The organism is Bacillus sp. CIS52 (assembly GCF_053545315.1).
Genome location: NZ_JBIUFR010000001.1, coordinates 230,687 through 346,029, shown reverse-complemented (window position 1 = coordinate 346,029; position 115,343 = coordinate 230,687). Strand labels below are relative to the sequence as shown.

At 46.5% G+C, this 115,343-nt stretch carries 89 protein-coding genes and 1 pseudogene (2 of these 90 running past the window's edge); 88 read left to right on the top strand and 2 right to left on the bottom strand.

Annotated elements, in window-relative coordinates:
- The 78 genes and pseudogenes from ACH32G_RS01155 to ACH32G_RS00770 form a co-directional block, all read left to right on the top strand.
- Nucleotides 1–63, top strand: the final stretch of a protein-coding gene (locus ACH32G_RS01155) for a flagellar FlbD family protein (RefSeq protein WP_003154243.1). 153 nt of this gene lie to the left of the window's left edge; only the last 63 of its 216 coding nucleotides appear in the window; its start codon lies beyond the left edge, outside the window; it ends in the stop codon at nucleotides 61–63.
- On the top strand, nucleotides 60–479 hold the full coding sequence (gene fliL / locus ACH32G_RS01150; RefSeq protein WP_016936115.1) for a flagellar basal body-associated protein FliL: 420 nt from the start codon (nucleotides 60–62) through the stop codon (nucleotides 477–479). The genes ACH32G_RS01155 and fliL overlap by 4 nt, the downstream gene beginning before the upstream one ends.
- Nucleotides 480–512: 33 nt before the next feature.
- On the top strand, nucleotides 513–1,511 hold the full coding sequence (fliM, locus tag ACH32G_RS01145) for a flagellar motor switch protein FliM (RefSeq protein WP_016936114.1): 999 nt from the start codon (nucleotides 513–515) through the stop codon (nucleotides 1,509–1,511).
- Entirely contained in the window at nucleotides 1,501–2,637 is a 1,137-nt protein-coding gene (gene fliY / locus ACH32G_RS01140; protein WP_049628472.1) for a flagellar motor switch phosphatase FliY, read from the top strand. The genes fliM and fliY overlap by 11 nt, the downstream gene beginning before the upstream one ends.
- Before the next feature lie 26 nt (nucleotides 2,638–2,663).
- Complete coding sequence (cheY, locus tag ACH32G_RS01135; RefSeq protein WP_003154238.1) at nucleotides 2,664–3,026, top strand: chemotaxis protein CheY; 363 nt, start codon at nucleotides 2,664–2,666, stop codon at nucleotides 3,024–3,026.
- A 14-nt stretch (nucleotides 3,027–3,040) separates the two neighbouring features.
- Nucleotides 3,041–3,694, top strand: a complete 654-nt coding sequence (gene fliZ / locus ACH32G_RS01130) for a flagella biosynthesis regulatory protein FliZ (RefSeq protein WP_099744940.1) — start codon at nucleotides 3,041–3,043, stop codon at nucleotides 3,692–3,694.
- Complete coding sequence (gene fliP, locus ACH32G_RS01125) at nucleotides 3,687–4,352, top strand: flagellar type III secretion system pore protein FliP (protein WP_016936111.1); 666 nt, start codon at nucleotides 3,687–3,689, stop codon at nucleotides 4,350–4,352. The genes fliZ and fliP overlap by 8 nt, the downstream gene beginning before the upstream one ends.
- Nucleotides 4,353–4,366: 14 nt before the next feature.
- The gene (gene fliQ / locus ACH32G_RS01120) at nucleotides 4,367–4,636 is read left to right on the top strand and encodes a flagellar biosynthesis protein FliQ (RefSeq protein WP_013352270.1); all 270 of its coding nucleotides are present in this window, start codon (nucleotides 4,367–4,369) and stop codon (nucleotides 4,634–4,636) included.
- 6 nt (nucleotides 4,637–4,642) lie between these two features.
- Nucleotides 4,643–5,422, top strand: a complete 780-nt coding sequence (gene fliR / locus ACH32G_RS01115; RefSeq protein WP_016936110.1) for a flagellar biosynthetic protein FliR — start codon at nucleotides 4,643–4,645, stop codon at nucleotides 5,420–5,422.
- Complete coding sequence (flhB, locus tag ACH32G_RS01110; RefSeq protein ID WP_016936109.1) at nucleotides 5,422–6,501, top strand: flagellar biosynthesis protein FlhB; 1,080 nt, start codon at nucleotides 5,422–5,424, stop codon at nucleotides 6,499–6,501. The genes fliR and flhB overlap by 1 nt, the downstream gene beginning before the upstream one ends.
- Nucleotides 6,502–6,534: 33 nt before the next feature.
- Nucleotides 6,535–8,568 carry a flagellar biosynthesis protein FlhA gene (gene flhA, locus ACH32G_RS01105; RefSeq protein ID WP_016936108.1) on the top strand — a complete coding sequence of 678 codons (2,034 nt, stop codon included), beginning with the start codon at nucleotides 6,535–6,537 and terminating at the stop codon, nucleotides 8,566–8,568.
- The gene (locus ACH32G_RS01100; protein WP_415272748.1) at nucleotides 8,568–9,659 is read left to right on the top strand and encodes a flagellar biosynthesis protein FlhF; all 1,092 of its coding nucleotides are present in this window, start codon (nucleotides 8,568–8,570) and stop codon (nucleotides 9,657–9,659) included. The genes flhA and ACH32G_RS01100 overlap by 1 nt, the downstream gene beginning before the upstream one ends.
- Nucleotides 9,656–10,549 carry a MinD/ParA family protein gene (locus tag ACH32G_RS01095; protein WP_448813909.1) on the top strand — a complete coding sequence of 298 codons (894 nt, stop codon included), beginning with the start codon at nucleotides 9,656–9,658 and terminating at the stop codon, nucleotides 10,547–10,549. The genes ACH32G_RS01100 and ACH32G_RS01095 overlap by 4 nt, the downstream gene beginning before the upstream one ends.
- Entirely contained in the window at nucleotides 10,546–11,613 is a 1,068-nt protein-coding gene (locus ACH32G_RS01090) for a protein-glutamate methylesterase/protein-glutamine glutaminase (protein WP_188154047.1), read from the top strand. Before ACH32G_RS01095 ends, ACH32G_RS01090 begins: the two co-directional genes overlap by 4 nt.
- 5 nt (nucleotides 11,614–11,618) lie before the next feature.
- The gene (gene cheA, locus ACH32G_RS01085) at nucleotides 11,619–13,637 is read left to right on the top strand and encodes a chemotaxis protein CheA (protein WP_188154048.1); all 2,019 of its coding nucleotides are present in this window, start codon (nucleotides 11,619–11,621) and stop codon (nucleotides 13,635–13,637) included.
- Nucleotides 13,638–13,659: 22 nt separating this feature from the next.
- Nucleotides 13,660–14,133 (top strand): chemotaxis protein CheW, encoded by a 474-nt coding sequence (gene cheW, locus ACH32G_RS01080; RefSeq protein WP_188154049.1) that lies wholly within the window; start codon nucleotides 13,660–13,662, stop codon nucleotides 14,131–14,133.
- 15 nt (nucleotides 14,134–14,148) lie between these two features.
- Nucleotides 14,149–14,778, top strand: a complete 630-nt coding sequence (gene cheC, locus ACH32G_RS01075; RefSeq protein WP_014417781.1) for a CheY-P phosphatase CheC — start codon at nucleotides 14,149–14,151, stop codon at nucleotides 14,776–14,778.
- Nucleotides 14,775–15,275, top strand: a complete 501-nt coding sequence (cheD, locus tag ACH32G_RS01070; protein ID WP_016936101.1) for a chemoreceptor glutamine deamidase CheD — start codon at nucleotides 14,775–14,777, stop codon at nucleotides 15,273–15,275. Before cheC ends, cheD begins: the two co-directional genes overlap by 4 nt.
- A gap of 26 nt (nucleotides 15,276–15,301) precedes the next feature.
- Nucleotides 15,302–16,066 carry an RNA polymerase sigma-28 factor SigD gene (sigD, locus tag ACH32G_RS01065; protein WP_003154217.1) on the top strand — a complete coding sequence of 255 codons (765 nt, stop codon included), beginning with the start codon at nucleotides 15,302–15,304 and terminating at the stop codon, nucleotides 16,064–16,066.
- 27 nt (nucleotides 16,067–16,093) lie between these two features.
- On the top strand, nucleotides 16,094–16,570 hold the full coding sequence (locus ACH32G_RS01060; RefSeq protein ID WP_188154050.1) for a DUF6115 domain-containing protein: 477 nt from the start codon (nucleotides 16,094–16,096) through the stop codon (nucleotides 16,568–16,570).
- A 144-nt stretch (nucleotides 16,571–16,714) separates the two neighbouring features.
- Entirely contained in the window at nucleotides 16,715–17,455 is a 741-nt protein-coding gene (rpsB, locus tag ACH32G_RS01055; RefSeq protein ID WP_047474981.1) for a 30S ribosomal protein S2, read from the top strand.
- Nucleotides 17,456–17,554: 99 nt separating this feature from the next.
- On the top strand, nucleotides 17,555–18,436 hold the full coding sequence (gene tsf / locus ACH32G_RS01050) for a translation elongation factor Ts (protein ID WP_047474979.1): 882 nt from the start codon (nucleotides 17,555–17,557) through the stop codon (nucleotides 18,434–18,436).
- Nucleotides 18,437–18,581: 145 nt separating this feature from the next.
- Nucleotides 18,582–19,304, top strand: coding sequence for a UMP kinase (gene pyrH, locus ACH32G_RS01045; RefSeq protein WP_016936098.1), 723 nt, complete (start codon nucleotides 18,582–18,584; stop codon nucleotides 19,302–19,304).
- Between the two features lie 2 nt (nucleotides 19,305–19,306).
- Nucleotides 19,307–19,864: a ribosome recycling factor gene (gene frr, locus ACH32G_RS01040; protein WP_016936097.1), complete on the top strand. Its 558-nt coding sequence runs from the start codon at nucleotides 19,307–19,309 to the stop codon at nucleotides 19,862–19,864.
- Between the two features lie 125 nt (nucleotides 19,865–19,989).
- Entirely contained in the window at nucleotides 19,990–20,772 is a 783-nt protein-coding gene (locus ACH32G_RS01035; protein WP_016936096.1) for an isoprenyl transferase, read from the top strand.
- A gap of 3 nt (nucleotides 20,773–20,775) precedes the next feature.
- A complete protein-coding gene (locus tag ACH32G_RS01030) occupies nucleotides 20,776–21,573 on the top strand; it encodes a phosphatidate cytidylyltransferase (RefSeq protein ID WP_188154051.1) in 798 nt (265 codons plus the stop codon).
- A 55-nt stretch (nucleotides 21,574–21,628) separates the two neighbouring features.
- Nucleotides 21,629–22,780: a 1-deoxy-D-xylulose-5-phosphate reductoisomerase gene (gene dxr / locus ACH32G_RS01025; RefSeq protein WP_045926447.1), complete on the top strand. Its 1,152-nt coding sequence runs from the start codon at nucleotides 21,629–21,631 to the stop codon at nucleotides 22,778–22,780.
- 6 nt (nucleotides 22,781–22,786) lie between these two features.
- Nucleotides 22,787–24,055: an RIP metalloprotease RseP gene (gene rseP / locus ACH32G_RS01020; protein WP_095240712.1), complete on the top strand. Its 1,269-nt coding sequence runs from the start codon at nucleotides 22,787–22,789 to the stop codon at nucleotides 24,053–24,055.
- 31 nt (nucleotides 24,056–24,086) lie between these two features.
- Nucleotides 24,087–25,781 (top strand): proline--tRNA ligase, encoded by a 1,695-nt coding sequence (gene proS, locus ACH32G_RS01015; protein ID WP_198698864.1) that lies wholly within the window; start codon nucleotides 24,087–24,089, stop codon nucleotides 25,779–25,781.
- Nucleotides 25,782–25,892: 111 nt separating this feature from the next.
- Nucleotides 25,893–30,206 carry a PolC-type DNA polymerase III gene (locus tag ACH32G_RS01010; RefSeq protein WP_045926444.1) on the top strand — a complete coding sequence of 1,438 codons (4,314 nt, stop codon included), beginning with the start codon at nucleotides 25,893–25,895 and terminating at the stop codon, nucleotides 30,204–30,206.
- Between the two features lie 240 nt (nucleotides 30,207–30,446).
- Entirely contained in the window at nucleotides 30,447–30,917 is a 471-nt protein-coding gene (gene rimP, locus ACH32G_RS01005; protein ID WP_016936090.1) for a ribosome maturation factor RimP, read from the top strand.
- Between the two features lie 39 nt (nucleotides 30,918–30,956).
- A complete protein-coding gene (nusA, locus tag ACH32G_RS01000; RefSeq protein ID WP_016936089.1) occupies nucleotides 30,957–32,078 on the top strand; it encodes a transcription termination factor NusA in 1,122 nt (373 codons plus the stop codon).
- A gap of 13 nt (nucleotides 32,079–32,091) precedes the next feature.
- Nucleotides 32,092–32,367 (top strand): RNase P modulator RnpM, encoded by a 276-nt coding sequence (gene rnpM / locus ACH32G_RS00995; protein WP_188154052.1) that lies wholly within the window; start codon nucleotides 32,092–32,094, stop codon nucleotides 32,365–32,367.
- Nucleotide 32,368: 1 nt separating this feature from the next.
- Nucleotides 32,369–32,671 (top strand): YlxQ family RNA-binding protein, encoded by a 303-nt coding sequence (locus tag ACH32G_RS00990; RefSeq protein WP_003154192.1) that lies wholly within the window; start codon nucleotides 32,369–32,371, stop codon nucleotides 32,669–32,671.
- 19 nt (nucleotides 32,672–32,690) lie between these two features.
- A complete protein-coding gene (gene infB, locus ACH32G_RS00985; protein WP_049628483.1) occupies nucleotides 32,691–34,841 on the top strand; it encodes a translation initiation factor IF-2 in 2,151 nt (716 codons plus the stop codon).
- Nucleotides 34,838–35,116 (top strand): DUF503 domain-containing protein, encoded by a 279-nt coding sequence (locus ACH32G_RS00980; RefSeq protein WP_016936087.1) that lies wholly within the window; start codon nucleotides 34,838–34,840, stop codon nucleotides 35,114–35,116. The genes infB and ACH32G_RS00980 overlap by 4 nt, the downstream gene beginning before the upstream one ends.
- Before the next feature lie 16 nt (nucleotides 35,117–35,132).
- Nucleotides 35,133–35,486 carry a 30S ribosome-binding factor RbfA gene (gene rbfA, locus ACH32G_RS00975; protein ID WP_003154185.1) on the top strand — a complete coding sequence of 118 codons (354 nt, stop codon included), beginning with the start codon at nucleotides 35,133–35,135 and terminating at the stop codon, nucleotides 35,484–35,486.
- 83 nt (nucleotides 35,487–35,569) lie between these two features.
- Entirely contained in the window at nucleotides 35,570–36,499 is a 930-nt protein-coding gene (gene truB / locus ACH32G_RS00970) for a tRNA pseudouridine(55) synthase TruB (RefSeq protein ID WP_188154053.1), read from the top strand.
- 19 nt (nucleotides 36,500–36,518) lie between these two features.
- On the top strand, nucleotides 36,519–37,460 hold the full coding sequence (gene ribF, locus ACH32G_RS00965; protein ID WP_016936085.1) for a bifunctional riboflavin kinase/FAD synthetase: 942 nt from the start codon (nucleotides 36,519–36,521) through the stop codon (nucleotides 37,458–37,460).
- Nucleotides 37,461–37,625: 165 nt separating this feature from the next.
- Nucleotides 37,626–37,895 (top strand): 30S ribosomal protein S15, encoded by a 270-nt coding sequence (gene rpsO, locus ACH32G_RS00960; protein ID WP_003154182.1) that lies wholly within the window; start codon nucleotides 37,626–37,628, stop codon nucleotides 37,893–37,895.
- A gap of 174 nt (nucleotides 37,896–38,069) precedes the next feature.
- Nucleotides 38,070–40,193: a polyribonucleotide nucleotidyltransferase gene (pnp, locus tag ACH32G_RS00955; RefSeq protein ID WP_016936084.1), complete on the top strand. Its 2,124-nt coding sequence runs from the start codon at nucleotides 38,070–38,072 to the stop codon at nucleotides 40,191–40,193.
- Nucleotides 40,194–40,304: 111 nt separating this feature from the next.
- Nucleotides 40,305–41,264 (top strand): polysaccharide deacetylase family protein, encoded by a 960-nt coding sequence (locus tag ACH32G_RS00950; RefSeq protein WP_016936083.1) that lies wholly within the window; start codon nucleotides 40,305–40,307, stop codon nucleotides 41,262–41,264.
- A gap of 40 nt (nucleotides 41,265–41,304) precedes the next feature.
- Nucleotides 41,305–42,540 carry a M16 family metallopeptidase gene (locus ACH32G_RS00945; protein WP_016936082.1) on the top strand — a complete coding sequence of 412 codons (1,236 nt, stop codon included), beginning with the start codon at nucleotides 41,305–41,307 and terminating at the stop codon, nucleotides 42,538–42,540.
- A gap of 74 nt (nucleotides 42,541–42,614) precedes the next feature.
- Nucleotides 42,615–42,872, top strand: a complete 258-nt coding sequence (locus ACH32G_RS00940) for a YlmC/YmxH family sporulation protein (protein ID WP_003154176.1) — start codon at nucleotides 42,615–42,617, stop codon at nucleotides 42,870–42,872.
- Nucleotides 42,873–43,028: 156 nt separating this feature from the next.
- Nucleotides 43,029–43,919, top strand: coding sequence for a dipicolinic acid synthetase subunit A (gene dpaA / locus ACH32G_RS00935; RefSeq protein WP_448813908.1), 891 nt, complete (start codon nucleotides 43,029–43,031; stop codon nucleotides 43,917–43,919).
- A gap of 2 nt (nucleotides 43,920–43,921) precedes the next feature.
- On the top strand, nucleotides 43,922–44,509 hold the full coding sequence (gene dpaB, locus ACH32G_RS00930) for a dipicolinate synthase subunit B (RefSeq protein WP_448813907.1): 588 nt from the start codon (nucleotides 43,922–43,924) through the stop codon (nucleotides 44,507–44,509).
- 136 nt (nucleotides 44,510–44,645) lie between these two features.
- Complete coding sequence (gene asd / locus ACH32G_RS00925; protein ID WP_003154169.1) at nucleotides 44,646–45,686, top strand: aspartate-semialdehyde dehydrogenase; 1,041 nt, start codon at nucleotides 44,646–44,648, stop codon at nucleotides 45,684–45,686.
- Between the two features lie 88 nt (nucleotides 45,687–45,774).
- Nucleotides 45,775–46,989, top strand: a complete 1,215-nt coding sequence (dapG, locus tag ACH32G_RS00920; protein ID WP_016936078.1) for an aspartate kinase — start codon at nucleotides 45,775–45,777, stop codon at nucleotides 46,987–46,989.
- Nucleotides 46,990–47,019: 30 nt separating this feature from the next.
- Nucleotides 47,020–47,889 carry a 4-hydroxy-tetrahydrodipicolinate synthase gene (gene dapA / locus ACH32G_RS00915; protein ID WP_448813906.1) on the top strand — a complete coding sequence of 290 codons (870 nt, stop codon included), beginning with the start codon at nucleotides 47,020–47,022 and terminating at the stop codon, nucleotides 47,887–47,889.
- A gap of 178 nt (nucleotides 47,890–48,067) precedes the next feature.
- The gene (gene rnjB / locus ACH32G_RS00910; RefSeq protein ID WP_016936077.1) at nucleotides 48,068–49,735 is read left to right on the top strand and encodes a ribonuclease J2; all 1,668 of its coding nucleotides are present in this window, start codon (nucleotides 48,068–48,070) and stop codon (nucleotides 49,733–49,735) included.
- A 115-nt stretch (nucleotides 49,736–49,850) separates the two neighbouring features.
- Nucleotides 49,851–50,588, top strand: a complete 738-nt coding sequence (locus tag ACH32G_RS00905) for a ClpP family protease (protein ID WP_047474942.1) — start codon at nucleotides 49,851–49,853, stop codon at nucleotides 50,586–50,588.
- Nucleotides 50,585–50,794: a YlzJ-like family protein gene (locus ACH32G_RS00900; RefSeq protein WP_016936075.1), complete on the top strand. Its 210-nt coding sequence runs from the start codon at nucleotides 50,585–50,587 to the stop codon at nucleotides 50,792–50,794. The genes ACH32G_RS00905 and ACH32G_RS00900 overlap by 4 nt, the downstream gene beginning before the upstream one ends.
- Nucleotides 50,795–50,928: 134 nt before the next feature.
- On the top strand, nucleotides 50,929–53,292 hold the full coding sequence (locus tag ACH32G_RS00895; RefSeq protein ID WP_448813905.1) for a DNA translocase FtsK: 2,364 nt from the start codon (nucleotides 50,929–50,931) through the stop codon (nucleotides 53,290–53,292).
- 124 nt (nucleotides 53,293–53,416) lie between these two features.
- Complete coding sequence (locus ACH32G_RS00890) at nucleotides 53,417–54,142, top strand: GntR family transcriptional regulator (RefSeq protein WP_016936073.1); 726 nt, start codon at nucleotides 53,417–53,419, stop codon at nucleotides 54,140–54,142.
- A gap of 111 nt (nucleotides 54,143–54,253) precedes the next feature.
- Complete coding sequence (locus tag ACH32G_RS00885; protein WP_016936072.1) at nucleotides 54,254–55,486, top strand: MFS transporter; 1,233 nt, start codon at nucleotides 54,254–54,256, stop codon at nucleotides 55,484–55,486.
- A 103-nt stretch (nucleotides 55,487–55,589) separates the two neighbouring features.
- Complete coding sequence (locus ACH32G_RS00880) at nucleotides 55,590–56,045, top strand: MarR family winged helix-turn-helix transcriptional regulator (protein WP_047474938.1); 456 nt, start codon at nucleotides 55,590–55,592, stop codon at nucleotides 56,043–56,045.
- Nucleotides 56,045–59,164: an MMPL family transporter gene (locus ACH32G_RS00875; RefSeq protein ID WP_448813904.1), complete on the top strand. Its 3,120-nt coding sequence runs from the start codon at nucleotides 56,045–56,047 to the stop codon at nucleotides 59,162–59,164. The genes ACH32G_RS00880 and ACH32G_RS00875 overlap by 1 nt, the downstream gene beginning before the upstream one ends.
- 151 nt (nucleotides 59,165–59,315) lie before the next feature.
- A complete protein-coding gene (gene yfmF / locus ACH32G_RS00870) occupies nucleotides 59,316–60,596 on the top strand; it encodes an EF-P 5-aminopentanol modification-associated protein YfmF (protein ID WP_366969379.1) in 1,281 nt (426 codons plus the stop codon).
- Nucleotides 60,593–61,879: an EF-P 5-aminopentanol modification-associated protein YfmH gene (gene yfmH, locus ACH32G_RS00865; RefSeq protein WP_016936068.1), complete on the top strand. Its 1,287-nt coding sequence runs from the start codon at nucleotides 60,593–60,595 to the stop codon at nucleotides 61,877–61,879. Before yfmF ends, yfmH begins: the two co-directional genes overlap by 4 nt.
- Nucleotides 61,880–61,937: 58 nt before the next feature.
- Nucleotides 61,938–62,666, top strand: a complete 729-nt coding sequence (ymfI, locus tag ACH32G_RS00860) for an elongation factor P 5-aminopentanone reductase (protein WP_095240826.1) — start codon at nucleotides 61,938–61,940, stop codon at nucleotides 62,664–62,666.
- Nucleotides 62,667–62,741: 75 nt separating this feature from the next.
- Nucleotides 62,742–62,999 (top strand): DUF3243 domain-containing protein, encoded by a 258-nt coding sequence (locus ACH32G_RS00855; protein ID WP_003154150.1) that lies wholly within the window; start codon nucleotides 62,742–62,744, stop codon nucleotides 62,997–62,999.
- Nucleotides 63,000–63,127: 128 nt separating this feature from the next.
- Nucleotides 63,128–63,919, top strand: a complete 792-nt coding sequence (locus ACH32G_RS00850; RefSeq protein WP_007409819.1) for a DUF3388 domain-containing protein — start codon at nucleotides 63,128–63,130, stop codon at nucleotides 63,917–63,919.
- Between the two features lie 18 nt (nucleotides 63,920–63,937).
- Nucleotides 63,938–64,825, top strand: coding sequence for a helix-turn-helix domain-containing protein (locus ACH32G_RS00845; protein ID WP_016936066.1), 888 nt, complete (start codon nucleotides 63,938–63,940; stop codon nucleotides 64,823–64,825).
- A gap of 74 nt (nucleotides 64,826–64,899) precedes the next feature.
- The gene (gene pgsA, locus ACH32G_RS00840) at nucleotides 64,900–65,481 is read left to right on the top strand and encodes a CDP-diacylglycerol--glycerol-3-phosphate 3-phosphatidyltransferase (RefSeq protein ID WP_016936065.1); all 582 of its coding nucleotides are present in this window, start codon (nucleotides 64,900–64,902) and stop codon (nucleotides 65,479–65,481) included.
- A gap of 17 nt (nucleotides 65,482–65,498) precedes the next feature.
- Nucleotides 65,499–66,749 carry a competence/damage-inducible protein A gene (locus tag ACH32G_RS00835; protein WP_016936064.1) on the top strand — a complete coding sequence of 417 codons (1,251 nt, stop codon included), beginning with the start codon at nucleotides 65,499–65,501 and terminating at the stop codon, nucleotides 66,747–66,749.
- 171 nt (nucleotides 66,750–66,920) lie between these two features.
- Nucleotides 66,921–67,964, top strand: a complete 1,044-nt coding sequence (gene recA, locus ACH32G_RS00830; RefSeq protein ID WP_015417498.1) for a recombinase RecA — start codon at nucleotides 66,921–66,923, stop codon at nucleotides 67,962–67,964.
- 166 nt (nucleotides 67,965–68,130) lie between these two features.
- Complete coding sequence (locus ACH32G_RS00825; protein ID WP_448813903.1) at nucleotides 68,131–69,312, top strand: serine hydrolase domain-containing protein; 1,182 nt, start codon at nucleotides 68,131–68,133, stop codon at nucleotides 69,310–69,312.
- A 292-nt stretch (nucleotides 69,313–69,604) separates the two neighbouring features.
- Complete coding sequence (gene rny / locus ACH32G_RS00820) at nucleotides 69,605–71,164, top strand: ribonuclease Y (protein WP_016936061.1); 1,560 nt, start codon at nucleotides 69,605–69,607, stop codon at nucleotides 71,162–71,164.
- A 60-nt stretch (nucleotides 71,165–71,224) separates the two neighbouring features.
- Entirely contained in the window at nucleotides 71,225–72,019 is a 795-nt protein-coding gene (locus ACH32G_RS00815) for a TIGR00282 family metallophosphoesterase (RefSeq protein WP_016936060.1), read from the top strand.
- Nucleotides 72,020–72,219: 200 nt separating this feature from the next.
- Entirely contained in the window at nucleotides 72,220–72,480 is a 261-nt protein-coding gene (gene spoVS, locus ACH32G_RS00810) for a stage V sporulation protein SpoVS (protein ID WP_003154135.1), read from the top strand.
- Between the two features lie 256 nt (nucleotides 72,481–72,736).
- Nucleotides 72,737–73,783, top strand: a complete 1,047-nt coding sequence (gene tdh, locus ACH32G_RS00805; RefSeq protein WP_045926522.1) for an L-threonine 3-dehydrogenase — start codon at nucleotides 72,737–72,739, stop codon at nucleotides 73,781–73,783.
- 12 nt (nucleotides 73,784–73,795) lie between these two features.
- Entirely contained in the window at nucleotides 73,796–74,974 is a 1,179-nt protein-coding gene (locus ACH32G_RS00800; RefSeq protein WP_448814271.1) for a glycine C-acetyltransferase, read from the top strand.
- A gap of 141 nt (nucleotides 74,975–75,115) precedes the next feature.
- Complete coding sequence (gene miaB / locus ACH32G_RS00795) at nucleotides 75,116–76,645, top strand: tRNA (N6-isopentenyl adenosine(37)-C2)-methylthiotransferase MiaB (RefSeq protein ID WP_003154116.1); 1,530 nt, start codon at nucleotides 75,116–75,118, stop codon at nucleotides 76,643–76,645.
- 2 nt (nucleotides 76,646–76,647) lie between these two features.
- Nucleotides 76,648–77,079, top strand: a complete 432-nt coding sequence (locus ACH32G_RS00790; RefSeq protein WP_016936057.1) for a RicAFT regulatory complex protein RicA family protein — start codon at nucleotides 76,648–76,650, stop codon at nucleotides 77,077–77,079.
- A 255-nt stretch (nucleotides 77,080–77,334) separates the two neighbouring features.
- Nucleotides 77,335–77,880, top strand: coding sequence for an outer spore coat protein CotE (gene cotE, locus ACH32G_RS00785; RefSeq protein ID WP_016936056.1), 546 nt, complete (start codon nucleotides 77,335–77,337; stop codon nucleotides 77,878–77,880).
- 117 nt (nucleotides 77,881–77,997) lie between these two features.
- Complete coding sequence (gene mutS / locus ACH32G_RS00780) at nucleotides 77,998–80,583, top strand: DNA mismatch repair protein MutS (protein ID WP_045926534.1); 2,586 nt, start codon at nucleotides 77,998–78,000, stop codon at nucleotides 80,581–80,583.
- 15 nt (nucleotides 80,584–80,598) lie between these two features.
- Nucleotides 80,599–82,476 (top strand): DNA mismatch repair endonuclease MutL, encoded by a 1,878-nt coding sequence (gene mutL, locus ACH32G_RS00775; protein WP_448813902.1) that lies wholly within the window; start codon nucleotides 80,599–80,601, stop codon nucleotides 82,474–82,476.
- 87 nt (nucleotides 82,477–82,563) lie between these two features.
- Nucleotides 82,564–82,836 (top strand): annotated as a pseudogene (locus ACH32G_RS00770) (tyrosine-type recombinase/integrase); the annotation flags it as partial.
- A gap of 339 nt (nucleotides 82,837–83,175) precedes the next feature.
- Here ACH32G_RS00770 and ACH32G_RS00765 read toward each other — a convergent pair.
- Both ACH32G_RS00765 and ACH32G_RS00760 read right to left on the bottom strand, forming a co-directional pair.
- Nucleotides 83,176–83,385, bottom strand: coding sequence for a hypothetical protein (locus ACH32G_RS00765; protein ID WP_448813901.1), 210 nt, complete (start codon nucleotides 83,383–83,385; stop codon nucleotides 83,176–83,178).
- 86 nt (nucleotides 83,386–83,471) lie between these two features.
- Nucleotides 83,472–83,993: a hypothetical protein gene (locus tag ACH32G_RS00760; protein ID WP_448813900.1), complete on the bottom strand. Its 522-nt coding sequence runs from the start codon at nucleotides 83,991–83,993 to the stop codon at nucleotides 83,472–83,474.
- Between the two features lie 1,514 nt (nucleotides 83,994–85,507).
- Between ACH32G_RS00760 and ACH32G_RS00755 the strand changes: the two genes are divergently transcribed.
- The 10 genes from ACH32G_RS00755 to ACH32G_RS00710 all read left to right on the top strand — a co-directional run.
- Entirely contained in the window at nucleotides 85,508–86,185 is a 678-nt protein-coding gene (locus ACH32G_RS00755) for an MBL fold metallo-hydrolase (protein WP_327814262.1), read from the top strand.
- Nucleotides 86,186–86,499: 314 nt separating this feature from the next.
- Nucleotides 86,500–87,369 carry an ACP S-malonyltransferase gene (gene fabD / locus ACH32G_RS00750; RefSeq protein ID WP_342007778.1) on the top strand — a complete coding sequence of 290 codons (870 nt, stop codon included), beginning with the start codon at nucleotides 86,500–86,502 and terminating at the stop codon, nucleotides 87,367–87,369.
- Between the two features lie 134 nt (nucleotides 87,370–87,503).
- On the top strand, nucleotides 87,504–88,478 hold the full coding sequence (locus tag ACH32G_RS00745; RefSeq protein WP_415305239.1) for an acyltransferase domain-containing protein: 975 nt from the start codon (nucleotides 87,504–87,506) through the stop codon (nucleotides 88,476–88,478).
- A 1-nt stretch (nucleotide 88,479) separates the two neighbouring features.
- Nucleotides 88,480–90,720 (top strand): ACP S-malonyltransferase, encoded by a 2,241-nt coding sequence (gene fabD, locus ACH32G_RS00740; protein WP_448813899.1) that lies wholly within the window; start codon nucleotides 88,480–88,482, stop codon nucleotides 90,718–90,720.
- A gap of 67 nt (nucleotides 90,721–90,787) precedes the next feature.
- Nucleotides 90,788–91,036: an acyl carrier protein gene (locus ACH32G_RS00735; protein ID WP_016936047.1), complete on the top strand. Its 249-nt coding sequence runs from the start codon at nucleotides 90,788–90,790 to the stop codon at nucleotides 91,034–91,036.
- A 51-nt stretch (nucleotides 91,037–91,087) separates the two neighbouring features.
- Nucleotides 91,088–92,350: a hydroxymethylglutaryl-CoA synthase family protein gene (locus tag ACH32G_RS00730; protein ID WP_448813898.1), complete on the top strand. Its 1,263-nt coding sequence runs from the start codon at nucleotides 91,088–91,090 to the stop codon at nucleotides 92,348–92,350.
- Nucleotides 92,347–93,120, top strand: a complete 774-nt coding sequence (locus ACH32G_RS00725; protein WP_448813897.1) for an enoyl-CoA hydratase/isomerase — start codon at nucleotides 92,347–92,349, stop codon at nucleotides 93,118–93,120. Before ACH32G_RS00730 ends, ACH32G_RS00725 begins: the two co-directional genes overlap by 4 nt.
- A 9-nt stretch (nucleotides 93,121–93,129) precedes the next feature.
- A complete protein-coding gene (locus ACH32G_RS00720) occupies nucleotides 93,130–93,879 on the top strand; it encodes a polyketide synthase (protein ID WP_049628507.1) in 750 nt (249 codons plus the stop codon).
- A 28-nt stretch (nucleotides 93,880–93,907) separates the two neighbouring features.
- Nucleotides 93,908–108,838, top strand: coding sequence for an amino acid adenylation domain-containing protein (locus ACH32G_RS00715; protein WP_448813896.1), 14,931 nt, complete (start codon nucleotides 93,908–93,910; stop codon nucleotides 108,836–108,838).
- 1 nt (nucleotide 108,839) lies between these two features.
- Nucleotides 108,840–115,343: the beginning of an SDR family NAD(P)-dependent oxidoreductase gene (locus ACH32G_RS00710; protein ID WP_448813895.1), read on the top strand. The gene runs 6,900 nt beyond the window's last position; 6,504 of the gene's 13,404 nt are visible here — the first part of the coding sequence; its start codon is at nucleotides 108,840–108,842; the stop codon falls past the right edge of the window.

The window sequence follows — 115,343 nt, the reverse complement described above, 5'->3', positions numbered from 1 at the left end:
ATTTCGTTTTACCATAGCATACAAATATTTTCACTGGATCAGGGAATAGAGGAAGAAGAATGAAAAAAAAATTAGTCATTATTATGCTGATTATTTTAATTGTCGTTGCCGGCCTCGGAACGGCAGCATATTTTGTCGTCAGCGGACATTCAGACAAAGACAAAAAGCCTACAATCGATGAAGTCGTTGCAGCCACTGTGTCTGTCGACGATATCACGACGAACTTAAAGTCCGACAGCATCATCCGCATCGGCATCAAGCTTGAAACCGACTCGGAAAAAGCGAAGGAAGAACTTGAAAAACGCGATTTTCAGGTGAAAGACAACATCATTTCCATTTTAGCCGATACAAGCGCCGGAGAGATTGAGGGAGATAAAGGAAGAGAAGCGTTTAAACAATCCTTAAAAGAAAAAGTAAACAGCTATCTCCAAGAAGGAAAAGTTCAGAAAGTGTACATTACCTCCTTTAATCTGCAATAAAAACAAATTTGACAGAATACGGAGGTGAAGAAAATGTCTGGAGAAGTTCTCTCTCAAAATGAAATAGACGCACTGCTTTCAGCCATTTCGACGGGTGAGGCGGATGCGGAAGAGCTGAAAAAGGAAGTTAAAGAGAAAAAAGTAAAGGTATATGATTTTAAACGGGCGCTCAGGTTTTCGAAAGATCAGATACGGAGTTTAACCCGGATACATGATAACTTTGCGAGGCTTCTCACAACACACTTTTCCGCCAAGCTCAGAACATATATCCATATATCTGTCAGCTCAGTTGACCAGGTGCCGTATGAAGAATTTATCCGCTCCATACCGAACATGACGATCCTGAATTTGTTCGATGTTCATCCGATGGAAGGCAGGATCATGATGGAGGTTAATCCCACCATCGCATACGCCATGCTAGACCGTGTCATGGGAGGCATCGGCATCACCCATAACAAAGCTGACAATCTTACGGAAATAGAAACGAACATTATTTCTAATTTATTTGAAAATGCACTGGGCAACTACAAAGAAGCTTGGCAATCCATTGCTGATATTGATCCTGAAATGACTGAATTTGAAGTGAATCCTCAGTTTGTACAGATGGTTTCGCCAAATGAAACCGTCGTGGTCATTTCTCTCAATACGCAGATCGGTGAAATCAGCGGTGTCATTAATCTTTGTATTCCCCATGTCGTACTTGAGCCGATAATCCCTAAGCTTTCCGTACATTATTGGATGCAATCAGATCGGAATGAAGCGAAGCCCGAAGAAACGAAGTCGCTTGAAAAGCGCATCATGACGGCACAAATTCCCGTAGTAGCTCTCTTGGGAGCTTCTGAACTGACAATAGAAGAATTTTTAAGTTTGGAAGCCGGGGACTGTATAACTCTGGACAAATCAGTGACTGATCCTCTTACTGTATTGGTCGGAAACAAACCGAAGTTTTTAGGGCAGGCCGGCCGGGTGAATCGAAGACAGGCAGTGCAAATTTTAGATCACGACATAAGAGGTGAACAAGATGAACAATAGATTATCTCAAGATGAAATCGATGCTCTTCTTAATGGCACAGGAAGTCAAGAGGATACAGAACAGCCTCAAAAGGCGACCTTGTCTGAACTTGAGCGCGATACGATCGGAGAAATCGGGAATATTTCATTCGGCAGCTCAGCTACGGCGCTGTCCACTCTTTTAAATCAAAAAGTGGACATTACGACACCGAGTGTGACCGTCATTTCAAAAAGCAAAATCAGTGATGAATTTCCTCATCCGTATGTTGCCATTGAAGTGAACTACACAGAAGGATTTGACGGCAGCAATTTGCTCGTCGTAGAACAAAGCGACGCAGCCATCATCGCGGATTTGATGATCGGCGGAGACGGCCAAGGCGCCGATCCGTCCCTCGGGGAAATCCACCTGAGCGCCGTGCAGGAAGCAATGAATCAAATGATGGGCTCGGCTGCTACATCAATGTCGACCGTATTCAGTAAAAAGATCGACATTTCTCCGCCGCGGGTTGAACTTCTGGATGTGACGGAGGAAAAAGGGACGGACAGAATACCGGAGGATGACCTGCTCGTAAAAGTTTCATTCCGCCTGAAAGTCGGTGAATTAATCGATTCGAGCATTATGCAGCTTTATCCGCTTACGTTTGCGAAAGATCTGATCGCGGAGCTGATGAATACAGATCAGCCTGTGGCAGAAGCCGCAGAAGCCGTATCACAGCCGCAGGAAACATACGAAACGCCGCAGCCGGAACCGGCCGTTCAGCAGGAACCTCAGGCAAAACCCGAGCTTCCGAAGAGACAGGGAACCGCTAAAAAAGCTGCTCCCGTTCAAGTCGCTCCGGTGGAATTCCAGGCGTTTGACCAAAATGCATCGGCGGCGCACGGTTCAAGAAACAACCTTGATATGCTGATGGATATCCCGCTTTCCGTTACGGTCGAGCTCGGAAGAACGAAGAGAAGCGTCAAAGAAATCCTTGAACTTTCTGCGGGAAGCATTATTGAGCTTGACAAGCTGGCGGGTGAACCCGTTGACATCCTGGTCAATCAGCGGATCGTAGCAAAGGGCGAGGTCGTTGTCATAGAAGAAAACTTCGGCGTGAGAGTTACTGACATTTTAAGTCAGGCAGACCGCCTTAACAATTTAAAATAAGCGAACATAGAGGAGAGAAACAGATTATGGCACACAGAATTTTAATTGTAGACGATGCAGCATTTATGAGAATGATGATCAAGGATATTTTGGTGAAGAACGGTTTTGACGTTGTAGCTGAAGCTTCAGACGGAGCACAGGCGGTCGAAAAATTCAAAGAGCATTCACCCGACCTTGTGACAATGGATATTACAATGCCTGAAATGGACGGAATTACCGCACTAAAGGAAATTAAACAAATCGATCCGCAGGCGAAAATCATCATGTGTTCGGCAATGGGCCAGCAGTCAATGGTCATTGACGCGATTCAAGCCGGTGCAAAAGACTTTATCGTGAAGCCGTTCCAAGCGGACCGCGTGCTTGAAGCTATTAATAAAACATTAAGCTAAAGGGTGTACGACTGTTGAAAAAGAGTCATGGTTTACTAGCTTTGATTTGTTGTTTCGTTTTACTCAATGTACATCCGTTTCCTGCATTTGCGGCGGAGTCTGATAATTCCACCGTCAACGAATGGTTTGACAAACAATCAACAAACAAAACAGAGAAAAAAAACGATACATCGAAACAAACGGCTGATCAAGAGATAGGGGATGCTTCTGCATCTTCTGTCTCCGCTTTTGATTTTGTAAAGATGATTGGGGCGTTATTATTTGTCATTCTGCTGATCTATGGATTCGTCAAACTGATGAATAAAAGAAACCGTCTGCTGAAGCCGTTTCAATATGTAGAAAATATCGGCGGAACCTCAGTCGGCCAAAACCGTTCCGTGCAGCTGATAAAAGTGGGAAACAGCGTACTTGTAGTCGGTGTCGGCGAGACGATACAGCTTTTAAAAGAAATTGAAGATGAAAAAGAGCGAGAGGCGATTCTGAGCCAATACGAAGAGGCGATGTCCTCAAAAGTGGAATGGACCAAACTCGTAAATCCGCGTAAGGATGGAGAAAAAAAGCCGCAAACGATACTTCCGTCGTTTTCAAAAGCGCTGAAAGAACAGCTGAGCGAGCTGAAACAAAGCCGTTCTGAAGGAAAAAAGAAAGGCCCGTATCATCATGAATGAATTTATTAATCTTTTTAATTCAAGCAGTCCGACCGAAGTCAGCTCTACTGTTAAGTTACTGCTGCTTTTGACCGTCTTTTCAGTGGCGCCGGGTATTTTGATTTTAATGACCTGCTTTACGAGAATCGTCATAGTCCTGTCTTTTGTGAGAACCTCACTGGCGACGCAGAACATGCCTCCGAATCAGGTATTAATCGGTCTTGCGCTGTTCTTGACGTTTTTTATTATGGCTCCGACTTTTTCAGAGATTAATAAGGATGCCTTAACGCCGCTGATGAACAACAAAATCAGTCTCGATGAAGCATATACAAAAGCCGAGAAGCCGATTAAAGAATACATGAGCAAGCATACAAGGCAAAAGGATCTGGCGCTGTTTATGAACTACGCCAAAATGAAAAAGCCCGAATCGATTCAGGATATTCCTTTGACGACGATGGTGCCTGCTTATGCGATCTCGGAACTCAAGACCGCTTTTCAAATGGGCTTTATGATTTTTATTCCGTTTTTAATTATCGATATGGTCGTGGCGAGCGTCTTAATGTCAATGGGAATGATGATGCTTCCGCCGGTTATGATCTCTCTGCCCTTTAAAATATTGCTTTTCGTTTTGGTCGATGGATGGTATTTAATCGTGAAATCTTTGCTTGACAGCTTTTAGGGTAGGTGCTAATTGTGAGTTCAGAATTTGTAATTTCCATGGCGGAAAAAGCCGTATACGTAACACTGATGATCTGCGGGCCGCTGCTTGCGATCGCGCTGATCGTCGGTTTGCTCGTCAGTATCTTTCAAGCGACAACTCAAATCCAGGAACAGACGCTTGCGTTCATTCCGAAAATCGTGGCGGTAATGCTCGGACTGATCTTTTTCGGTCCTTGGATGCTGTCGACGATTCTTTCGTTTACAACTGATCTGTTCTCTCATCTGAACCGATTTGCAGGGTAGAATCAAATGAATTCCATCATTGATTTATTTCCCGCTTTTTTATTGGTTTTTATTAGAATTTCTGCTTTTTTTGTAACGGTGCCGATATTCGGGCACCGGAACCTGCCGGCGGTTCACCGAATCGGGTTTGCTTTCTTTCTTTCGGTGATCTGCTTCAGTACGCTGAAACATGCGCCGTCAGTTGACATAGGGGAACAGTATATGCTGCTTGTCATAAAAGAGGCCGTTGTAGGCTTGAGCCTCGGGCTGATTGCTTTCATGATGCTGGCAGCCATTCAGATCGCGGGTTCCTTTATTGATTTTCAGATGGGTTTTTCCATCGCGAATGTCATTGATCCGCAATCAGGAACGCAAAGCCCGCTGATCGGCCAATTCGTTTATACACTGGCACTGTTATTTATGCTCAGCGTAAACGCCCATTATCTATTATTGGACGGGATTTATTACAGCTTTCAGTATATTCCGCTTGATCAGGCATTTCCGTCGTTTGGAAATGAGCACTTTGGACTTTTTATCGCAAAAAGCTTCAATGCCATGTTTATTATCGCTTTTCAAATGTCTGCGCCGGTTGTGGCCAGTCTGTTTTTAGTTGATTTGGCGCTTGGCATTGTGGCGAGAACGGTGCCGCAGCTGAACGTTTTCGTTGTCGGGCTTCCTCTGAAAATAGCCGTGAGTTTTATTATGCTGATCGTTTGTATGGCGGTGATGTTTGTCCTCGTCCGCAATATCTTCAGCCTTACCGTTGAAACAATGCGAAATTTATTGGCATTGGTCGGTGTGACGTGATGAGACTCAGACTGAATCTGCAATTCTTTGCCGGTGAAAAAACGGAGAAAGCCACCCCGAAAAAACGAAAAGATACAAGAAAGAAAGGTCAGGTCCCGAAAAGTACGGATGTGAATACAGCCGTTTCTTTACTGATTATCTTTCTTTCGCTGATCGCGCTCGGCCCTTACATGCGGGACAGGCTGCTGTCCTTTATTAAAACGTTTTATACGAAATCGATAGCATTAGATCTGTCAGCGTCTAACGTGCATGAGCTTTTTGTGGATACAGTGAAAGATATCAGCCTCATCCTCGCGCCGATTATGCTGGTCGCGCTTGTGGCAGGTGTCGTGAGCAACTACATGCAGGTGGGTTTTCTGTTTTCTGCAGAAGTTCTCAAACCTGACCTGAACAAGCTCAGCCCGCTGAAAGGATTTAAGCGGATATACAGCATGAGGGCGATTGTTGAACTGGTTAAATCGATTTTGAAGATTGCCGTAGTCGGTTTTGCCGCCTTTATGGTGCTCTGGCTGCATTATGGCGATATTCTCCGCCTTCCGCTTTTAACGCCTGCGGAAGTGCTCACATTCGTATCTAAGCTCACTCTTTGGATGGGGCTTGCGGGCTCAGGGGCTTTAATGCTGCTGGCCGGGCTCGATTACTTATATCAGCGTTTTGACTATGAGAAAAACATCAGAATGTCAAAGCAGGATATAAAAGATGAATACAAAAAATCGGAGGGCGACCCGATTATCAAGTCCAAAATTAAGCAGAAGCAGCGGGAAATGGCGATGAGGCGAATGATGCAGGAAGTGCCGAAAGCTGACGTCATCATTACCAACCCGACCCACTATGCGATCGCTCTAAAATATGATGAAAAGAAAATGGATGCCCCTTATATTGTTGCCAAAGGGGTCGATCATCTCGCATTAAAAATCAGGCAGATTGCCAAAGAACATGATGTCATGACGATTGAAAACAGGCCGCTCGCGCGTGCGTTATATGATCAGGTTGACATCGACCAGGCCGTGCCGGAAGAGTTTTTCAAAGTCATTGCGGAAATTTTGGCTTATGTCTATAAAACAAAACAAAAAGTATAGTGAATTTCAGATTCAAAAGGAGAGAAAAACAGCATGTCAACAAGAGATTTATCGGTTTTAATAAGTGTTGTCCTCATTGTGGCAATGCTGGTGATTCCATTCCCTCCATGGTTGTTAAGTATATTGATCATCATTAATATCTCTCTTGCGTTGATCGTGCTTCTCACCACAATGAATATGCAAGAACCGCTGCAATTTTCGATATTCCCGTCATTGCTGCTGTTATTGACGCTGTTTCGGCTTGCGCTCAATGTGTCGACGACTCGTTCGATTCTTTCTCACGGAGAAGGGGGAAAGGTTGTTGAGACATTCGGGAATTTCGTTGTCGGCGGAAATGTGCTGGTAGGGCTTGTTGTCTTCATTATCTTGATTATTATTCAGTTTATCGTCATTACAAAAGGCGCCGAGCGGGTATCGGAAGTGGCGGCGAGATTTACGCTCGATGCGATGCCCGGAAAACAAATGAGTATTGACGCGGATTTAAACGCCGGCATGATTACGGAGCAGGACGCGAAACACAGACGTGAAAAAGTCGCCCGGGAAGCGGATTTTTACGGCGCGATGGATGGTGCGAGCAAATTTGTCAAAGGGGATGCGATCGCGGGTATCATCATCGTGATGATCAATATTATTTTCGGGATCGTAATCGGCATGCTGCAGCAGGGGATGAGCATACAAGAAGCTGCTTCTCACTTTACAATGCTGACGGTCGGTGACGGTATTGTTTCTCAAATGCCGGCTTTGCTTATTTCAACGGCTACGGGGATTGTCGTGACGAGAGCGGCATCTGAAGGGAACCTCGGTCATGATATTACAGGCCAGCTGTTCGCTTATCCGAAGCTCTTATATGTAGCCGCGGGAACTGTTCTTTTGCTTGGTCTTCTCACGCCGATCGGCATTCTGCTGACGGGTCCGATTGCCGGTCTGCTTGCATTCGGCGCTTATAAGCTGTCCAAAACGGATAAGCCGAGCGAAGAAGAGGAAGAAATTCTTGAAGAAGAGGCTCAGGCGGATGAACTGAAAAGCCCGGAAAGCGTTGTGCAGCTTTTACATATTGATCCGATTGAATTTGAGTTCGGATACGGACTGGTGCCGCTCGCAGACGCGGGGCAGGGCGGTGATCTTCTTGACCGCATCGTCATGATCAGACGCCAGCTGGCGCTTGAATTAGGGCTTGTCATTCCGGTTGTGCGCATCAGGGATAATATCGCGCTTCAGCCGAATGAATACAGATTGAAAATTAAAGGCAATGAAGTCGCTAAAGGAGAGCTCCTGCTTGATCATTACTTAGCGATGTCGCCGACGCCTGAAGATGACGTGATTGAAGGAATTGAAACGATTGAACCGTCATTCGGGCTTCCCGCAAAATGGATCAGCGAAGCTGCGAAAGATGAAGCGGACATGTTGGGGTATACAGTTGTTGATCCGGCGTCAGTCGTATCTACGCATATTACGGAAAAAATTAAGCAGTATGCCCATGAACTGGTCGGCAGACAGGAAACAAAGCAGCTGATCGATCATCTGAAGGAAAATTATCCCGTGCTTGTTGAGGAAGTCACGCCAAATCCTCTTTCTGTCGGCGATATTCAAAAGGTGCTTGCTAAATTGCTGAGAGAAAAAGTTTCAATCAGAAACTTGGTGACCATTTTTGAAACACTTGCCGATTACGGAAGATTAACGACCGATTCAGATCTTTTGACGGAATACGCGAGACAGTCGCTCGCCAAACAAATCACGGCCCAATATGCGAGAGAGCATGAAACGCTGAAAGTCATCACATGCTCAGGCCGGGTCGAAAAAGCAATTGCAGACGGCGTGCAGCAGACTGAACAGGGCAATTACCTGTCGCTTGATCCTGAGGTTTCAGACAGTATCATCCGTTCTGTCGCTAAAGAGGCCGAGCAGCTTTCCATCCGGCAGGAGACGGCGATTCTTCTCTGTTCGCCTGCTGTCAGAATGTATGTAAAACAGCTGTTAGAACGCTATTTCCCTGATCTTCCGGTTCTTTCTTATAATGAGCTGGAAGCAAACGTTGAAGTACAGAGCATTGGAGTGGTGGATATTTAATGAAAATAAAAAAATTTACAGCCGCTTCAATGCAGGATGCAACGAAGCAAATTAAAAAGGAACTCGGCAACGATGCCGTCATTTTACATTCCAAACAAGTAAAGAAGCGAAAATGGCTGGGGCTGCGGTCGCAGCCGGCTGTTGAAGTGGTCGCCGTTTTAGATCGTGACGTCAGGGAAACGAGAAAAACGCCGCCGGCTCCCGGTGAAGACATGAAAAAGACGGAAACGGCGAAAAAAGCCGAGCCTGTTCAGCCGCCGCATCTTCCGGATCATGGTACATCCGGTGATCTGGCGCGTTATAAAGAAGTGCTCCCCGAACCAATAAAAAAAGCTGAGAGACTACTGAAGCAAGCAGGTCTTCCTGATCATACGCAAAACGCCGTTTTGAGTGAATTGCTACGTTCTTCGATTGCCGCCGGTGATTTAACTGAAGACAATGTCAGCCTGAAACTGCAGGATTTGTTAGTGAAAAAACTCCCCTCAGCAGACAGGTGGCAGGAAGGGATTCAATCAAAATACGTCGTGCTTTTCGGTTCAACCGGGGCCGGCAAAACGACCACACTTGCAAAACTTGCAGCCGCATCAACGCTGACAGAGCACAAAAAAATTGCATTTATGACGACGGATACTTACCGGATTGCCGCAGTCGAACAGCTGAAGACATATGCGGAACTGCTTCAGGCTCCTCTTGAAGTATGTTATTCAAAGGAAGACTGTCTGAAAGCGCAGGAAAAATTCGCTGAATATGACCATGTTTTCATTGATACAGCCGGAAGAAACTTTAAAGAAGAGCAGTATATTACGGAATTGCAAGAGATGATTCCGTTTGAAGCAGGCTTACAATCCTTTCTCGTATTATCTTCATCTGCAAAATATGAAGATATGAAACAGGTGCTGAAACAATTTTCCGGTGTGCCGGTCAATCAATTCATTTTTACGAAAACGGATGAAACCGCCTCACTTGGCTCCGTGTTTCAAGTGCTGTCGGAATCAAGAATCGGCGCCGCCTATTTGACAAATGGACAGGATGTGCCTGAAGACATCCTATCGGCTTCACCAAAAGAGTTTGTAAGGATGCTTTTGGCATGAAACCCGATCAGGCAGAGTCATTAAGAAGGAAAATGAGACAGCGGCAAATGATCAAGCCGGAGCTTTATGAGAAAAAAGCGAAGACATTAGCCGTCATCAGCGGCAAAGGCGGCGTCGGAAAATCTAATTTAACATTAAACATGGCCGTTGCCCTGCAGGAAAAAGGAAAAAAAGCACTCATCATTGATCTTGACATCGGGATGGGCAACATTGAGGTGCTGATCGGTGCGGCACCTACCCGCACTATTATTGATGTGATGGAGAATCGGTACGCGTTGGCTCAATCACTGTCCTCCGGTCCGAAAGGCCTTCACTACATATCCGGAGGAACGGGGCTTGAGGCGATTTATCAAGCTGACAGAGAGAAGTGGTCAGCATTTATGAATGGTCTTTCCGCTGTATTAAGCGATTTTGATTACGTTCTGTTTGATATGGGAGCGGGACTTTCAAAAGAACAGCTGCCGTTTATTTTATCGGCGGAAGACATTCTCGCCGTGACAACGCCTGAGCCGACGGCAATTATGGATGCCTACAGCGCGATCAAACATCTCACCCTCGCGGATGAGCGGCTGACCATAAACATTGCCGTCAATCGCGCCCGGGCCCAAAAACAGGCGCTGGACACATACAGCCGCCTTTCTTACGCGATTCACACGTTTTTAGGCGTGGAGGTGCGTTTCGCCGGCTCCATCCCGGATGATCCGCTGGTAAGTCAAGCTGTCATTGACCAGGTGCCTTTTTTAATAAAAAGTCCTCAAGCAAAAGCCAGCAGGTCCGTCCGTCTTCTGACGGATGTCTTGTTTCAAACGGAAGAAAACAAACCAAGAGAAGAGAAACCGGCATTTATTGAGAGATTATCTTCTTTTTTAATGAGGAGGACTTTACAGTGATTCGTGTGCTTGTCGTTGATGACTCAGCTTTTATGAGAAAAATGATTACCGATTTTCTGGCTGCGGAAGTACAGATAGAAGTCATCGGGACAGCCAGAAACGGAGAAGAGGCGCTGAAAAAAATAGAGCTTCTCAAGCCGGATGTTGTCACACTTGATATTGAAATGCCGGTCATGAACGGAACGGATACATTGCGGAAAATCATCAGCATATACAAACTTCCCGTTATCATGGTATCAAGTCAGACGCAGCAAGGAAAAGACCGAACGATCAACTGCCTGGAAATGGGCGCTTTTGATTTTATCACCAAGCCTTCCGGGGCGATTTCACTTGATCTTTATAAAATTAAAGAACAGCTGATTGAAAGGGTGATTGCCGCGGGACTGTCCTTCGCAAAAGAAACTGAGCCGGCGGTGAAAGAGCCCCTCACCCCGGAACGTCCGGCTGCTGTGGGATTTGAGAGGCCGAAAGCAAAATCTGCTAAGCAGGCCGTATTCATTGCGACCTCTACAGGCGGACCGCGGGCTTTGCAAAAGGTGATTCCGAAGCTGCCGAAGGATTTACAGGCGCCTGTATTTGTCGTGCAGCACATGCCTGAAGGCTTTACCGCTTCACTTGCAGACAGACTCAACCATTTGTCAGATATTCAGGTCAAAGAAGCGGAAAACGGTGAAGAGGCGAAAGACGGATGGGTGTACATCGCGCCCGGCGGAAAAAATATGACGGTTGCCGAGGAAGGCGGAAGGCTCCGCATCATTCTTGACGTTCATGATACGGAAAGCCGGCATAAACCGTCGGCCGATTATTTGTTTCGTTCGGCAAGCCGATTGTCCGATTATGAAAAGGTAGCCGTTATTATGACCGGTATGGGCAGCGACGGAACCGAAGGCGTAAAAGAAATGCTCAGAACAGGCGGCGTTAAAACGATTGCGGAATCCGACGAATCCTGTGTTGTGTTCGGGATGCCGAAGTCAGCGATAAAAGCGGGCCTCATTCATGAAATTAAACATGTGGAAGAAATCGCGGCATCCATCACCGGATGTGTGAAAAAAGAGAGGGTGTGAATCAATTGGATATGAATCAATATTTAGATGTCTTTATTGATGAAAGTAAAGAGCACTTACAGACATGTAACGAAAAGCTGCTGCTGTTGGAAAAAGATCCGTCAGACCTTCAGATTGTGCATGACATCTTCAGAGCTGCCCATACGCTGAAAGGCATGAGCGCAACGATGGGATATACTGATCTGGCGCATTTAACTCACTTGATGGAAAATGTGCTGGACGCCATCCGCAACGGAGAGATGCCGGTCACATCAGATTGGCTGGATGTGCTGTTTGAAGCGCTGGATCATCTTGAAGAGATGGTGCAGTCCATTATTGACGGAGGAGACGGCAAACGTGATATTTCTGAAGTGAGCGCAAAGCTCGATGTAAACGCGGTGCATGAGACTGCCGCTTCAGCTGAAACAGCAGAACCGCCGGCTTCAACGAAACAGGCTTCAGCTGAATGGAATTATGATGAGTTCGAACGGACTGTCATCGAAGAGGCAGAAGAGCAAGGATTCAGCCGCTATGAAATAACGGTTTCCCTGAATGAAAACTGCATGCTCAAAGCCGTGCGCGTGTACATGATATTTGAAAAGCTGAATGAAGCGGGTGAAGTCGCAAAAACGATACCAGCTGCGGAAGTGCTTGAGACGGAAGATTTCGGAACGGATTTTCAGGTGTGCTTCTTGACAAAGCAGTCTGCTGAGGAAATTAAAGACCTCATCAGCGGCATTTCAGAAGTGGAGAACGTCGAAGTTTCTGTCGGTGCGCCGTTAAAAACAGCTGAAAAACCGCAAGCAGCTGAACCGGTGAAGGACGTTCCGGTTAAAAAGGCTGAAAAGCAGCCGAACCCGCAAGCGAAAACGGAAGAACAGCCGAAGCATCACAGCGGCTCGAAAACGATTCGTGTCAACATTGAAAGACTGGATTCTTCAATGAACCTTTTTGAAGAGCTTGTCATTGACCGCGGACGTCTTGAGCAGATCGCCAAAGAGCTTGATCACAATGAATTGACTGAAACCGTTGAACGCCTGACCAGAATCTCAGGAGACCTTCAATCTATTATTCTGAATATGCGGATGGTTCCGGTAGAAACCGTCTTTAACCGTTTCCCGAGAATGATCCGCCAGCTTCAAAAGGAATTAAATAAGAAAATTGAATTGTCCATCATCGGCGCTGAAACAGAGCTTGACCGCACGGTGATTGATGAAATCGGCGATCCGCTTGTCCATTTAATCAGAAACAGCATCGATCACGGCATCGAAGCGCCTGAAGTGCGGGTGAATAAAGGAAAACCGGAATCTGGCCATGTCGTACTTAAGGCATATCACAGCGGAAACCATGTCTTTATTGAGGTTGAAGATGACGGGGCCGGCCTGAACAGAAAGAAAATTCTCGAAAAAGCGCTCGAACGAAATGTCATCACCGAACGTGATGCTGAAACGCTTGAAGATAATGAGATTTACGAGCTTATTTTTGCTCCGGGCTTCTCGACTGCCGATCAAATTTCTGATATTTCGGGCCGGGGTGTCGGCCTGGACGTTGTGAAAAACAAACTTGAATCACTCGGCGGCTCGGTCAGTGTCAAATCCGCGGAAGGCCAAGGTTCTCTTTTCAGTATTCAGCTTCCGCTGACACTTTCAATTATCTCCGTTCTTCTCATTAAACTTGAAGAAGAGACATTTGCGATACCGATCTCTTCTATTATAGAGACGGCTGTGATCGAAAAGAAAGATATCCTGCAGACGCATGACAGAGAAGTGATTGATTTCAGAGGACAGATTGTTCCGATTGTCTACCTGAAAAAAGAATTCGGTATTACGGATTCAAAACAGGATGCGGATCAGTTCCATGTGATCGTCGTGAAAAAGGGCGATAAATCTACTGCTTTTGTCGTGGACTCTTTTATCGGCCAGCAGGAAGTCGTACTGAAATCACTCGGAGACTATTTAACGAACGTCTTTGCGATTTCCGGCGCTACGATTCTCGGAAACGGAGAAGTGGCGCTGATTATTGATTGCAATGCGCTGATCTACTAAAACGACACGAGGAGGTGCCCTTATGACTGCTGAAATCAAAACAGGTGAAAAAATGATTGTGTTTATGATAAACGGGAAAGAATACGCTATCTCAGTTTCCCAGGTGAAATCAATTGAAAAGTGGCAAAAACCGACGAGAGTCCCGGGTGTGGAACCTTATATCCGCGGTGTTATCAATCTGCGCGGGGTGATTACGCCGGTTCTTGATTTAAGAAAACGTCTGAACCAGCCTGAACAGGAGATCACAGAAGAGACGCGGATTATCATTATTTCTTACCGCGACGCCGATGTCGGGTGGGTTGTGGATGAGGCTAATGACGTCATCACCGTGCATGAAAATGAAATTGAATCCGCGCCTGAAAGCCAGACAAAGGAAGCGGATGTGTGGATTAAACAGATCGTCAAGCAAGATAACAGGCTCCTCAATATTATCGATGCGCATGCGGTGCTGGATAAAGGTGCTTCTGCATCTGCATCCGGAGAGCCGAATGCTTAAAGGGGATAAGACAACATGAGTAAGTTTGAAGCGATCAAAGAAGAGCAGATGGATATTTTGCGGGAAGTCGGAAATATCGGGGCGGGTCACTCAGCCTCTGCCATGGCTCAGCTGCTGAACAGAAAGATAGATATGGAAGTGCCGTTTGCGACCTTATTGACATTTGATGAGCTCGCTGATTTTTTCGGAGGTGCCGAAACGCCGGTCGCCAGTATCTTTTTAAGAATGGAAGGCGACATGACCGGTTCTATCTTTCTCATCATGCCTTTTGATCAAGCGGAACAGTTTATCAGAGAGCTGATCGGAAATCCGGATTTTGATATTGACCAGTTGGGTGAAGATCATTTGAGTTCTTCTGCTTTACATGAGTTCGGCAATATTTTAGCAGGTTCCTATTTAACGGCATTGGCTGATTTGACGAAGCTTGAGATTTATCCGAGTGTGCCGGAAATCTCACTGGATATGTTCGGTGCGGTTATCAGTGAAGGGCTGATGGAGCTCAGCCAAGTCGGGGAACATGCCATTGTCGTGGATACTTCTATTTTTGACCAAGGCAGCCGGCAGGAGCTCAAAGCCCATATGTTTATGCTTCCGGACTATGATTCTTTTGAAAAGCTCTTCGTCTCATTGGGTGCGGCTTTATGAGCCGTGCGGAAGCCGCAGTTGTTAAAGTGGGGATTGCGGATGTTCAAATCGCGCGTTATCCGGATAAAATCCGGACTTCGGGTCTCGGTTCATGCGTGGGACTGGTTTTATACGATAAAGACAAACAAACGGCGGGACTCGTTCACGTGATGCTTCCGGACTCCGGTTTATCGAAAACGGCGGAACTGAACCGCGCAAAATATGCAGACACCGCCGTAAAGACGACGATTGACATGCTTTTGAAAGCCGGATGCCGCAAGTTTGCCCTGAAGGCAAAACTCGCCGGGGGAGCCGAGATGTTTAAGTTTAAAATGACAAACGATCTGATGAAAATCGGCCCAAGGAACGTAGCGGCCATTAAAGAGCAGCTTTCATTGTATAACATTCCGGTCATCAGTGAAGATACCGGCGGCTCAAGCGGCCGGACGATTGAATTTGAGCCAAAGTCCTGCATGCTGCACATCCGAACTGTTAAACAAGGTGAAACAACGATTTAATTAAGGTATGAGGTAGGGGGATAACAATGCAATCCTTGAATTATGAAGATCAGGTGCTTTGGTCGCGCTGGAAAGAGTGGAAAGATCCTAAAGCCGGTGATGATTTAATGCGCCGTTACATGCCGCTGGTCACATATCATGTCGGCAGAATTTCCGTCGGACTGCCGAAGTCGGTGCATAAAGACGATCTAATGAGCCTTGGTATGCTTGGTTTATATGATGCCCTAGAAAAATTTGACCCCGGCCGGGATTTAAAATTTGATACCTATGCCTCGTTTAGAATTCGCGGTGCAATCATCGACGGGCTGCGTAAAGAAGATTGGCTGCCCAGAACTTCACGGGAGAAGACAAAAAAAGTCGAAGCGGCGATCGAAAAACTTGAACAGCGCTACCTTCGGAATGTGACGCCTTCAGAGATCGCAGAAGAACTGGGGATGACGGAGCAGGACGTAGTATCAACGATGAATGAAGGGTTTTTTGCCAATCTCTTATCAATTGATGAAAAGCTTCACGACCAGGATGACGGTGAGAATATTCAAGTCATGATCAGAGATGACAAAAATGTGCCGCCGGAAGAAAAAATCATGAAGGACGAGCTGATCGCCCAGCTTGCGGGCAAAATTCACGAGCTCTCTGAAAAAGAACAGCTTGTCGTCAGCTTATTTTATAAAGAAGAACTGACACTGACCGAAATCGGACAAGTCCTGAATCTTTCGACCTCTCGGATTTCGCAGATTCATTCAAAGGCGCTGTTTAAATTAAAGCATCTGCTTGAAAAAGTAATTCAATAATGAACTCATGGTTAGCGAGTGAAAAACATGTCAACACTATTATGGCTTTTGAGCTTTGTGCTTCACGGCATACTGCTTTATGCTGTCATTATTCTGTATACGAGGTTTTCAGCCCTCAAGGAGACGGAGCGTCAGCAGAAGAAGATTCTTGAAGAGACGGAAAACACCCTTGCTGCGTTTCTGCTTGAGTTAAAAGAAGAAAATGAAAGACTCGAAGATGCCAAAAACCGGGCTGATCAAGCGCCGGACGCAGAAGACACGGAATCCCGGCCCGTCAAACCGCAAAAAGAGCCTGATATTCCGGATCACATGGAAAAACTCATCAGTGCAACGGAACAGGCCGAAAGTGAGGAAAACAGCGGCGCGCATTCGTTTGAAGAACGCGTTGCAGAATTATATGAACAGGGGCTCACTCCCGCGGAAATTGCCAAACGGATGAAGAGCGGTAAGACAGAAATCGAGCTGTTTTTAAAATTTCGCGGCAAAGCTGTAAAGGATTCTTGATTGTCGCATAAAGCTGTGTTATATTATGTCTTGGTGTTAAATACACACGCTTAACGATTTATGCAGAGGGTGCTGCAGGCGGCAGTTCTGTACAAAAATGACTTAAGCGGAGGAAAAAAAACCATTATATTAGGAGGAAATAACATGTCAGTCATTTCTATGAAGCAATTGCTTGAAGCTGGTGTTCACTTCGGTCACCAAACACGCCGTTGGAACCCAAAAATGAAGCGTTACATTTTCACGGAGCGTAACGGAATCTACATCATTGACCTTCAAAAAACAGTCAAAAAAGTAGAGGAAGCTTACAACTTCACTAAAAATCTTGCTGCTGAAGGCGGAAAAATCCTTTTCGTCGGAACAAAAAAACAAGCTCAGGATTCTGTTAAAGAAGAAGCTCAGCGCTCTGGCATGTACTTTGTCAACCAACGCTGGTTGGGCGGTACATTAACAAACTTTGAAACAATCCAAAAACGTATTAAACGTCTTAAAGACATTGAAAAAATGCAAGAAAACGGTACGTTTGAAGTACTTCCGAAAAAAGAAGTTGTTCAATTGAAAAAAGAATTAGAGCGTCTTGAAAAATTCCTCGGCGGAATTAAAGACATGAAGGGTCTTCCTGATGCATTATTCATCATCGATCCTCGCAAAGAGCGCATCGCTGTTGCGGAAGCTCGCAAATTGAACATTCCTATCATCGGAATCGTAGATACAAACTGTGATCCTGATGAAATTGATGTCGTAATCCCTGCAAACGATGACGCAATCCGCGCTGTCAAACTTCTTACTTCTAAAATGGCAGATGCAATCTTAGAAGCGAAGCAAGGCGAAGAAGAAGCGGAAGCTGCTGAAGAGACTGCACCTGAAACAGAAACGACAACTGCGTAACCTAATCAAAAGGTGATAAGAGGGACTGCCTTTTATCACCTTTTTTCAAGAAAAATGTATCTATACATATCTTGTTTACACATATAAGGAGGAATTTAAATGGCTATTACTGCACAGCAGGTAAAAGAACTGCGTCAAAAAACAGGCGCTGGTATGATGGACTGTAAAAAAGCGTTGACTGAAACTGACGGAGATATGGACAAAGCAATCGACCTTCTGAGAGAAAAAGGAATTGCGAAAGCAGCTAAAAAAGCTGACCGTATCGCTGCTGAAGGTTCTACTCTTATTAAAACTGACGGCAACAAAGGCGTTATCTTAGAAGTAAACTCTGAAACTGACTTCGTTGCGAAAAACGAAGGCTTCAAAGAGCTTCTGGACACGCTTGCTGACCACCTTCTTACAAACGCTCCTGCTGATCTTGAAGAAGCAATGGGACAAAAGATGGAAAACGGTTCTACTGTTGAAGAATACATCACAAGCAACGTTGCTAAAATCGGAGAGAAAATCACTCTTCGCCGTTTTGCTGTTCTTACAAAAGAAGACAGCGAAGCGTTCGGTGCTTACCTTCACATGGGTGGCCGCATCGGCGTATTATCTGTTCTTAGCGGAACAACTGACGAAGATCTTGCAAAAGACATCGCAATGCATGTTGCGGCGGTAAATCCTCGTTACATTTCACGCGACCAAGTGTCTGAAGAAGAAGCAAACCACGAGCGTCAGATCCTGACTCAGCAAGCTCTTCAAGAAGGCAAACCGGAAAACATCGTAGCTAAAATGGTTGAAGGCCGTCTGAACAAATTCTTCGAAGAAATTTGCTTATTAGACCAAGCTTTCGTTAAAAACCCAGACGAAAAAGTGAAACAAGTTGTCGCTGCGAAAAACGCATCTGTTAAAACTTACGTCCGCTACGAAGTTGGAGAAGGTATTGAAAAACGCCAAGAAAACTTTGCTGAAGAAGTTATGAACCAAGTGAAAAAATAATGGCGGAAAGCCTCGGCGAATCTTTCGCGGCTTTTCAGGCAGTATAGGGGACACTACTTGTGTTCCCTATTTTTAAAACTATATTTACAAACTTTTTTTTCTCTTGCATAATAGGAAACGGCAATGTTTACACTTGGAGGTTATTATGGAAAAACCAAAATACAATCGTATCGTTTTAAAGCTTAGCGGAGAAGCGTTGGCAGGAGAACAGGGAAACGGGATTAATCCGACTGTCATCCAATCCATAGCTAAACAGGTAAAAGAAATCGCTGAGCTTGACGTCGAAGTGGCCGTAGTCGTAGGCGGCGGCAACTTATGGCGCGGAAAAACAGGCAGTGACTTAGGAATGGACCGTGCGACTGCCGATTATATGGGCATGCTTGCCACTGTCATGAACTCACTTGCCCTGCAGGACAGTCTTGAAACTCTCGGAATCCAGTCCAGAGTGCAGACATCAATTGAAATGCGTCAGGTCGCTGAGCCTTACATCAGAAGAAAAGCCATCCGCCATCTGGAGAAAAAACGCGTTGTGATTTTTGCCGCGGGAACAGGAAACCCTTATTTCTCTACGGACACAACCGCAGCGCTGCGTGCCGCTGAAATCGAAGCGGATGTGATCTTAATGGCGAAAAATAATGTCGACGGTGTGTATAATGCTGATCCCAGAAAAGATGAGTCAGCCGTTAAATACGAACAATTATCTTATCTCGATGTGTTAAAAGACGGGCTGGAAGTCATGGATTCTACGGCTTCTTCACTATGTATGGATAATGATATTCCGCTGATCGTCTTTTCTATTATGGAAGAAGGAAATATTAAGCGTGCCGTAATCGGCGAATCAATCGGAACGATCGTAAGGGGGAAATAACGTTGTCAAACGAAGTATTAACACAAACAAAAGAACGCATGGAAAAAGCGGTTGCCGCTTATTCACGGGAATTGGCGTCAGTCCGCGCAGGACGTGCCAACCCGTCTCTATTGGATAAAGTGACAGTAGAATACTACGGTGCCCAAACACCTTTAAACCAGCTGTCTTCCATCAATGTGCCTGAAGCGCGTATGCTTGTTGTCACACCGTATGACAAAACAGCAATCGGCGATATTGAAAAAGCGATCCTGAAAGCTGATCTTGGCGTAACTCCGACAAGTGACGGCACAATTATCCGTATCGCGATCCCGGCTCTGACGGAAGAAAGACGTAAAGAACTTGTCAAAGTCGTGAAAAAATATGCGGAAGAAGCGAAAGTAGCAGTCCGTAATGTCCGCCGTGACAGCAATGATGAACTCAAGAAGCTTGAGAAAAACGGAGACATTACAGAAGACGAGCTTCGTGCTTCCAGTGAAGACGTTCAAAAGCTGACAGATGAATATGTGTCAAAAATTGACAGCGTCACAAAGGACAAAGAAAAAGAAATCATGGAAGTTTAATGAAAAACTATGTACAATAGATAATGTGAAAAGACCCTCTCATGTTTACAGGGGGTTTTTTTGTTAATACTGTTGATTACATTGATCATCAGCAATGCAACCTTTTTGGGTGACGGAGGAATCTCATGCTCAACATACTCAAAAATTGGAAGAATCAGCAGAATGCGGCTTCCAACTTAGAACGGTATACAAAAGAAGACATACTGAAGGGTGAAATTCCCGCACACATCGCCATTATTATGGACGGAAACGGGCGCTGGGCGAAGAAACGCTCACTTCCGCGGATTGCCGGACATCATGAAGGAATGAAAGTGGTAAAAAGGGTGACAAAGCTCGCAAATCAGCTCGGCGTCAAAGTTTTGACGCTTTATGCGTTTTCCACGGAGAACTGGAAGCGCCCGAAGATGGAAGTCGACTTTTTAATGAAGCTTCCGGAAGAGTTCCTGAATACGTACCTTCCTGAATTAATAGAGGAAAATGTACAGGTGAAAATTATCGGAGATGAATCTGCGCTCCCTTCTCATACGTACAGGGCGATTGAGAAGGCCGTAAAAGATACAGAACAAAATGACGGGCTGATTCTCAATTTCGCTTTGAACTACGGCGGGCGCACGGAAATCGTCAATGCGGCAAAAGCATTGGCCGAACAGGTGAAAAGCGGCACGCTGAATATCGAAGACATTGATGAAGCGCTCTTTTCCGGGCATTTAATGACAGAATCACTTCAGGATCCGGAGCTCCTTATCAGAACGAGCGGAGAAATCAGACTGAGCAATTTTATGCTTTGGCAGGTGGCTTACAGTGAATTTGTTTTTACAGATGTCCTGTGGCCCGATTTTAAAGAAGATCACTTTCTGCAGGCAGTGGGAGAATTTCAGCAGCGGGGCCGGAGGTTTGGCGGAATTTAGAGGATGGTGGAAATGAAACAAAGATTGTTAACGGGTGTTTTGGCAGCGGCACTATTTTTATTTTTGGTTATTTTCGGAGGATTGCCGTTCACCATATTTGTTTACGTGATGGGAAGTATAGCGCTTTTTGAGCTTTTGCGGATGAAAAAGCTCAGATTTTTTTCTTTTCCGGGGCTGATCAGCCTCTTGCTGTTATGGCTGTATATGATGCCGGATGAGTATCATTTTTTTGACGCGAAAATGGAAGTGACGATTTTCGCCGTACTGATACTTCTCAGCTATACGGTGCTTGTGAAAAACACCTTTACGTTTGACGAAGTCGGGTTCATCGTCCTCGCGACGGTATATATCGGACTGTGTTTTCATTATTTTATTGAAATCAGAAACATTGAAACAAACGGGCTTTTGTATATCTTTTATGCCTGCGTTGTCATATGGTCAACGGACTCGGGCGCATATTTCGTCGGAAAGTCGCTCGGGAAGCGGAAGCTGTGGCCCGAAATCAGCCCCAACAAAACGGTGGAAGGGTTTCTCGGCGGTATTGCGATCGCTCTTATTTTTACGGCTGTTTTCCAGCTGTTTGCGCACCTTCCGATTTCATACCCGATTCTTTTGGTCATCACGCTTGTTCTGTCTGTTTTCGGACAGATCGGGGATTTGGTTGAATCAGCGCTTAAGCGGCACTATGATGTGAAGGATTCGGGAAAAATCCTTCCAGGGCACGGCGGCATTTTAGATCGATTTGACAGCTTTTTGTTTGTCATGCCGTTCTTATACTTTCTGCTTGCGCTTTTTTCATGAGAAAGGCTAATATGAAAACAAGACCGATCTGGACGCATAGAATGGGAGTGGCATTTTGAAGAATATTTGTCTTTTAGGAGCAACAGGATCAATAGGAGAGCAGACGTTAGACGTATTGCGCATGCATCAAGATCAATTCCGTCTCGTCTCGATGACTTTCGGTAAAAATGCCGAGAAAGCGATACCGTTGATCAGAACGTTTCAGCCGAAATATGTAGCAGTCGGCGACATGGATACATATCAAAAAGTGAAAGAGGCGTCTTTTTCTCATGAATGTCAAATCGGCATCGGAGAAGAAGGCCTGATTGAAGCGGCAGTCATGGATGAAGTGGATATCGTGGTCAATGCGCTGCTCGGAAGCGTCGGTTTAATTCCGACTTTGAAAGCGATTGAACAGAAAAAAACAATTGCCCTTGCAAATAAGGAAACTCTCGTCACTGCCGGGCATATAGTGAAAGGACACGCAAAACAATACGGCGTTCCTCTTCTTCCGGTCGACAGCGAACATTCCGCTATTTTTCAGGCGCTGCAAGGCGAACAGAGCAAAAATATCGAGCGTCTGATCATTACAGCATCCGGAGGCAGTTTCAGAGATAAAACGCGGCAGGAGCTTGAGTCTGTAACGATTGCCGACGCCCTTAATCACCCGAACTGGTCGATGGGTGCAAAGATTACGATTGACTCGGCTACAATGATGAATAAAGGGCTTGAAGTCATTGAAGCGCATTGGCTGTTTGACATTCCGTATGAACAGATTGACGTTGTTTTACATAAGGAGAGCATCATTCATTCGATGGTTGAATTTCACGACAGAAGCGTCATCGCCCAGCTCGGAAATCCGGACATGAGGGTGCCGATTCAATACGCGCTGACATATCCGGACCGGCTGCCTCTGCCTGAAACAAAAAGGCTTGAATTATGGGAGATCGGAAGCCTCCATTTTGCGAAAGCTGACTTTGAAAGGTTCCGCTGCTTACAATTTGCCTTTGAATCAGGTAAAATAGGGGGAACGATGCCGACGGTTTTAAATGCGGCTAATGAAGAAGCAGTTGCCGCTTTTCTTGGCGGACGGATTTCGTTCTTAACGATTGAAGATCTGATTGAAAAAGCATTGAACCGCCACAGCGTAATTCAGGATCCGAGTCTTGCGGATATCCAAGAAGTGGACAAAGACACCCGGGGATACGTTAATTCAATACTCACATAAGGTGGTATGTTCGTGAATACAGTTATCGCGTTTATTATTATTTTCGGAACGCTCGTTTTCTTCCATGAGCTGGGGCATTTACTGCTCGCCCAAAGAGCGGGAATCCTTTGCCGCGAGTTTGCGATCGGTTTCGGGCCCAAAATCTTTTCATTTAAAAAGAATGAAACCGTGTATACGATCAGGCTCCTTCCGGTCGGCGGGTTCGTCCGCATGGCCGGTGAAGATCCGGAGATGATTGAAGTCAAACCGGGTTATACCGTCGGTCTTCTTTTTAATAAAGACGACGAAGTGGAAAAAGTCATCATTAATCAAAAGGAAAAATACCCCGACGCTTTAATTATCGAGGTAGAGACGGCTGATCTTGAGCACGAAATGAAGATTACCGGGTACGAGCAGGGGAAAGAAGATGAGCTGGCGGCCTTTACCGTCAGCCAGACCTCTTTTTTCATCGTAGACGGAGAAGAAGTGCAGATTGCGCCTTACAACCGTCAATTCGGGTCAAAACCCGTATGGCAACGGATTAAGGCGATTGCTGCCGGTCCGATTATGAATTTCATCTTAGCGTATGTCATTCTCGTCATGCTTGGATTTATTCAGGGCGTGCCTTCGAATCAGCCTGAGCTCGGGAAGCTGACAGACAATGGACGTGCTGCGGCTGCCGGTTTACAAGAAGGCGACTATATCCAGAGCATTAACGGTGAAAAAATGCGGTCATGGACTGACATCGTGACAGCGGTAAAAGACAATCCCGGGAAAAAAATCGATGTCGCCGTCAAACGGGACGGCAAATCGTTTCATATCTCGGTTACCCCTGAAGCCGTAAAAGATGAAAACAAAAAAACAATCGGCCGCTTCGGCTCTTATGCGCCGACTGAAAAAGGCGCGTTCGCAGCGATCGCTTACGGCGCGACATCTACTGTTGATGTCACAAAGGCGATCCTGACCAACTTAAGCAAAATCGTGACAGGCCAGTTTAAGCTTGATATGCTTTCGGGTCCTGTGGGGATTTATGATATGACGGATCAGGTTGCAAAAACCGGCATCATCAATCTATTCCAGTTTGCGGCATTTTTAAGCATCAACCTTGGAATCGTCAACCTGCTGCCGATCCCGGCGCTTGACGGCGGACGGCTGCTGTTTTTATTCATTGAAGCAATCCGCGGTAAGCCGATTAACCGTGACAAGGAAGCATTTGTCGTATTTATCGGCGTAGCTTTCTTAATGCTTCTTATGCTGGTTGTCACATGGAACGATATCCAGCGTTTATTCTTATAATTGACTAGTAAAAAATCAGAGGTGCGAAGACATGAGACAAAGTTTGACGCTTATTCCGACCCTGAGAGAAGTGCCGGCTGATGCTGAAGCAAAAAGCCATAAGCTTCTGCTGAGAGCGGGATTTATCAGACAAAATACGAGCGGGGTTTACAGCTACATGCCCCTTGCTTACAGGGTCATTCAAAACATTCAGAAGATCGTGCGTGAAGAAATGGAAAAAATCAACGCGGTGGAAATGCTGATGCCGGCCCTTCAGCAGGCTGAAACATGGCAGGAATCAGGCAGATGGTATACGTACGGGCCTGAATTGATGCGTCTGAAAGACCGTCACGGCCGCGAATTTGCTTTAGGCGCGACGCATGAAGAAGTCATTACTTCTCTCGTGCGCGATGAGGTGAAATCTTATAAGCGTCTGCCGCTCACTCTTTACCAGATCCAGTCTAAATTCAGAGATGAGAAACGCCCGCGTTTCGGGTTATTGCGGGGACGCGAATTCATCATGAAAGATGCGTATTCTTTCCATGCCTCTGAAGAAAGTCTGGAGGAAACATACCAAAACATGTACGGCGCATACAGCAGCATTTTCGCACGGTGCGAATTAAACGTCCGTCCCGTTATCGCTGACTCAGGTGCAATGGGCGGAAAAGACACGCATGAATTTATGGCTCTTTCCGAAATAGGGGAAGACACCATCGCTTATTCCGATGAATCCTCTTACGCAGCCAACACGGAAATGGCCGAAGTTGTGATGAAAAGCGAGCCTTCCAATGAAAAACCCGAGGCGCTGGAGAAAATTGATACGCCGAATGTTAAAACCATTGAAGAGCTGGCTTCTTTCCTTCAGATTGAACCGAGCGCCTGCATCAAATCCATGCTGTTTAAAGCAGATGACCGATTTGTTCTCGTGTTAGTAAGGGGCGATCATGAGGTCAATGACGTAAAAGTGAAAAACCTTCTAAACGCGGAAGTGGTTGAGCTTGCGTCTCATGAAGAGGTAGCGGAGAAGCTTGGCACGGAGCCGGGATTTGCGGGGCCGATCGGCGCTGCCGGCGACATTGAGATTTATGCCGACCAGGCTGTGAAAGTCATGGTAAACGCCGTAAGCGGCGCGAATGAAAAAGACCGCCATTACAGAAACGTAAACATCGAACGCGATGCGTCTGTAAAAGCATATGCCGATCTTCGAATCATTCAGGAAGGCGATCCGTCACCTGACGGAAAAGGCAAGATCCGCTTCGCTGAAGGAATTGAGGTCGGACAAGTCTTTAAGCTCGGTACGCGTTACTCTGAAGCGATGAATGCGACATACCTTGATGAAAACGGGCGTGCGCAGCCGATGCTGATGGGATGTTACGGAATCGGCGTATCAAGAACGCTTTCAGCAATCGCCGAACAGCACCACGACGAAAAAGGCCTGATCTGGCCGAAAAGCGTTGCTCCGTATGATCTTCATATTTTGGCGCTGAATATGAAAAACGAAGCGCAAAAAGAGCTTGCCGAGCAGCTATACGGTAAACTCCAAGCCGAAGGTTATGAAGTGTTATACGATGACCGCGCTGAACGCGCAGGCGTGAAATTTGCTGACTCTGACCTGATCGGCCTTCCGATCCGCATTACTGTCGGTAAACGTGCAGATGAAGGCATCGTAGAAGTGAAAATCCGCAAAACCGGTGAATCTGCCGAAGTTTCAGTGGATGAGCTTTCTGAATTTATCAAGACGAAGTAATCACCATAACGAATCGTACAAAATCATGTTAAAATAGAGAAAAAAGAAGGTACCTCATCACCTGCGGAGGTACCTTCACTTATGATGTTTTAAGGGAGGGATACTGTCTGAATGGAACAGTTATCAGTAAACAGAAGACAGTTTCAGATTCTTCTTCAGCAGCTTAATATGACAGATGATACCTTCATGACATACTTTGAAGACGGAGAGATTGATAAACTGACAATCCATAAAGCAGAAAAGGCCTGGCATTTTCAATTTCGCTTTAAGGCTCTTTTGCCGTATCAAATATATGACTCATTCATGATGAGATTAACACAATCGTTTGCTCACATTGCCCGGGTCACATCGTCCATTCAAGTCATTGATCCTAGAGTGTCAGAGAAGCTTGTACAGGATTATTGGACACGCTGTATCGAAGAGCTTGAAGGAACCTCGCCGCCGATGGTGGCACTTTTGAATCAGCAGAAACCGAAGCTCAAGGGAAACAAGCTGATCGTGAAAACAAAAACAGATACAGAAGCATCGGCGCTCAAAAATAAATACAGCGCTCTGATTCAGCACAGCTATCGCCAATTCGGTTTCCCGGAACTGCAGCTGGATACCGAAACTTTCGTGTCTGACCAAGAAGTCCAGAAATTCCGCGAGCAAAAGCTTGCTGAAGATCAGGAGCGGGCGATGCAGGCGCTTATCGAAATGGAGAAGAAGGAAAAAGAGGGCGATGAGGATCAAGCGCCGTCCGGCCCGCTTGTCATCGGCTATCAAATTAAAGAGAACGAAGAAATCCGGACGCTTGACAGCATCATGGATGAAGAAAGAAGAATTACGGTGCAGGGCTATGTGTTTGATGCTGAAACACGCGAGCTGAAAAGCGGACGCACGCTCTGCATTTTCAAAATCACGGACTATACAAACAGTATTTTAGTAAAAATGTTTGCGAGAGAAAAAGAAGACGCCGCCCTGATGAAAACACTGAAAAAGGGCATGTGGGTGAAAGCGCGGGGAAGCATCCAAAACGATACATTCGTCAGAGACCTCGTCATGATTGCAAATGACGTGAATGAAATAAAAGCCGAAACCCGTGAAGACACCGCTCCTGAAGGCGAAAAGCGGGTAGAGCTTCATCTGCATTCCCCGATGAGTCAAATGGACGCTGTAACGGGAATCGGAAAGCTTGTCGAACAGGCGAAAAAATGGGGGCATGAAGCGATTGCCTTAACTGATCATGCCGTCGTGCAGTCCTTCCCGGATGCCTATTCCGCCGCGAAAAAACACGGTATTAAAATGATTTACGGAATGGAAGCCAACATCGTAGATGACGGCGTTCCGATCGCATACAATCCCGCTCACCGTCTTCTTGAAGAGGACACATATGTCGTCTTTGACGTTGAAACGACAGGTCTGTCTGCCGTGTATGACACGATCATTGAGCTGGCCGCAGTCAAAATAAGAGGCGGAGAAATCATTGATAAATTCGAAGCGTTCGCCAATCCGCATCATCCGCTGTCAGCAACGACGATAGAGCTTACCGGGATTACGGATGACATGGTCCGCGACGCTCCCGATGTCGTTGACGTTGTCCGGGATTTTAAAGAGTGGATCGGCGATGATGTGCTTGTGGCTCATAACGCCAGCTTTGATATGGGATTTTTAAATGTAGCGTACAAGCGCCTTCTGAAAACGGAAAAAGCGAAAAATCCGGTCATTGATACGCTGGAACTCGCGCGTTTCCTGTATCCTGAATTTAAAAATCACCGCTTAAATACGTTATGTAAAAAGTTTGATATTGAATTAACCCAGCATCACCGTGCGGTCTTTGACGCTGAAGCAACGGGATACCTGCTGTTGAAAATGCTTAAAGACGCGGCTGAAAAAGATATTTTTTATCATGATCAGCTGAATGAGAATATGGGACAATCCAATGCTTACCAAAGATCGAGACCTTATCACGCAACATTGCTTGCCGTAAATGAGACCGGCCTGAAAAATCTGTTTAAGCTCGTGTCGATTTCTCATATTCAATATTTCTACAGAGTGCCGCGCATTCCGAGGTCACAGCTTAACAAATACAGAGAAGGCCTGTTAATCGGCTCTGCCTGTGACAGGGGAGAGGTTTTTGAAGGCATGATGCAAAAATCACCTGAAGAGGTTGAAGATATCGCATCCTTCTATGACTACCTTGAAGTGCAGCCGCCGGAAGTATACAGACACCTGCTGCAGCTTGAACTCGTCCGGGATGAAAAAGCGCTGAAAGAAATCATCGCCAACATTACGAAGCTCGGGGAAAAATTGAATAAGCCGGTCGTTGCTACGGGAAATGTCCACTATTTAAACGATGAGGATAAAATTTACCGAAAGATCTTAATTTCTTCCCAAGGCGGCGCCAACCCGTTAAACAGGCATGAACTGCCAAAGGTGCACTTCAGAACGACAGATGAAATGCTGGAGGCTTTCTCTTTTCTGGGTGCGGAAAAAGCGAAAGAAATCGTGGTTGACAATACGCAGAAAGTCGCTTCGATGATCGAAGAGATCAAGCCGATTAAAGACGACCTGTACACGCCGAAAATTGAAGGTGCTGATGAAGAAATCCGTGAAATGAGCTATCAGCGCGCGAGAAGCATTTACGGTGAGGAGCTTCCCGAAATTGTTGAAGCGAGAATAGAAAAAGAATTAAAAAGCATCATCGGCCACGGATTCGCCGTTATTTATCTCATTTCACATAAGCTTGTCAAACGGTCTTTGGATGACGGCTATCTCGTCGGCTCCCGGGGGTCCGTCGGTTCATCACTTGTGGCGACCTTAACGGAAATTACTGAAGTGAACCCGCTTGCTCCGCATTATGTGTGCCCGAGCTGCCGGTATTCCGAATTCTTTAATGACGGATCAGTCGGTTCCGGTTTTGACCTTCCGGATAAAAGCTGCCCGTCTTGCGGCACTCCTTTGAAAAAGGACGGACATGATATTCCGTTTGAAACGTTCTTAGGCTTTAAAGGTGACAAAGTACCTGATATCGACTTGAACTTCTCAGGTGAGTATCAGCCGCATGCCCATAACTACACGAAAGTGCTGTTCGGGGAAGATAATGTTTATCGCGCGGGAACGATCGGCACCGTTGCGGAAAAGACGGCTTACGGATATGTGAAAGGCTATGCGGGCGACCACAACCTTCATATGCGCGGCGCGGAGATCGACCGCCTTGTACAGGGATGCACCGGCGTTAAGAGAACGACCGGCCAGCACCCGGGGGGCATTATCGTTGTGCCGGATTACATGGATATTTACGATTTTTCACCAATTCAATTCCCTGCTGATGCGACAGGGTCTGAATGGAAAACGACTCACTTTGACTTCCACTCCATTCATGACAACCTGCTGAAGCTTGATATATTGGGGCACGATGATCCGACAGTCATCCGGATGCTTCAGGATTTAAGCGGAATTGATCCGAAGACGATTCCGACAGATGATCCGGAAGTCATGAAGATTTTCCAAGGCACAGAATCGCTCGGCGTCACTGAAGAACAGATCGGCTGTAAAACGGGGACGCTCGGCATTCCTGAATTCGGGACGCGATTTGTACGGCAGATGCTTGAGGATACAAAGCCGACGACGTTCTCTGAGCTTGTCCAGATTTCCGGGCTTTCCCACGGAACGGACGTATGGCTCGGCAATGCACAGGAACTGATACACAACAATACGTGTGAACTGAGCGAAGTGATCGGCTGCCGCGATGACATTATGGTTTACTTGATTTATCAGGGCCTTGAGCCTTCACTGGCCTTTAAGATCATGGAATTTGTCCGTAAAGGCAAAGGCCTGACGCCGGAATGGGAAGAAGAAATGAAAAAGAACAATGTGCCGAACTGGTATATTGATTCATGCAAAAAAATCAAATACATGTTCCCGAAAGCCCACGCCGCTGCATACGTATTAATGGCGGTGCGGATTGCATACTTTAAAGTGCATCACGCGCTTTTATATTATGCTGCGTATTTTACCGTGCGCGCAGATGACTTTGACATTGATACGATGATTAAAGGCTCGACTGCCATCAGAGCGGTGATGGATGATATCAGCTCTAAAGGGCTTGATGCTTCGCCGAAGGAAAAAAACCTCCTGACCGTGTTAGAGCTTGCGCTTGAAATGTGTGAACGCGGCTATTCTTTCCAGAAGGTCGATCTATACCGTTCCAGCGCTTCGGAATTTATCATTGACGGCAACAGTCTGATTCCGCCGTTCAACTCGATTCCGGGGCTTGGAACCAATGCCGCTCTCAATATTGTAAAAGCGCGGGAAGAAGGAGAGTTCCTTTCAAAAGAGGACCTTCAAAAACGCGGAAAAGTGTCAAAAACCATTTTAGAGTATTTAGACCGCCACGGCTGTCTGGAGTCGCTCCCGGATCAAAATCAGCTGTCTCTGTTTTAAGCTTTGAGGACAGCCGTCTGAGCGGAGTTTGATTTGCATTAAATATATGGTTATGGTATAGTTTTATTGGAAATGCTAACGATTACCGAGGCAAAGAGTGGGGAAACCCGCTCTTTTGTATTGAACAGGCAATTTTGCCTCGACATGTCCATCGTTTTCTCAAAGCCCCTGCTCTTTAGAAGCAGGGTTTTTATGCAGAGGAACGGCTGATATGATATCGACAGCACAAGGAGGAAAAACATGAGCAAAAAAGTGACTGATACCGTTCAAGGAATGGCTCAGCCCATACTGGATGACCTTCAGCTTGAACTCGTAGACATTGAATTTGTCAAAGAGGGTCAAAACTGGTTCCTTCGCGTGTTTATTGATTCCGATAACGGTGTTGATATTGAGGAGTGCGCCAAAGTCAGCGAAGCGTTAAGCGAAAAGCTGGATGAGGCCGATCCGATCACTCAGAACTACTTTCTTGAAGTATCTTCTCCTGGAGCCGAGCGTCCATTAAAGAAAAAAGCCGACTTCGAAAAATCACTGGGTAAAAATGTGTACATGAAAACGTACGAACCGATTGACGGTTTAAAAGTGTTTGAAGGCAAATTGGCTGAATTTGATGGACAAACTGCTACAATAGAGATGACAATTAAAACAAGAAAGAAACGGGTCAATATTCCGTATGAAAAAATAGCTAACGCAAGATTAGCTGTAACATTTTAATCAATGAAGTATTAGTGTTTAAGGGGGGAGACCGCTAACATGAGCAGTGAACTATTAGATGCCCTCACGATTCTTGAAAAAGAAAAAGGCATCAGTAAAGACATTATCATCGAAGCAATTGAAGCTGCCTTAATTTCTGCGTATAAGCGAAATTTTAACCAGGCGCAAAACGTACGGGTCGATCTGAACCGTGAAACGGGCACCATCCGCGTGTTCGCCAGAAAGGATGTCGTAGACGAGGTATACGATTCAAGGCTTGAAATCTCGCTTGACGACGCCCAGCACATCCATCCGAACTACCTTGTCGGAGATGTCGTTGAAATAGAAGTAACGCCGAAAGACTTCGGCCGCATTGCCGCGCAGACGGCGAAACAAGTTGTGACGCAGCGTGTCCGTGAGGCTGAGCGCGGCGTGATTTACTCGGAATTTATCGATCGTGAAGAAGACATCATGACGGGAATTGTACAGCGCTTAGACAGCAAGTTTATTTACGTGTCTCTCGGCAAGATTGAAGCGCTGCTGCCCGTTAATGAACAAATGCCGAATGAGAGCTATAAACCTCACGATCGGATTAAAGTATTTATCACAAAAGTCGAAAAAACGACAAAAGGGCCGCAGATCTACGTATCAAGAACGCATCCCGGTCTTTTGAAACGTCTTTTTGAAATCGAAGTGCCGGAAATTTATGACGGAACGGTCGAGCTGAAATCCGTTGCCAGAGAAGCGGGCGACCGCTCCAAAATCTCTGTCCGCACTGATGATGCTGACGTTGATCCTGTCGGTTCATGCGTCGGGCCTAAAGGCCAGCGCGTGCAGGCGATCGTCAATGAACTGAAAGGCGAAAAAATTGATATCGTCAACTGGTCTGATGATCCGGTTGAATTTGTTGCCAATGCGCTCAGCCCATCTAAAGTGCTGGATGTCATCGTCAACGAAGAAGAAAAAGCCACGACTGTCGTTGTTCCTGATTACCAGCTTTCTCTGGCGATCGGAAAAAGAGGGCAAAACGCCCGCTTAGCTGCGAAACTGACAGGCTGGAAAATTGATATCAAAAGTGAAACGGATGCAAGAGAACTTGGCATCTTTCCGAGAGAGCATGAAGAAGATGACGATTTAGAGCCGCTCTTTATGGAGCCTGAAACAGCAGAATCGGATGAATAAGAGGTGACTTTAGGTGAATAAGCGAAAAAAAATTCCTCTGCGTAAATGTGTGGTAACGGGGGAAATGAAGCCTAAAAAGGAACTGATCCGAATTGTCCGTTCAAAAGAAGGAGAGATTTCAGTCGATCCGATAGGCAAGAAGAACGGGCGGGGTGCCTATATCACCCTGGAGAAAGAATGCATCTTAGCTGCGAAAAAGAAAAACACATTGCAAAATCAATTTCAATCACAAATCGATGACCAGATTTTCGAAGAATTGCTGGAACTGGCGGAAAAGGTGAAAAAATAACATGTCTGGAATGGAATGGTTTCCCTTGCTGGGTCTGGCCAATCGAGCTCGTAAGGTCGTGTCGGGCGAGGACTTGGTTATAAAAGAAATTAGAAATGCGCGTGCAAAACTTGTTCTGCTGACAGAAGATGCATCTGCGAATACTGCAAAAAAAGTATCCGATAAATGCAATTATTATAAAGTACCTTATAAAAAAGTCGAAAGCCGCGCGGATCTCGGCCGCTCTATCGGCAAGGAATCACGTGTCGTTGTCGCCGTCACTGACCAAGGTTTTGCGAATAAGCTGATCAGCTTGCTCGATTAATATTTTTGGGGGTGAACGAATGGCTAAAATGAGAGTATACGAATATGCAAAAGCCATCAATGTTTCAAGTAAGGAAATTTTGACTGCGCTGAAAAACATGGATATAGTAGTAAATAACCATATGGCAACGCTTGAAGAAAAGACCATTAAGCAGCTTGATGCGAAATTTAAAAAAGGCGGCGCCGGCGTTAAATCTCAAAAGCCTGCGGAAACGAACAAAAACAAGCAGCCGCAAGGGGTTAATCAGCAGCCTGCTGGGAATCAACCAAACAAAATTCGAGACGGAAAGAAGAATGACGTGCAGAATAATCAATTTAACAAAAACAAGAAGAATAACAACAACAAAAACAAAAACAAACGCAATCATAACAACAAAAATCAGCATCAGCAAAAACCGCTGAAGCCGAAAAAAGAGCTTCCTGAGAAAATTACGTTTTCCGGCTCTTTAACAGTCGGAGCTTTAGCCGAGGAACTTGGCAAAGAGCCGTCTGAACTCATTAAAAAACTAATGCTTCTGGGCGTAATGGCTACGATTAACCAGGAGCTTGACAAAGACACAATCGAACTGATCGCATCTGAATACGGTGTGGAAACAGAAGAAGTGATTGTGCTCGAAGAAACTGAGCTTGAAAAATACGAAGAGGCTGACAAAGAAGAAGATCTTCAAATCCGTCCGCCTGTCGTGACAATCATGGGCCACGTTGACCACGGGAAAACGACCCTTCTTGACAGCATCAGAAAAACAAAGGTTGTTGAAGGAGAAGCGGGCGGAATCACCCAGCATATCGGGGCTTACCAGATCGAAGAAAACGGCAAAAAAATCACGTTCTTGGATACACCGGGACACGCGGCGTTCACAACGATGCGCGCGCGCGGAGCGGAAGTAACCGATATTACCATTTTAGTCGTAGCGGCTGATGACGGCGTTATGCCGCAAACAGTCGAAGCCATCAACCATGCGAAAGCGGCTGAGGTTCCGATTATCGTTGCCGTGAATAAAGTGGATAAAGAGAGCGCGAACCCTGACCGTGTCATGCAGGAGCTGACTGAATATGGACTCGTTCCTGAAGCATGGGGAGGAGAAACGATTTTCGTTCCTCTGTCCGCGCTTACAGGCAAGGGAATTGACGAGCTTGTCGAAATGATTCTGCTTGTCAGTGAAGTGGAAGAGCTGAAAGCCAATCCGAACCGTCAGGCAAAAGGAACGGTTATTGAAGCTGAGCTTGATAAAGGAAGAGGATCTGTCGCGACACTTCTCGTTCAAACGGGAACATTGCATGTCGGAGATCCGATCGTTGTCGGAAACACATTCGGCCGCGTGCGGGCCATGGTCAATGATCTCGGCCGCCGCGTGAAAACAGCCGGACCGTCCACACCTGTAGAGATCACAGGCTTAAACGACGTACCGCAGGCTGGCGATCAATTCCTCGTCTTTAAAGACGAAAAAACAGCCCGTTCTGTCGGTGAAGCGCGCGCTTCCAAACAATTGGACGAACAGCGCAGCGACAAAGCGAAGCTGAGCCTCGATGATCTGTTTGAACAAATTAAACAAGGTGATGTCAAAGACATCAACTTAATCGTAAAAGCGGACGTTCAAGGTTCTGCAGAAGCGTTAACGGCCGCTCTTCAAAAAATTGAAGTAGAAGGCGTAAAAGTGAAAATCATTCACACAGGCGTCGGTGCGATTACGGAATCAGACATCATTCTCGCATCTGCTTCAAATGCAATCGTTATCGGGTTTAATGTGCGCCCAGACGGAAATGCTAAGAGCACGGCTGAAGCAGAAAATGTAGATATCCGCCTTCACCGTATCATTTACAAAGTCATCGAAGAAATTGAAGCGGCGATGAAAGGAATGCTTGATCCTGAATACGAAGAAAAAGTCATCGGCCAGGTTGAAGTGCGCCAAACATTCAAAGTGTCGAAAATCGGTACGATTGCCGGCGGATATGTAACAGACGGCCACATTACACGTGACAGCGGACTCCGCTTGATCCGTGACGGCGTCGTTATCTTCGAAGGCGAAGTAGACGTTCTGAAACGCTTCAAAGATGATGTGAAAGAAGTTTCACAAGGATATGAATGTGGTATTACAATTAAGAAATACAATGACATTCGCGAAGGTGACATCCTTGAAGCGTATGTCATGCAGGAAATCGAAAGAAAGTGATCGGATTTGCGGAATGTGAATGCATCATTTACGATGCGGGATCATTAAAGGAGAAACGGGCCGTTCTGAAGCGGATTATAACGAGGGTCCGGAATAAGTTCAACGTGTCGGCCGCAGAAATCGGCTATCAGGACACTTGGCAGAGGACCAGCTTCGGAATCGCCGTCGTCTCCTCCTCTCACGTTCAGGCGGAAAAGGAGATTCAGCGCGTACTCGCGTTTATTGACTCCTTTCCCGAAATAGAACGGACGATCACTAGAACAGAGTGGTTTTAACTTAGAGGTGATTGAATTGAGTATGAGAGCAAACCGTGTCGGCGAACAGATGAAAAAAGAGCTCGGAGATATTATCAGCCGAAAGCTGAAAGATCCGAGAATCGGATTTCTGACTGTAACAGACGTACGTGTTTCAGGTGATTTGCAAATAGCGAAGGTGTATATCTCCGTTCTCGGCGGAGAGAAAAAGAAAGAGGAGGCGCTGAAAGGGCTTGAGAAAGCGAAGGGATTTATCCGTTCTGAAATCGGCAGCCGAATCAGACTCCGCAAAACGCCAGAGCTTGAATTTGAATTTGATGAATCAATTGAATACGGCAACCGTATTGAAACACTGATTCACGAACTGCATTCAGATAAACCGTCTGAATAACGGGAAAAGAGGATGGGCGTTGTCGTCTGTCCTCTTTTCTGCGTTTTACAGGGATACAATGATAACAAAGGAGCGAAAGACAGATGGTTAACGGAGTTCTCCTTTTACATAAACCGGTCGGCATGACTTCTCACGACTGTGTAATGAAAATAAGAAAACTGTTAAAAACAAAGAAAGTCGGGCATACGGGAACGCTTGATCCGGAAGTGTCAGGCGTACTGCCGATCTGTGTCGGACGGGCCACAAAGATTGTTGAGTACGTCACCGACAAATCAAAAACGTACGATGCTGAGATCACTCTCGGTTTCTCCACATCGACTGAAGACCAGACGGGGGAAACCGTCAGCGTAAAACCTGTCAAGGAGCCGATAAAAGAAGCGGATATCAAAGCCGTTTTAGACGAACTGAAGGGGCCGCAGGAACAAGTGCCGCCGATGTATTCCGCGGTCAAGATCAACGGGAAAAAGCTCTACGAATATGCCAGAGCCGGTATTGAAGTGGAACGGCCGAAGCGGAATATCACGATTGAGGATATCGCGCTTACTTCACCTGTCACTTATAAGGATGATACAGCGTCATTCCGTTTCACAGTCACGTGCTCAAAAGGCACTTACGTCAGAACATTGGCGGTGACAATCGGTGAAAAGCTTGGCTATCCCGCTCATATGTCCCACCTCATCCGCACCGCTTCCGGCGATTTCAGCCTGGATGAGTGTTTTACGTTTGAGGAGCTTGAGCAGCAGGTTTCAGCCGGCACGGTTGCAGAGCATGCGGTGCCTATCGAAAGAGCGCTCAATCATTTGCCGAAATGGGTCATAAGTGATACATTAGCTAGGAAAGCTGAAAACGGGTCAGTGTTTGACATACCGGCGGAATTTTCTGCAATGACAGCTGACGCCCGTATAGCTGTCTGTACCGAAGCCGGAGAATGTGTGGCCATTTATATGCCGCACCCTTCAAAACATGGACTGCTGAAACCGGCTAAAGTGCTGATGCAAAAAAGCGAACAATAAGAAAAAAGGTGACCGTTCTGTGAAGACGATACATATTTCTCATCCGCATCATTTACAAAAAGAAGAGCAGCCGGCGTCTGTCATGGCCCTCGGCTACTTTGACGGCGTTCATTTGGGACACCGGAAAGTAATCGGAACAGCCAGACAAATTGCCGAAGAAAAAAACCTGTCGCTTGCCGTCATGACGTTTCATCCGCACCCCTCCCATGTTCTGGGCAGAGACAAAGAGCCAAAGGATCTGATTACGCCGCTTGAAGATAAAATCAGCCAGATCAGCCGTTTAGGCGCTGATGTGCTGTATATCGTAAAGTTTGATGAATCGTTTGCGGCTCTTTCTCCAAAACAGTTTGCCGAGGAGTATATTTTAGGATTGAACGCCCGGCACGCGGTGGGAGGCTTTGATTTTACGTACGGAAAATACGGAAAAGGCACGATGGCTACGCTGCCGGACGATTTAGACGGCAAGGCCGAATGCACGACTGTCGAAAAACAGACCGAGCAGGACAGAAAGATCAGCTCAACTTATATCCGGTCAGCGCTGCAGGATGGCGACGTGGAGCTGGCACACACGCTCCTCGGCCAGCCGTATTTTATCAGGGGCACTGTGATCCACGGAGACAAAAGAGGCCGCACCATCGGCTTTCCGACGGCGAATATCGGTCTGCACAACAGTTATATCGTGCCGCCGACAGGCGTGTATGCCGTGAAGGCCGAAATAAAAGGCAGGGTGTATGAAGGCGTCTGCAATATCGGCTACAAACCGACCTTTTATGAAAAGCGTCCCGATCAGCCGTCAATTGAAGTTCATTTATTTGATTTTCAACAGGATGTATACGGAGAAGACGTTAAAATCGAGTGGTATAAACGCATCCGGAGCGAACGGAAGTTTAACGGCATCGACGAACTGACGGCTCAGATTGAGAAAGACAAACAAGAAGCGATCCGTTTTTTCAGCAAATAACGGAAAAAACATCAAAAGTACACAAATTTTATTCTAAAAGATTTGCATATGGGCGCGATTTTTAGTATCATATGTTTCGTAGTCTTAAAACCATTGCTTGGCAATCCGAAGTCACCGACGGTTGCTAGGTAACTGGGGCTAATTATAATATGGAGGTGAAACAGGATGGCAATTACTCAAGAGCGTAAAAATCAACTCATCAGTGAGTTCAAAACACACGAATCTGATACTGGATCTCCAGAAGTTCAGATCGCTATCCTAACAGACTCAATTAACAACTTGAACGAGCATTTGCGTACTCATAAGAAAGATCACCACTCACGTCGCGGTCTTCTTAAAATGGTAGGTAAACGTCGTAATCTTCTTACGTATCTGCGTAATAAAGACGTAACTCGTTACCGTGAGTTAATTAACAAACTAGGCTTACGTCGATAATCGTAAAAAGCGGGAGGATTCCCGCTTTTTTATCGTATTAAAGCGAAAAAAATAATAATAAAAAAACAATGAAATCCTTTTACATACTACTTTGACATTGATATGTTCAATTCATTTCGTTCATAATAGGAGTAATTGATTATTTCACACATTAAGAGAGGAGCTCGTAATCGAATGGGACAAGAGAAACATGTCTTTACCATAGATTGGGCCGGCAGACAGCTTACAGTAGAAACCGGCCAGCTTGCCAAACAGGCAAACGGCGCTGTTATGGTCCGCTACGGCGATACCGCAGTGCTCAGCACAGCAACCGCATCAAAAGAACCGAAACCGCTAGATTTTTTCCCGCTTACCGTTAATTATGAAGAAAGATTATACGCAGTCGGTAAAATTCCGGGCGGCTTTATTAAAAGAGAAGGCCGTCCGAGTGAAAAGGCCGTTTTAGCCAGCCGTCTGATTGACCGCCCGATCCGCCCGCTTTTCGCAGACGGATTCCGTAACGAAGTACAGGTCATCAGCATTGTCATGAGTGTCGATCAAAACTGCTCATCTGAAATGGCTGCAATGTTCGGTTCATCACTCGCTCTTTGCGTTTCCGATATTCCGTTTGAAGGCCCGATTGCGGGTGTGACGGTAGGCCGCATTGACGGGGAGTTCATCATCAATCCGACGGTTGACCAGCTTGAAAAAAGTGATATTAACCTTATCGTTGCAGGCACAAAAGACGCCATCAACATGGTGGAAGCGGGAGCGGATGAAGTTCCTGAGGAAATCATGCTTGAAGCGATTATGTTCGGCCACGAAGAAATTAAGCGCCTGATCGCTTTCCAAGAAGAAATTGTTGCGGCAGTCGGCAAAGAAAAAACGGAAATCGCACTGTATGAAATTGATGCAGAGCTCAGCGAGAAAGTGAAAAGTCTTGCGGAGCCGGATCTGCTCAGCGCCATTCAAGTTCATGAAAAGCATGCGCGCGAAGATGCGATCAGTAAAGTGAAAGATGCAGTCGTCGCGAAATTTGAAGAAGAAGAGCACGATGAAGATACGATCAAAAAAGTGAAACAGACACTGTCTAAACTTGTGAAAAACGAAGTGCGCCGTTTGATCACAGAAGAAAAAGTCCGTCCTGACGGCCGCGGCGTCGATCAAATCCGCCCGCTTTCTTCAGAAGTCGGCCTTCTGCCGAGAACGCATGGCTCAGGGCTGTTTACGAGAGGACAGACCCAGGCGCTCAGCGTATGTACATTAGGCGCTCTTGGCGACGTTCAGATTCTTGACGGTTTAGGCGTGGAAGAATCAAAACGGTTTATGCATCATTATAACTTCCCGCAATTCAGCGTAGGGGAGACAGGCCCGATGCGCGGACCGGGACGCCGTGAGATCGGTCACGGGGCTCTTGGAGAGCGTGCGCTTGAGCCGGTCATTCCGAATGAAAAAGACTTCCCGTATACGGTTCGCCTCGTATCCGAAGTGCTTGAATCAAACGGTTCCACTTCACAGGCCAGCATTTGCGCGAGCACGCTTGCCATGATGGACGCCGGTGTTCCGATTAAAGCGCCTGTTGCAGGTATCGCTATGGGACTTGTGAAATCAGGCGAGTACTACACAGTATTAACGGATATTCAAGGAATGGAAGATGCCCTCGGTGACATGGACTTTAAAGTAGCCGGTACGGAAAAAGGCGTAACAGCGCTGCAAATGGACATTAAAATCGAAGGCCTTTCAAGAGAAATCCTTGAAGAAGCGCTTCAGCAGGCGAAAAAAGGAAGAATGGAAATCCTGAACAGCATGCTCAGCACGCTTGGTGAATCAAGAAAAGAACTTTCTCAATATGCACCGAAAATTTTAACGATGACAATCAATCCGGATAAAATCCGTGACGTTATCGGGCCGAGCGGCAAACAAATCAACAAAATCATTGAAGATACCGGTGTTAAAATTGACATTGAACAAGACGGCACCATCTTTATTTCTTCTACTGATGAAAGCAGCAACCAAAAAGCGAAAAAAATCATCGAAGATCTTGTCAGAGAAGTCGAAGTCGGCCAGCTTTACCTCGGTAAAGTCAAACGGATTGAGAAATTCGGCGCTTTCGTTGAAATCTTCAGCGGAAAAGACGGTCTCGTTCACATCTCTGAACTTGCGCTCGAACGGGTCGGCAAGGTTGAGGATGTTGTGAAAATCGGTGACGAAATCCTTGTGAAGGTAACGGAAATTGATAAACAGGGACGTGTCAACCTGTCGCGTAAAGCAGTGCTGCGCGAAGAGAAAGAAAAAGAGCAGGAACAACAACAATCTTAAATGAAAACCTAACAAGGAGCCTGGGAGACCCGGCTTCTTTATTTTGAGAAAGACAACAGCGGGTTCTACCTTGTCCTCTTCATACATAATGTGTGATGAGGGGGGAAGGACATGTTGAAAAAATTCGTGCCGTTTGCCGTTTTTTTATTTCTTTTTTTTGTTTCGTTTGAAATGATAAAAAATCCGTATACAGTTGATTACATAGACGCAATGAAAAAAGACGCAGTGACTGTGTCAGCATCAAAAGATCCGCTTTATGAGGAATTGCTGCAAAAAGCGCCGGAGTATGAAGTGAAGCCGCAAGATGCGAGAATTGATAAAATATGGAAGAGTATACCGGGATATAACGGTTTAAAGGTCAATGTGGAAAAATCCTATAAACAAATGAAAAAGGACGGAGAATTTCATGAAGATGATCTTGTCTATGAGCAGGTAAAACCGAAAGTCCATCTCGATTCTCTTGCGCCTGAACCCATTTATAAAGGAAATCCCGATAAACCAATGGTCGCTTTCCTGATAAATGTCGCCTGGGGAAATGAATACGTGGAGCAAATGCTGCCTATTCTGAAACAGCATCAGGTCAAAGCAACTTTCTTTCTTGAAGGGAAATGGCTGAAAAACAATCAGGAACTTGGGAAAAAAATAGCGGCAGACGGACACGAAATCGGAAATCATTCATACAATCACCCTGATATGAGCAAACTGACTTCAGGAAGCATTTCCGAACAGCTTGACAAAACCAATGCACAAATCAGCGAGACGCTCGGCATGAAGCCGAAATGGTTTGCGCCGCCAAGCGGCAGCTTCAGAAAAGCTGTGGTCGACCTTGCGGCGGAAAAAGGAATGGGCACTATCATGTGGACCGTTGACACCATAGACTGGCAAAAACCGTCTCCGGCTGTTTTACAAACAAGGGTGTTGAGCAAAATACATAACGGAGCCATGATTTTAATGCATCCGACTGATCCGACTGCGAAAAGCCTGGAAACACTGATTACAAAAATCAAAGAAAAAGGCTATGCGCTCGGCTCGGTGTCTGACTTAATGGATGAAAACAGGCTGATGAAGTAGCAGGCGGCAGTTTGCCTGTCTTTGAATAGGAGGAACAAACTTGATAAAACGCTATACATGCCAAAACGGTGTAAGAGTTGTGCTTGAAAATAATCCAACGGTGCGGTCTGTGGCAATCGGCGTCTGGATCGGAACGGGATCACGCCATGAGACACCGGATACAAACGGTATTTCGCACTTTCTCGAGCATATGTTTTTTAAAGGAACAAATACCAGGTCAGCACGGGAAATCGCAGAATCCTTCGATCGGATAGGCGGCCAAGTGAATGCCTTCACTTCAAAAGAATATACGTGTTATTACGCAAAAGTGCTGGATGAGCATGCCAACTACGCACTTGATGTGCTGGCTGATATGTTCTTTCATTCTGCTTTTGACGAAGATGAACTCAAAAAAGAAAAGAACGTCGTATATGAAGAAATCAAAATGTACGAAGACGCGCCGGACGACATTGTCCATGATCTGCTGAGCAAAGCAACATACGGCAATCATTCGCTCGGCTACCCGATTCTCGGAACGGAGGAAACCCTTTCATCGTTTAACGGCGATTCTCTCAGACAGCATATGGATGACTTTTACACACCGGACCGCGTCGTCATTTCTGTCGCCGGAAATGTTACGGAACAATTCATTAAAGACGTGGAGAAATGGTTCGGTACATACGAAGCGAAGGGCAAAGCAAGCGGCATCAGCGAGCCTGAGTTTCATTATGAAAAGCTGACCAGAAAAAAAGACACGGAACAGGCGCACCTCTGCCTTGGTTTCAAAGGTCTGAAAGTCGGGGATCCGGATGTTTACGATTTAATCGTTTTAAACAACGTGCTGGGCGGAAGCATGAGCAGCCGTCTTTTCCAGGATGTGCGTGAAGATAAAGGACTGGCTTATTCTGTATACAGCTATCACAGTTCTTATGAAGACAGCGGTATGCTGACGATTTACGGAGGCACCGGCGCCAATCAGCTCGATCTTCTGTCTGAAACCATTCAAGAAACGTTATCGGTGTTAAAACGTGACGGCATTACCCCGAAAGAACTGGAAAACAGCAAAGAGCAAATGAAGGGAAGTTTAATGCTCAGCTTAGAAAGCACAAACAGCAAAATGAGCCGGAACGGGAAAAACGAACTTCTGCTCAGAAAGCATAAGACGATGGATGAAATTATCGCTGAATTAAATGCAGTCAGCCTGGAAAGCGTCAACGGTCTCAGCCGCCGGTTATTTACGGATGATTACGCATTATCGCTCATCAGTCCGACCGGAAATATGCCGGCCTCATCTTAAACGGGAAGTCTGCCTCTCTAGGGGGCAGGCATTTTTTTTTGCCCGGAATCATATAGTACAAGGGGGTGGCTATCATGAGGCTCAGTGAACTGTCAGGTAAAGAAATTGTAGACATTAAACGGGCGGAGCGGCTCGGCGTGCTCGGCCAGACTGATTTGGAAATTAATGAACAGGACGGGCAAATTACCGCGCTGTTGATCCCGACGGTGAAATGGTTTGGATTGCGAAAACAAGGCCACGACATCCGTGTCCCCTGGAACCATATTCAAAAAATCGGGTCAGACATGATCATTTTAGACGTTCCCGGGGAGATCACTCCTCCTGAAGAGTAGACTGTATTCATTTTTCGCAAGCACCGGCTCAAACAGCCGGTGCTTTTTTTATGAAAAAGACGCTGTACATTCACCGCCCTTTCTCTTTGCACATACGATGAAGAGGAGGATGACACTTAAAAGATCCAGTAACTGTAAAGAAGGTGAACGTTTCAAATGTTAACCGGATTGACAATTGCGATTATTGGCGGTGACGCAAGACAGCTTGAGATTATAAGGAAGCTGACAGAACAGCATGCCGATATTTATCTTGCAGGATTTGACCAATTGGATGACGGTTTTACAGGAACCGTCAAATGTAAAATTGATGAGATTCCATTTCCGAAAATAGACAGTATCATCCTGCCTGTATCGGCAACGACCGGAGAAGGCGTTGTATCAACGGTTTTTTCAAATGAAGAAGTGGTATTAAAGCAGAGCTATCTTGAGCAGACACCGGAGCATTGCGTGATTTATTCAGGCATCTCTAATGCATACCTTGAGGGCATCGCCAGCGAAGCCGGCCGCAAGCTTGTTAAATTATTTGAGCGGGATGACATCGCGATATTCAACTCGATTCCCACAGTTGAAGGGACAATCATGATGGCGATTCAGCATACGGATTATACCATTCACGGGTCAAATGTCGCCGTTCTCGGCATGGGGCGCACCGGTATGACGATCGCCCGGACGTTTGCAGCGTTGGGAGCGAAGGTAAAAGTGGGCGCACGGAGTTCGGCTCATTTGGCCCGTATATCGGAAATGGGGCTTTCCCCTTTTCAAATTGAAGAACTTACTGATCATGTAAATGATATTGATATTTGTATTAACACCGTACCGAGTCTGATTCTGAATCAAAGCGCTTTATCGCGCATGACGCCGAAGACCTTGATTTTGGATTTAGCATCCCGTCCGGGCGGAACGGATTTCAAATATGCTGAAAAACAAGGCATTAAAGCGCTGCTTGCTCCGGGTCTTCCGGGAATTGTGGCTCCGAAAACAGCCGGACAGATTATTGCGAACGTATTGAGCAAGCTTTTGGCAGACTTAAAGAAAGAGGGGAATTAGCCATGTCTCTGAAAGGGAAAAGAATCGGATTCGGATTAACCGGCTCACATTGCACATATGAGGAGGTTTTTCCGCAAATAGAAGCACTTGTCAGACAAGGGGCTGAAGTCCGGCCGATTGTGACGTCGACCGTCCAATCGACCGATACGCGCTTTGGAGAGGGGGGAGATTGGGTCAGAAAAATTGAAGAAACAACAGGTTTTGAGGTAATTGATTCCATCGTAAAAGCGGAGCCTCTCGGACCGAAACTTCCGCTCGACTGCATGGTCATCGCCCCCTTAACCGGAAACTCAATGAGCAAACTCGCAAATGCGATGACTGACAGCCCGGTCCTTATGGCGGCGAAAGCCACGATCCGCAACAGCCGCCCGGTCGTGCTCGGCATTTCGACAAATGACGGCCTCGGTTTAAACGGAACGAATTTAATGAGGCTGATGTCCGCAAAAAACATATTTTTCATCCCGTTCGGCCAGGATGACCACGTGAGAAAACCGACATCTCTTGTCGCCAGAATGGATCTCCTTCCGATTACGGTAGAAAAAGCGCTTTTGCATCAGCAGGTTCAGCCTGTGCTTGTACAGCATCAGTAATAAAAAATCAAGACACATAAAATCATTCCGGAATAAAAAAATTCGGTCAATCCGTGACTATTCTATGGTAAAATAAAACGTAAAATGCAAAGTCAATTCAACAAATGATGCTTAATTGGCGGAAGGAGTTTTACAGATGGGAAGAGGATTACACGTAGCAGTTGTCGGAGCGACGGGAGCCGTAGGGCAGCAAATGCTGAAAACATTGGAAGACAGAAACTTTGAAATCGAAACACTCACACTACTATCCTCAAAGCGTTCTGCTGGTACGAAAGTAACGTTTAAAGGCGAAGAGTATACAGTGCAGGAAGCTGTTCCGGAAAGCTTCGAGGGCGTTCATATCGCGCTATTCAGCGCCGGCGGAAGCGTATCACAAAGCCTGGCGCCTGAGGCTGTAAAACGGGGAGCCATCGTAATTGACAATACCAGTGCATTCCGCATGGATGAAAATACACCGCTTGTAGTGCCTGAGGTGAACGAAGGTGATCTGCATAAACATAACGGCATTATCGCCAACCCTAACTGTTCAACGATTCAGATGGTGGCGGCGCTTGAACCGATCCGCAAAGCATACGGCTTGAAAAAAGTCATTGTATCTACTTACCAAGCTGTGTCCGGAGCCGGCAATGAAGCGGCGAAAGAACTGTACAGCCAGACGAAGGCGATTTTAAACAATGAGCCTGCAGAACCGTCCATTATGCCGGTTAAAGGGGACAAAAAGCATTATCAAATCGCTTTTAACGCCATTCCGCAAATTGATAAATTCCAAGATAACGGCTACACGTTTGAGGAAATGAAAATGATTAATGAAACGAAAAAAATCATGCATATGCCGAAGCTGGAAGTCGCTGCGACATGTGTCAGACTGCCGATTGAAACAGGACACTCAGAATCTGTTTACATTGAGCTTGACCGTGATGACGCAACCGTGGAAGACATTAAACAGCTTTTAAAAGAGGCTCCGGGTGTTACGCTACAGGATGATCCCGCGGAGCAGCTTTACCCGATGCCTGCTGATTGCGTCGGCAAACGGGATGTATTTGTAGGAAGAATCCGTAAAGATTTGGATAGAGCAAACGGTTTTCATTTGTGGGTTGTTTCTGATAACCTGTTAAAAGGCGCCGCTTGGAACTCAGTTCAAATTGCGGAAAGCCTGCAAAAACTGAACCTCGTATAAAACAAACGTATTTTCTATAGGCGAACAGAAGAGAGTAAGGCTCTGCCTGCTCTCTTCTGTTACGTCAGACTAATTTGGAGTGAAAATAGTGAAAATCATTGTTCAAAAATTCGGCGGAACATCCGTAAAAGATGACAAAGGCCGCAAGCTTGCGTTAGCACACATTAAAGATGCCATCAGTGAAGGATATAAAGTTGTCGTTGTCGTATCTGCGATGGGAAGAAAAGGAGACCCGTACGCGACGGATTCTTTGATCGGGCTTCTTTACGGCAGCCAGTCCGACATTTCTCCGAGAGAGCAGGATATGCTTCTGTCTTGCGGAGAAACGATTTCGTCTGTTGTTTTTACCAGCATGCTGAAGGAAAACGGCATAAAAGCCGCAGCTTTAACAGGAGCCCAGGCCGGCTTTTTAACCAATGCCCAGCATACTGACGCCAAAATTATAGAAATGAAAACAGAGCGGCTGTTCGCGACACTCGCCAGCCATGATGCCGTCGTTGTGGCAGGATTTCAGGGAGCGACTGAAAAAGGCGACACGACGACGATCGGCAGAGGAGGAAGCGATACATCAGCAGCGGCGCTCGGCGCGGCGGTTGATGCTGAGTTTATCGACATTTTTACGGACGTGGAAGGCGTCATGACAGCTGATCCGAGAATCGTGGAAAATGCTAAGCCGCTTCCGAATGTCACATATACGGAAATCTGCAACCTTGCCTATCAGGGCGCGAAAGTCATTCATCCGCGCGCGGTAGAAATCGCCATGCAGGCAAAGGTGCCGATCCGCGTGCGCTCGACTTATTCAAAAGAAAAAGGAACTCTGGTGACGTCCCATCATTCGTCTAACGTCGGCAGCGATGTGTTCGAACGGCTGATCACGGGGATTGCTCATGTAAAAGACGTAACGCAATTTAAAGTTCCCGCCAAAATGGGGCAATACAATGTTCAGACAGAAGTCTTTAAAGCAATGGCGAACGCCGGCATCAGCGTAGATTTCTTTAACATTACGCCGAGTGAAATCGTTTATACCGTAGCCGGCAGTAAAACGGAAGCCGCGCGCAGCATTTTGGCCGAATTAGGCTATGAACCGACAGTGACGGAAAGCTGTGCGAAAGTGTCAGCGGTCGGTGCCGGAATAATGGGTGTGCCGGGTGTTACGTCAAAAATCGTCTCCGCACTTTCAGATAAAGGCATTCCGATTCTGCAATCCGCCGACAGCCATACGACGATCTGGGTGCTCGTTCATGAAAAAGATATGGTAACGGCCGTAAACGCGCTGCATGAAGTGTTTGAACTTTCAAAGTAAATGTGATTGAATCATGATGAGGTGAAAAAAATGAATGTCGGAAATATTTCTACAGCGATGATTACCCCTTTTGACAGTAAAGGGAATGTAGACTTTCAAAAACTGTCTACATTAATCGACTATTTGTTGAAAAACGGCACGGATTCTTTAGTTGTCGCAGGGACGACCGGCGAATCTCCGACACTTTCAACGGAAGAAAAAATTGCACTCTTTGAATTTACAGTCAAAGAAGTGAACGGACGCGTGCCTGTTATTGCGGGTACGGGAAGCAACAATACGAAAGACTCCATCAAACTGACAAAAAAAGCTGAAGAAGCCGGCGTCGATTGCGTTATGCTTGTCACGCCTTATTATAATAAGCCTTCCCAAGAGGGCATGTACCGTCATTTTAAAGCCATAGCTGAAGAAACGTCTCTTCCTGTTATGCTTTACAACGTGCCGGGCAGAACGGTCGCTTCGCTTGCGCCGGAAACGGCCATCAGACTTGCGGAGATTCCGAATATCTCTGCGATTAAAGAAGCGAGCGGTGATCTTGACGCGATTACGAAAATCATCGCCGAAACGCCGGAAGATTTTTACGTCTATTCAGGTGATGACGGGTTAACCCTTCCTATTCTCGCAGTCGGCGGAAGAGGAGTCGTGTCAGTGGCCAGCCATATTATAGGTTCTGACATGCAGCAAATGATTAAAAACTATACAAACGGGCAGACGGCAACCGCGGCACTGATTCATCAGAAGCTTCTCCCGATCATGAAGGAGCTCTTTAAAGCGCCTAATCCGGCTCCGGTCAAAACGGCGCTTCAGCTGAAAGGCCTTGATGTCGGATCTGTGCGTCTTCCTCTTATTCCGCTGAATGAAGATGAACGCCTGAGCCTGAGCAGCGTCATCAGCGAACTGTAAGAAAAAATTTATACAGTTAAAATACGCGGTCATTCTCATTTTTATCGTGAGTTTGACCGTTTTGTCTACATATTGGTTTTCCCTAAACCTTCCGCTTCTTCTTGTTTTCTAAAATTGATATCAGTTATAATAGGAACAAGTGATGATGGACGGGTATGAGACTAGGAGGATACAGATTTTGAAAAAGAAAAATACAGAAAACGTCAGAATTATCGCCCTTGGCGGTGTCGGAGAAATTGGGAAGAACCTATATGTCATTGAAATTGACTCGGACATATTTGTAGTAGATGCGGGGCTCATGCACCCTGAAAATGAAATGCTCGGTATTGATGTCGTGATTCCGGATATTTCTTACTTGGTAGAACGGGCTGACCGCGTGAAGGCCATTTTTCTGACACACGGACACGATGAAAACATCGGAGGCGTCTTTTATTTATTGAACAAGCTGTCGGTGCCGGTATACGGAACGAAGCTAACGCTTGCTTTGCTGAGAGAAAAACTCAAGCAGTACGGGCATAATCGAAAAGCTGATTTACGTGAAGTTCACTCCAAATCAGTCATTACATTTGAATCAACAAAAGTATCGTTCTTTAAAACGATCCACAGCATTCCGGATTCAGTGGGAGTCAGCTTTAAAACATCACTTGGCTCTATTGTATGCACGGGAGACTTCAAATTTGACCAGACGCCTGCTTATCACCAATCATGTGATATCGGCGAAATCGCCAAAATCGGAAACGGCGGTGTGCTTGCCTTGCTTTCTGACAGCGCCAATGCGGAGCGCCCGGGATATACTCCGTCAGAAGCCCATGTAAGCGGTGAAATTTCCGATGCGATGTACAATTCAGACAACCGCGTCATCGTTGCCGTATTCGCGTCTAATATCAACCGGATTCAGCAAGTGATTCAGGCTGCCGCCCAGAACGGCCGCAAACTCGCAATCGCCGGAAAAAACCTGCAAAACGTGCTTCAGCTTGCGCGCAAGCTCGGCTATATTGAAGCAGAAGATGAATTGTTCATTCCGGTGCAGGATGTCAAAAAATATCCGAAACGGGAAGTGGCAATTGTTACAGCCGGAAGCCATGGTGAGCCGTTAGCCGCTCTTACGCGGATGGCCAAGCAGGCGCACAAGCAGCTTAACATTGAAGAAGGAGATACCGTTGTCATTGCATCAACACCGATTCCGGGACATGAATTGGTATATTCCAAAACCGTCAACCAGCTTGTCCGTGCCGGGGCTCAAGTCATTTTCGCCCAAAAACGCGTGCATGTGTCCGGTCACGGTTCGCAGGAAGAATTAAAACTCATGCTTAATTTGTTAAAACCGAAATATTTAATTCCGGTTAACGGTGAATTCAGAATGCAAAAAGCGCATTCCAAAATCGCTGAAGAAATCGGCATGAAACGCAGCGACATTTTCTTAATTGAAAAAGGCGACGTCGTTGAATTCCGCGGCCAGAATGTGAAAATCGGGGATAAAGTCACGTACGGAAACGTTCTGATTGACGGCCTAGGTGTCGGCGACATCGGCAACATCGTGCTGCGAGACCGCCGCTTATTGTCACAAGACGGCATTCTCATTGTCGTGATTACGCTTGATAAGCAGAAAAAGAACCTCGTATCGGGTCCTGAAATCATTACGCGCGGTTTCGTATATGTCAGAGAATCAGAAGGCTTAATTGTACAAGCTACTGAGCTCGTCCGCTCAATCGTGACAGAAGCGACGGAAACATCCGCCGTAGAATGGTCCACGCTGAAACAAGCCATGCGCGATGCGCTGAACCAATTCCTTTATGAAAAAACAAAACGCAAACCGATGATCATTCCGATCATTATGGAAGTATAATGGACACAAAAGCCGGAGCGCATGATGCTCCGGCTTTGTTTTTGTTCATCTCCCGGATGGAAACCCGCTTCTTTGTTCATAATACAAAGAGACATTCGGAAAGGGTGAAGATAAAATGGATCATCGTATGGAAAACACCGAAGAACAGCAGCCCGAAAAATCAGATGCGAAAGACAGCATTATGAGCAAAATTCAGCAGCTGGGAGAGACATCTCTGCCGCAAATGTCACAAGATACCAATATTCACTGTCTGACAATCATCGGCCAAATTGAGGGGCATGTCCAGCTGCCGCCGCAAAATAAAACAACCAAATATGAACACGTCATTCCGCAAATCGTCGCCATTGAGCAAAATCCGAAAATTGAAGGACTTCTGATTATCTTAAACACCGTCGGCGGTGATGTGGAAGCGGGGCTTGCGATTGCAGAGATGCTCGCATCTTTGTCAAAACCGACCGTTTCAATCGTACTCGGCGGGGGACACTCGATAGGTGTGCCGATCGCCGTGTCATGTGATCATAGTTTTATCGCGGAAACAGCGACTATGACCATTCACCCCGTTCGGCTTACAGGTCTGGTTATCGGGGTTCCGCAAACATTTGAATACTTGGACAAAATGCAGGAGCGGGTCGTCAACTTTGTGACCCATCATTCAAATATTTCCGAAGAAAAATTCAAAGAACTGATGTTTTCAAAAGGAAACCTGACCAGGGACATCGGAACGAACGTAGTCGGAAAAGATGCGGCTGATTACGGATTAATTGATGCCGTCGGCGGCGTCGGACAGGCGATAAAAAAGCTGAATCAGCTGATTGAAGAACGAAAGGGCGAGGAAGGAATGATGATTCAATGATCCTTTATACCGTCATGCCTCAAGAAGTCGTTTACGGTCAGGAAAGAGAGCAAAGCGCGCATGAACAGGTAGACTATGCCGGTGTGCCGCTGTTAGTCGAAATGAAGGGAAATGAAGCTGAAGTCGTACAGATTTTAAGTACGAACCCGATGGATTTTCTGAATCCGGACATCGCCCCGGGACAAAAAATCAAGTTGAAAATCTAACCGGCATTCAGTCCGTTTCTCGGGGGCAAAATATGCTATAATAGGGGAATCCTACAGAAAAACGCAGCCGGTAAAAGGCTGCTTTTCTTCATGATGTATGATTTTACATTTTTTAACGCAGTAAGGTGATGAGTGTGGCAAAGAAAAAACGGAAATCTAAAAAGAAACAAGAGAGTAAGCTCAATCTAAAATACGAACTAAGCGGACTGCTCTGCGTTGCAATCTCGATTATTGCTGTTTTGCAGCTCGGCGTTGTGGGACAGACATTTGTGTACTTGTTCCGTTTTTTTGCCGGAGAGTGGTTTATTTTATGCTTAATTGCGCTCTTCCTTCTGGGAATTTCGCTGTTTTGGAAAAAGAAGAGTCCAAGTCTTTTAACGAGAAGGAAAGCCGGATTGTACTGTATTATCGCCAGTATTTTGCTGCTGTCTCACGTACAGCTCTTTAAAAATCTGTCTCATCACGGGTCGATTCGGTCCGCAAGTGTCATCGGCAACACGTGGGAGCTGTTTATGATGGATATGAAACAGCAGGCCGCCTCGCCTGATTTGGGCGGCGGTATGATCGGCGCGGTACTGTTTGCAGCTTCTCACTTTTTATTTGCATCAACGGGTTCACAGATCATGGCGATCGTGCTGATCTTAATGGGGCTGATTCTTGTAACGGGGCGTTCACTGCAGGAAACGCTCAAAAAATGGACGAGCCCCGTCGGCCGGTTTATCCGCGGTCAATGGCAGGCATTTCTTGAGGATATGAAAACGGTCAGAACGAATATGTCTTCGCCGAAAACAAAAACCAAATCGGGCAAAAAACAAAAACGGGTTCAACAGAAAAAAGAAGTGCCTGAGCCAGAAGAAGAGGATGAGGAAATTATTTCGCCGATCATCCATTCAGAGCCGATTATTTCAAGCTTCTCAGACCGTCAGGAGAAGCGTGACGAACCGATGATTTCTGAAGAGACGCAGGAGACGGCTCAAATGGTAAAAGAAGAGCCCTCCGGCGGCGCTCAAGACAGTGACGAACCGGCGGCTGCGGCTCCGCCCATGACGTTTACAGAGCTTGAAAATAAGGATTACCAAATGCCTTCATTGGACATTCTGGCTGACCCGAAACATACAGGCCAGCAGACCGATAAGAAGAACATTTACGAGAATGCAAGAAAACTCGAACGGACTTTTCAAAGCTTCGGCGTAAAGGCGAAAGTGACGCAGGTTCATCTCGGTCCGGCGGTCACAAAATATGAGGTCTATCCGGACGTCGGGGTCAAAGTCAGTAAAATCGTGAATCTGAGTGATGACCTCGCACTCGCGCTTGCCGCGAAGGATATCCGGATAGAAGCGCCGATTCCGGGGAAATCAGCAATCGGCATCGAGGTGCCGAACGCTGAAGTTGCGATGGTTTCGTTAAAAGAAGTGCTTGAATCCAAGCTCAACGACAAGCCGGATGCGAAACTTCTGATCGGGTTGGGGCGAAACATTTCCGGGGAGGCTGTGCTTGCCGAACTGAACAAAATGCCCCATCTGCTCGTCGCTGGGGCCACGGGAAGCGGGAAAAGCGTCTGTGTCAACGGTATTATTACAAGCATCCTGATGCGAGCCAAACCGCATGAAGTGAAAATGATGATGATTGACCCGAAAATGGTTGAGCTGAATGTGTATAACGGCATTCCTCATCTGCTTGCGCCGGTCGTGACAGATCCGAAAAAGGCCTCACAGGCTTTAAAAAAGGTCGTCAATGAGATGGAGCGCCGCTATGAACTGTTCTCCCATACGGGCACGAGAAATATAGAAGGCTATAACGACCATATCAAGCGGTCAAATGCCGAAGAAGAAGTAAAGCAGCCTGAACTGCCGTACATCGTCGTTATCGTTGACGAGCTTGCCGATCTGATGATGGTCGCTTCTTCCGACGTGGAAGATTCGATTACGAGACTTTCACAGATGGCTCGGGCGGCAGGCATTCATTTGATTATCGCGACACAGCGGCCTTCAGTCGATGTCATTACCGGAGTGATTAAAGCCAACATTCCGTCGAGAATTGCCTTCAGCGTCTCATCTCAGACCGATTCACGGACGATTTTAGATATGGGCGGCGCTGAAAAACTTCTCGGCCGCGGAGATATGCTGTTTCTGCCTGTAGGCGCGAATAAGCCTGTGCGGGTCCAGGGAGCATTTTTATCGGATGAAGAGGTTGAGCATGTCGTAGATCATGTCATCACACAGCAAAAAGCGCAGTACCAAGAAGAAATGATCCCGGAAGAAACCGCGGAAACACACAGTGAAGTGACGGATGATCTGTATGACGAAGCGGTCGATTTGATTATCGGCATGCAGACGGCATCTGTCTCCATGCTTCAAAGACGGTTCAGGATCGGATACACGAGGGCCGCGCGTCTGATCGACGCAATGGAGGAACGGGGCGTCGTCGGGCCGTATGAAGGAAGCAAACCGAGGGAAGTACTATTATCAAAAGAACAATATGATGAGCTCTCTTCTTAAAAAGGAGAGAGCTTTCGCTTAAAATGATACCGCCAAAATCATTCCTATTTATTTTTTTATCAAAACATGATATAGTTGTCCCAATTGTTCAATAATTTATGAAAGTGGTTTACGGAGGGGAAACATGTCTACAAAAGCTGACAATCGTCACTTGTATTTAAAAGTGATTGAGCGAATCAAAGAGGATATACAAAACGGAATTTACACCGAAAAGGAAAAGCTTCCTTCTGAATTTGAGCTTTCAAAATCGATGGGTGTCAGCCGGGCAACTCTGCGTGAAGCTTTACGTATCCTTGAAGAGGAGCATGTGATTATCAGAAGGCACGGTGTGGGCACTTTCGTCCATACAAAACCGCTGTTTCTTTCAGGTATTGAACAGCTCAACAGTGTGACGAAAATGATTCAGCAAGCGAACATGGTGCCGGGTACGATTTTTTTGTCGTCTCAGGTTATTACACCGTCTGATGAAGATATCGCAAGATTCCGGCTTGAGCCTGAGCAGGAGCTTTTTTATTTGGAGCGCGTGAGAACGGCAAGCGGCACTCCGGTCGTTTACTGTCTGGATACGATTCCGATGGACATTCTGCCGAATTCTTTCTGTCATGAACAGGAATCCATTTTTGATCTCTTGGAAAAAAACTCCGAATCTGTGATCAGCTATGCCGTTGCTGATATTGAACCGATCGGATACCACGATACGATTTCACCGGTTTTGGAGTGCGAACCGGAGACGGCGCTTTTATTGCTGAAACAAACCCACTATAATCAGCATGATGAGCCTGTGCTGTATTCATTAAATTATTTCCGGGCTGATAAGTTCAGCTTTCATGTTGTCAGAAAACGTTTTTAAGACAGACGCGTCATGTGTCTGTTTTTTTATTTGCGCCGTTCGTACATACTTTGTTTGCCGCAAGACACAATAAAACAGGAAACAACCAAGTATAGTGAATGGGTGAATAAGTTGAGTAAGAAGAAAAATGGAACGAAAAATATCATTGCTTTGGCTTCTGTACCGCTCGTCATGACACTCGGGAATTCGATGCTGATTCCTGTCCTTCCGATGATTGAAAAGAAGCTGTCCATATCGTCTTTTCAAGTATCGTTAATTATAACGGTATATTCGATTGTGGCGATTATTTGTATTCCGATTGCCGGATATCTGTCCGATAAATTCGGAAGAAAAAAGGTCCTTCTGCCTTGTCTTCTCATAGCCGGTGCGGGCGGCGCGATTGCCGCGATAGCTTCGACCGCGTTCAAGCATCCATATCCCATTATCTTGGCGGGACGGGTGCTTCAGGGAATCGGTTCGGCAGGGGCGGCTCCTGTTGTGATGCCGTTTATCGGTGATTTGTTCAAGGGTGATGATGAGCGGATTACCGCGGGGCTCGGCGACATTGAAACGTCAAACACAGCCGGGAAAGTACTAAGTCCGATTCTCGGGTCGCTCTTGGCTGCTTGGTTCTGGTTTATGCCGTTTTGGTTCATTCCGTTTTTTTCGCTCATCAGTTTTTTTCTCGTTTTGTTTATGGTGGATAAGCCGGAAAAAAAGCAAAAAGAAGTGCCTTCTATTTCCGAATTCGTGAAAAATGTGGGTCACATATTTAAGCGTGACGGCCGCTGGCTCTTTACGGTATTTATCATCGGCTGCGTGATTATGTTTTTGCTGTTCGGGGTTCTGTTTTATTTATCAGACTCGCTGGAGAAGAAGTACGGAATTGACGGTGTGGCGAAAGGAGCGCTTTTGGCAATCCCGCTTTTATTTTTATCCGTCAGTTCGTATATAGCAGGCAGAAAAATCGGGAAAGACCAAGGCAAAATGAAGTTTTGCATCGTTTTCGGAATGAGTGCCGTGACACTGTCATTTATCGGCCTGTGGTGGAATCACAGTTTTTATTTATTATTTATCTTCTTGTGTGTCAGCGGTATCGGTATCGGAATGGCATTGCCGGCTTTAGACGCTGTCATCACAGAAGGCGTAGACAACGAGGAATCGGGAACCATCACCTCATTTTATAACAGCATGCGGTTTATCGGAGTAGCGGCGGGACCGCCGATATTTGCCGCACTGATGTCAAATGCGGGCTGGCTGATTTTCATTTTATCTGCTTTTTGCGGCATTGTATCAGTATTTTTAGCGCTGTTAAATATCTCTTCACAAGCAAAAGAAAAAAAGGAATCATTAAAGACGGTGTAATCTGCACTGTCTTTTTTTATTTGATTCTGAATATTGACATGATACTGTCAGCTCGTTATTCTTTAATAGTTAAACATATTAACTATTAAAGGAGGGGGAAAAGGTGCATGAAGAAAAAATAAAACAGCTCATTCAGCGTTATTCCGATGTATATCTGCACGTCTTAAAAAAAATTGACAGCATTATCGCCGAAAAAGTGAACAAAGAGCTGACATTGGATCAATATTACATACTCCGCTATATTATGCTCAATCCCGATTGCAAATCAATTGAACTGGCAGCGGTATGCCACGTCAACAAAAGCGCCATTACATCCATGACGAACCGCCTGTATGAAAAAGGATACATCAAAAGAGAACGGAGCCAAAGCGACCGCCGGAGCATTCTGTTAAACGTTACGGAAAAGGGGACGGAAGTATTTCACCGGGTGGAGCGGCGGATTGAGGATCTCGTCCGTTCATACATTATGCATTTTGATGAAGACGAGGCGGAAATGTTCGTTAATACATACGAAAAATTATATCGACTGATGATGACAGAGGAGGATCGGCAGACATAATGAAAAAGATTATCCAAGCCCGCTGGATTATCGCCGCGGCATGGATCGCCGCAACGGTGATATTTATGCTTACAGCGCCTGATATGGCTGAATTGACACGGGAGAAAGGGCAGATTTCCGTACCGGACGGATATTCCTCTTCTTACGCCCATAAACTGCTTGATGAAATGTCTGATTCAGACGCACCGTCTTCTTCAGCCGTCATCGTATTTCACGAGAAAGGCTTAATGACAGACAAAAAAGCTCGTTTGCAGGAGGCTGTGGACACTTTATCTGAACATAAAAAAGCGCTTCATATTAAAACGGTGACCTCATATTTCGGGGAAAAAAATGAAGACGTCAAAAAACAGCTTCTGTCAAAAGACAGACAAACGATGCTCGTTCAGCTGCAGCTTGATACATCGAAAAATGACATCCTCAAAATAAAAAACAAAATTGATAAAGAACTGAAACCGTACGGCGTATCATACGGTATCACAGGCCAGTCGCTGATTGACGAAGATGTGTTGAAAAGCTCGCAGGACGGCTTAAAAAAGACTGAATATATAACGGTTGCCTTTATCCTGATCGTGCTGATTCTTGTATTCCGGTCAGTGGTTGCTCCGTTTGTGCCGCTTTTATCTGTATTAATTTCTTATTTAGTCAGCCAGTCCATTGTCGCATTTTTAGTCGATCAGCTGGATTTCCCGCTCTCAACTTTTACGCAGATTTTTATGGTTGCGATTATGTTCGGAATCGGCACAGACTATTGCATCCTGCTTCTCAGCCGCTTTAAAGAAGAACTGTCTCACGGCGCTGATATAAAAGAAGCGATCGTCGTGACCTATAAAACGGCCGGAAAGACGGTTTTATATAGCGGCGGAGCAGTATTGATCGGATTTGCCTGCATCGGATTTGCGACATTTAAACTGTATCAGTCGGCAGCCGCCGTTGCGGTCGGCGTCGCGGTGCTGCTGCTTGCACTCATGACGATCGTGCCGTTTTTTATGGCTGTTTTAGGAAAAAGACTGTTTTGGCCTGTTAAGGGCGATATTTCCCATCCGCAAAGCAAAGCATGGGAAACGGCAGGGCGGTTTTCATTTAAAAGGCCGCTCATCAGTCTTGCAATCGTGGCGGTATTTACCGTCCCGCCTATCCTTCTTTACAAAGGCGCTCTATCTTACAACAGCCTTGACGAAATCGGGGATAAATATGAATCCGTCCGCGCCTTTAATACGATTTCAGACGCATTCGGCCCCGGAGAACTTCTTCCGGCGACAGTCGTCATCAAAAATGACGACAAATTAAATACCGAAAAACACCTGATTGATATCGAAAAAATCAGCAGAGAACTTGAAAAAACAGAGGGTGTAAAAACGGTCAGAAGCGCCACGCGCCCTGCGGGAAATGGATTGAATCAATTATTTGTCACAAATCAGGCAAAACAGCTTCAAGAAGGGCTTGATAAAGGCAATACAGGACTTGAAAAAATAACGGACGGTTTAGGGCATGCCGCAAAGTCGTTAGCTGATTCACAGCCGCAGATTGAAGAGTCGGGAAAAAGCGTCAATCAGCTTATTGACGGAACACTGTCTCTGAAATCCGGGCTTTCTGATATAGGAGAAAACCTGAATAAACTGCAGGCGGGCGTCAATAAGAATAAAGCCGGCGTCGCTCAAATGAGAAAGCAGATTGAAGAACAGAAACAAATGCTCTCTATGCAGCTCAGCCAAAACAGCGGTCTCGCTTCAGAAACGCAAAACGCTTTAAAGCTGGTCAAAACCGTTCTGCCGATGAAAAATGAAGCGAGCAGGCAGCTTGCTGATTTGAACAAACAGCTTAACCGGCTGCCGTTTGCAAAACTGGAAGCATCGATACCGGCAGTGAAAGCTGATCCGTCCTATCAAGTGATCAAATCGGCATTTACAGATGTACAGTCAGCCGTTTCCAAAGCAAATAGAGACGCCGAAGCGTTTTCTAAAGAGGTTGACAGTCAAAAGGATCATCTGCAGCAAGCGGAAAAACAATTTTCCCGACTGTCAGCCGCCCAGAAAAAGATTGACACCCAAATTAACGCAATGATTAACGGTCTGACCCAAATTGAAAACGGCCTTCAGCAAGTGTCAGACGGCCAGGGGGCTCTCGCCGGACAAATGCCGCGCCTTGAATCGGCGGCAGGGCAGCTCGCGGAAGGTCAGAAAAAAATGCAGAGCGGTCTCGGTGATTTTTCTTCCCAGCTCAGCGATCTTTCTTCCGGCCTTAACGATAGTGTAAAAGGGCTTAAGAAAGTGTCAAGCGGCATGATGGGGGCGAATGATTATCTGGGTGAACTTCATAAGGCGTCAGACAAAGAAATGGCCGGCTGGTTTGTGCCGAAAGACGCCTTGGAAAATAGCGATTTCACAAGCGTGTTTAATACGTACATGTCAGATGACAGAAAAACGACAGAATTAACCGTTGTTCTTGATAACAACCCTTATTCAAATACGGCTATTCAAGATATTGAAGCGATCAAAGCGAGCGTTAAAAGGATCATTCCGAACACGGATCTGAAAAATGCCTCTTTCGGCGTCTCCGGGGTTTCCAGCATGAATGCCGATTTAAAAGAAGTATCGGATTCAGATTTCAAACGGACGGCAATGTTTATGCTGGCGGGCATTTTTCTGATTCTCATCGTGATGCTGCGCTCCCTCATTATGCCGGTTTATTTAGTGGCTTCGCTCGTTCTGACGTATTTCGCATCCATCGGGGTGACGGAATACATCTTTACACACTTCTTCGGGTATCCGGGCGTAAACTGGGCCGTGCCGTTTTTCGGCTTTGTCATTCTGATGGCTCTTGGTGTGGATTATTCCATCTTTTTAATGGACCGCTTTAATGAGCTGAAAAAAGAAGGAACGGAAGCCGCGATGATCAGCAGTATGAAAAATATGGGATCGGTCATCATTTCGGCGGCAATTATTTTAGCGGGAACCTTTGCGGCCATGCTGCCGTCAGGCGTTCTTTCCCTTTTGGAAATTGCAACCGTGGTATTAACCGGCCTCCTCATGTATGCAATTGTTGTCCTTCCGTTTTTTGTACCGGTTATGGTGAAAATATTCGGAAGAGCCAACTGGTGGCCTTTCAATTTGAAAAAATAACGTACAATGCCTCTGCCTGTTTTCTGGCAGAGGTGTTTTGTTTCCTTATAAATCCTCCAGTTGATATAATTACATCTGCGCACTCTTTTTTGCGAATGCTGAATTTTGGTCATAATACATACTATTAAAGAATGAACGAAGGAGGTTTCACATGACTTACGTAAATGAAATGAAGTCAAAGCACGGCGGAATCACCGCCCACATCGTAAAGACTGAGAAATTTAAAACTGTTTCACTGACGTTTAAAATGCTGGCTCCTTTAACAAAAGAGCTCGTAACAAAAAGGGCGCTGTTTCCTCATGTGCTTCTCCGCGGTACAGAAAGCCGGCCGAAAACCGCTGATTTGCGTTCTTATTTCGATGAGCTGTACGGGACATCCGTTTCCGCTGATCTGACAAAAAAGGGAGAACGTCATGTTATTACGTTCCGGCTTGAGATTCCCAATGAAAAATATCTGAAGGACCGCACACCATTATTGGAAAAAGGGCTTCAGCTTTTATCAGAGCTTGTCTTTTCACCTGCTTTGGAAAACGGCGCCTTCCTGCCCCTTTATGTCACGCAGGAAAAACGGACGCTGAAACAGCGGATTCAAGCCGTATATGACGATAAAATGAGATATTCTAATCTCCGTCTCGTTCAGGAAATGTGCAAAAGCGAACCGTATGCCCTTCACGTCAACGGTGAGATCGATGATGTCGAACATATTATGCCGCAAGATCTGTATGAAGCCTATCAAAAAGCCATACGCGAAGATCAGCTGGACCTGTATGTCATCGGTGATGTTGACACAGATCAAGTGAAAACGGCTGTTGATACGTATTTTAAAACGGCCGAACGGGCGCAGCAGCCTTTAGAAAGAAGCACGGCGAATGAACAGCCTGACCCGAAGGAAGTCATTGATGAAGAGGACGTCAAACAAGGCAAACTGAATATCGGATTCCGGACCAATACGACATACACAGATCCGGACTATCCGGCATTGCAAGTGTTTAACGGGCTGTTCGGAGGTTTTTCTCATTCAAAGCTGTTTATAAATGTCCGTGAAAAAGCGAGCCTCGCCTATTATGCAGCCTCAAGGGTGGAAAGCTTCAAAGGGCTCCTGATGGTCATGTCAGGCATTGAAGTGAAAAATTATAAGCAGGCCGTCACCATTATTGAAGAACAATTTCAGGCTATGCAAAACGGTGATTTTTCAGAGGACGATATCGCCCAAACGAAAGCCGTTATTAAAAACCAAGTGTTAGAAACGATTGATACGGCATACGGCTTAGCGGAATTTCTGTATCAGCAGGCTTCAGCCCAAGTGGAGATACCGATCGAAACTTTCCTTGACAATATCGAGAAAGTGACGAAAGAGGACATTATCAATGTCGGAAAGAACATCAAGCTGGATACGACTTATTTCTTAAAAGGGACGGGGGGAGCATCTTGACTAAACCGATAAACTACGAACAGCTGCAAGAAACGCTGTATCATGAAAAAATGGCAAACGGCCTTGATGTCTATGTGCTGCCGAAACAGGGCTTTAATAAAACATACGCCGTGTTTACGACAAAGTATGGTTCCATTGACAATCAGTTCGTTCCTTTAAATAAGGAAGAAATGGTTCACGTCCCTGACGGAATCGCGCATTTTCTTGAGCATAAACTGTTTGAAAAAGCGGACGGCGACGTGTTTCAGGATTTCAGTAAGCAGGGGGCATCGGCAAATGCCTTTACTTCATTTACACGAACCGCTTATCTGTTCTCCAGCACTTCAAATGTAGAGAAAAACCTGGAAACACTCGTGGATTTTGTTCAAGATCCGTATTTCACGGAAAAATCAGTGGAAAAAGAAAAAGGCATCATCGGCCAAGAAATTAACATGTATGATGATAATCCGGATTGGCGGCTGTTTTTCGGTCTTATCGAAAATATGTATAAAGACCACCCCGTGAAAATTGACATTGCCGGAACGGTAGAAAGCATCTCACATATTACGAAAGATCTGCTGTATGAGTGCTATGAAACATTTTATCACCCGAGCAATATGCTGCTCTTTATCGTCGGTCCCGTTGATCCTGAAGCGATCATCAGCCAGGTGCGGAAAAACCAGGAGAAAAAGCCGTTTACAGATCAGCCTGAAATCAAACGTGAAGAAGTTCAGGAGCAGGAAGCGGTTTTCCGCCGGGAGCAGGAATTAAAAATGAACGTCCAAGGCTCAAAATGTCTTGTCGGCTTAAAGGCGAAAAACCCTTATAAAACGGGGCGGGAGCTGTTGAAGCACGAGCTCAGCATGAACCTCATGCTTGAATGTCTCTTCGGAAAAAGCTCACCGCATTACGGCGACTTGTACGACAAAGGCTACATTGATGAAACCTTCAGCTTTGATTATACGGCTGAATACGGATTCGGTTTTGCCTCTGTCGGAGGAGATACACCGGAGCCGGATAAGCTTGCTGACGAATTAAAACAGATGCTGCTTGATGCGGGATCAGCCGTGACTGCGGAAAAACTTGACCTGGCGAGAAAAAAGAAAATCGGGTCATTTTTAAAAGCGCTCAATTCGCCTGAATATATCGCCAACCAATTCACGCGCTACGCCTTTTTAGATATGAGTCTGTTTGATGTTGTAACCGTACTGGAGCAGATTACCCTGGAAGACGTAGAGCGGGTCATTAAAGAAGAAGTGTCAGAAGACAGGCTGACAGTCTGCAAAGTCGTGCCAAAATCATAAAAAAACATCCCTCACGCCCTGAGGGATGTTTTTCTGGGGAAAGAAGGAATGTTGATTGATGAAACAGACAGCGCTCGTCACCGGAGCAAGCGGCGGAATCGGACAAAGTATAAGTGAAGTCCTCGCAAAAAACGGATATGACGTGCTTTTGCATTATCATTCTAATAAAGAAGCCGCACACAGGCTTGCGGAAAGGTTGAGCGCATCATTCGGTGTAAAAGCTTCCGTTATTCAGGCGGATCTGTCCTCACCGGAAGGCGCGGAGACACTCAGCCGCTCCGTTAAACAGCCTGTGGACGCTCTGATATTAAACAGCGGCAAAAGTCATTTCGGCCTGATTACGGACGTGACGGATGACACGGCCCGGGAGATGGTGCAGCTGCATGTGACGAGCCCGTTTTTGTTGGCGCGTAATCTGGTGCCCGGCATGATCCGGAAAAAAAGCGGTGGCATCGTCGCGATCGGTTCCGTATGGGGAGAAACAGGCGCATCGTGCGAAGTGTTATACAGCATGGTCAAAGGAGCGCAGCATTCGTTCGTCAAAGCGCTTGCCAAAGAGCTTGCTCCGAGCGGCGTCCGCGTGAACGCAGTCTCGCCGGGCGCCGTTGATACAAATATGCTTGATCAGTTTACGTCTGATGAAAAAGAAGCATTGGCAGAGGAAATACCCGCGGGCCGGCTGGCAAATCCCGAGGAAATCGCCGAAGCGGCAGCGTTTTTATTATCGGAGAAGGCTTCCTATATTACCGGACATATATTATCGGTAAACGGCGGCTGGCACTGCTGAAAAAAATGTGTGTATAGTTTGCATCTGCACGGACAAAATAATTTTGTAACAACAGATGAAATGGAGGAAGCCAACATGTCAGTATTAGAAAACTGGGATAATTGGAAGAATTTCCTTGGTGACAGATTGAACTATGCACAGGAAAAAGGGATGAGTGATGAAACGATCACTGACCTCGCTACAGAAATCGGCGGTTACCTTGCGAACGAAGTCGACTCGAAAAACCATCAGGAAAAAGTGCTTGCTGATCTTTGGAGCGTTGCTTCTGAAGATGAACAGCGCGCCATTGCAAATATGATGGTGAAGCTTGTTGAAAATAACAGCACTCATTAAGAGGGGAGGATTTCTCCTCTCTTTTTTTATGTTTTCCTCTATAGAGCAACATTCTTCTTTCTAATTAGAGAAAAATGTTTTATGATAAAGGAAGGTAAAAATTTGCCACAATGGAGGGGGTATATCATTTGGCAAAGCTCGAATGGTATTTTGAATATGAAATTCAAGTGAACCGCCCCGGCCTGCTCGGGGATATTTCATCTCTTCTCGGGATGCTGTCAATTAATATTGTCACAATTAACGGTGTCGACCTTTCCAGAAGGGGAATGCTGCTCAGATGCCGGCATATAGATCAAATTAAACGATTGGAATCAATTTTAAAAACAATGGAGACCATTAAAGTAACGAAGCTGAGAGAACCGAGGCTTCGCGACCGTCTCGCAGTCCGTCACGGAAGATACATTCAGCGTGATGCCGATGATAAAAAAACCTTCCGCTTTGAAAGGGACGAGCTTGGCCTTTTGGTTGACTTTATGGCTGAGCTGTTTAAAAAAGAAGGGCACAAACTGATTGGAATCCGGGGAATGCCGCGGGTCGGAAAAACGGAGTCCATCGTTGCCTCAAGCGTCTGCGCCAGCAAAAGATGGCTTTTCGTATCTTCAACGCTGTTAAAACAAACAATTCGCAGCCAGCTGGTTGCCGATGAATACAGCACGGAAAACGTGTTTATCCTTGATGGCATCGTTTCGACAAGACGGGGCTCTGAGCGCCATCTTCAGCTTGTCAGTGAAATTATGAGGCTCCCGGCGACAAAGGTCGTGGAGCACCCGGATATTTTTGTTCAAAATTCGGAGTATACGCTCGATGATTTCGATTATATTATCGAACTCAGAAATGATCCTGACGAAGTCATTACATATGAACATGCAGAAGAACCGCAAATATTTGATCAGACCGGTTTTTCAAGCTTTGATTTTTAATATTGGAAGGTGTTTGTTGTGACAGAATTAGCAATCCGGCTTAAAGAAGCCAGAGAGGAAAAAGGGATGTCATTGGATGAACTCCAGGCGGCGACGAAAATTCAGAAAAGATACTTAACCGCTCTGGAAGAAGGCTCCTATGATGTCATTCCCGGCAATTTTTATGTGCGGGCGTTTATCAAGCAATACGCAGAAGCTGTCGGGCTTGATTCAGACCAATTATTTGAAGAATATAAAAAAGACATCCCGAACACGTATCATGACGATGTGTCGGAGAAAATCTCCGGTCTCGCCATGCAAAGGGAGCTGCCTAAGTCCTCAAAGGCGGCGGAATGGCTTCCGACCGTTCTTATTGTCATCGGTGTGATTATCGTCATTGCGATCGTGTATGCGATTATCCAGTTTGGAATTAGCAAGTCCGGGCAGACTGACAGCAATAAGGCCGTCACCCAAAGTGAGAGCAAGTATGAGATTCCTAAGGATTCTGCGCTGAAAAACGACGGCAATACAAATGACGGAGCGCAAACTGACAGCAAAAAAGACAAAAAAGCGCCAGAGCAGAAAAAGAAAGAAAAGAGCAGTGAAAAGACAGAGATCAAAGCGGCCGGAACAGAAGGCTCAGCTTCTTCATACAATGTTTCCGGAGCTGATAAGTACAAGCTTGAACTGATTGCTTCCGACAACGCTTGGATCCGCGTCCGTGATGACAGCGGCGGTTCATTAAAAGAAGGGACGCTGCAAAAAGGCGAAACCTACAAAAAAGACATCACAGATCAAAAGCAGATTGAAATACGCACGGGCTATGCCCCTAACCTGAAAATTAAAATCAACGGAGAGGTTCTGTCCTATGAACTCAATCCGCATGATGTGATGGCGCAGACCATAACAATCAAGATGAAAAAATAAAAGGGGAAAAAGTCATCTGAACGATTAAGATGACTTTTTCTTCACGTCCGAGTACATATTATTGGAGGGGCTTTATGTTTAACTTACCGAATAAAATCACACTGGCAAGAATCGCTTTAATTCCTGTATTTATGATTATCATGCTTGTTCCTTTTCAGTGGGGCAGCCTTCATATAGGGGATGAATCGATTCCGGTCGCACATCTTACGGGAGCTGTTTTATTCATTATCGCATCAACGACTGACTGGGTGGATGGCTACTACGCCAGAAAGCTGAACCTCGTGACAAACTTCGGGAAATTTTTAGATCCGCTGGCTGACAAGCTGCTTGTGTCCGCGGCATTAATTACGCTTGTGCAGTTTGACCTTGCGCCGGCATGGATGGTCATCGTCATCATCAGCCGCGAATTTGCCGTAACGGGACTAAGACTTGTGCTGGCGGGAACGGGGGAAGTCGTAGCCGCCAATATGCTGGGGAAAATTAAAACATGGGCTCAGATCATCGCTGTTGCAGCGCTTTTACTTCATAATCTCCCGTTTGAGCTCGTTTCTTTCCCGTTCGGCGATATCGCTTTATGGGTGGCCGTGCTCTTCACAGTCATTTCCGGCTGGGATTATTTTGCGAAGAACTGGGATGCGTTAAAAACATCTAACTAAGAAAGAAGGACTTGAACATGGAATTAGCAAAAAAAGCGGAAATCATTGCAGTCGGCTCAGAGCTTCTGCTCGGACAGATTGCCAATACGAACGCTCAGTTTATCAGTAAAGAGCTGGCGGAAATCGGCGTAAACGTGTTTTACCACACCGCTGTCGGTGACAATCCGGAGCGGCTTAAGCAAGTCATCCGCATTGCCGAAGAGCGCTCGGACCTGATTATTTTTTCAGGCGGCCTCGGACCGACCAAGGACGATTTAACAAAAGAAACCATTGCAAACACGTTGGGACGCCCGCTCGTTCTGAATGACGAAGCGTTCCGGTCGATTGAAGAGTATTTCGCGAAAACAAAACGGACCATGTCGCCGAATAACCGCAAACAGGCGCTCGTTATTGAGGGCTCGGACGTTTTGGCGAATCATTTCGGCATGGCGCCGGGAATGCTTGCAGAGCACGGATCAAGGCTTTATATGCTGCTTCCCGGACCGCCGAGCGAGCTGCGTCCGATGTTTGAAAATGAAGCGAAGCCGCTGCTTCTTAAAAAGCTCGGTTCAAATGAGAAAATCGTTTCAACCGTGCTGCGGTTTTTCGGAATCGGTGAATCTCAGCTTGAAGCTGATTTAGAAGATATCATTGACGCGCAGACGAATCCGACGATTGCGCCGCTTGCCGCTGACGGCGAGGTTACGCTTCGTTTAACGGCGAAACATGCCGATGAAAAAGAAACAGAACGGCTTTTAAAAGAAACGGAAGCCGCCATTTTAGAACGTGTCGGTGAATTTTTCTACGGATATGATGATACGTCCCTGGTGAAGGAGCTTTCAAAAGCATGCAGACAGAACGGAATCACGATTTCCTCTGCCGAAAGCTTTACAGGCGGACTGTTTTCAGAGTGGGTGACTGATTTAAGCGGCGCGTCTCAACTTTTTGCAGGGGGCGTTGTCTGCTATTCCGACAGCGTGAAACAGCATGTGCTCGGTGTGAAAGCCGAGACGCTCGCAGATAGCGGAGCGGTCAGCAAAGAGTGCGCGCGCGAGCTTGCCGCCGGTGTCAGAAAGCTGACCGGAAGCGATATCGGTATCAGCTTTACCGGAGTTGCGGGTCCGGATCCGCAGGAAGGGCATGCCCCGGGCCGCGTCTTTATCGGCATTTCCGCGGAAGGAAAAGAAGAGGTGCATGAATTTAACTTTGCCGGATCAAGAACCGGCATCAGAAAGCGTGCCGCTAAATACGGCTGCCATCTCATTTTAAAAATGCTGGATCAAAAATAAAGTTTTAAAAGGGCGTTTTCTCTGATTTTTAATTTTTACGAAGGGAATTATGTTCTTTTGAAGAAAAGCGAACGCGGAAAAAATCCGAATATGCGTTCGCTTTTTTCTTGGCAAATGTCAGTAAACAAGGTATAGTATATGTAGTGGCAAGATAAAGGAGGAAAAAAATAAATGAGTGATCGTCAGGCAGCCTTAGATATGGCTCTTAAGCAAATAGAAAAACAATTCGGCAAAGGTTCCATCATGAAGCTCGGGGAAAAAACGGATACAAGAATTTCAACGGTGCCGAGCGGCTCCCTTGCACTTGATACCGCTCTCGGAATAGGCGGATACCCGCGCGGACGGATTATTGAAGTGTACGGACCTGAAAGCTCAGGTAAAACGACCGTAGCGCTTCACGCCATCGCTGAGGTTCAGGAAAAAGGCGGACAGGCAGCATTTATTGATGCTGAGCATGCCCTTGATCCTGTTTATGCGCAAAAGCTCGGTGTCAATATCGAAGAGCTGCTTCTGTCTCAGCCGGATACGGGAGAGCAGGCGCTGGAGATTGCTGAAGCGCTGGTGCGAAGCGGAGCTGTTGATATCGTAGTCGTTGACTCTGTTGCGGCGCTTGTTCCAAAAGCTGAAATAGAAGGTGACATGGGTGACTCACACGTCGGTTTACAGGCGCGTCTCATGTCTCAGGCGCTCCGTAAGCTTTCCGGGGCCATCAATAAATCTAAAACAATCGCAATCTTTATTAACCAGATTCGTGAAAAAGTCGGCGTTATGTTCGGAAATCCGGAGACGACACCGGGCGGACGCGCGCTGAAATTCTATTCTTCCGTGCGTCTTGAAGTGCGCCGTGCCGAGCAATTAAAGCAGGGCAACGACGTGATGGGGAATAAAACGAGAATTAAAGTCGTAAAAAACAAAGTCGCTCCTCCGTTCCGTACGGCTGAAGTGGACATCATGTACGGTGAAGGAATCTCCAAAGAAGGGGAAATCATCGACCTTGGAACTGAACTTGATATCGTGCAAAAAAGCGGATCGTGGTATTCTTATGAAGAAGAACGCCTCGGACAGGGCCGTGAAAATGCCAAGCAGTTCTTAAAAGAAAATAAAGACATCATGCTGATGATTCAAGAACAAATCCGTGAACATTACGGTTTGGACAATAACGGTGTTACGGAAAAATCGGAAGAAACTCAGGAAGAGCTTGAATTTGAAGAATAAAAGCACGATCAAAAGGGCGGAATAAGCAATTTCCGCTCTTTTTTTGTGTGTTAAAAAAAACACTGGCTGTTTCGGAAAATTTTATCTGAAATGTTACAACTTTTTTCACCCTTCACTCGTCTAACATCATGGCGAAAGTTGAAATTATATCTGAGGAGGAAAAAAGATGACGAGCCCCCGCCGCACAAGAATTAACAAAAAAAGAAAGAAGAAATTGATGAAAACGGGAGGGCTGTTTCTTTTTCTGCTGCTTGTCACTGTTTTTATTATGATCTGGACCGTCACAGCGCATCACCGGGAGAAGGATTCTGTTAAAAGTGCTCCCACCGCTCAATCTGATTCTTCAAATGACCAGACTCAACAAAAAAAAGAAAAGACGCAAAAAGAGAAAACACCTAAATCAATCGATCACAATAAACGAATCAGCAATTACTTGCAACAGATCGGGTTCAGCGGCACAGCAATGGTCGTAAAAGATGGAAAAGTTGTGCTGAAAAAAGGTTTTGGCTATGCGGACCGAAAACAAAAAATCAAAAACAATCCGGAAACATCATATTATATCGGTTCTTCACAAAAGGCGTTAATTGCGACGGCTGTCCTGCAGCTTGAAGAAAAAGGGCTGCTTCAGACGAGTGACCCCGTCAGTACATACTTGCCGAATTTTCCTAACGGCACGCGCATCAAACTGAAAAACCTGCTCAATCATACGTCCGGCATAAACGGACATATTGAGGGTCAGGGACCGATTTCTCCCATTGATTTAATTAAGGATATAGAATACCGCGGAATTAAACGGCAGCCTGGGGTTTGGGATTACAGAGATTCCAATTATTCAGTGCTCGCCTATATCGTATCTCAGGTCAGCGGGGAGTCATACGAACAATATATAAAAGACCACGTATTCAAACCGGCCGGAATGAAGCATGCCGGATTTTACAAAACATTTGCTGAAGCCAAATATCCTGCCGTCGGCTACAAAGTTGATGAGAGCGGACAGCTTGTAACGCCTCACATTTTGGACTTATCGCAGCTGTATGGGGCGGGCGACATGTATATGAGTGCTGAAGATCTTTATAAATTTGATAAAGCGGTCGTCAACGGTACGCTTCTTTCGAAACAAAGCTTTACAAAAATGTTCACAGCCGGAAGCAGTGCCGCTTACGGCATGGGATTTTACATTGATCCGGGAAGCTATTCCAATCACGGTGTAATGCCCGGTTACAACATTTTGAACAGCTTCAGCCATTCGGCAGGCAAATATGTCATTTTACTGTCAAATATTCAGAATAACGCCAAATTAGGGCAGGTAAACAATAGAATTTACCAATTGCTTAACCAGCCGGACTAAACGAGCCTTCATTTGCGAAAAGCAGATGAAGGTGTGGTATGATATATACATGGCGAAGATTCTGAGCCGAAGACGAATCGTTAAGCTGGCAAGCTTGACAAGTATTTCCGACACAATTACAATGAAGTTGTAACATTTGTTTTTTTAACATGATTGTTAAACCATTTAAACTTGACAAGGGCATGAGAGATTCATTCCCTGTGAAGGTTCTGTATGTTGAGAAAAACTGACAATGTACATGCCGGCACTTATTTAAGCAACAACCAAGTTCATAGCAAGAGGAGGTGAAAGTATGACCCTAATGACGGTTCTCATCTCCATTTTGCTGACTCTGCTCGGTTTAGTTGTTGGCTACTATGTTCGTAAAACCATTGCCGAAGCAAAGATTGCGGGCGCACGCGGTGCTGCCGAGCAAATCCTTGAAGATGCAAAGCGTGATGCTGAAGCACTGAAAAAAGAAGCTCTGCTTGAAGCAAAGGACGAAATCCATACACTTCGAATAGATGCTGAACAGGAAGTTCGTGAAAGACGAAATGAGCTTCAAAAACAAGAAAACCGTTTACTTCAAAAAGAAGAAAATCTTGACCGTAAACATGAAGGAATTGATAAACGGGAAGCGATGTTGGAGAAGAAAGATCATTCTCTGAATGAACGACAACAACATATTGAAGAGATGGAAAGCAAAGTGGATGAGATGATTCGTATGCAGCAGTCAGAACTCGAACGCATTTCGAGCCTGACACGGGATGAAGCGAAACAAATCATTCTTGACCGGGTTGAAAATGAGCTTTCACATGATATCGCCATCATGACAAAAGAAACCGAAAACCGTGCGAAAGAAGAGGCGGACAAAAAGGCGAAAAACATTTTGTCGCTTGCTTTGCAGCGCTGTGCAGCAGATCATGTTGCCGAAACGACGGTATCGGTCGTCAATCTTCCGAATGATGAGATGAAAGGACGTATCATCGGCCGTGAAGGGCGTAACATCCGTACGCTTGAAACGCTTACAGGTATCGACCTGATTATTGATGATACCCCTGAAGCAGTCATTCTTTCCGGATTTGATCCGATCAGACGGGAGACGGCAAGAATCGCTCTTGATAAACTCGTGCAGGATGGCCGTATTCACCCGGCGCGCATTGAAGAAATGGTTGAAAAATCCCGCCGCGAGGTTGATGACTATATCCGGGAAATGGGTGAACAGACGACGTTTGAAGTCGGCGTTCACGGACTTCATCCGGACCTGATCAAGATTCTCGGCCGATTGAAATTCCGTACAAGCTACGGGCAAAACGTACTGAAACATTCCATGGAAGTGGCGTTTTTAGCCGGTTTAATGGCTTCCGAACTTGGAGAAGATGCAAAGCTTGCCAAGCGGGCCGGTCTTCTGCATGACATCGGAAAAGCAATTGACCATGAAGTGGAAGGAAGCCACGTGGAAATCGGAGTGGAGCTTGCGACCAAATATAAAGAGCATCCAGTCGTCATTAACAGTATTGCGTCACACCACGGAGACGAAGAGCCGACTTCCATTATCGCCGTTCTGGTCGCTGCCGCTGATGCACTGTCAGCCGCAAGACCGGGTGCGAGAAGTGAAACGCTCGAAAACTATATCCGCAGACTTGAAAAGCTTGAAGAAATCTCCGAGTCTTACGAAGGTGTTGAAAAATCATTTGCGATTCAGGCAGGCCGTGAAGTTCGCATCATGGTGAAACCGGACTCGATTAATGATTTAGAAGCCCATCGTTTGGCGCGTGATATCCGTAAACGAATTGAGGACGAGCTTGATTATCCGGGCCACATTAAAGTGACCGTGATCAGAGAAACTCGAGCCGTAGAGTATGCAAAATAAAGTGATGCTTAGCGCATCACTTTATTTTTTTGAGCCCCAGAAAAGAAAGGAATGGAATGTATGAGAATTTTATTTATCGGGGATGTTGTCGGTTCCCCGGGCCGCGACATGGTAAAAGAATATGTCCCGAAACTGAAAGCGAAACATAAACCGCATTTTACGATTATAAACGGAGAAAATGCAGCACACGGAAAAGGACTGACGGAAAAGATCTACCATAGCCTGATGGAAGCCGGAGCCGATGCCATTACAATGGGAAACCATACGTGGGATAAAAGAGAGATCTTCGACTTTATTGATGATGTGCCGCATCTTGTCCGGCCGGCGAACTTCCCGGAAGGTACGCCGGGCAAAGGCATTACCTATATTAAATCGAACGGAAAAGAGCTTGCCGTCATTAATTTACAGGGGCGGACGTTTCTACCGCCGCTTGATGATCCGTTTGCTAAAGCGGATGAGTTAATAGAAGAAGCGAAAAAGCGCACGCCGTACATTTTTATTGATTTTCACGCCGAAGCGACAAGCGAAAAAATTGCGATCGGCTGGTACACAGACGGAAGAGCCTCTGCCGTGGTTGGCACACATACACACGTACAAACGGCAGATAACCGCATTTTGCCGAAAGGAACGGCATATATTACTGATGTAGGTATGACGGGTCCGTACGACGGAATCCTCGGTATGGACAGAGAAACGGTCATCAAGCGGTTTAAAACCAATCTTCCTGTCCGGTTTACCGTTGCGGAAGGGAAAACAACGCTGAGCGGAGTGCTCATCGACATCGATGAGCAAACGAAAAAAGCCGTAAATATCGAACGGATTTTAATCAACGATGACCATATGTTCTTTGAATAGGTGATCATGTGTTTATTTTATAAAAATATTAAAAGGAAAAGCAGGAATATAGCAACTTCTTAGTGAATATAGTAGAAATGGAAGGTAGCCCGCTATTTTTGAAAAGCATTGTGGGGGATGGCTTTTTGGATAGCAACATCTAATAATGATTGTTCTAATGAACACTCACTTATCCATTGTAAAACTAAGGGGGAGCAGAAATGGAAATCTTAAAAGTTTCAGCGAAATCAAGTCCAAATTCAGTGGCAGGCGCGCTTGCCGGCGTATTAAGGGAACGCGGAGCTGCCGAAATTCAAGCAATTGGGGCGGGTGCCTTAAATCAGGCTGTTAAAGCGGTTGCGATTGCCAGAGGCTTTGTCGCGCCAAGCGGCGTAGATTTGATTTGTATTCCGGCTTTTACAGATATACAGATTGACGGAGAAGAAAGAACGGCGATTAAGTTAATCGTCGAACCCCGTTAAACCAAAACCTGTTCATTCTCAACCTGCTTGCATAAGGCGAGCAGGTTGTTTTTATTGCTGTCATATTTTCTCACAATATTATATTGATAGTACGAAGAGATGATAAATGGCTTTATTCATATAATATTCAAAAAAAATCCCGCCCATTTTTCCGGACGGAAGCAATTGTATTTACTGAATAGACACTGCTGTTTACCTCCTTCTTAAGCCATGTTACAATCCAGTTATTACAGTGTTTTTTTGAGGGGGAGTGTACATGTTGGAAGGAAAGATGAAAGCTGTCGTCAAAAATGAAAACGCTTTCGGAGCAACTTTGAAAGAAATTTCCATACCTTCCATTAATGAGAATGAAGTTCTCATTAAAGTACAGGCCGCATCTATATGCGGTACAGATGTGCATATTTATAATTGGGATCAATGGGCGCAGGAACGAATCAAAACACCTCAAGTATTCGGACATGAATTCAGCGGTATCGTAGCAGAAACAGGCAAGCACGTCACAAATGTCAAAACAGGTGACTATGTATCGGCGGAAACCCACTTCGTCTGCGGAATTTGTGTCCCCTGTTTAACAGGAAAACATCATGTGTGCACTCATACAAAGATCCTTGGCGTGGATACAGCCGGATCCTTCGCTGAATATGTCAAAGTGCCGGCTCAAAACATTTGGAAAAACCCTGCTGACATGGATCCTGCCGTCGCCTCAGTTCAAGAGCCGCTTGGCAACGCGGTGCATACGGTGCTGGAAAGCGGCCATCTGGCGGGCGGCACCGCTGCAATTATCGGCTGCGGGCCGATCGGACTCATGGCGGTGGCTGTGGCTAAAGCGGCCGGCGCATCCCGCATTGCAGCAATTGATAAAAATGATTACAGACTGGCTCTTGCAAAAAAATTGGGAGCCGAAATCACGATTTCAGCTGACAAGGAAGACCCGCTCAAGGTCATTGACGCCTTAACGGGCGGAGAAGGAATAGACCTTGTCTGCGAAATGTCAGGGCACCCTGCAGCAATAATACAAGGATTAAAGATGGCGGCCAACGGAGGAAGATTTCATATGCTGAGTCTGCCGGAACACCCGGTGACGATTGACCTGACAAATGACGTGGTCTTTAAAGGGCTGACCGTTCAGGGCATCACAGGCAGAAAAATGTTTGAAACATGGCGTCAGGTATCGCATCTGCTTGAATCCGGCCTTGTTGATCTGACTCCGGTGATTACCCATCAGTTTCCGCTTGAAGAATTTGAAAAAGGGTTTGACCTGATGAGAAAGGGCCGGTGCGGCAAAGTCATTTTGATTCCATAAAGGGAGGGTTCTATCATGCAAGAATTTGAATATCTAAAAGCAGAGCTTGATAAAATGAAAGAAAATAACACATGGCAGCAAATGAAACAAATTGAAACGAAGCAGGGGCCGTCGGTGGCAGTCAAAGGGGAGAACGTTATTCAGCTTTCATCGAACAATTATCTCGGTCTGACGTCGCACCCAAGGCTTGTCGAAGCGGCCAAACGCGCTGCGGAGGAATTCGGAGCGGGTACGGGGTCCGTCCGGACAATCGCGGGAACATTTACGATGCACAATGAGCTGGAGAAGAAACTGGCAAACTTTAAAAAAACAGAAGCGGCACTTGTTTTTCAATCAGGATTTACAACGAATCAAGGCGTTTTATCAAGCATTCTTACAAAAGAGGATATCGTGATATCTGACGAATTGAACCACGCTTCCATTATCGACGGGATCAGGCTGACGAAAGCAGATAAAAAGGTGTACCGCCATGTCGATATGGCCGATTTGGAAAGGGTGCTGAAAAAATCAATGAATTACCGCATGCGCCTCATCGTCACGGACGGCGTATTCTCAATGGACGGAAACATCGCTCCATTGCCTGACATTGTCAAACTTGCAGAGGCGTACGATGCTTTTGTCATGGTTGACGATGCGCATGCTTCCGGCGTACTCGGAAAAAACGGAAGGGGAACGGTTAATCATTTTGGGCTTGACGGAAGAGTCCACATTCAGGTGGGCACATTAAGCAAAGCCATCGGGGTTCTTGGCGGATATGCCGCAGGGTCGCAGGTTCTGATCGATTACCTGCGCCATAAAGGCCGTCCTTTCTTATTCAGCACTTCTCATCCGCCTGCGGTAACGGCCGCATGCATAGAAGCCATAGACGTCCTGCTGGAAGAGCCGGAGCATATGGAAAAGCTATGGGAGAACACGGCGTATTTCAAAGACAAACTGGTTCAAATGGGGCTGACCCTTACAAAAAGCGAAACACCGATCGTGCCGATATTAATAGGTGAGGAAGAAAAAGCCCAGGCATTATCAGACCTTTTATTGACCCGCGGCGTCTTTGCACAAAGCATCGTATATCCGACGGTCGCTCAGGGAAAAGCGAGAATCCGCACCATTATTACGGCGGAGCATACAAAAGAGGAGCTTGACCGGGCGCTTGAAGTGATCCGTTCAGCGGCAAAAGAGCTTCAGCTTGTATAAGAGGGAAATGATTCCCTCTTTTTATTTCTTATTGATTCTTATTCTCAATAAGGTGTACAATAATAGGCTGGCGGTTGTGCCAAACGCTTTTAACCAGTATACTTGAGGGTGGAAGTTTCGGTTGAAAGGAGACATTCGAACATGAATGAAAAGCAAAAGCAGGAAAGCGGACAAGTAAATCCAGCGGACAAAAAATCCGAAAAGGATTACAGTAAGTATTTTGAAGCCGTATATATTCCGCCTTCTTTAAAAGATGCGAAAAAACGGGGCAAAGAATCCGTTCAATATCATAACGATTTTAAAATCTCAGAAGAATTTAAAGGTCTCGGAGAAGGCAGGAAGTTTTATATCCGCACGTACGGATGCCAAATGAACGAGCATGATACGGAAGTCATGGCGGGTATTTTTATGGCGCTCGGTTATGAAGCGACAAATTCGGTCGATGATGCGAATGTCATTTTATTAAACACCTGCGCCATCCGGGAAAACGCTGAAAACAAAGTGTTCGGTGAGCTCGGCCATTTAAAAGCGCTCAAAAAAAATAACCCGGATCTGATTCTGGGTGTATGCGGCTGTATGTCACAGGAAGAATCAGTCGTAAACCGCATCCTTAAAAAGCACCCGTTTGTCGATATGATTTTCGGCACGCACAACATTCACCGCCTGCCGGAACTGTTATCAGAAGCCTACTTATCAAAAGAGATGGTTATTGAAGTGTGGTCGAAGGAAGGGGATGTCATTGAAAACCTTCCGAAGGTCCGCAACGGAAAAATTAAAGGCTGGGTCAACATTATGTACGGCTGCGATAAGTTCTGCACATACTGCATCGTGCCGTATACCCGCGGAAAAGAGCGGAGCCGCCGTCCTGAAGAAATAATCCAGGAAGTCAGAAGACTTGCAAGCGAAGGCTATAAAGAAATCACGCTGCTCGGTCAAAACGTTAATGCGTACGGAAAAGATTTTGAGGACATGACGTACGGACTCGGTGATTTAATGGACGAACTGCGTAAAATTGATATTCCGAGAATCCGGTTTACGACGAGCCACCCGCGTGACTTTGATGACCATCTGATCGAAGTGCTCGCCAAAGGCGGCAACCTCCTTGACCATATCCATCTTCCGGTTCAATCAGGAAGCTCGGCGATGTTAAAAATGATGGCGCGTAAATATGACAGAGAACGCTATCTGGAGCTTGTCGGAAAAATTAAAGCGGCGATGCCGAACGCTTCACTCACTACCGATATCATTGTCGGTTTCCCGAATGAAACGGATGAACAGTTTGAAGAAACACTTTCGTTATATCGCGAAGTGGAATTTGACAGCGCATATACGTTTATCTACTCTCCTCGTGAAGGCACACCTGCAGCGAAGATGAAAGACAACGTTCCGATGAGGGTCAAAAAAGAACGTCTTCAGCGCCTCAATGATTTGGTGAAAGAAATTTCAGCCAAAAAAATGAAGGAATATGAAGGCAGGACTGTCGAAGTATTAGTTGAGGGAGAAAGCAAAAATAACCCTGACATTCTTGCCGGCTATACGGAAAAAAGCAAGCTCGTCAACTTCAAAGGGCCGAAAGACGCCATCGGCAAGATTGTACGCGTCAAAATCGAACAGGCGAAAACATGGTCGCTTGACGGTGTGATGGCAGGAGAAGCAATCGAGGTGAAATAATAATGACGCTTTACTCTAAGAAAGACATTGTCCAGCAGGCAAGAAACCTTGCGAAAATGATTTCTGAAACAGAAGAAGTTGATTTTTTCAAACGCGCCGAGGCGCAGATTAATGAAAATGAAAAAGTCTCTGCGATTATCAATCAGATTAAAGCTCTGCAAAAGCAAGCCGTTAACCTGAAGCATTATGAAAAGCTTGAAGCTTTGAAACAAGTGGAAAGTAAAATTGACGCCCTGCAGGAAGAGCTTGAAGGAATTCCGATCATTCAGGAATTCAGAGATTCCCAGATTGAGGTCAATGATCTTCTTCAGCTTGTCGCCCATACCATTTCCAATCAGGTGACAAATGAAATCATTACGTCTACCGGCGGCAACCTGCTGACAGGAGAAACCGGTTCAAAAGTAAAACATTCGAACAACAGCTGTTCTCTTTAAACACGGGGCCATCATCGGCCCGTGTTTTTTTGTCTTTCAAGAACTAATTGTTATATGTACTAAATATTCATCTTATCTGTTGTTTCGGCCCATTTTCCTTCAAAAAGTTTTATCAGACTTAAAAGTAAAGTTTCTGGGCGAGGCTGCATACAATGAAACAGAAACTTTGTATTTTTATATTTTTATTATAAAAATGCACATGAGACAAATGCCCAGCATAAGATAACACGAAGAAGAACAAGGAGGCCTATCGGAATGTCTGAATACAGGGAAATTATTACGAAAGCGGTAGTTGCGAAAGGCAGAAAATTCACCCAGTGCACGAATACAATCTCACCTGATGAAAAACCGTCAAGTATATTGGGCGGCTGGATTATCAATCACAAATATGATGCCGAAAAGATCGGGAAGACTGTAGAAATTGAAGGGTATTATGATATAAACGTCTGGTACTCTTACGCTGATAATACAAAAACGGAAGTTGTAACCGAGAGAGTGAAATATGTTGATGTGATTAAACTCAGATACAGAGATACTAATTACTTAGATGACGAACACGAAGTCATCGCCAAAGTGCTGCAGCAGCCGAATTGTCTTGAGGTCACCATTTCTCCTAACGGAAATAAAATCGTCGTTCAGGCCGAGCGGGAGTTTTTAGCGGAAGTGGTCGGGGAAACGAAAGTAGTCGTAGAAGTAAATCCAGACTGGGAAGAAGACGATGATGATGATTGGGAAGACGATCTTGACGAAGAATTAGAGGACATTAACCCTGAATTTTTAGTCGGAGATCCTGAAGAATAAGCAGAGGCTAGGGGAGTCAGCACCCCAAGTCTCTTTTTTATATATGAAGATATCACTCTTTTGTTTATGTTATAATGGGATGCGGAAAACAGAAGATACATAGTGAGGGATTAAATGATGGCTAGTTATACGCCTATGATACAGCAATACTTGAAAATAAAGGCAGAGCATCAGGATGCCTTTTTATTTTTTCGGCTAGGTGACTTTTATGAAATGTTTTTTGAAGATGCAAAAAAAGCGTCACAAGAGCTTGAAATTACACTGACGAGCAGAGACGGAGGTTCAGCTGACAAAATTCCGATGTGCGGCGTGCCTTATCATTCTGCGGCGGCTTATATTGAACAGCTGATTAAAAAGGGCTATAAAGTCGCGATCTGTGAGCAGACGGAAGATCCGAAGGCGGCTAAAGGCGTTGTGAAACGGGAAGTCGTCCAGCTGATCACGCCGGGAACCGTGATGGACGGAAAAGGCATTCATGAGTCGGAAAACAACTTTATCGCTTCCGTTTCCGAATTTCGTGACGGATACGGCCTCGCTTTATCGGATTTAACGACCGGAGAAAACCTGGCCGTATTTATTGAGCGGATTGAAGATGTCATGTCAGAGATTTATTCAGTCGGCGCAAAGGAGATTGTCGTCTCAAGCAAGTTTAATGAAAAGACAGCGGCCCAGCTGAAAGAACGGTGCGGCGCAACGATCTCCATCGAAGACGGAGAAATGACAGAACAGATCGAAATCGCAAAGCACTTGCCGGGCGAAGAGCTGACAAAGACGTTTATGCGTTTATATACGTATTTGCAGAAAACGCAAAAACGGAGTCTGGATCATCTGCAGCCGGTTCAAGTGTATGAATTGGAAGAAGCGATGAAAATTGACCTGTATTCCAAGAGGAATCTTGAACTGACGGAAACGATCCGTTCAAAAAGCAAAAAAGGCTCGCTGCTCTGGCTTTTGGACGAAACGAAGACAGCAATGGGCGGCCGGCTTCTCAAACAATGGATTGACCGTCCGCTGATCAGAGCATCCCAAATCGAAGAACGCCAGGAAATGGTGGAGACGCTGATCAATCATCTGTTTGAGCGTGAAGATCTGCGCGAGCGCCTTAAAGAAGTGTATGATTTAGAGCGTCTTGCGGGCCGGGTCGCATTCGGAAACGTCAATGCAAGGGATTTAATCCAGCTGAAAGAATCATTAAAACAGGTGCCGAGCATTAAAGAGCTTGTAGGGTCTCTGAACCATAAAAAAGCAAAAGAACGCGCCGGCTTGATTGATCCGTGCAATGATCTGCTTGATCTGTTAGAGGATGCGCTTCATGAAAACCCGCCGTTATCTTTAAAAGAAGGCAACTTAATAAAAGACGGCTATCACCAGAAGCTTGATGAGTACCGTGACGCCAGCAAAAACGGCAAAGACTGGATTGCCAGACTGGAGCAGCAGGAACGCGCTTATACGGGCATCCGTTCATTAAAAGTCGGCTTTAATAAAGTGTTCGGCTATTATATTGAAGTCACAAAAGCAAACCTTCATCTGCTTGAGGACGGGCGGTATGAGCGGAAGCAGACGCTCACAAACGCCGAACGGTACATTACGCCGGAATTAAAGGAAAAAGAAGCGCTTATTTTAGAGGCGGAAAACAACATTTGCGAGCTGGAATATGAGCTTTTTGCCGAACTGCGGGAAAAAGTTAAGAAATTTATTCCGCGTCTGCAGCGTCTTGCTAAGCAAATGAGTGAGCTGGACGCGCTGCAATGCTTTGCCACGATCAGTGAAAACAGGCATTACACAAAACCCGTCTTTTCTGATAACGAGGTCAAAGTCATTGAGGGGAGACATCCTGTCGTTGAAAAAGTGATGGACAGTCAAGAATACGTGCCGAACAATTGCCTGATGGGCGATTCACGGGAAATGCTCCTGATTACGGGTCCGAATATGTCAGGTAAAAGTACGTATATGAGACAGATCGCACTCTTGTCCATCATGGCCCAGATCGGCTGTTTTGTGCCCGCAAAAGAAGCGGTTCTGCCGATTTTTGATCAAATCTTTACGAGAATCGGGGCTGCGGATGATTTGATTTCCGGACAAAGCACCTTTATGGTGGAAATGCTGGAAGCGAAAAACGCGATTGTAAACGCCACAAAAGACAGCCTGATTCTGTTCGATGAAATCGGACGCGGGACATCAACGTACGACGGAATGGCGCTGGCACAGGCAATTATTGAATATGTTCATGATCATATCGGCGCTAAAACACTGTTCAGCACGCATTATCATGAACTGACGGTGCTTGAAGATAAGCTCCCTCAGCTGAAAAACGTTCATGTGCGCGCCGAGGAATATAACGGCACGGTCGTGTTTCTCCATCAAATTAAAGAAGGAGCCGCAGATAAAAGTTACGGCATTCATGTCGCCCAGCTTGCCGAGCTCCCGGATGATCTGATCAGCCGCGCGCAGGAGATCTTAAAACAGCTTGAGCAGACAGGAGATAAACCGGAGCTTCCGGCGGCACCTGAGAAAAAGCCTGCCGTCAAAGAAGAACCGGCACAACTGTCCTTTTTTGCTGACAGTGATAAAAAACAGAAGGCACCGGCTGTTTCTCAAAAAGAAAAACAAGTGCTTGAAGCTTTCAAGTCAATCAATATTCTTGATATGACGCCGCTTGAGGCAATGAATGAAATGTACAAGCTGCAAAAAAAATTAAAATAGAAAGAGGTGACGGACTTGGCAAAAGTCATCCAGCTGTCAGATGAACTTTCAAATAAAATAGCGGCAGGTGAGGTGGTGGAACGGCCTGCATCTGTCGTTAAAGAATTGGTGGAAAACGCCATCGACGCAAACAGCACAGTCATTGAAATCGATATAGAGGAAGCGGGACTTTCGTCGATTCGGGTGCTTGACAACGGCGAAGGTATGGAAGCCGATGATTGCAAACGGGCTTTCCGCCGCCACGCGACCAGTAAAATCAAAGATGAAAACGACCTGTTCCGGGTGAGAACACTCGGTTTCCGCGGAGAAGCTTTGCCAAGTATCGCGTCTGTTTCTCATCTGGAAATCAAAACGAGCATCGGCGAGGGAGCGGGAACTCATCTCATTCTTCAAGGCGGGAATATCATTTCTGAACAGAAATCCTCCAGCAGAAAAGGAACGGAGATCATCGTTACCAACCTGTTTTTCAATACACCCGCCAGATTAAAATATATGAAAACCGTGCATACGGAACTCGGCAATATTACGGATGTCGTCAACCGGATCGCCCTTGCGCATCCGGAAGTATCCATCCGCCTCCGCCACCAGGGGAAAAATCTTCTGCAGACAAACGGCAACGGAGACGTGCGCCATGTGCTGGCCGCGATTTACGGGACGGCGGTTGCGAAAAAAATGATACCGCTCCATGTCAGCTCGCTTGATTTTGAAGTCAAGGGCTACATTGCGCTGCCGGAAATCACGCGTGCATCCAGAAACTATATGTCATCTGTCATTAACGGAAGATACATTAAGAATTTCCCGCTTGTAAAAGCGGTGCATGAGGGCTATCACACGCTTCTGCCGATCGGCCGCCATCCGATTACGTTTATCGAAATTACGATGGACCCGATTTTGGTCGATGTCAATGTCCATCCGTCGAAGCTTGAAGTCCGCCTCAGCAAAGAGACGGAACTGCATGAGCTGATCCGCGACGGGATAAAGGAAGTATTTCAAAAGCAGCGGCTGATTCCGAGCGCCCAGCTTCCGAAAAAATCAGCGCCGGCGCCGGTCAAAAACGAACAGCAATTCATAACGTTCGAGGAAAGTGCCCCTAAGCGGAAACTGCCGGAAAAAATGCCGGAAACGTCGTACTCGCCGATGAAGCTGAGTTCGGTCGTAAAAGAGCCGGCTTCGGTAATAGAAGAAGAGTTCCTCCCGAAGGAAGCGGCTGATGACGTGCCGTCGGAGATCAGCATGCCGGAACCGGAAGCGCCTGTTTCCGATATTCCGGAGCCTGAAGAGGAGGCTGTCTCTGAAGAAATACGGGAAGAAAGGGTCCCGGTGATGTATCCGATCGGCCAAATGCACGGGACCTATATTTTAGCCCAAAACGAAAACGGGTTATATATCATTGACCAGCATGCGGCTCAAGAGCGGATTAAATACGAATATTTCCGGGAAAAAGTCGGGCAGGTTGAGCCTGAAGTGCAGGATATGATCGTGCCGCTCACCTTTCATTATGCGGCAAATGAAGCGCTGATTATTGAACAGCACCAGCAGGAGCTTGAAAGCGTCGGGGTATTTTTAGAAGCATTCGGCACGAACAGTTATATCGTCCGCTGTCATCCGGCCTGGTTTCCAAAAGGAGAAGAGGCTGAATTGATTGAAGAAATCATTCAGCAGGTGCTTGACGCCAAGCGGATCGACATTAAAAAGCTGCGGGAGGAAGCGGCCATTATGATGAGCTGTAAAGGCTCGATCAAAGCAAACCGCCATTTGCGCAACGATGAAATCAAAGCGCTCTTGGACGATCTGCGCCGAACGACAGACCCGTTCACATGCCCGCACGGCCGGCCGATTATTATTCATCACAGCACGTATGAGATGGAAAAGATGTTTAAGCGTGTGATGTAGAATGGGTTCGTGTGGGATGTATCCCTCGCGCCCACATTTTGCCCACTGATTTTTAGCTGTTTAGGTATTATCAAACCGATTAATGCTGAATATCTTTTCAAAAGCCGCGAAGGGATCAACAAGCCCATTTCCCGATCGATGGCCGATAAGATTTTAAGGAATGTCACTGAGCGTGTCGGTTTGGATGATATAGGCACACACACGCTGAGGAAAAGATTCGGATACCATTTTTATAAGCGAACAAAAGACGTTGCCATGCTGCAGGAGATTTTCAATCACTCTGACCAGCGGACAACCCTTCGATACATTGGAATTAACCAGGATGCCATGAACAACGCCATGAAGAAATTCAAGATATAAGCAGGCTCATCTTATAAACCGGATGAGTCTTTTTTTTTGCATATTTTTATTGATTCCCTTCAAAAAGCAAACGTGGAATTCATTTTAGGGATATTGCTTGAAAACAGAGGGGGAAAGGGCTGAAACATCAGGGGAAACCAAGATTTAAACTTATTTTAATGTTTAAAGGGTCAAATGATTATAAAAGTAATCGGAAAGCTACATGATTATCATGAGTTTTATGAGTACTTCCTTTTACAAATTCGCAGGGAGATGGGGAAAGAATTTAAAAAAATTTGAATTTGGTGAGCTGACAATCTAAAAAAGTCAAAGGGGACTAGTAATTAGCCCCCCCTAAATTTAGTTCTTCCTGCGTTTTTTTCTGTTTTTGATTAAACTGAAAACCACTAAGAGAACCACACCGACAGCAACGACATAAAATGAAATTTCTGCTGCTGGGGTATTAATATTCTTAAGAACAAGGATAAGCCCTATTAAAACTATAGGAATGATGTAAGTTAGAATTCTTATCGCTTTTGGGCTCGGTTCAGCGTTACTTTTATTTTCCATAATTACCTCCTGTCTCAACACTTTAGGAATAATCACTTTAAAGCTTAACACAGGATAAATTTGTTAAACACCAACAATAGTCCCGTTTAAAGGAAAAGCATAAGAGTTTTAGTAATCCACCAAGCGGCTGTTGGGTTACCAGTAACTTTTAGAGCACCGGCATAGCACGCGTCTTCAACTGCACCAGTAAAGTTGTCGATGGTATTAAGAATTATTTCAAAACCACCGATTCCACCCATAGCAGCTTTAACTTTAGTAGGTATTGCATCCCAAGCTGCTCTTAATGCCTTTACCGCCCAGGATAATTTTCCTTGAGCAGTAAACTCTGATTCTTGTTTTTCCTTAACAGTTTTAACTGCTTCTTTAAGTTGATTTGTTTCACTTTTGGTTAAATCGAAGTGTGCAGCTATTTTATCAAGACCAACGTTATCTTTGGGTAATTGTGCAGAGCTATGTAAGACTGCTTGGTTTTGATATTGGCTTTGTATTGTTTGATTATTTTGGACTTCTTTCGTTGTTGAGACAGCTCCTGCCAGTGGAACTAGTGAAAAAATAGATACACTTGCGACAGTGGACATAATAATACCTTTAGTTACAGACTTTTTCATTGTTAACTCCTCCGTTTAATCCATATTATAGTTTTCTAATCATTTCTGGAAACTTGAAATAGCCAATGCTGTAAAATAAGCAGTATTTTCGCTGTAGTGTTTGAAATTCCAGTGTCTTTGATAGATTCATATATAGAATCTTTTACAATATCCCAAGAAAGTATCTGATAACCCAATAATTCTCTAAGGATAGCTTCAATATGCTTAGTAAACCTGGCTAGTTCATTTCTAACTTTTGTTCCTTCTAATCTTTCAACAAGGTGAATAACTTTGTTTTACTGTTTAATACTTACCTAATTTCATCTTTTAAAGGCTGAGAAAACTTTGATTTTGAAAGAAATATTCAGAAGGAGATGTGTTTTTTCCGCCACTAAAGATAATGTGTGATGTATAATTCATAGCTGATTCTTTAGGTTCATTAGTCCAATTGTTTCAGAAAATATGAAGAACGAAAGATCCTAAATAACCTGTGAGTAAGATGCTGTTTGAAAGAGTTTTAATTTTCGTTATGAATCTCCAATATAAATAGAGAACTGGGTTTATTTTCTCTGTTTTGGATTGTATACAGTCAATTATTCCTCCTCCCTTAGTTGTTATTCTAGCAATATGGATATTTAAGGTAAATAGGTACATTGAACTAAAATGGAAAATTTTAAATATTTTAAAGGCGGAGCGCTAAAAAAGTATAATTGTTACAAAAATAATGACTAACACTATATTAGAGTAAGGATGTGTGTGTTTCGTTAAACGTATAATATTGAATTGTTGAATTTAAGATATCAGTAGATTACGGAAAGCTGAAGGGGAATTTGGCTTAGGAAAGAGGCTTAATCCTTCATATATCAATTGAAGTGGGAGTTTGATTAATTATTTACGAAGAAAGTCATTCATTAATGTTCCTGTAAACTGTTCAGCAGAAAAATTGAGGGCTTTTGTCATAAGCTAAGTGATCTGGAGTACTGCGAAATTTTATGTTAAATTACTCCCTCTTCCCAGAGAGCCATTAATCCTGCTCGCTATAAAACAACAGCTGAGTTTCCTTGTGAAGAATCTCCCTTTCATTTGATTTAAGCCACGTAAAATAGATTTTTATGAATTCGAATTATTCTCTCCTTAGAATGTAAGGTGAATTTATTGATTCAGCTGTTAATCTTAAAAGAGATAATAGTGTGAAATTAGGTAAGTAAAAGCTGTCCGATTAGGGGACTGCCCCTGTAAAGTGAGACAAAATAAAAACTCGATTTGTTTTTATTCTTTTTATCCGAAAATTATACCATTCTTCATTTTCTGAATAAAATCTCCTAAAGTATTTATCTAATTGAATATTCTTATTTCCTTATATATTACGATAATAAATTTTAAAAACCGTCGGCTGGTTCTTTTGGTTGATTTGAACAGTTTTTTATCTTTACCGGAAAATCCATGGAAAAACGTGTTGTCATCTGGTAAAGTGGTTACAGTCGGCTGGGCGGCGGCAGCAGTCTGCCCGGATCTTTTGAATGGGAATGGTGACAATGGATCATACATATGAAGTGCATCAAATTAAAACCTATCACCAGATGTGGTCCAACTATTGTTATATTATCGCAGACCGTTCAAAAAAATCTGCGATAGCGGTGGACCCGTCCTGGGAAATCGACAAAATAACCGATAAACTGCATGAATTGGATGTTGATTTATCAGCTGTTTTATTAACGCATTCACATTATGACCATGTAAACTTGGCGGAGCCGCTTCAGCAAATCTATCACTCTGATGTATACATGTCGTCAGCTGAAATCGATTACTATCAATTCCGGTGCAAAAACTTAATAGCGCTTGAAGACGGTCAGACCTTTGCAGCGGGGGGATTTATCATCAAGAGCATACTGACTCCGGGACATACGGCCGGAGGGATGTGCTATTTGCTTTCTGATCACCTTTTTACCGGTGACACCGTGTTTACCGAAGGTTGCGGTATATGTCAGGACAGAGGCAGTTCTGCGGAAGATATGTTTAACAGTATACAGCGGATCAAAGCCTCCATTCCGCCGCATGTGCGAGTATATCCGGGGCATTCTTTCGGGGAGAAACCGGGTCAAAAAATGGAGAGTCTTTTGAAAAACAATATTTACTTTCAAATTGACAAAAAAGAACATTTCGTGAATTTTCGCACCAGAAAAAATCAAAAAGGGCTGTTTCATTTTAAGTAGCGTATAATTTAGTTCTATTTAACTGCTTTTTCTTTCGGGATTAGAAATGTCTGAAATGAAATGATAGTAATTGCTTTCTTTTTGTGGATTTATGCCTGAGTAACAAGGGTTTGCGGGAAGGAGCGCAGGGTAGGACGGGTGGGACATTCTGCTTATATCCGTTCCGAAAGACCTAAACACGCCTTCCCCTGGGAAAAAATAGGCATTCTTCAGGAGTCCGCATAGGATAAATTAACTTGACATGGTATTTTTGTGAAGTTACTATCAATTTGAACATGCTTCTTAACTGAATCCGAGAAAGGATGGCTGAGAAAATGATTACATACTTATTCCCAGGACAAGGTTCTCAAAAACAGGGAATGGGAAGTTCATTGTTTGATGAATTTAAAGACTTAACTGAGCAGGCTGATGACACACTCGGATATTCTATGAAACGGCTTTGCCTTGAGAATCCGTATTCCAACCTTCACAAGACGCAGTTCACTCAGCCCGCTTTATATGTAGTCAACGCGTTAAGCTATTTGAAAAAAATCCAAGACAATGACATAAAGCCGGATTATGTGGCCGGCCACAGTTTGGGAGAATATAATGCGCTGTTTGCCGCAGGCGCTTTTGATTTTATTACGGGCTTGCAGCTTGTCCGTAAAAGAGGCGAATTAATGAGTATGGCCACTGACGGAAAAATGGCCGCCGTTATGGGATTAACTGCACCTCAAGCGGCAGATGTCCTTCAAACGAACGGATTACATACGATTGATATTGCCAATATGAATTCTCCTCATCAAGTTGTCATCTCCGGACGAAAAGAAGACATTGAAAGAGCCAAAAGCGTATTCGAAGGAATAAAAGATGTGACGATGTTTCATCCGTTAAACGTAAGCGGCGCTTTTCACTCGAGATATATGAGTGAAGCAAAACAAGAGTTCGAAAAATTTTTACAGTCATTTCATTTTTCTGCTATATCAATTCCTGTCATTTCTAACGTCCATGCCAGACCTTATGAACAAGACGAAATCCCCTCCGTTCTGGCTGATCAGATCGACCATTCAGTACGATGGCACGACAGCATCCGCTATCTCCTGAACATCGGGCGGATGGAATTTGAAGAAGTAGGCCCGGGCCATGTGCTGACAGGACTTATTCACCGCATCAAAAAAGAAACTGAAACTTTACCCGCGATGTAGCGGATCATAAGACAAAATTCTTTTCTCACACAACATTGCCCAGTCATACAACATCACGATCACTTCACTTCACGACATCACGAAACACTCACAAATCAATATTTTAAAAAAATATGCAGCGAAAAGGAGAACAAATGAGCCAGCCAATTGTTTTCATGTTTTCCGGACAGGGTTCCCAATATTATCACATGGGAAAAGAGCTGTTTGCACATAACGCCGTTTTTCGGCAGAAAATGCTCGACTTGGACGATTTTGCCGCCAGCCGTTTCGGTGTTTCTGTCCTTAAAGAGATTTATCATACAGCCAATCGTCTGTCCGATCCATTTGACCGCCTTCTTTTCAGCCATCCCGCCATTTTTATGGCTGAGTACGCACTCGCGTATGCTTTGGAACAAAAAGGCATACGTCCCGATTGTGTAATCGGAGCGAGCCTCGGAGAATATGCGGCGGCCGCTGTGTCAGGTGTGCTCAGCCCCGAAGACGCTTTAGATTGCGTGCTGGAGCAGGCCGAAATCATTACGGAAACATGCCGAAACGGCAGCATGCTTGCGGTACTGGGGAATCCGAAATTATACCAAGATGATCCGCTGCTCCATGAAAATAGTGAATTGGCCGCTGTTAACTATCAATCTCACTTTGTCATCTCTGGAGAGCAGGGACACATCAGAAAAATCATGGACGAGCTGAGAGAAAAGCAGATTCCTCATCAGCTGCTGCCGGTATCATACGGGTTTCACTCAGCGATGGTTGATCAGGCGGAGCATCCGTACAAGCGCTTTTTGGCTCAGAAATCAATCCGGACTCCGTTTATTCCGTTCATTTCCAGTGCAACTGGAGAGGCTGAGACGGAAATTCAAGCGGACTTTTTCTGGAATGCCGTCAGAAAGCCGATTCGATTCCGCGAAGCGCTTCAATTTGCTGAAAGCCGCGAAAAGGGATTGTATATCGATGCCGGGCCTTCCGGAACATTGGCCGCATTTGCCAAACAGATTCTTCCCGCAGGATCGGCTGAACGCATCCGTACCATTATGACGCCGTTCCATAAAGAACAAACCCATTTGCAGCAAATCGAAGACATCATTTTATCATCGCCCGGAAGGAGACTGTAAGATGATCAGCTTTGTTTTTCCCGGCCAAGGTTCACAAAGAATAGGGATGGGAGAGGAACTGTTCGGCCGCTACCCTGAATTAACCGCTAAGGCCGATCATATTCTTGGATATTCCGTTCAGGAGCTGTGCAAGGACGGAGAACGTCTCAATCAGACTCAATTCACTCAGCCGGCACTCTATGTCGTCAATGCCCTGAGTTATTTGAAAAAAACAGAAGAAACCGGCTTGAAACCGGATTTTACCGCCGGACACAGTTTAGGAGAATATAACGCGTTATACGCCTCGGGAGCCTTTGATTTTGAAGAAGGCTTGCAGCTGGTCAAAAAGAGGGGCGAACTGATGAGCCGCGCAAAAGGAGGCGGCATGGCAGCGGTGATCGGCCTGACTCATGAGCAGGTGACGGACGTTTTAAGAGAATATCAATTACATATGGTTGATATCGCCAACATGAACACACCGCAGCAAATTGTCCTTTCCGGATATAAAGAAGATATTGAAAAAGCGGCATCCGTATTTGAATCTATAAATGGCGTGAAAATGGTTCACCGCTTAAATGTCAGCGGCGCTTTTCATTCCAGATACATGCTCGAGGCGAAGGAGGAGTTTTCACGGTTTATTGAATCTTTCCATTTTAAGCCGCTGTCCATTCCGGTCATTTCAAATGTGACGGCAAGGCCTTATGAGCAGAGAGAGCTGAAAGAGACACTCGCCGCGCAAATAACGGGATCTGTGAACTGGACAGACAGCATCCGTTTCTTAATGGGACGAAAGAACATGAACTTTGAAGAAATCGGTCCCGGAAAAGTGCTGACCGGGCTGATCCAAAGAATTACAGCTGAAGCGAAGCCGATAACAGATGAAATCAAAGCTCCGGCTGCGGCTGAAAAAAGCTCAATTACGGCGGCATCTTTAGGAAATGAAGAGTTTAAACGTGATTATCAGCTGAAATACGCCTATCTGGCCGGCGGCATGTACCGAGGAATCGCTTCGAAGGAGATGGTCGTCAGGCTGGCCAAAAAAGGAATGATGGGCTTTTTCGGAACGGGCGGATTGAGCATCGGACAGACGGAGGACGCCATTTTGTCAATTCAGCAAGAGCTTCGTGACGGCGGTTCCTTCGGCATAAATGTTGTACATAATATGAAGCATGCAGATTCTGAAGAAAAAATGGTTGATCTTTTACTGAAGCATGGGGTGCAGAATTTGGAAGCATCAGCATTTTTAACGGTTACTCCCGCTTTAGTCAGGTTTCGCGCTAAGGGATTAAAGCGAGGTGCTGACGGACAAGTGACAGCGCGTCAGCGGATTATCGCCAAACTGTCCCGTCCGGAAGTAGCGGAAGCGTTTCTCAGTCCGGCGCCTGATCATATGTTGCAAAAGCTTGCAGCCGAAAACAAGATTACTGCAGAAGAAGCGAATCTGATGAGAGAAATACCCGTTGCGCATGACATCTGCGTGGAGGCCGATTCGGGCGGCCATACTGACGGCGGAACTGCTTACAGCCTTATGCCGGCGATCGTCCGTTTAAGAGATGACATGATGAAAAAATATCGATACGGCAAAACCGTCCGTATCGGAGCCGCAGGGGGAATCGGAACGCCTGAGGCTGCCATGGCCGCATTTATGCTCGGCGCTGATTTTATTGTGACCGGGTCCATTAACCAATGCACCGTTGAAGCGGCGACAAGCATTCCCGTCAAGGATCTGCTTCAGCAGATGAATGTACAGGACACGGCTTACGCGCCGGCCGGCGATATGTTTGAATCAGGCAGCAAAGTGCAGGTGTTAAAGAAAGGACTGTTCTTCCCGACCCGCGCCGCTAAACTGCATGAACTGTATCAGCGTCACGGCTCAATTGAAGAAATTGATGAAAAGACAATCAGACAAATAGAAGAGAAGTATTTTAAGGCAAGTGTAAGCAGTGTTTATGAAAAAGTGAAGGCGCACTATTCGAGAGAAGACATTTCAAAAGCCGAACGGAATCCGAAACAGAAAATGGCGCTCATATTCAAATGGTATTTCAGGCAAAGCTCCGCCTCGGCAATTAAAGGAGATCCCGATGCCAAGGTAGATTACCAGATTCATTGCGGGCCGGCATTGGGAGCCTTTAATCAATGGGTGAAAGGTACGGAGCTGGAATCCTGGAAAAACCGCCATGCCGATGGAATCGGCCTGCGGCTGATGGAAGAGACGGCCTCGCTTTTGAATCAGAAGTTACGTTCATTTTTGCAAACGTGTTGACAAGACGAAATGATAGATTGAAAACATGGAATATTCATAAAAAGGATGAAACAGGGAGGAACTGACAATGAGTAAAGATAGAATCTTTGAATTGCTGCAGAACACAATTTACGAGGTTTTGCCTGATTTAGAAGGCGAACGGCTCTCACATGAAGACCGTTTAGTTGATTTGGGGGCGGATTCAGTGGATCGTGCAGAAATTATCACGATGATGCTGGAGGAATTATCTTTGCAGATCCCGCGTGTGGAGCTGACAGGAGTCTCAAACATCGGCGAATTGGCTGAAAAGCTTTATGAAAAGGTACAGGCCGTCTGATAAAACGGCGCAAAAATCGGAAGCTCAAAATTCATATTGGAGGCGAAGTTCATGACTGCTGCCGGAATAGAAGCGATAAATGTGTTTGGCGGGACGGCATACCTCGATGTCATGCAGCTGGCGGAGTACAGAAACTTAGACTCTGCCAGATTTGAGAATTTACTGATGAAAGAAAAAGCGGTGGCGCTTCCCTATGAAGACCCCGTTACATTCGGCGTTAACGCGGCAAAGCCGATTATCGACCGATTGACAGAGGCTGAAAAAGACAGAATCGAGCTGCTGATTACCTGCTCGGAGTCCGGCATCGACTTCGGAAAATCACTCAGTACATATATTCATGATTACTTAGGTCTCAACCGGAACTGCCGTTTATTTGAACTGAAGCAAGCCTGCTATTCAGGAACGGCGGGCCTACAGATGGCGCTTAACTTTATTTTGTCCCAGACGTCCCCAGGAGCGAAAGCGCTTGTCGTTGCGACGGATATTTCCCGGTTTTTAATTGCCGAAGGCGGCGATGCGTTAAGCGAAGATTGGTCTTACGCAGAACCGAGCGCCGGAGCGGGTGCCGTCGCCTTATTGATCGGTGAAAATCCGATCGTATTTCAGGCGGATGCGGGCGCAAACGGCTACTACGGCTATGAGGTGATGGATACATGCCGCCCGATCCCGGACAGTGAAGCCGGTGACGCCGACTTGTCATTGATGTCTTACCTTGATTGCTGTGAACAGACATTTCGCGAGTACAAAAACCGTGTGCCAGGCGCTGACTACAAAGAGACGTTTCACTACCTTGCCTTCCATACACCATTTGGCGGCATGGTAAAAGGAGCCCACCGGACGATGATGCGAAAGCTTGCAAAAGCGAAAAACGCTGAGATCGAACAGGATTTTCAAACAAGGGTAGAGCCGGGGCTCCGCTACTGCCAACGAGTCGGAAACATTATGGGTGCAGCCTCTTTATTGGCTCTTGCCAGTACGATTGACCAAGGGGCATTCGGCACTTCTAAACGGATAGGTTGTTTCTCCTACGGGTCAGGATGCTGTTCGGAATTTTACAGCGGTGTTGTAACGCCTGAGGGACAGGCGCGGCAGCATTCTTTCAAGATAGAAGAGCATCTGAACGACAGATACAGGCTGTCCATGGAGGAGTATGAAGAACTGTTTAAAGGCAGCGGTTTGGTCAAATTCGGAACCCGGAACGTCAAATTGGACATGAATATGATTCCGAACATTTTAGACCATCATACCGGAAGCCCCCGTTTATATTTGGAAGAAATCACGGAATTTCACCGGAAATACAGGTGGATCCCGTGACCTATGAGACGATAAAGGTCCGTTTTCAGCAAAATGTCTGTTTCATCACCTTTTATCGGCCTGAAGCCAACAATACGATTAATGAGCGTTTAGTGGAGGAATGTCTGCTTGTTCTTTCTGAATGTGGGGACTCCATTACCTCCGTAGTGCTTGAAGGGCTGCCGGAGGTATTTTGTTTCGGGGCGGATTTCGATGAGATGTACGAGAAAATGAGACAGGGCATGCAGCATGCGGCATCACAGGAGCCGCTTTACCGTTTGTGGCTGGCATTAAAATCCGGGCCGTACATCACCATCGCCCGCGTGCGCGGAAAAGTAAATGCGGGAGGTGTCGGATTTGCTGCCGCGTGCGATATCGTCATCGCAGACGAGAGTGCTTCATTCAGTTTATCTGAACTGTTATTCGGGCTGTATCCCGCATGCGTTCTGCCGTTTTTAATTCAAAGAATCGGATTTCAAAAGGCGCATTATATGACGATTATGACAAAGCCCGTGCCGGCAAGGCAGGCACTTGAATGGGGACTTTGTGACGTATGCGTTTCGGACAGCGCAACAGAGCTGAGAAAGCATTTGCTGCGCCTTCGCCCGCTGTCGAAAAAAGCAGTCATCCGCTATAAACGATATATGGATTCCTTAAACGACCTTGTTCATCGTTCGAAATCCGCTGCTTTAGCCGAAAATCAAGCGATGTTTTCAGATCAGGATAACCAATCAGCCATCATCCGTTATGCAGAAACGGGGCGGCTTCCTTGGGAAACGGAGAACAGTTAGGAGGATATCATGCCGAACGCCGCAGTTGAACTGCTCGAAATTGAATCGGAAATTATCCAAGTGACAATGCAGGATAAAACCCACAAAAATGCCTTCTCCAAAGAGCTGACGGATGGATTGATGGAGGCTTTCGCCCGTATTAAAAAATCGTCCGTCTATAAAGCTGTGATTTTAACAGGCTACGGTCATTACTTTGCTTCCGGAGGCACACAGGAAGGCTTACTCAGGATTCAGCAGGGCATCACGAAATTTACGGAAGACCGGATGTACTCTTTGGCGCTGGAATGTGATATCCCCGTCATTTCCGCGATGCAGGGTCACGGAATCGGAGGCGGGTTTGTCATGGGGCTTTTCAGTGATTTTGTCATTTTAAGCAAAGAAAGCGTGTATACCGCAAACTTTATGAAATACGGCTTCACCCCCGGAATGGGCGCTACCTTCATCGTTCCGCAGAAGCTTGGGCCAAGCCTCGGACATGAAATGCTGTTAAACGGAGGCCATTACCGCGGCGGTGATCTGGAGAAAAGAGGGGTGCCTTTTCCAGTGCTTCCGAGGCAGGAAGTATTGGGATACGCACAGGAACTGGCCCGTGAGCTTGCGGAAAAACCGAGAAACTCGTTAATCACATTGAAAAGGCACTTGGTGACGCCGTTTCGCGAGCAGCTTCCGGCCGTCATTGAGAAAGAGTTAATCATGCATGACCAGACGTTTCATGATGATGAAGTGAAAAAACGAATCACGACGATGTACGGAGTATAAGACATACAGATGAAATGGAGGCAGCTCTATGAAAAGTGATATGAAGGCAAGCGGGTTACTCAAGCCATCTGTCAGCTATGGAAAATCATTGCGGCTTTCAGCGGATCAGCCGATGACGATTCCTGAAGTCCTGCATAAAACCGCCGCCGCAGCGAATGATCAAAAGGGCATCACATATATACAGCCTGACGGCACCGAAGTGTATCAGACTTACAGCGGTTTGAAAAAGATCGCTCTTTCGATTGTGAAAGGACTCCGCCAATCAGGCGTGAAAGCCCATGATGAAGTCATTTTACAGCTCAGTGACAATTCTCAGCTGATTCCTGCCTTTTGGGGCTGTGTTTTTTTAGGAGCGATCCCGGTTCCGCTTGCGGCCGCTCCGGCTTATACAGAAATGAACAGCGGGACGCAAAAACTGAAAGACGCTTGGACGCTTTTGAATCAGCCGTATGTCATCACAAGCCGTGAAGTGCTGACGGAGATGACTGAATGGGCGAAGGATCAGGAGCTTTCTGGGTTCTGCGCTTTGGCGGCAGAAGATCTTTCCGCGCATGAAATGGATACAGACTGCCATTATCCCCGTCCGGAAGATCTGGCGATGCTGCTGTTGACCTCGGGAAGCACGGGCACGCCGAAAGCCGTGATGCTCAGCCATGAAAACGTCGTCTGCATGGTCAAAGGAAATATTCAGATGCAAGGCTATACAAGTGAGGATGTCACGTTTAACTGGATGCCTTTTGACCATGTCGGCGGCATCGGAATGCTTCATCTGCGTGATGTTTATCTCGGGTGTGAAGAAATCAACATACCGAGTGAATCCATTTTGATGGACCCTTTAAAATGGCTCGATCTGATTGATCATTACCGTGCTTCGGTCACGTGGGCGCCCAATTTTGCCTTCGGACTCCTCGCCGATTTCGCAGAAGAGATTCAAACGCGGAAATGGGACTTATCCTCCATGCGTTATATGCTGAACGGAGGGGAGGCCGCGGTTGCGAAAGTCGGACGCAGAATTATGGAACTTTTAGAGCCGCACGGTCTGCCGGCTAATGCCATCCGTCCCGCATGGGGAATGTCTGAAACGTCTTCAGGGGTTATTTTCTCAGATGAATTCACGCTGGAAAACACGAGTGATGACGACCGCTTCGTGGAGATCGGTCTGCCGATTCCGGGGTTTAATATGAGAATTGCGGATGACCGCAATCAGGTGGTGGAAGAAGGAGAAATCGGCCGCTTCCAAGTGTCGGGTCTGACTGTGACGAGCGGATATTATGAGCGGCCGGACTTAAATGAGACTGTCTTTACAGAAGACGGCTGGTTTGAAACGGGAGATCTCGGATTTCTGCGGGAAGGCCGTCTGACGATAACGGGCCGCACGAAAGATGCCATCATTATCAACGGTGTGAATTATTACAGCCACGCCATTGAATCAGCCGTTGAGGAATTGCCGGAAATCGAAACGTCATATACAGCGGCATGCGCCGTCCGGCCGAATCAAAGCACGACAGATGAGCTGGCGATTTTCTTTGTGACATCCGTTCCGTTGGATGAGAGCCGCATGACGAAGCTGATTCATCTCATTCACCAGCACGTGACACAGCGAATCGGCGTTACCCCTGATTATCTGCTTCCGGTCGCAAAAGAAGACATTCCTAAGACGGCGATCGGAAAAATCCAGCGCACCCAGCTGAAACATTCATTCGAACAAGGGCAATTTGCTTCATTACATAATAACGGGCAAGAAGACGGCACTTCGAAATCAGCTTCTATAGAGAAAGAAATTGAACGGGATTTTATCCGCTTTCTGAAAGAGGAACTTTCCATCGCGGATGAACTTGTTGATTCAAATACACCGCTTCAAAGTCTTGGCGTCAATTCGATTAAGATGATGAAACTCGCCAGATCAATCGAAAAAACGTATCATATCCGGCTGACGGCAAGAGAGCTGCACAAAAACCCGACGATTGGCGCTTTAGCCGCTTATACTGCTGAAAAATCGGCAAGCATGTCCGCTGACCAACACCCGGCAAAAGCCGAACTGCCGGCAGAACGGGAGAGCAAGCAAACGGCGCCAGCGCTTTCAGAAGTTCAAAAAGGGCTGTGGACATTGCAGAAAATGTCGCCTGAAACGGCTGCATACCATGTCCCGCTCTGTTTCCGATTCACATCAGAAATCGACAAAGAGAAACTGAAACAGGCGTTTCAGCTTGTATTAAAACAGCACCCGATACTCAAAAGCGCCGTAAAGGAAACAGACGGCGGGTTTTATTTCGCAGAAGCGGCTGATCCTTTTGTATTTTCGGAAGAAGATATTTCTGACGTCAATGAATCACAAATATCAACTCTGATACGAAAAAAAGTGAAAGAGCCGTTTGTCAAAGAAGGCGGGCCTTTGCTGCGTGTGCAGCTGCTTTCAAAATCCGTCTCGGAACATTATCTTTTGACGGTCATTCACCATATCGTGTTTGACGGCATTTCATCCATTACATTTATTCACAGTCTGCTGGATCACTATCAGGCGCTGCTGCAGGGAGAAGAATTTACAGCTGGTGCTTCCGTACATTCAGATTACGCGGTTTGGGAAAAGCGGTACTTGGCAAGTGAGGAAAGCAAGAAAGCCCGCGCTTACTGGATGAAACAGCTCGGAGGCGACCTGCCCGATCTTCAGCTTCCGCCGATGCGCACGGACAGCAGTGCTCCGGAGTTTACAGAAGACACGCTGACACGCAGGCTTCCTGAACGGCTGCTGAAGAACGTCACGGCATTTGCCGCAACGCGTTCGATTCATTTGTCCACCGTCATGCTGAGCTGCTACATGGTGCTTTTAAGCAGGTATACGGATAAGGAAGATATTGTGACAGGCATGCCTGCAATGGTCAGACCGGAAGAACGCTTTGACGGGGTGATCGGCCATTTCCTCAACATGCTTCCTATACGGAGCAGAGCCGGACGGAAAGAAACATTTGCTGACTTTGTTCAAAAGGTGCAGGATGCGGTTTTGGATGGACTGGATCACTCATTTTATCCGTTTCCGAAAATGGTGCGTGATGTTCATGCGACACCTCGGCAGAACTGTTCGCCTATTTTCACTAATGCTTTTTTCTATCAGAATTTTTTGCAGCATTCAAGCTATCAATCGATGCTTGATGAATACAAGGAATTCTCCTGTGAGTTTGTAAAAGGCATTCATCAGGAAGGGGAATATGATCTTGTATTTGAAATGTGGGAAGAAGCATCGGGCATGGATCTTACGATTAAATACAGCACTGAATTATTTGATGAAGCCGGGGCAGCCAGACTTTTCAACCAATTTGTACAGGCAGCAGAATCTTTGACGGCAAACGCGGATATGCCGCTTGAGAATGTTTCTCTCATGACAAAAAGCGAGGAGCAAAAGATTTTTAAGACTTGGAATGAGACAAGCCGCGAGTATCCGGATGCCTGCTTCCATGAATTATTCGAACGTCAGGCGGCAGAAACCCCTGATGCCTGTGCAGTTGTGTATGAAAAGCAAAAACTGACATACCGTGAACTTGATGAAAAAAGCACGAAACTGGCGCTCTATTTGCAGGCGCACGGCGCGGGGCCTGATGATCTCATCGGCATTTATACAGATCGTTCATTGCATATGGCTGTCGGCCTTCTCGGCATTTTAAAAGCCGGGGGAGCGTATGTGCCGCTTGATCCTTCTTACCCCGCTGACAGATTGGAATATATGATTGCTGACAGCAGGATCTCAATGTGCCTGACGACAGCTGATTTAGAGCACTCTTTGAACTGGGGAGGCGTGCAGACAGCAGCCATTGACCGCGATTGGTCTGATATTGAAGAGACCGCGGGGGAAAGAATGGCGCTGAAACGGCTGGTGACGCCTGAAGACCTGGCGTATGTCATTTACACGTCGGGCAGCACGGGCAAACCGAAAGGCGTTATGATTCCGCATCGGGCGCTCACCAATTTCTTGATCTCGATGGCGCATGAACCGGGGCTTTCGTCCGAAGATAAACTGCTTGCCGTCACGACATATTGCTTTGACATCGCGGCATTGGAGCTGTACCTTCCCTTAATCACAGGAGCGGAATGCCATATCTGTAAGACAGAAGTCACAAAAGATGCCCGGAAGCTGAAAGAACTGATTAAGGAGTACAAACCGACGATCATGCAGGCGACGCCGTTTACGTGGAAAATGCTCTTTCATTCCGGATGGACAAATGAAGAAAAGGTGAAAATCCTTTGCGGCGGTGAGGCGCTTAGCGAGCAATTGAAGCAGCAGTTTCTCGATACGAAAAGTGAGGCTTGGAATATGTTCGGGCCGACAGAGACGACAATCTGGTCCGCGGTGCAGCGTATAACGGAAAATGAGAGCGCGCTTACGATCGGGCGCCCGATCGCCAACACCCGTGTGTATATGATGGATTCCAACCTCAACCCTGTTTTAGAAGGGGTGCCGGGAGAGCTTTGTATTGCGGGAGACGGATTGGCAAGAGGGTATTTCAACAAGCCTGAGCTGACGGACAAAGCCTTCGTCAGCCACTGGCTGGAACAGGGATCAAAACTTTATAAAACAGGCGATATGGCGCGTTTTCTTCCCGGCGGCCGCATTGAATACATGGGACGGATGGACAGCCAAGTCAAAATTCGCGGCTACCGGATTGAACCCGGAGATATTGAGAGCCGGCTGAATGCCCATCCGGCCGTACAGGAAAGCGTTGTTGTTGTAAACAATCACTCCGGAAATGAAAAGCTTTGCGCATTTTATATCCTGAAAAACGGAGAGAAGCTTCCGTCTTCAAAGGAATTGCGCAGGCATTTGAAACAAGCGCTGCCGGCCTATATGGCGCCAGCTTCCTTTATCCGTCTTGAAGAGCTGCCGCTTACGCCGAACGGAAAAGTTGACCGTAAGCTTCTTGCAGCGCGCGATTTGACAGAGAAAAAGCCGGAAACAAAAACATTTTCTTCATCTCATATTCAGCAGGCGGTGCTTGCGATTTGGCAGGACGTATTAAAAAGCAGTGACATAGCGCTTGATGACCGCTTTTTTGATGCGGGAGGGGATTCGCTCCTTGCCGTAACTGTCACTGACCGGATGTCGCAGGAACTGGATTGTGATTTCAGTGTGACGGAGCTGTTTGAATACGCGACGGTAAAAGACATCAGCCGGTATATCGCTGAACAAAAACCGCAAGAAACCGTTTTTGCATCTGTATCAGAAAAGAAAATGAATGCAGAAAATCGCGAAAACCTGACGGGAAAATTTCCCGATTATTATGAAGAAAGCGTCGCGGTTATCGGTATATCCTGTCAGTTTCCGGGAGCGAAAGACCATTATGAGTTTTGGAATAACATCAAAGAAGGCAAAGAAAGCATCACCTTCTTTTCAAAAGAGGAGCTCCGCCGTTTCGGTGTTTCCGAAGAACTGGCTGATCATCCCGGCTTCGTCCCGGCTAAAGCCGTTTTAGAAGGAAAAGAAATGTTTGATCCGGGTTTCTTCGGCTTTTCACCGAAAGATGCGGAATATATGGATCCTCAGCTGAGAATGCTTTTGCTCCATTCATGGAAGGCGATTGAGGATGCGGGATATGTCTCAACAGACATTCCGGAAACAAGCGTGTATATGTCTGCAAGCGCCAACTCTTACCGCAGCCTGCTGCCGGAGGAGACGACAGCACAGCTGGAAACGCCTGATGGATATGTGTCATGGGTTCTTGCCCAAAGCGGGACGATTCCGACGATGATTTCTCATAAACTCGGATTGAAAGGGCCGAGCTATTTTGTCCATGCCAACTGCTCATCTTCTTTAATCGGTCTGCATTCGGCTTTTCAAAGCCTGCAGTCCGGCGAAGCCAAGTACGCCCTTGTCGGCGGTGCGACCCTTCATACGGAATCAAGTGCCGGGTATGTTCATCAGCCTGGGCTGAATTTTTCAAGCGACGGGCATATTAAAGCGTTTGACGCGGCTGCTGACGGAATGATCGGCGGTGAAGGGGCCGGTGCCGTGCTTTTGAAAAAAGCGTCCGATGCCGTTAGGGACGGCGACCATATTTATGCGCTGCTGCGCGGAATCGGCGTCAATAACGACGGAGCGGATAAGGTCGGATTTTACGCGCCGAGCGTCAAAGGACAGGCTGAGGTCATTCAGAAGGTCATCGATCAGACGGGCATCCATCCTGAAACGATCGCGTACGTTGAAGCTCACGGCACGGGAACAAAACTCGGCGACCCGATCGAACTGTCCGCGCTTCAATCTGTGTACGGCCGATATACAGATAAAAAACAATACTGCGGCATCGGTTCAGTCAAAACAAATCTCGGGCATTTGGATACAGCGGCCGGAATGGCGGGCTGTATCAAGGTTGTCATGAGCTTATATCATCAGGAAATCGCGCCGAGCATCAATTACAAAGAGCCGAATCCTCATCTTCATTTAGAAGACTCTCCGTTTTACGTTGCGGAAGGAAAAAAAGAGTTAACCCGTGAGAACACAGCGCACCGCATGGCTTTAAGCTCTTTCGGGCTTGGCGGAACAAATACACATGCGATTTTTGAAGAATATCCCGAGGTGTCTGAAGCAGCAGAATGGACAGGTCCGTACATTATTCCGTTGTCTGCCAGAAAACAAGACCGTCTGAAGGAGTACGCAAAACGGCTGCTGGCTTTTCTCGATGCAAAAACGGACGCCGATCTTGCGGATATTGCTTACACTTTTCAAGTCGGAAGGGAAGCGATGGAGGAGCGTGCGGCCTTTATCACAAGCGGCGCTGCGGAGCTGAAGCGGCAGCTTGCCGATTTTATCAATGATAAGCCGGCTGTAACAGGCTGCTTCAGGGGAGAAAAACAGCAGGTAAAAGACATCGCATGGCTTTCTGATGATGATGACAGCGCTGAACTCATTGAGAAATGGCTTGCGAAAGGAAAAGGTTCGAAGCTATGTGAAATGTGGAGTAAAGGTGTCGCCATCAATTGGCACAAGCTTTACAAAGACAAGCATCCGAAGCGGATCAGTGTGCCGGTCTACCCGTTTGCAAAGGAACCGTACTGGCCGAAAAAAGCTGAAACGAAAACATCTGCCGCACATACCGGAATCTCAGTTTTACACCCGCTCGTGCAGCAAAATACGTCAGACTTGGCTGTTCAGCGGTTCAGCTCACGGTTTACAGGTTCTGAATTTTTCCTGAAGGATCATGTGGTCAGAGAAAAAGCGGTGCTGCCGGGAGCGGCATATTTGGAAATGTCTTATGAAGCGGTAAAACGGGCGCTTGGCGGTTTATTAAAGGATCAAGACAGAATAACGCTCCATCATACGGTCTGGATGAAACCGATCGTCGTTCACGAACAAGAGCGCCAAGTCCATATTGCGCTGTTTCCTGAAGAAGACGGCATCATCTCGTATGACATTTACAGCGTAAACGCTGACGATGAAGAAGTGCTGCACAGCCAAGGACGGGCTGAAATCAAAAAGGCTGAACAAGATCCTGAGACAGACCTTTCTGCCATACAAAGCAGGTGCACAGCGGACATTCTTGATCCGGCGTCCTTTTACCGGGAAGGCAGGAGCAGGGGGATGTTTCACGGAAAAGCCTTCCAAGGCATTAAGTCCGCCTTTATCGGTGAAAGAGAAGTGCTTTCTGCTATACAGCTTCCGGATTCTGTTTCTCATACGAACGGACAATTTACGCTTCATCCGAGCATCATTGATTCGGCTATTCAGACGGCCACGATCTGCATTATGCAGGAGTTTTCCGGACAAAAGCTGATTCTGCCGTTTGCGCTGGAATATCTTGAAGTCATCAAAGCGTGCACACCGACTATGCGGGCGCATGCATACTTCAGCGAAGGATATCAAACCGGTGATTCCGTGCAGAAAGCCGACATTGACCTGTACGACGAAACAGGAGCGCTTTGCGTGAAGGTGAGAGGCTTCTCTACGAGAGTGCTTGAAGGCGATGCAGAATCGGCTCAGCCATCCGGCTCGGAAAAGGTCTTGTTTACACCGGTGTGGAAAGAAGCTGCGGCATCCGAGAAAGCTTCTGTCCATGCTGATGAGCATTTGATCATTCTTTGTGAAAATGCAGTCCATCTAAAAAATGAAGCGGCATCCGGTCTGAAAGACGCCGAACTGCTGATTGCGGAAGGTGAGGGCGGAACAGCGGCTGAACGCTTCCAAACCTATGCGCAGATGATCGCTGAACACATTCGGCGGATCATGAGCGAAAAAAGGCAGGGCCGCATTCTGATTCAGACCGTTATTTCAGCAGACGGCAGCCAGCAATTGTTTGCCGGATTAACAGGTTTGTTAAAAACAGCCGAGCTGGAATACGGAAAACTTGACTGTCAGCTCATCGAAATAGATTCAATCGGCAAAATACCTGCTGTCGCTCAAAAACTGAAAAACGACAGTCATCGGCCGCATGATAAACAGATCCGTTATAAAGGAGAAAAAAGGTATGTGAAGGCCTGGGAAGAAATGCATCCTCCAGGAAGCGGACCCGTCTGGAAGGACGAAGGCGTATACCTGATTACCGGAGGCGCCGGAAGCTTAGGTTTGATGTTTGCAAAAGAAATCACTGATCGCGTAAAACACCCGAAGATCATTCTGACCGGCCGCTCAAATGTGACAGAAGCCAAGCAGCGTGAAATCGCCATGCTTCAACATGCGGGCGCACATGTCGTCTGGAAAAAGCTGAATGCGGCAGACCGGCGGGAAAATGAGGCGCTGATAAAAGAGATTACGGCGGAATTCGGGGAGCTTAACGGAATTATTCACGCTGCGGGCGTGATACAAGACCGCTTCCTGCTGCAAAAAACGAAGGAAGAATTCCGGGAAGTGCTTGATCCGAAAGTGATCGGCACTGCTTATTTAGATGAAGCCAGCAAAGACTGCAGCCTTGACTTTTTCGTATTGTTCTCCAGTGTTTCCGGCGTTCTCGGCAATATCGGGCAGGCTGATTATGCCGCCGGCAACGCGTTTATGGATGCGTACGCCGCTTACAGGCAGTCCCTTACGGAGAATGGCCTGCGGCACGGAAAAACGGTCGCCTTTAACTGGACACTGTGGAAAGACGGCGGCATGCAGGCGGGAGACGAGACGGAGAGAATGATGAAAAAAGCTTTCGGCATGGTTCCGCTTCAAAAGGCTGCCGGCCTGGCTGCATTCTATGAAGGTCTGGCTCAGGAAAAGCCGCAAGTGTTAGCAGCTGAAGGCTATAAGGCAAAATTAAAACAGACGTTCCTATCCATTTCTGAAGCTGACAAGCAGCAGGAGAAGACGGCAGAGCCTGTATCAGCCGTTTCATCAGGCCAATGGCACGATTCGCTTATCCGAATGGTCAGTTCGATTTTAAAAGTCAGCCAAGACGAGATTGATATCGATACGGAGCTGAGTGAATACGGCTTTGATTCTGTATCATTTACCGTTTTTACGAATCAATTAAATGAGGCGTATCAGCTGGAACTGGCGCCGACGATCTTCTTCGAGCACGGCACGATCCGCAGTTTAGCGGAATATTTGACAGGTGAGGATGCCGGCTCTCCTTCTCAGCCGGAAGAAAAACAAGATGAAGAGGAAGCTCTTCCGATGCTTCATACCGCTTTGACAGACATGGTAAGCGGAATATTAAAAGTCGGCCGTGAGGATATTGAGATTGAGACGGAATTAAGTGAATACGGTTTTGATTCCGTAACGTTCACTGTCTTTACAAATCAATTAAATGAAGCGTATCAGCTGGAGCTGGCGCCGACGATTTTCTTTGAGCACGGCACGATCAGCGGCCTGGCCGGATATTTGGCAAAAGAGCACCCGGGCCGTTTCGGCGAAAAGAAGAAAGAGACGCCGAAAAAAGAGCAGCCAAAAGCCCATAAGCCGAAAACGCAGCGAAGAAAGCGTTTCGCGACGGTAATGCACGCTGCGGCAGAGACAAAAGAACCGCGCCGCTTTGACCCGGTTGCGATTGTCGGAATCAGCGGCCGATTCCCTGGCGCAAAAGATATAGAGGAATTTTGGCGCAATCTGAAAGAAGGAAAAGATTCGATCACAACGATTCCGAAAGACCGCTGGGATTGGGAAGCGTTTGATGGCGACCCGAATCTTGAAGGGAATAAAACGAATATCAAGTGGGGCGGCTTTATCGACGGAATAGCTGAATTTGATCCGCTGTTCTTTGGAATTTCACCGCGGGAAGCCCAATATTTAGATCCGCAGCAGCGGCTGTTATTGACTTATGCGTGGCGGGCGATAGAAGATGCGGGCTGTAAGCCGGAGAGCCTTTCCGGCACAAATACGGGCGTCTTTATCGGAACCGGAAATACCGGTTATAAAGATTTGTTCACAAGAGCAGGTCTTGCGCCGGAAGGACATGCGGCGACAGGCAGCATGATTCCTTCCATAGGTCCGAACCGTCTGAGTTATCTGTTAAATCTTCACGGGCCGAGCGAGCCGATTGAAACAGCATGCTCAAGCTCGCTTGTGGCGATCCATCGGGCGGTATCCGCCATAGAAAACGGAGAATGCGACATGGCGATTGCCGGAGGGATCAACACGATTTTGACGGAAGAAGCGCATATCAGCTACAGCAAAGCAGGCATGCTCAGCAAAGACGGAAAATGCAAAACCTTTTCCAAAGACGCCAACGGGTATGTCAGAGGAGAAGGCGCGGGCATTCTGATGCTGAAGAAATTGACAGATGCCGAACGGGACGGAAATCCGATTTACGGCGTCATCCGCGGGACGGCTGAAAACCATGGCGGCCGGGCGAATACGTTAACCTCGCCGAATCCGAAACTGCAGGCTGATTTATTGGTGAAAGCATATCGGAAAGCGGGAGTGGACCCGAGCACCGTCACGTATATTGAAGCGCACGGTACAGGAACGGAATTGGGTGATCCGATTGAAATAAACGGTTTGAAAGCGGCGTTTCACGAGCTGGCGAAAACAAATCAAGAGCCTGAAGTCTCCGGTCACCGCTGCGGCATCGGTTCGGTCAAAAGCAATATCGGCCATTTAGAGCTTGCCGCGGGAGTATCAGGCGTCATGAAAGTGCTTTTGCAAATGAAGCACAAAACGCTGGTGAAAAGCCTTCATTGCGAGACGATCAATCCTTACATTCAGCTGGATGACAGTCCTTTCTACATCGTGCGGGAAAATCAGGAGTGGACCGCTGCGGAAGATAGAAACGGAAATGCGATTCCGCGCCGGGCCGGGGTCAGCTCATTTGGCATCGGCGGGGTCAACGCCCATATTGTCATTGAAGAGTATGTCCCGAAAGAAACCGCTCAGCCTGAGCACAGCCCGGAAAATCCGGCAATCATCCTTCTGTCAGCCAAATCAAAAGAAAAACTGTTTGAACAGGCGCAGCAGCTGCAAAAAGCGATCCGCCAAACGCCGTATACAGATCAAGACTTGGCGGGCGTCGCTTATACGCTGCAAACCGGAAGGGACGAAATGGAAGAGCGCTTGGCCATTCTTGCAGCGACGATGGCGGAATTGGAAACAAAGCTGGAAGCATTTACGGAAAATGAGAAAAACATCGCCGGACTGTATACCGGCCAGTCCCACCGCAATAAAGATACGTTTGCACTGTTTACGGCGGATGAAGATATGGACATCGTCATTGACGCCTGGATCAGAAAAGGAAAATTCGCCAAGCTGGCAGAGGTATGGGTGAAAGGCGGCGTGTTGAATTGGAACCGGCTGTATGAAAAAGGCACACCGCGTTTACTCAGTCTACCGTCTTATCCGTTCGCGAAAGATACGTATTGGGTGCCTGAGAATCCTGACAAAAATAAGGTCCATACGGAGGAACGGATCAAACGTATTCTGACGAAACAATGGGAACAGAGTCCGCTTGAACTGCGTGAAACGTGCGCACGCCCCGTTGCGATTTTGACCGCCGGGGACACGATCAATCTCGCAGAAGAAATCGCAGCGCATATCCCGAATCACCGTATTATCACCGCATCAGGCTTTACCGGTGAATACGACTGGCAGGCGTTTGACGGAGTCATCGACCTCCTCGGCGCAGCGAAAGAAGATTCTGAAGACATGACCGGTATCAATTGGCTTCAGCAATTGATTGAGCATGGGCATAAAGAAGGGATGACACTGCTTTGTGTCACGAAAGACCTTGAGTCAATAGAAAAAGAGGCCAATCAAATAACAGGAGCAAAACGGGCCGGTCTGTACAGAATGCTGGCGTACGAGTACAGCCATCTGTCATCAAGGCATCTCGATCTTGAAGGAGCGTTTTCGGACGACATATTGGCGAAGCAAATTGCCGATGAGTTTCATGCCCGTACTGATGATGCGGAAGTTTGCCGTAGAGGCGGCGTGCGTTACCGTGCCGTATTGAGAGCCTCAGAAAACATAGAGATGAAAGGCGGGAGAATTGATTTTCCGCACGGCCATGCGCTGCTGATCACCGGGGGCACGAGGGGGATCGGTCTTTTATGCGCACGCCATTTTGCCGAACATTACGGAGTGAAAAAACTGGTGCTTACCGGCCGTGAGACCCTTCCGCCGCGACATGAGTGGACGGGCGGCCTGAATGGGGTGCAGGATTCTGTAAAAGCGAAAATTGATGCCGTTCTCGACTTGGAATCCAAAGGTGTACAAGTGAAGGTATTGTCCGTCCCATTAGCGGATGAAGCCGGACTGAGACAAGAACTGGATCAGATCAAACAGACGCTCGGACCAATCGGCGGGGTTATCCACTGCGCGGGTGTGACTGATAAAGAGACGCTCGCATTCATCAGAAAAACCGATGAGGATATACAGCGTGTGCTCGAGCCGAAAGTAGACGGGCTTCAGGCGTTATACAATGTTCTCAGCGGCGAACCGCTCAAGTTTTTCGTCCTGTTTTCTTCCGTGTCAGCTGCGATACCGGCGCTTTCAGCAGGACAGGCCGATTATGCCATGGCCAATGCGTATATGGATTATTTTGCAAACTCATACAAAGAGCAGCTGCCGATCGTAAGCATTCAGTGGCCGAACTGGAAAGAAACCGGAATGGGCGAAGTAACGAACAAAGCTTATAAGGAGAGCGGGTTATACAGCATCACGAATGCAGAAGGATTACAGCTTCTTGACGGCATACTTCTTGCATCAGCAAGAGGCCCTGTGCTGCCGGCCGTTTTGAATCCTAAGCTGTGGAAACCGGAGCAGTTCATGCGGCAAAGCAGCCAGGATAAGCCGATAAGTCCGGCTGCGGTAAAACCGAATAAAACAGCTGATTCGGCTGCGGACAACGAACAATTAACAAAGAAAACAGAAGAGTGGCTGACGGGATTATTTTCTGAAGAGCTGCGGATTGACCAGGAACAGCTTGAGACAGACGTATTATTCCAAGATTACGGAGTGGACTCCATTATCCTTGCCCAGCTTTTGCAGCGGATCAATCGGAATCTCTCAGCATCGCTTGACCCGTCCATTCTGTATGAATATCCGACGATTCAATCTTTCGCAAATTGGCTTCTCGATGGATATACAGAAGTTTTGTCAGATCTGTTTGATATGACGGCGGGGCCTGTTATGAAGGCGCCGGCTGAGCCGGTAATTGAAACACAAGCTGTTAAGGCGGAGGAAGAGCCGGCCGGAAAACAGATTCACGGGGAAGATATCGCGGTCGTCGGCATGTCCTGCCGGTTTCCGGGGGCGGCTTCCTTAGAGGCGTACTGGTCGCTTTTGGCTGAAGGCCGTTCGGCCGTCCGTCCTGTTCCGGCTGAGCGTTGGGGTTTGAAGACATCTTATTACGCGGGAATGCTTGATGGAATTCATCAATTTGACCCGGATTTCTTTCTGCTGGCTGAAGAGGATGTGAAGGCAATGGACCCTCAAGCTTTGGCCGCTCTGGAAGAATGTCTTAACCTGTGGTATCACGCGGGCTATACGCCGGATGAGATAAAAGGAGAGGCAATTGGTGTGTATCTTGGCGGACGGAGCCGGCACAGACCGGGTGAAGAGAAACTGCTGGACGCGAAAAATCCGATCGTCGCGCTGGGCCAGAACTATTTGGCCGCAAACCTCTCTCAATATTTTGATATGCGCGGCCCGAGTGTTGTCCTCGATACGGCTTGCTCTTCTGCTTTAGTCGGAATGAATATGGCCGTGCAGGCCCTTGCAACAGGAGAAATAAAAGCGGCCGTTGTCGGCGGTGTAAGCCTGTTTGAATCTGAAGAAACCCATAAATTGTTTGAACAGCGCGGCATTTTAAGTGCATCGCAGTCGTTCCATGTATTTGACGAACGCGCCGATGGAGTCGTACTGGGTGAGGGTGTCGGAATGGTTCTTTTAAAAACCGTGTCTCAGGCCGTTAAAGACGGAGATTCCATTTATGCCGTGGTGAAGGCGGCTTCTGTCAATAATGACGGAAGAACGGCGGGGCCGGCTACGCCAAGCCTTGAAGCGCAAAAGGCCGTCATGAAGACAGCTCTTGAAAAAAGCGGAAAACGGCCGGAAGACATCACTCATATTGAAGCGAACGGCTCAGGTACGGTCGTCACTGATCTATTAGAACTGAAGGCCATTCAATCCATCTACCGCACAACAGATGGCGGACCGCTCGGAATCGGATCTGTGAAACCGAACATCGGGCACCCGCTTTGTGCGGAAGGAATTGCAAGTTTCATAAAAGTTGTGCTCATGCTGAAAGAAAAGAGCTTTATCCCGTTTTTATCAGGTGAGCATGAACTTGCACATTTCGACAGAGAAAAGGCCAATATCCAGTTCAGCCGCACTCTGACAGACTGGCCGTCACCAATACCGGCGGCAGGAATAAACTGCTTTGCCGACGGCGGAACAAACGCCCATGTCATTGTGGAAGCGTGGCAGGAAGACGAAGGACGCCGAATCAAGCGCCACCCTTTAACACCCCCTGCATTAAATAAGCGGCTGATTTCGCAGGGCAAAGAAGAAACGAACGAAAAAGCTGCGGCAAACATCTGGGATACCTATGAAGTGGAGGTTTAACGTGAAGAACTTCAATAAGCAAATCACTTTATCGCTGAAAAATCCGTTTATTTTACATCATGACGTTTACGGACAAAAAGTCCTTCCGGGATTGGCTTATATTGATATGTTTTATCAGATTTTCAAAGAGCGCGGGTATTCATATGACGGGCTTCAGCTGCGCCATTTATCCATATATCAGCCGCTTATTGCGAAAGAAAACAGCGCCGTCAAGCTTACGGTTGAATGTACAAAGGTAAAAGAAGGGCGCTGGAAACTGACCGCAAAAGGGGCTGAGGTCAGCGGCGGACGAGTACAGCCGGACGAACGTATTTACGTCAAAGCGGAAATGCATGAGACGGCCCCCGCAGTATTCAGTGACACGCTTGATCTTGACTCTGTCAAACGCGAGGCGGAACGCACCATCGATTTAAATGAGCTGTATGCACAATGCAGAATCCAGGAATTGGTTCACAGCGGATATATGAAAGCAGAAGGAGAAGTGTTTGAGGAGCGGGACGGGGTCACCTTTGATTTATCGCTCGGAAAAGACGCGATGGGACAGGCCGGAGGGTTTTTGTTCCATCCGACCCTTCTTGACGGAAGCGGCGTCGGCGCAAACCTATTAATTTCATCGCTGTTAAATGGGGAAAAGAGGCTGTTTCTGCCTCTTTTCTATGAATCTTTTACAGCTTCCGAACCTTTGCAGGCCGGATGCATCACGAGAATCAAACGTTCGTCGCTCCGGCAGGAAAAGGAGCTCATTTACATTACACTGGAGTTTTTTAACGCATCCGGCCGGAAAGTAGCCGAGCTGAAAGATTTCACAAGCAAGCTCGTGCGGGATGCCGAGCTGATCAATACAGAACGAAAGACTGCTGAGAAGTCTCCTGAAAAAGCCGGTTTACCGGAAGTTGCGGCATCGCTTGAAGGCGGACACCGGCATGAGGAAGCAGAACGGTATGTCATGAATCTGATGGCGGAAAAAATCGGCAAGCCGCTTGAACAGATTGATTCTCAAGTCGGCTACTATGAAATGGGGCTGACATCGTCCGGACTGCTTGACGTCGTCGAAACGATCAGCGAAAAAATCGGCGAAACCCTTTCTCCGACTTTGCTGTTTGAATATACGACGGCAGCAGAGCTTGCGGCTTTCCTGACTGAGCAGCACGGGAGCCATTTCAGCGCACCTCAGGCAAAAATGGAGAAGCAGCCGCAAACAGAAAAAAGGCGGAAAAGCAGTGTGCCGCAAGATGAAGATATCGCCATTATCGGGATGGCCGGCCGCTATCCGCAAGCCGAAAATATTCACGAATTCTGGGAAAACCTGAAAGAAGGAAAAAACTGTGTCACCGAAATTCCGGAGTCTCGCTGGGACTGGCGCCGATTTGAAAATGTAAAGTCGCCTTCGGGAAAGAGCATTTCAAAATGGGGCGGATTTATTGATGATCCGGATTGCTTTGATCCTCAATTTTTCCGGATTACGCCGCGGGAAGCTGAAACAATGGACCCTCAGGAACGGCTGTTTTTACAAACATGCTGGGAAACGATTGAGGATGCCGGATATACGCCGAAGTCGCTCGCGGAGGCGCGCGGACAAAATAAGAGACAGCGCGTCGGCGTCTTTGCCGGGGTGATGCACAAGGACTATACGTTGGTCGGAGCTCAGGCTTCTTCTGAAGATCATGTATTCCCGCTGTCTCTTAATTATGCGCAGATCGCAAACAGAGTTTCATATTTTTGTAATTTTCACGGGCCGAGCATGGCGGTCGATACGGTCTGTTCATCTTCGCTGACTGCGGTTCACCTTGCTGTGGAGAGCATTCGGCGCGGGGAATGTGAATCGGCGGTTGCCGGAGGCGTCAACTTGTCACTGCATCCGAATAAATATCTGACATACGGTTTATGGGACATGTTTTCAACAGACGGGGTTTGTCATACATTCGGGAAAGACGGAGACGGCTATGTACCGGCTGAAGGAATCGGTGCCGTTTTATTAAAACCGCTGCGGGAGGCGGTAAAAGACGGAGACCGGATTTATGCGGTGATAAAGGGCAGTGCCGTCAATCACGTGGGAACAGTAAGCGGGATTTCTGTGCCGAGCCCGGTCGCACAGGCCGATTTAATTGAGGAATGCCTGGATAAAGCGGGAATCGATCCGCGCACGGTCAGTTATATTGAGGCGCACGGGACCGGAACGTCTCTCGGCGATCCGATTGAGGTTCAAGGCCTTGTCAAGGCGTTCCGCCAGTACACACAGGACAAACAGTTCTGTGCCATCGGATCAGTGAAGTCCAATATCGGCCATGCTGAATCGGCGGCGGGCATCAGCGGCTTAAGCAAGGTCGCCCTGCAGCTTCACTATAAAACGCTGGTGCCGTCTCTGCATTCCGAGGAGCTGAATCCGTATTTAGATTTTGAACAATCACCGTTTTATGTCCAGCATCAAACAGAAGCATGGCAGCAGCCTTCCGTGACGGAAGACGGAAACGAAACAGTATATCCGCGGCGTGCCGGGATCAGTTCTTTCGGGGCGACAGGTTCAAATGTGCATCTCATTCTGGAAGAATTTATTCCGGAAGAATCACACAGATCAAATGCTGAACCTGCGGAAGAACAGACATTCATTTTCCCGGTTTCTGCCCGAAACGAAGAACGGCTTAAAGCGTATGTTGCGAAGCTGTCTGCATTTATTCATCCCGGCGTGCCGCTTGAGGATGCGGCATATACACTTCAGGTCGGCCGTGAGCAAATGGAGGAGCGGGTTGTTTTCACCGCACAGAATATAACACAGCTTAAAGAACGGCTGGGAGGTTTTCTGGCGGGTCAAACGGCCGGCGGATGCTGGCGGAACAGAGCTGATAAAACGAAACAGGCAGAGCTTGCTCCTGACTTGATACATAAATGGCTTTCTTCCGGAAGTCTGGAGATGATTGCTGAGAAGTGGGCCGGCGGAGGAACGATGGATTGGAATCTCTTATACGGTGAAAACAAACCGAATCGGATCAGCCTGCCGACATATCCGTTTGAAAAAACACGGTATTGGGTGCCCGAGGCGGAAAAAAAAGATTCGTTACCGCAAAAAAATGCAGGCATGCTGCACCCGCTCCTGCATGAAAATGTATCAAACATGTCAGGCGTCCGTTTTCGGTCCTCTTTTAGCGGCGGAGAATTTTTCCTCAAAGATCACGTCGTCAAAAACGAGCGGACGTTACCGGGCGCGGCTTATCTGGAAATGGTCCGGGCAGCCGTTGAACACGCGGCAGAAACGAAAGAAGAAGGAACAGTCCGCCTGAAGCATGTCGTATGGATACGTCCGTTTACAGCGGCGGATGAGTCCGCAGAATTGTATCTCCGTCTTTATGACGAAGAAAATGGGGAGATGGGATTCACGGTTTACAGTGAATCGGCTTCCGCGGAACAAGAGCCCGTTCTCTATGCGCAAGGAAGCGCGGCGTTTGTCCGGGCGGGCGAACCGGCCAAAATCGAGATTGACAAATTAAGAGAGTCACGCCGTCTGATCACACCTGACGCTTGCTATCAAGCTTATAAACAGATGGGGATTGAATACGGGGATGCTCACAAAGCGGTCACGGCAATCTATGCAAAAGACAGCGAAGTGCTTGCGAAACTCTCACTCCCGTCATCTGTTTCTCATACAAAAGATCAGTTTGTCCTCCATCCGAGCCTCTTGGATGCGGCATTCCACGCGACAATCGGGTTGATGTTTGATAGAGACGAAACTGACATAAGGCCGATGCTGCCGTTTGCTTTGGAGCAGATTGATGTGCTGAAAAGCTGTAAAAGCAATATGTGGGTTTCCATTGCGTACAGCGGCGATAGCAAGCCTGAAGATGCCGTCCAGAAGCTGGATATTGATATATGTGACGAACAAGGCAATGTATGTGTGAAAATGACTGGTTATTCCGCACGGGAAATTGAAACGGATAAAACAGATACACTATTTTTTGAGCACGTATGGGAAGAGAAGGCCGCTGTACATGAAAAAGCGCCAGTCCATTTCAAAACCCGTCACGTGATGATATCTGACCGGTTTACGGATCAAATGAACAGCATACAGACAGACTTCAGCTGTCACGTGCTCCGTGATCAGCATAAGAGTGAAGACGAACGGTTTGAAGCCTGTGCAGTTCAGGCTTTTGAAGAAGTGAAGAAAATCATCGCTTCAAATTCCGGCGGGCGCGAGCTTATTCAGATTGTCGTGCCTCAAGAAGCGGATACGCAGCTCCTTTGCGGCTTAACGGGGCTTTTGAAAACAGCGGCGCTTGAAAACCCGAACCTGACCGGCCAGCTGATTGAAGCGGAGCCGGACGTCAAGGCAGACACGCTGTCACGATATGTAAAAGAATGCAGCGCTCACCCTGACGACAAGCATATTCGCTATGAAAACGGCAGGCGCTATACGGCACAATGGCAGGAATCGGGTCTTGAACAGTTCGGCGCCGAAAAGCCGTGGAAGGATAAAGGTGTTTATCTGATCACTGGCGGTGCAGGCGGTCTCGGATTTTTGTTCGCCAAAGAAATCGCCCGGCATGCAAAAGGCGCCGTTCTTATTTTAACGGGGCGTTCTCTGTTGGATAACCGTAAAAAAGCCCAGCTGCAAGAGCTGTCCGACCTTGGCGCACAAGCCGTGTACAAACAAACGGACATGACAGATAAACAAGAAGTTCAATCGCTCACAGCGGACATCTGCCGGCAGTACGGCGGCTTAAACGGTATCATTCACAGCGCCGGAACGATAAAAGACAACTATATTCTGAAAAAGAACAAAGATGAACTCCGTGATGTACTGGCGCCGAAAGTCTCCGGGCTGGTTCATCTTGATGAAGCATGTAAGGACATAGAACTTGATTTTCTGATTCTTTTCTCTTCCGGAGCGGGAAGCGCCGGAAGCGCGGGCCAAGCAGATTATGCGATGGCCAATGCGTTTATGAACGCCTTCAGTGAAAAAAGAAACCGGCAAAAGGCCCGAAATGAACGCCATGGACACACTCTTTCAATCTGCTGGCCGCTTTGGAAAGACGGCGGGATGACGGTTGACGCCGAAACGGAAGCCATGCTGACAAAAGAAAGCGGCATGGTCCCTATGAAAACAGAAAACGGCATTCAAGCTTTGTACCGCGGGTGGGCGGCAAAGACATCCCAGATCATGGTGACGGAAGGCTACGCCGCAAAAATCCGGGCGTTTCTGAAAAAATCAGCGGATGATCAAGAAGAAACGGAAAGCGAACCAGAAGTATCGGCAGGCTTTTCATCAGGCGGAGAGAACATGCTTGCGGAAAAAACGGAGCATTTCTTGAAACAGGTGCTTTCGGAAGTAACCAAACTTCCTGTCGGCAGCATTGACGCCAAGGCGCCTATGGAAGATTACGGAATTGATTCGATTATGATTATGCATTTGACGGGACGGCTGGAAAAGAGCTTCGGTTCATTATCAAAAACATTGTTTTTTGAGTACCAGAATATTGAATCGCTGGCGCAATATTTTATGAAAGCTCACCGCGGCACGCTGCTGGAAGTAACCGGGATGAAAACGGAGGAAACGCCTGCAGCCAAACCGGATCTGCCGGAGAAAACAGAAGAAAAGCCTGTATCCTATCGCAGTGAAGGCAAAAAAGGCTTTGCGCAAGTCCGTACAGACACGCGGGAAAATCCAGTGCCGGAGCGTGAAGATATCGCGATTATCGGTATATCAGGACGATATCCGCAGGCCGAAAATCTCCAGGAATTTTGGAAGAACTTAAGTGAAGGCGTTGACTGCATAACGGAAATTCCAAACGATCGCTGGGATCACAGCCTTTATTACGATGCTGATAAAGATCAAGAAGGCAAGACGTACGGAAAATGGGGAGGATTTTTGAAAGACGTGGACAAATTTGATCCGCAATTCTTCTCTATTTCGCCCCGGGATGCAAAATTGATGGATCCGCAGGAGCGGTTATTTCTGCAATGTGTCTACGAAACGATGGAGGATGCCGGTTATACGCGCAAAAAGCTGACCGGAAAATCGGGTGACCTGCAGGGCGCCAATGTCGGTGTTTACGTCGGCGTCATGTATGAGGAATACCAGCTTTACGGAGCCGAAGAACAGGCGCGCGGAAAATCGCTCGCCTTGACCGGAAATCCGTCATCCATCGCGAACCGGGCTTCCTATGTATTCGGTTTTAACGGTCCGAGTATGGCTCTTGATACGATGTGCTCTTCTTCTTTAACAGCCATTCACCTGGCGTGTCAAAGCTTGCGGAACGGGGAATGCGAGGCGGCATTTGCCGGGGGCGTCAATGTATCCATCCATCCGAATAAATATTTGATGCTCGGCCAGAACAGATTTTTATCAAGCAAAGGGAGATGTGAAAGTTTCGGCGAAGGCGGAGACGGTTATGTGCCCGGTGAAGGAGTGGGCGCCGTACTCCTCAAGCCGCTTTCTAAAGCGAAAGCGGACGGTGATCATATTTACGGCCTGATCAAAGGAACGGCCGTGAACCATGATGGAAAAACAAACGGG

Coding starts and splice junctions, on each gene's coding strand:
- fliL (WP_016936115.1), top strand. CDS start 60: ATGAAAAAAAAATTAGTCATTATTATGCTGATTATTTTAATTGTCGTT.
- fliM (WP_016936114.1), top strand. CDS start 513: ATGTCTGGAGAAGTTCTCTCTCAAAATGAAATAGACGCACTGCTTTCA.
- fliY (WP_049628472.1), top strand. CDS start 1,501: ATGAACAATAGATTATCTCAAGATGAAATCGATGCTCTTCTTAATGGC.
- cheY (WP_003154238.1), top strand. CDS start 2,664: ATGGCACACAGAATTTTAATTGTAGACGATGCAGCATTTATGAGAATG.
- fliP (WP_016936111.1), top strand. CDS start 3,687: ATGAATGAATTTATTAATCTTTTTAATTCAAGCAGTCCGACCGAAGTC.
- fliR (WP_016936110.1), top strand. CDS start 4,643: ATGAATTCCATCATTGATTTATTTCCCGCTTTTTTATTGGTTTTTATT.
- flhB (WP_016936109.1), top strand. CDS start 5,422: ATGAGACTCAGACTGAATCTGCAATTCTTTGCCGGTGAAAAAACGGAG.
- flhA (WP_016936108.1), top strand. CDS start 6,535: ATGTCAACAAGAGATTTATCGGTTTTAATAAGTGTTGTCCTCATTGTG.
- ACH32G_RS01100 (WP_415272748.1), top strand. CDS start 8,568: ATGAAAATAAAAAAATTTACAGCCGCTTCAATGCAGGATGCAACGAAG.
- ACH32G_RS01095 (WP_448813909.1), top strand. CDS start 9,656: ATGAAACCCGATCAGGCAGAGTCATTAAGAAGGAAAATGAGACAGCGG.
- cheW (WP_188154049.1), top strand. CDS start 13,660: ATGACTGCTGAAATCAAAACAGGTGAAAAAATGATTGTGTTTATGATA.
- cheC (WP_014417781.1), top strand. CDS start 14,149: ATGAGTAAGTTTGAAGCGATCAAAGAAGAGCAGATGGATATTTTGCGG.
- cheD (WP_016936101.1), top strand. CDS start 14,775: ATGAGCCGTGCGGAAGCCGCAGTTGTTAAAGTGGGGATTGCGGATGTT.
- sigD (WP_003154217.1), top strand. CDS start 15,302: ATGCAATCCTTGAATTATGAAGATCAGGTGCTTTGGTCGCGCTGGAAA.
- ACH32G_RS01060 (WP_188154050.1), top strand. CDS start 16,094: ATGTCAACACTATTATGGCTTTTGAGCTTTGTGCTTCACGGCATACTG.
- rpsB (WP_047474981.1), top strand. CDS start 16,715: ATGTCAGTCATTTCTATGAAGCAATTGCTTGAAGCTGGTGTTCACTTC.
- tsf (WP_047474979.1), top strand. CDS start 17,555: ATGGCTATTACTGCACAGCAGGTAAAAGAACTGCGTCAAAAAACAGGC.
- pyrH (WP_016936098.1), top strand. CDS start 18,582: ATGGAAAAACCAAAATACAATCGTATCGTTTTAAAGCTTAGCGGAGAA.
- ACH32G_RS01035 (WP_016936096.1), top strand. CDS start 19,990: ATGCTCAACATACTCAAAAATTGGAAGAATCAGCAGAATGCGGCTTCC.
- ACH32G_RS01030 (WP_188154051.1), top strand. CDS start 20,776: ATGGTGGAAATGAAACAAAGATTGTTAACGGGTGTTTTGGCAGCGGCA.
- rseP (WP_095240712.1), top strand. CDS start 22,787: ATGTTCGTGAATACAGTTATCGCGTTTATTATTATTTTCGGAACGCTC.
- proS (WP_198698864.1), top strand. CDS start 24,087: ATGAGACAAAGTTTGACGCTTATTCCGACCCTGAGAGAAGTGCCGGCT.
- ACH32G_RS01010 (WP_045926444.1), top strand. CDS start 25,893: ATGGAACAGTTATCAGTAAACAGAAGACAGTTTCAGATTCTTCTTCAG.
- rimP (WP_016936090.1), top strand. CDS start 30,447: ATGAGCAAAAAAGTGACTGATACCGTTCAAGGAATGGCTCAGCCCATA.
- nusA (WP_016936089.1), top strand. CDS start 30,957: ATGAGCAGTGAACTATTAGATGCCCTCACGATTCTTGAAAAAGAAAAA.
- ACH32G_RS00990 (WP_003154192.1), top strand. CDS start 32,369: ATGTCTGGAATGGAATGGTTTCCCTTGCTGGGTCTGGCCAATCGAGCT.
- infB (WP_049628483.1), top strand. CDS start 32,691: ATGGCTAAAATGAGAGTATACGAATATGCAAAAGCCATCAATGTTTCA.
- truB (WP_188154053.1), top strand. CDS start 35,570: ATGGTTAACGGAGTTCTCCTTTTACATAAACCGGTCGGCATGACTTCT.
- rpsO (WP_003154182.1), top strand. CDS start 37,626: ATGGCAATTACTCAAGAGCGTAAAAATCAACTCATCAGTGAGTTCAAA.
- pnp (WP_016936084.1), top strand. CDS start 38,070: ATGGGACAAGAGAAACATGTCTTTACCATAGATTGGGCCGGCAGACAG.
- ACH32G_RS00950 (WP_016936083.1), top strand. CDS start 40,305: ATGTTGAAAAAATTCGTGCCGTTTGCCGTTTTTTTATTTCTTTTTTTT.
- ACH32G_RS00940 (WP_003154176.1), top strand. CDS start 42,615: ATGAGGCTCAGTGAACTGTCAGGTAAAGAAATTGTAGACATTAAACGG.
- dpaA (WP_448813908.1), top strand. CDS start 43,029: ATGTTAACCGGATTGACAATTGCGATTATTGGCGGTGACGCAAGACAG.
- dpaB (WP_448813907.1), top strand. CDS start 43,922: ATGTCTCTGAAAGGGAAAAGAATCGGATTCGGATTAACCGGCTCACAT.
- asd (WP_003154169.1), top strand. CDS start 44,646: ATGGGAAGAGGATTACACGTAGCAGTTGTCGGAGCGACGGGAGCCGTA.
- dapA (WP_448813906.1), top strand. CDS start 47,020: ATGAATGTCGGAAATATTTCTACAGCGATGATTACCCCTTTTGACAGT.
- ACH32G_RS00905 (WP_047474942.1), top strand. CDS start 49,851: ATGGATCATCGTATGGAAAACACCGAAGAACAGCAGCCCGAAAAATCA.
- ACH32G_RS00900 (WP_016936075.1), top strand. CDS start 50,585: ATGATCCTTTATACCGTCATGCCTCAAGAAGTCGTTTACGGTCAGGAA.
- ACH32G_RS00890 (WP_016936073.1), top strand. CDS start 53,417: ATGTCTACAAAAGCTGACAATCGTCACTTGTATTTAAAAGTGATTGAG.
- ACH32G_RS00875 (WP_448813904.1), top strand. CDS start 56,045: ATGAAAAAGATTATCCAAGCCCGCTGGATTATCGCCGCGGCATGGATC.
- yfmF (WP_366969379.1), top strand. CDS start 59,316: ATGACTTACGTAAATGAAATGAAGTCAAAGCACGGCGGAATCACCGCC.
- ymfI (WP_095240826.1), top strand. CDS start 61,938: ATGAAACAGACAGCGCTCGTCACCGGAGCAAGCGGCGGAATCGGACAA.
- ACH32G_RS00855 (WP_003154150.1), top strand. CDS start 62,742: ATGTCAGTATTAGAAAACTGGGATAATTGGAAGAATTTCCTTGGTGAC.
- pgsA (WP_016936065.1), top strand. CDS start 64,900: ATGTTTAACTTACCGAATAAAATCACACTGGCAAGAATCGCTTTAATT.
- ACH32G_RS00835 (WP_016936064.1), top strand. CDS start 65,499: ATGGAATTAGCAAAAAAAGCGGAAATCATTGCAGTCGGCTCAGAGCTT.
- recA (WP_015417498.1), top strand. CDS start 66,921: ATGAGTGATCGTCAGGCAGCCTTAGATATGGCTCTTAAGCAAATAGAA.
- ACH32G_RS00825 (WP_448813903.1), top strand. CDS start 68,131: ATGACGAGCCCCCGCCGCACAAGAATTAACAAAAAAAGAAAGAAGAAA.
- rny (WP_016936061.1), top strand. CDS start 69,605: ATGACCCTAATGACGGTTCTCATCTCCATTTTGCTGACTCTGCTCGGT.
- ACH32G_RS00815 (WP_016936060.1), top strand. CDS start 71,225: ATGAGAATTTTATTTATCGGGGATGTTGTCGGTTCCCCGGGCCGCGAC.
- spoVS (WP_003154135.1), top strand. CDS start 72,220: ATGGAAATCTTAAAAGTTTCAGCGAAATCAAGTCCAAATTCAGTGGCA.
- tdh (WP_045926522.1), top strand. CDS start 72,737: ATGTTGGAAGGAAAGATGAAAGCTGTCGTCAAAAATGAAAACGCTTTC.
- miaB (WP_003154116.1), top strand. CDS start 75,116: ATGAATGAAAAGCAAAAGCAGGAAAGCGGACAAGTAAATCCAGCGGAC.
- ACH32G_RS00790 (WP_016936057.1), top strand. CDS start 76,648: ATGACGCTTTACTCTAAGAAAGACATTGTCCAGCAGGCAAGAAACCTT.
- cotE (WP_016936056.1), top strand. CDS start 77,335: ATGTCTGAATACAGGGAAATTATTACGAAAGCGGTAGTTGCGAAAGGC.
- mutS (WP_045926534.1), top strand. CDS start 77,998: ATGGCTAGTTATACGCCTATGATACAGCAATACTTGAAAATAAAGGCA.
- ACH32G_RS00765 (WP_448813901.1), bottom strand. CDS start 83,385: ATGGAAAATAAAAGTAACGCTGAACCGAGCCCAAAAGCGATAAGAATT.
- ACH32G_RS00760 (WP_448813900.1), bottom strand. CDS start 83,993: ATGAAAAAGTCTGTAACTAAAGGTATTATTATGTCCACTGTCGCAAGT.
- ACH32G_RS00755 (WP_327814262.1), top strand. CDS start 85,508: ATGGATCATACATATGAAGTGCATCAAATTAAAACCTATCACCAGATG.
- fabD (WP_342007778.1), top strand. CDS start 86,500: ATGATTACATACTTATTCCCAGGACAAGGTTCTCAAAAACAGGGAATG.
- ACH32G_RS00745 (WP_415305239.1), top strand. CDS start 87,504: ATGAGCCAGCCAATTGTTTTCATGTTTTCCGGACAGGGTTCCCAATAT.
- fabD (WP_448813899.1), top strand. CDS start 88,480: ATGATCAGCTTTGTTTTTCCCGGCCAAGGTTCACAAAGAATAGGGATG.
- ACH32G_RS00735 (WP_016936047.1), top strand. CDS start 90,788: ATGAGTAAAGATAGAATCTTTGAATTGCTGCAGAACACAATTTACGAG.
- ACH32G_RS00730 (WP_448813898.1), top strand. CDS start 91,088: ATGACTGCTGCCGGAATAGAAGCGATAAATGTGTTTGGCGGGACGGCA.
- ACH32G_RS00720 (WP_049628507.1), top strand. CDS start 93,130: ATGCCGAACGCCGCAGTTGAACTGCTCGAAATTGAATCGGAAATTATC.
- ACH32G_RS00715 (WP_448813896.1), top strand. CDS start 93,908: ATGAAAAGTGATATGAAGGCAAGCGGGTTACTCAAGCCATCTGTCAGC.